Source organism: Photobacterium obscurum (assembly GCF_026191635.1).
Taxonomy (GTDB): Bacteria; Pseudomonadota; Gammaproteobacteria; order Enterobacterales; family Vibrionaceae; genus Photobacterium; species Photobacterium obscurum.
The window spans coordinates 1-115,343 of sequence record NZ_JAKRRW010000007.1 but is presented as its reverse complement, the minus strand read 5'-3'; the positions used below and the strand labels follow the sequence as shown (position 1 = coordinate 115,343).

At 44.9% G+C, this 115,343-nt stretch carries 93 protein-coding genes and 1 pseudogene (1 of these 94 running past the window's edge); 47 read left to right on the top strand and 47 right to left on the bottom strand.

All coding sequences use genetic code 11. The features are described 5' to 3' along the window. From phrB to rlmF, 4 genes are all read right to left on the bottom strand, one after another. A protein-coding gene (phrB, locus tag MD588_RS11125; RefSeq protein ID WP_265697306.1) for a deoxyribodipyrimidine photo-lyase crosses the window boundary here: on the bottom strand, positions 1-863 show its 5' portion. Its footprint begins 610 nt before the window's first position; the window shows 863 of its 1,473 coding nt (coding positions 1-863); its start codon is at positions 861-863; the stop codon falls past the left edge of the window. A 98-nt stretch (positions 864-961) separates the two neighbouring features. After that, positions 962-1,771, bottom strand: a complete 810-nt coding sequence (locus MD588_RS11120) for a MerR family transcriptional regulator (RefSeq protein WP_265697304.1) — start codon at positions 1,769-1,771, stop codon at positions 962-964. Continuing rightward, positions 1,761-2,708 carry a YbgA family protein gene (locus MD588_RS11115; RefSeq protein ID WP_265697302.1) on the bottom strand — a complete coding sequence of 316 codons (948 nt, stop codon included), beginning with the start codon at positions 2,706-2,708 and terminating at the stop codon, positions 1,761-1,763. The genes MD588_RS11120 and MD588_RS11115 overlap by 11 nt, the downstream gene beginning before the upstream one ends. 233 nt (positions 2,709-2,941) lie before the next feature. Next, on the bottom strand, positions 2,942-3,943 hold the full coding sequence (gene rlmF, locus MD588_RS11110; RefSeq protein WP_265697301.1) for a 23S rRNA (adenine(1618)-N(6))-methyltransferase RlmF: 1,002 nt from the start codon (positions 3,941-3,943) through the stop codon (positions 2,942-2,944). 365 nt (positions 3,944-4,308) lie between these two features. Between rlmF and MD588_RS11105 the strand changes: the two genes are divergently transcribed. The 7 genes from MD588_RS11105 to pelG all read left to right on the top strand — a co-directional run bounded on the left by MD588_RS11105 (position 4,309) and on the right by pelG (position 16,277). Then, positions 4,309-7,029 carry an endo alpha-1,4 polygalactosaminidase gene (locus MD588_RS11105; protein ID WP_265697299.1) on the top strand — a complete coding sequence of 907 codons (2,721 nt, stop codon included), beginning with the start codon at positions 4,309-4,311 and terminating at the stop codon, positions 7,027-7,029. A 159-nt stretch (positions 7,030-7,188) separates the two neighbouring features. After that, positions 7,189-10,578, top strand: coding sequence for a tetratricopeptide repeat protein (locus tag MD588_RS11100; protein ID WP_265697298.1), 3,390 nt, complete (start codon positions 7,189-7,191; stop codon positions 10,576-10,578). Positions 10,579-10,591: 13 nt separating this feature from the next. Then, a complete protein-coding gene (locus MD588_RS11095; protein WP_265697297.1) occupies positions 10,592-11,110 on the top strand; it encodes a hypothetical protein in 519 nt (172 codons plus the stop codon). Between the two features lie 27 nt (positions 11,111-11,137). Then, a complete protein-coding gene (locus MD588_RS11090) occupies positions 11,138-12,481 on the top strand; it encodes a PelD GGDEF domain-containing protein (RefSeq protein WP_265697296.1) in 1,344 nt (447 codons plus the stop codon). Further along, complete coding sequence (locus MD588_RS11085) at positions 12,444-13,412, top strand: HEAT repeat domain-containing protein (protein ID WP_265697294.1); 969 nt, start codon at positions 12,444-12,446, stop codon at positions 13,410-13,412. The genes MD588_RS11090 and MD588_RS11085 overlap by 38 nt, the downstream gene beginning before the upstream one ends. Further along, positions 13,409-14,923 carry a GT4 family glycosyltransferase PelF gene (gene pelF / locus MD588_RS11080; protein ID WP_265697293.1) on the top strand — a complete coding sequence of 505 codons (1,515 nt, stop codon included), beginning with the start codon at positions 13,409-13,411 and terminating at the stop codon, positions 14,921-14,923. The genes MD588_RS11085 and pelF overlap by 4 nt, the downstream gene beginning before the upstream one ends. Further along, on the top strand, positions 14,904-16,277 hold the full coding sequence (gene pelG / locus MD588_RS11075; RefSeq protein WP_265697291.1) for an exopolysaccharide Pel transporter PelG: 1,374 nt from the start codon (positions 14,904-14,906) through the stop codon (positions 16,275-16,277). The genes pelF and pelG overlap by 20 nt, the downstream gene beginning before the upstream one ends. Before the next feature lie 94 nt (positions 16,278-16,371). Here pelG and MD588_RS11070 read toward each other — a convergent pair whose 3' ends face one another. Continuing rightward, a complete protein-coding gene (locus tag MD588_RS11070; protein ID WP_265697290.1) occupies positions 16,372-17,154 on the bottom strand; it encodes a slipin family protein in 783 nt (260 codons plus the stop codon). A gap of 4 nt (positions 17,155-17,158) precedes the next feature. Then, the gene (locus tag MD588_RS11065; RefSeq protein ID WP_265697289.1) at positions 17,159-18,586 is read right to left on the bottom strand and encodes an NfeD family protein; all 1,428 of its coding nucleotides are present in this window, start codon (positions 18,584-18,586) and stop codon (positions 17,159-17,161) included. A gap of 199 nt (positions 18,587-18,785) precedes the next feature. Between MD588_RS11065 and MD588_RS11060 the strand changes: the two genes are divergently transcribed. Then, positions 18,786-19,895: a transporter substrate-binding domain-containing protein gene (locus tag MD588_RS11060; RefSeq protein ID WP_407676563.1), complete on the top strand. Its 1,110-nt coding sequence runs from the start codon at positions 18,786-18,788 to the stop codon at positions 19,893-19,895. Between the two features lie 108 nt (positions 19,896-20,003). Here the strand turns inward: MD588_RS11060 and viaA are convergent, their stop codons facing one another. The 3 genes from viaA to MD588_RS11045 form a co-directional block, all read right to left on the bottom strand. Beyond that, positions 20,004-21,452: an ATPase RavA stimulator ViaA gene (viaA, locus tag MD588_RS11055; protein WP_265697288.1), complete on the bottom strand. Its 1,449-nt coding sequence runs from the start codon at positions 21,450-21,452 to the stop codon at positions 20,004-20,006. 14 nt (positions 21,453-21,466) lie between these two features. Then, complete coding sequence (locus MD588_RS11050) at positions 21,467-23,122, bottom strand: ATPase RavA domain-containing protein (protein WP_265697449.1); 1,656 nt, start codon at positions 23,120-23,122, stop codon at positions 21,467-21,469. Positions 23,123-23,565: 443 nt separating this feature from the next. After that, positions 23,566-23,706, bottom strand: a complete 141-nt coding sequence (locus MD588_RS11045) for a hypothetical protein (RefSeq protein WP_265697286.1) — start codon at positions 23,704-23,706, stop codon at positions 23,566-23,568. Here MD588_RS11045 and MD588_RS11040 point away from each other — a divergent pair. Together MD588_RS11040 and MD588_RS11035 are read left to right on the top strand one after the other, a co-directional pair. Continuing rightward, positions 23,705-24,562 (top strand): GGDEF domain-containing protein, encoded by an 858-nt coding sequence (locus tag MD588_RS11040; protein ID WP_265697285.1) that lies wholly within the window; start codon positions 23,705-23,707, stop codon positions 24,560-24,562. The genes MD588_RS11045 and MD588_RS11040 overlap by 2 nt on opposite strands. A 112-nt stretch (positions 24,563-24,674) precedes the next feature. Next, a complete protein-coding gene (locus MD588_RS11035) occupies positions 24,675-25,499 on the top strand; it encodes a phosphate ABC transporter substrate-binding protein (RefSeq protein WP_265697284.1) in 825 nt (274 codons plus the stop codon). A 72-nt stretch (positions 25,500-25,571) separates the two neighbouring features. On the opposite strand, the gene MD588_RS11030 is transcribed toward MD588_RS11035, so the two are convergent. After that, complete coding sequence (locus MD588_RS11030) at positions 25,572-26,423, bottom strand: sulfurtransferase (protein ID WP_265697283.1); 852 nt, start codon at positions 26,421-26,423, stop codon at positions 25,572-25,574. A 240-nt stretch (positions 26,424-26,663) separates the two neighbouring features. Between MD588_RS11030 and MD588_RS11025 the strand changes: the two genes are divergently transcribed. After that, the gene (locus MD588_RS11025) at positions 26,664-27,656 is read left to right on the top strand and encodes a lipid A deacylase LpxR family protein (RefSeq protein WP_265697282.1); all 993 of its coding nucleotides are present in this window, start codon (positions 26,664-26,666) and stop codon (positions 27,654-27,656) included. A gap of 113 nt (positions 27,657-27,769) precedes the next feature. Here the strand turns inward: MD588_RS11025 and MD588_RS11020 are convergent, their stop codons facing one another. Together MD588_RS11020 and MD588_RS11015 are read right to left on the bottom strand one after the other, a co-directional pair. Next, positions 27,770-28,330 (bottom strand): nucleotidyltransferase family protein, encoded by a 561-nt coding sequence (locus MD588_RS11020; RefSeq protein ID WP_265697281.1) that lies wholly within the window; start codon positions 28,328-28,330, stop codon positions 27,770-27,772. A gap of 83 nt (positions 28,331-28,413) precedes the next feature. Continuing rightward, positions 28,414-29,238: a DUF5718 family protein gene (locus MD588_RS11015; protein ID WP_265697280.1), complete on the bottom strand. Its 825-nt coding sequence runs from the start codon at positions 29,236-29,238 to the stop codon at positions 28,414-28,416. 265 nt (positions 29,239-29,503) lie between these two features. Here MD588_RS11015 and MD588_RS11010 point away from each other — a divergent pair, with 265 nt between their 5' ends. Beyond that, entirely contained in the window at positions 29,504-30,607 is a 1,104-nt protein-coding gene (locus tag MD588_RS11010; RefSeq protein WP_265697278.1) for a S1 family peptidase, read from the top strand. A 60-nt stretch (positions 30,608-30,667) separates the two neighbouring features. Here the strand turns inward: MD588_RS11010 and MD588_RS11005 are convergent, their stop codons facing one another. Beyond that, entirely contained in the window at positions 30,668-33,829 is a 3,162-nt protein-coding gene (locus tag MD588_RS11005; RefSeq protein WP_265697276.1) for an efflux RND transporter permease subunit, read from the bottom strand. 9 nt (positions 33,830-33,838) lie between these two features. Further along, positions 33,839-34,954, bottom strand: a complete 1,116-nt coding sequence (locus tag MD588_RS11000) for an efflux RND transporter periplasmic adaptor subunit (protein ID WP_265697275.1) — start codon at positions 34,952-34,954, stop codon at positions 33,839-33,841. Positions 34,955-35,233: 279 nt separating this feature from the next. Between MD588_RS11000 and MD588_RS10995 the strand changes: the two genes are divergently transcribed. Further along, positions 35,234-36,202, top strand: coding sequence for an NAD(P)-dependent oxidoreductase (locus tag MD588_RS10995; RefSeq protein ID WP_265697274.1), 969 nt, complete (start codon positions 35,234-35,236; stop codon positions 36,200-36,202). Positions 36,203-36,295: 93 nt separating this feature from the next. On the opposite strand, the gene MD588_RS10990 is transcribed toward MD588_RS10995, so the two are convergent. Next, positions 36,296-36,781, bottom strand: coding sequence for a DUF1097 domain-containing protein (locus MD588_RS10990; RefSeq protein WP_265697273.1), 486 nt, complete (start codon positions 36,779-36,781; stop codon positions 36,296-36,298). A 388-nt stretch (positions 36,782-37,169) separates the two neighbouring features. Here MD588_RS10990 and nagZ point away from each other — a divergent pair, with 388 nt between their 5' ends. Next, the gene (gene nagZ, locus MD588_RS10985) at positions 37,170-38,174 is read left to right on the top strand and encodes a beta-N-acetylhexosaminidase (RefSeq protein ID WP_265697272.1); all 1,005 of its coding nucleotides are present in this window, start codon (positions 37,170-37,172) and stop codon (positions 38,172-38,174) included. A 60-nt stretch (positions 38,175-38,234) separates the two neighbouring features. On the opposite strand, the gene MD588_RS10980 is transcribed toward nagZ, so the two are convergent. The 4 genes from MD588_RS10980 to MD588_RS10965 form a co-directional block, all read right to left on the bottom strand. After that, on the bottom strand, positions 38,235-39,839 hold the full coding sequence (locus tag MD588_RS10980) for an EAL domain-containing protein (protein WP_265697270.1): 1,605 nt from the start codon (positions 39,837-39,839) through the stop codon (positions 38,235-38,237). Positions 39,840-40,747: 908 nt separating this feature from the next. Next, complete coding sequence (locus MD588_RS10975) at positions 40,748-41,662, bottom strand: cation diffusion facilitator family transporter (protein ID WP_265697269.1); 915 nt, start codon at positions 41,660-41,662, stop codon at positions 40,748-40,750. Between the two features lie 246 nt (positions 41,663-41,908). After that, entirely contained in the window at positions 41,909-42,343 is a 435-nt protein-coding gene (gene trxC / locus MD588_RS10970) for a thioredoxin TrxC (protein ID WP_265697268.1), read from the bottom strand. 141 nt (positions 42,344-42,484) lie between these two features. Then, positions 42,485-42,943: a hypothetical protein gene (locus MD588_RS10965; protein WP_265697267.1), complete on the bottom strand. Its 459-nt coding sequence runs from the start codon at positions 42,941-42,943 to the stop codon at positions 42,485-42,487. A gap of 532 nt (positions 42,944-43,475) precedes the next feature. Here MD588_RS10965 and pdhA point away from each other — a divergent pair. The 3 genes from pdhA to MD588_RS10950 are packed head-to-tail and all read left to right on the top strand — an operon-like array spanning position 43,476 to position 46,679. Further along, entirely contained in the window at positions 43,476-44,564 is a 1,089-nt protein-coding gene (gene pdhA / locus MD588_RS10960; protein ID WP_265697266.1) for a pyruvate dehydrogenase (acetyl-transferring) E1 component subunit alpha, read from the top strand. After that, positions 44,557-45,540: an alpha-ketoacid dehydrogenase subunit beta gene (locus tag MD588_RS10955; RefSeq protein WP_265697265.1), complete on the top strand. Its 984-nt coding sequence runs from the start codon at positions 44,557-44,559 to the stop codon at positions 45,538-45,540. The genes pdhA and MD588_RS10955 overlap by 8 nt, the downstream gene beginning before the upstream one ends. Next, entirely contained in the window at positions 45,537-46,679 is a 1,143-nt protein-coding gene (locus tag MD588_RS10950; protein ID WP_265697264.1) for a dihydrolipoamide acetyltransferase family protein, read from the top strand. Before MD588_RS10955 ends, MD588_RS10950 begins: the two co-directional genes overlap by 4 nt. 86 nt (positions 46,680-46,765) lie before the next feature. Here MD588_RS10950 and MD588_RS10945 read toward each other — a convergent pair whose 3' ends face one another. Beyond that, positions 46,766-48,103, bottom strand: a complete 1,338-nt coding sequence (locus MD588_RS10945) for a DEAD/DEAH box helicase (protein ID WP_265697263.1) — start codon at positions 48,101-48,103, stop codon at positions 46,766-46,768. Positions 48,104-48,500: 397 nt separating this feature from the next. On the opposite strand from MD588_RS10945, the gene MD588_RS10940 reads away from it, so the two are divergent. After that, positions 48,501-49,115 carry a DUF2238 domain-containing protein gene (locus MD588_RS10940; RefSeq protein ID WP_265697262.1) on the top strand — a complete coding sequence of 205 codons (615 nt, stop codon included), beginning with the start codon at positions 48,501-48,503 and terminating at the stop codon, positions 49,113-49,115. 64 nt (positions 49,116-49,179) lie between these two features. Here MD588_RS10940 and galE read toward each other — a convergent pair whose 3' ends face one another. Further along, positions 49,180-50,196, bottom strand: a complete 1,017-nt coding sequence (gene galE, locus MD588_RS10935; protein WP_265697261.1) for a UDP-glucose 4-epimerase GalE — start codon at positions 50,194-50,196, stop codon at positions 49,180-49,182. Positions 50,197-50,454: 258 nt separating this feature from the next. Here galE and MD588_RS10930 point away from each other — a divergent pair, with 258 nt between their 5' ends. The 3 genes from MD588_RS10930 to MD588_RS10920 all read left to right on the top strand — a co-directional run bounded on the left by MD588_RS10930 (position 50,455) and on the right by MD588_RS10920 (position 53,192). Continuing rightward, positions 50,455-51,387 (top strand): alpha/beta fold hydrolase, encoded by a 933-nt coding sequence (locus MD588_RS10930; RefSeq protein WP_265697260.1) that lies wholly within the window; start codon positions 50,455-50,457, stop codon positions 51,385-51,387. Between the two features lie 125 nt (positions 51,388-51,512). Then, the gene (locus MD588_RS10925) at positions 51,513-52,565 is read left to right on the top strand and encodes a GGDEF domain-containing protein (RefSeq protein WP_265697258.1); all 1,053 of its coding nucleotides are present in this window, start codon (positions 51,513-51,515) and stop codon (positions 52,563-52,565) included. Between the two features lie 111 nt (positions 52,566-52,676). After that, a complete protein-coding gene (locus tag MD588_RS10920) occupies positions 52,677-53,192 on the top strand; it encodes an NUDIX hydrolase (protein ID WP_265697256.1) in 516 nt (171 codons plus the stop codon). Positions 53,193-53,340: 148 nt separating this feature from the next. Here MD588_RS10920 and MD588_RS10915 read toward each other — a convergent pair whose 3' ends face one another. Further along, positions 53,341-56,373 carry a S8 family peptidase gene (locus MD588_RS10915; RefSeq protein WP_265697255.1) on the bottom strand — a complete coding sequence of 1,011 codons (3,033 nt, stop codon included), beginning with the start codon at positions 56,371-56,373 and terminating at the stop codon, positions 53,341-53,343. Between the two features lie 332 nt (positions 56,374-56,705). On the opposite strand from MD588_RS10915, the gene MD588_RS10910 reads away from it, so the two are divergent. Further along, a complete protein-coding gene (locus MD588_RS10910) occupies positions 56,706-56,813 on the top strand; it encodes a 3-ketoacyl-ACP reductase (RefSeq protein WP_265697254.1) in 108 nt (35 codons plus the stop codon). Between the two features lie 117 nt (positions 56,814-56,930). Here MD588_RS10910 and MD588_RS10905 read toward each other — a convergent pair whose 3' ends face one another. The 7 genes from MD588_RS10905 to MD588_RS10875 form a co-directional block, all read right to left on the bottom strand. Continuing rightward, positions 56,931-57,689, bottom strand: coding sequence for an SDR family oxidoreductase (locus MD588_RS10905; RefSeq protein ID WP_265697252.1), 759 nt, complete (start codon positions 57,687-57,689; stop codon positions 56,931-56,933). Between the two features lie 44 nt (positions 57,690-57,733). After that, a complete protein-coding gene (gene mmsB, locus MD588_RS10900; protein WP_265697251.1) occupies positions 57,734-58,651 on the bottom strand; it encodes a 3-hydroxyisobutyrate dehydrogenase in 918 nt (305 codons plus the stop codon). Positions 58,652-58,696: 45 nt separating this feature from the next. Then, positions 58,697-59,851 carry an enoyl-CoA hydratase/isomerase family protein gene (locus MD588_RS10895; RefSeq protein WP_265697249.1) on the bottom strand — a complete coding sequence of 385 codons (1,155 nt, stop codon included), beginning with the start codon at positions 59,849-59,851 and terminating at the stop codon, positions 58,697-58,699. Positions 59,852-59,874: 23 nt separating this feature from the next. Beyond that, entirely contained in the window at positions 59,875-60,657 is a 783-nt protein-coding gene (locus tag MD588_RS10890) for an enoyl-CoA hydratase (RefSeq protein ID WP_265697248.1), read from the bottom strand. A 76-nt stretch (positions 60,658-60,733) separates the two neighbouring features. Next, positions 60,734-61,903: an acyl-CoA dehydrogenase family protein gene (locus tag MD588_RS10885; RefSeq protein ID WP_265697247.1), complete on the bottom strand. Its 1,170-nt coding sequence runs from the start codon at positions 61,901-61,903 to the stop codon at positions 60,734-60,736. A 34-nt stretch (positions 61,904-61,937) separates the two neighbouring features. Next, a complete protein-coding gene (locus MD588_RS10880) occupies positions 61,938-63,431 on the bottom strand; it encodes a CoA-acylating methylmalonate-semialdehyde dehydrogenase (RefSeq protein ID WP_265697246.1) in 1,494 nt (497 codons plus the stop codon). 67 nt (positions 63,432-63,498) lie between these two features. Beyond that, the gene (locus MD588_RS10875) at positions 63,499-64,698 is read right to left on the bottom strand and encodes a thiolase family protein (RefSeq protein WP_265697245.1); all 1,200 of its coding nucleotides are present in this window, start codon (positions 64,696-64,698) and stop codon (positions 63,499-63,501) included. Between the two features lie 292 nt (positions 64,699-64,990). On the opposite strand from MD588_RS10875, the gene MD588_RS10870 reads away from it, so the two are divergent. The 6 genes from MD588_RS10870 to MD588_RS10845 all read left to right on the top strand — a co-directional run bounded on the left by MD588_RS10870 (position 64,991) and on the right by MD588_RS10845 (position 72,247). Further along, positions 64,991-65,368 (top strand): MerR family transcriptional regulator, encoded by a 378-nt coding sequence (locus tag MD588_RS10870; RefSeq protein ID WP_265697244.1) that lies wholly within the window; start codon positions 64,991-64,993, stop codon positions 65,366-65,368. Positions 65,369-65,414: 46 nt separating this feature from the next. Then, the gene (locus MD588_RS10865) at positions 65,415-66,584 is read left to right on the top strand and encodes an isovaleryl-CoA dehydrogenase (protein ID WP_265697243.1); all 1,170 of its coding nucleotides are present in this window, start codon (positions 65,415-65,417) and stop codon (positions 66,582-66,584) included. 8 nt (positions 66,585-66,592) lie between these two features. Further along, entirely contained in the window at positions 66,593-68,197 is a 1,605-nt protein-coding gene (locus MD588_RS10860; RefSeq protein WP_265697242.1) for a carboxyl transferase domain-containing protein, read from the top strand. A gap of 70 nt (positions 68,198-68,267) precedes the next feature. After that, a complete protein-coding gene (locus MD588_RS10855; RefSeq protein WP_265697241.1) occupies positions 68,268-69,137 on the top strand; it encodes an enoyl-CoA hydratase-related protein in 870 nt (289 codons plus the stop codon). Further along, the gene (locus tag MD588_RS10850) at positions 69,130-71,364 is read left to right on the top strand and encodes an acetyl/propionyl/methylcrotonyl-CoA carboxylase subunit alpha (protein WP_265697240.1); all 2,235 of its coding nucleotides are present in this window, start codon (positions 69,130-69,132) and stop codon (positions 71,362-71,364) included. The genes MD588_RS10855 and MD588_RS10850 overlap by 8 nt, the downstream gene beginning before the upstream one ends. Continuing rightward, positions 71,333-72,247: a hydroxymethylglutaryl-CoA lyase gene (locus tag MD588_RS10845; protein WP_265697239.1), complete on the top strand. Its 915-nt coding sequence runs from the start codon at positions 71,333-71,335 to the stop codon at positions 72,245-72,247. Before MD588_RS10850 ends, MD588_RS10845 begins: the two co-directional genes overlap by 32 nt. Before the next feature lie 134 nt (positions 72,248-72,381). Here MD588_RS10845 and MD588_RS10840 read toward each other — a convergent pair whose 3' ends face one another. Continuing rightward, positions 72,382-72,660, bottom strand: coding sequence for a hypothetical protein (locus MD588_RS10840; protein WP_265697237.1), 279 nt, complete (start codon positions 72,658-72,660; stop codon positions 72,382-72,384). Positions 72,661-72,988: 328 nt separating this feature from the next. Here MD588_RS10840 and MD588_RS10835 point away from each other — a divergent pair, with 328 nt between their 5' ends. Continuing rightward, positions 72,989-74,113, top strand: a complete 1,125-nt coding sequence (locus MD588_RS10835) for a hypothetical protein (RefSeq protein ID WP_265697236.1) — start codon at positions 72,989-72,991, stop codon at positions 74,111-74,113. 56 nt (positions 74,114-74,169) lie between these two features. Here the strand turns inward: MD588_RS10835 and MD588_RS10830 are convergent, their stop codons facing one another. Continuing rightward, positions 74,170-75,396, bottom strand: coding sequence for an autotransporter outer membrane beta-barrel domain-containing protein (locus MD588_RS10830; RefSeq protein ID WP_265697235.1), 1,227 nt, complete (start codon positions 75,394-75,396; stop codon positions 74,170-74,172). Between the two features lie 352 nt (positions 75,397-75,748). On the opposite strand from MD588_RS10830, the gene MD588_RS10825 reads away from it, so the two are divergent. After that, on the top strand, positions 75,749-77,062 hold the full coding sequence (locus tag MD588_RS10825; protein ID WP_265697233.1) for a winged helix-turn-helix domain-containing protein: 1,314 nt from the start codon (positions 75,749-75,751) through the stop codon (positions 77,060-77,062). A 222-nt stretch (positions 77,063-77,284) separates the two neighbouring features. Here the strand turns inward: MD588_RS10825 and ppiC are convergent, their stop codons facing one another. Continuing rightward, positions 77,285-77,566, bottom strand: coding sequence for a peptidylprolyl isomerase PpiC (gene ppiC / locus MD588_RS10820; protein WP_265697232.1), 282 nt, complete (start codon positions 77,564-77,566; stop codon positions 77,285-77,287). 164 nt (positions 77,567-77,730) lie between these two features. Further along, positions 77,731-78,417, bottom strand: coding sequence for a VC0807 family protein (locus MD588_RS10815; protein ID WP_265697231.1), 687 nt, complete (start codon positions 78,415-78,417; stop codon positions 77,731-77,733). Positions 78,418-78,729: 312 nt separating this feature from the next. Here MD588_RS10815 and MD588_RS10810 point away from each other — a divergent pair, with 312 nt between their 5' ends. After that, positions 78,730-80,274 (top strand): glutamate synthase-related protein, encoded by a 1,545-nt coding sequence (locus MD588_RS10810; protein WP_265697230.1) that lies wholly within the window; start codon positions 78,730-78,732, stop codon positions 80,272-80,274. A gap of 72 nt (positions 80,275-80,346) precedes the next feature. Further along, entirely contained in the window at positions 80,347-80,886 is a 540-nt protein-coding gene (locus tag MD588_RS10805) for a hydrolase (protein ID WP_265697229.1), read from the top strand. Positions 80,887-80,953: 67 nt separating this feature from the next. Here MD588_RS10805 and MD588_RS10800 read toward each other — a convergent pair whose 3' ends face one another. Beyond that, positions 80,954-81,715: a DmsC/YnfH family molybdoenzyme membrane anchor subunit gene (locus MD588_RS10800; RefSeq protein ID WP_265697228.1), complete on the bottom strand. Its 762-nt coding sequence runs from the start codon at positions 81,713-81,715 to the stop codon at positions 80,954-80,956. A 373-nt stretch (positions 81,716-82,088) separates the two neighbouring features. Between MD588_RS10800 and nagA the strand changes: the two genes are divergently transcribed. Next, positions 82,089-83,213 (top strand): N-acetylglucosamine-6-phosphate deacetylase, encoded by a 1,125-nt coding sequence (gene nagA, locus MD588_RS10795; RefSeq protein ID WP_265697227.1) that lies wholly within the window; start codon positions 82,089-82,091, stop codon positions 83,211-83,213. Between the two features lie 241 nt (positions 83,214-83,454). On the opposite strand, the gene MD588_RS10790 is transcribed toward nagA, so the two are convergent. Together MD588_RS10790 and fdhF are read right to left on the bottom strand one after the other, a co-directional pair. Continuing rightward, complete coding sequence (locus tag MD588_RS10790) at positions 83,455-83,838, bottom strand: NADH:ubiquinone oxidoreductase (protein WP_265697226.1); 384 nt, start codon at positions 83,836-83,838, stop codon at positions 83,455-83,457. Between the two features lie 497 nt (positions 83,839-84,335). Further along, a complete protein-coding gene (fdhF, locus tag MD588_RS10785; RefSeq protein WP_265697225.1) occupies positions 84,336-88,490 on the bottom strand; it encodes a formate dehydrogenase subunit alpha in 4,155 nt (1,384 codons plus the stop codon). 362 nt (positions 88,491-88,852) lie between these two features. Here fdhF and MD588_RS10780 point away from each other — a divergent pair, with 362 nt between their 5' ends. Together MD588_RS10780 and MD588_RS10775 are read left to right on the top strand one after the other, a co-directional pair. Beyond that, entirely contained in the window at positions 88,853-89,314 is a 462-nt protein-coding gene (locus MD588_RS10780) for a DUF302 domain-containing protein (RefSeq protein ID WP_265697224.1), read from the top strand. Between the two features lie 152 nt (positions 89,315-89,466). Continuing rightward, positions 89,467-90,405 carry a chemotaxis protein CheV gene (locus MD588_RS10775; RefSeq protein ID WP_265697223.1) on the top strand — a complete coding sequence of 313 codons (939 nt, stop codon included), beginning with the start codon at positions 89,467-89,469 and terminating at the stop codon, positions 90,403-90,405. A gap of 162 nt (positions 90,406-90,567) precedes the next feature. Here the strand turns inward: MD588_RS10775 and MD588_RS10770 are convergent, their stop codons facing one another. Then, entirely contained in the window at positions 90,568-90,753 is a 186-nt protein-coding gene (locus MD588_RS10770) for a hypothetical protein (protein ID WP_265697222.1), read from the bottom strand. A 17-nt stretch (positions 90,754-90,770) separates the two neighbouring features. Further along, positions 90,771-91,556 carry a sortase-associated OmpA-like protein PdsO gene (gene pdsO / locus MD588_RS10765; protein WP_265697220.1) on the bottom strand — a complete coding sequence of 262 codons (786 nt, stop codon included), beginning with the start codon at positions 91,554-91,556 and terminating at the stop codon, positions 90,771-90,773. A 261-nt stretch (positions 91,557-91,817) separates the two neighbouring features. On the opposite strand from pdsO, the gene pdsR reads away from it, so the two are divergent. Continuing rightward, on the top strand, positions 91,818-92,504 hold the full coding sequence (gene pdsR / locus MD588_RS10760; RefSeq protein ID WP_265697218.1) for a proteobacterial dedicated sortase system response regulator: 687 nt from the start codon (positions 91,818-91,820) through the stop codon (positions 92,502-92,504). An 18-nt stretch (positions 92,505-92,522) separates the two neighbouring features. Continuing rightward, positions 92,523-94,697 (top strand): proteobacterial dedicated sortase system histidine kinase, encoded by a 2,175-nt coding sequence (gene pdsS, locus MD588_RS10755; protein WP_265697216.1) that lies wholly within the window; start codon positions 92,523-92,525, stop codon positions 94,695-94,697. 355 nt (positions 94,698-95,052) lie between these two features. Here pdsS and MD588_RS10750 read toward each other — a convergent pair whose 3' ends face one another. Then, positions 95,053-95,238: a hypothetical protein gene (locus MD588_RS10750; protein WP_265697214.1), complete on the bottom strand. Its 186-nt coding sequence runs from the start codon at positions 95,236-95,238 to the stop codon at positions 95,053-95,055. Between the two features lie 252 nt (positions 95,239-95,490). On the opposite strand from MD588_RS10750, the gene MD588_RS10745 reads away from it, so the two are divergent. Further along, positions 95,491-96,126, top strand: a complete 636-nt coding sequence (locus tag MD588_RS10745) for a hypothetical protein (protein ID WP_265697213.1) — start codon at positions 95,491-95,493, stop codon at positions 96,124-96,126. A gap of 109 nt (positions 96,127-96,235) precedes the next feature. Here the strand turns inward: MD588_RS10745 and MD588_RS10740 are convergent, their stop codons facing one another. The 3 genes from MD588_RS10740 to MD588_RS10730 form a co-directional block, all read right to left on the bottom strand. After that, a complete protein-coding gene (locus tag MD588_RS10740; protein ID WP_265697212.1) occupies positions 96,236-96,502 on the bottom strand; it encodes a hypothetical protein in 267 nt (88 codons plus the stop codon). Positions 96,503-96,637: 135 nt separating this feature from the next. Continuing rightward, the gene (gene gcvT, locus MD588_RS10735; RefSeq protein ID WP_265697211.1) at positions 96,638-97,756 is read right to left on the bottom strand and encodes a glycine cleavage system aminomethyltransferase GcvT; all 1,119 of its coding nucleotides are present in this window, start codon (positions 97,754-97,756) and stop codon (positions 96,638-96,640) included. Positions 97,757-98,097: 341 nt separating this feature from the next. Continuing rightward, on the bottom strand, positions 98,098-98,733 hold the full coding sequence (locus tag MD588_RS10730) for a helix-turn-helix domain-containing protein (protein ID WP_265697210.1): 636 nt from the start codon (positions 98,731-98,733) through the stop codon (positions 98,098-98,100). A gap of 575 nt (positions 98,734-99,308) precedes the next feature. Here MD588_RS10730 and MD588_RS10725 point away from each other — a divergent pair. From MD588_RS10725 to gcvP, 3 genes are all read left to right on the top strand, one after another. Then, entirely contained in the window at positions 99,309-100,604 is a 1,296-nt protein-coding gene (locus MD588_RS10725; protein ID WP_265697209.1) for a serine hydroxymethyltransferase, read from the top strand. A gap of 112 nt (positions 100,605-100,716) precedes the next feature. Then, complete coding sequence (gcvH, locus tag MD588_RS10720) at positions 100,717-101,097, top strand: glycine cleavage system protein GcvH (protein WP_265697208.1); 381 nt, start codon at positions 100,717-100,719, stop codon at positions 101,095-101,097. A gap of 132 nt (positions 101,098-101,229) precedes the next feature. Further along, positions 101,230-104,127 carry an aminomethyl-transferring glycine dehydrogenase gene (gene gcvP, locus MD588_RS10715; RefSeq protein ID WP_265697206.1) on the top strand — a complete coding sequence of 966 codons (2,898 nt, stop codon included), beginning with the start codon at positions 101,230-101,232 and terminating at the stop codon, positions 104,125-104,127. 159 nt (positions 104,128-104,286) lie between these two features. Here gcvP and MD588_RS10710 read toward each other — a convergent pair whose 3' ends face one another. Both MD588_RS10710 and MD588_RS10705 read right to left on the bottom strand, forming a co-directional pair. Continuing rightward, positions 104,287-104,445, bottom strand: coding sequence for a hypothetical protein (locus MD588_RS10710; RefSeq protein WP_265697204.1), 159 nt, complete (start codon positions 104,443-104,445; stop codon positions 104,287-104,289). Between the two features lie 38 nt (positions 104,446-104,483). Next, a complete protein-coding gene (locus tag MD588_RS10705; protein WP_265697203.1) occupies positions 104,484-105,545 on the bottom strand; it encodes an alpha/beta hydrolase fold domain-containing protein in 1,062 nt (353 codons plus the stop codon). A gap of 307 nt (positions 105,546-105,852) precedes the next feature. Between MD588_RS10705 and MD588_RS10700 the strand changes: the two genes are divergently transcribed. The 3 genes from MD588_RS10700 to MD588_RS10690 all read left to right on the top strand — a co-directional run bounded on the left by MD588_RS10700 (position 105,853) and on the right by MD588_RS10690 (position 108,900). Then, entirely contained in the window at positions 105,853-106,794 is a 942-nt protein-coding gene (locus MD588_RS10700) for a LysR family transcriptional regulator (RefSeq protein WP_265697202.1), read from the top strand. Continuing rightward, complete coding sequence (locus MD588_RS10695) at positions 106,794-107,744, top strand: LysR family transcriptional regulator (RefSeq protein ID WP_265697201.1); 951 nt, start codon at positions 106,794-106,796, stop codon at positions 107,742-107,744. The genes MD588_RS10700 and MD588_RS10695 overlap by 1 nt, the downstream gene beginning before the upstream one ends. 199 nt (positions 107,745-107,943) lie before the next feature. Beyond that, on the top strand, positions 107,944-108,900 hold the full coding sequence (locus MD588_RS10690) for a DUF2860 family protein (protein ID WP_265697200.1): 957 nt from the start codon (positions 107,944-107,946) through the stop codon (positions 108,898-108,900). A 182-nt stretch (positions 108,901-109,082) separates the two neighbouring features. Here MD588_RS10690 and tnpC read toward each other — a convergent pair. The 3 genes and pseudogenes from tnpC to tnpA form a co-directional block, all read right to left on the bottom strand. After that, positions 109,083-110,650: pseudogene (tnpC, locus tag MD588_RS10685) on the bottom strand (IS66 family transposase). Positions 110,651-110,708: 58 nt separating this feature from the next. Continuing rightward, on the bottom strand, positions 110,709-111,062 hold the full coding sequence (gene tnpB / locus MD588_RS10680; protein WP_083651673.1) for an IS66 family insertion sequence element accessory protein TnpB: 354 nt from the start codon (positions 111,060-111,062) through the stop codon (positions 110,709-110,711). Next, on the bottom strand, positions 111,059-111,382 hold the full coding sequence (tnpA, locus tag MD588_RS10675; RefSeq protein WP_265697199.1) for an IS66 family insertion sequence element accessory protein TnpA: 324 nt from the start codon (positions 111,380-111,382) through the stop codon (positions 111,059-111,061). The genes tnpB and tnpA overlap by 4 nt, the downstream gene beginning before the upstream one ends. 434 nt (positions 111,383-111,816) lie before the next feature. Here tnpA and MD588_RS10670 point away from each other — a divergent pair, with 434 nt between their 5' ends. The 3 genes from MD588_RS10670 to MD588_RS10660 all read left to right on the top strand — a co-directional run bounded on the left by MD588_RS10670 (position 111,817) and on the right by MD588_RS10660 (position 115,223). Next, positions 111,817-113,196 (top strand): amidohydrolase family protein, encoded by a 1,380-nt coding sequence (locus MD588_RS10670; RefSeq protein WP_265697197.1) that lies wholly within the window; start codon positions 111,817-111,819, stop codon positions 113,194-113,196. Positions 113,197-113,251: 55 nt separating this feature from the next. Continuing rightward, the gene (locus tag MD588_RS10665; RefSeq protein WP_265697196.1) at positions 113,252-113,884 is read left to right on the top strand and encodes a DUF3299 domain-containing protein; all 633 of its coding nucleotides are present in this window, start codon (positions 113,252-113,254) and stop codon (positions 113,882-113,884) included. Positions 113,885-113,978: 94 nt separating this feature from the next. Beyond that, on the top strand, positions 113,979-115,223 hold the full coding sequence (locus MD588_RS10660) for a carbohydrate porin (protein ID WP_265697195.1): 1,245 nt from the start codon (positions 113,979-113,981) through the stop codon (positions 115,221-115,223). Positions 115,224-115,343 lie beyond the last annotated feature (120 nt).

Here is a 115,343-nt window from a genome sequence, read left to right as displayed (position 1 = left end):
CAGCAGAAACCTCCACTTTCAGGCTCATCCAAACAACCAGGAAATATTTCAAGTAATGCGCTCACACACTGACGTGGAGACAATACGCCTATGACTAAATAAGGTGATAAACAGCTCGTACCATCTACCGCCGGATAATCCCGTTGCTGGTGGTAGGCCGAGACTTTTTCCTCACAAAACATTCGCAATCGCTGCCTAACAGCTTCCTCATCAACCGGCCAGCAAGCACTCTCTTTCAATGGGTAGCTAAACTGCACTGCTGGCGATATACAATCGTTACCCCGTTGTAAACGATTCCTAAATGGCTCTGGTGCTGGCTGAACGTTTGGTGATGTGCTGCGATAAATATTGAGCCACTCCCGTCTAAAGGGTGTAAACACCTTAAAAGGATCTCCTTTTTGCGTTAGCACCTTTCCTGGAGCAACAACACAAGCATCATCAAAAACACTAAATTTAATCTGGTTGTTCATCAGTAATTGAGCAGTTTCGTTATCTCGCTGAGTTTCATTCCACTCGAATTGTTTATTGCAAAATACATGCCTTAGATTGTATTTACTCACAACATTCAGAATTACCTGCGGGATCTGGCTGTAATCAGGCACCTCCTCAATAATCAAGGGGATATTAAAATTCGCGAGTTGTTGTTGTAATACACCTAACCTACGTCGAATCAAGTCAATCTGCATCGGAGCGACATTATGCTCATGCCACTGTTCGGGGGAAGCTATGTAGATCGCCACCAGGTTGCTACAACGCCGACAGGCCTCGATCAAAGCTGTATTATCAACAGTACGAAGATCAACTCGAAACCACATTAAACCGGTATACTCATGCTCTTGGGCTTTTACGGTTGTCATTCCCATTTCGCTCACCATGTTGTACATAAAAGTTTTACTGAAGGACGAATGCAAGTAGCTAGTACGGTTTAACTACCCTGTACTTCAATAAAGTTGGATTTAAGTTACTTTGTTATCAAATCGGAATGAATGGAGGTAATACTGCCCGAAACCTCTAAATCATATTTCGCACCTTCAAGCACACTCTCTAATTCCGATAGGTTAAAAGGCAATATGCGATTTTCGCCAAACACAACCAACTTACTGATATTCAATGTTGCTAGCGCAGCTCCCAACCCTGTTAACTTTCCATCTAATAGCGGTAGCACGGTGACGTTGTAACCCTTATCAGTTAATAACCAGGCCTTAAGCCACATCTTGTAACTGTTTGGGCTATCGAAACTAATCAGATAACATAATTTTGCTAAACGCTTTCTTGCTTGAGCAATTAGTGCAATACACCTTTCAGTCATTACCGATTGCCACAGTGACATTTGTACATTCAGCAATGGATTTTCAGGATGCTTTATTTTGTTTTCTACCTGATCGACGACTTGAATAATAAATACATCAAGTGGGTATTCTTTCATGATTTGAATGAGCAGTTTATCTAGCTTGGCACCGTTCAACTCAGACAACGCTGACAACAGCAACTCAACCGTTTTTCTAATTTCTGGCTCGGTATCTAAGCTTTCAGATGACAAGCGCCCCTCAAGTAAAGGACGTACCTTACCTATTGCCACTCCCTTTTCCAGCCACGAGAGAATGTCATAGATCTTCTCAATATCAATATCTGAATACAGGCGATGGCCTTTCTCTGTTCTCTTCGGGTTAAGCAAACCGTAACGCCGCTGCCAAGCTCTTAAGGTCACAGAATTAATTCCGGTCTTTTCAGACACTTCTTTTATCGTGTAAAACGCAGTCTCAAAGCCCATAACGTAACTTCAACTCCTCAGGGTAAGGATTTAAAAAAGTTTGTAATTGCAGATATGGATCGGGATATTCTTTTAAGTAGTGGTTAATCAGAGCCAAAGGAGCGAGGATCGGTTGGTTACCGTTACGGTAACTCATAATCAACTCTGCAAGTTCTTGCTTTTGAGTTTTAGTCAATGAACGTTTGAAATAGCCCTGCAAGTGCATTAGTACATTCGTTTTATTGCTGCGACTCGCCCTATTTTTAATTGCGTCCATAAATTGCTGGCGGTATTCGATATAGAATAAATCTAGATCCCACTCTTTAATCGAGGCGACAAGCCTTCCCATCTCTTTATAAGCTGATGGACTATGTGCCATTAATACCAATTTGTAGCGAGAATGGAATTTGACAAAGCCATCATAGCTCCTCATTTCCCGAAGCGATTGATAAAAGTCATTAAGGGAAAATACCCGGAAAACGAAATTCTCTCTCAAGACAGGATCTTGTAATCGGCCATCTTCTTCAACAGGTAACCACGGCATTCTTGCCATCAGCTCGCGGGTATATATCCCCACACTACCTCCAGGCACCGTGTTGCCATTAGCGATGTGAAGCTTCACCCGCTCCATGCCGCAAGTCGGCGACTTGGCACAAACTACATAACCGCACAACGGGTCGAAATTTGTAAGCTGCTTGTCGGCAAACTGTTTCATCTTATCGGTATAGTCCGTTTCATGTACTTTACTGTCTACCAAACGCTCGTCACCATTAGGTAATTGCAGTAAGCGAATCGCGGGCCTTGGTATCGTCATACCGATCCCTACTTCTGGACAAACAGGCTTAAATTCAAAATGTTTGGAAAGCTCATCAACAACAAAACGGTTTTGTTTATGCCCACCGTCAAAGCGAACTTTTTGTCCGAGGACACATGCGCTAATACCTACAGGAATTGCCATATCTCACCACCTTGGAAGGTTTAAACTTGTACAAAACTCACTAGCTGTACAACTAAAGGTAGCTCAGTCTCTGTGGTTGTACAATTTTTATTCTTGTACAAGAACAAAAACTAAAAGGTGGTGTATAACGCTCAGAATAAATATCCATACTCAAACTAGCGCCTTGAAATCAATTAGATATAAAAAAAGCGGCCATAAGGCCGCTTAGGTTGTCGCAATCTTAGATTATGTTATTACTGCCAGCGCTGCTCACGCCATTCACGTTGTTGCTCCGAACTCAAGAATGTCCAAGCCACAACACGAGTTTGCTTTTGCCCTTGCGCCATATCAATCGTGCGAACATCTACCGCACCAACTTGTTTTAACATTTTATAGATATCTGGCAGGTTCTCTTTTTTCGATACCAGCGTTGTAAACCAATAGCATTGTAACTGTTTCTCAACACTCTGCGCGATCATACGCTTGATAAATGCAGCCTCTCCCCCCGGGCACCATAACTCGGCATTTTGACCACCAAAGTTTAAAGCAGGCTGTTTTCCCTTTGTTGTCGGCTCAAAAGCTTTCGTCCCTTTCTTTCTCGCATTCGCACTCAGATTCTTCACTTTACGCTCACTACCCGCCGTCGCTTCAGCCATAGAGGAATGAAAAGGAGGATTACACAAGGCGAAATCGAAGGTGTCATCAGGGTTTATCATGTCTGTGAAGATATTATCGGCATTTTTTTGCAAGCGACACTTAATGCCACCGGCCAATGCGCTATTGGATTCAATGATAAATTTCGCCGTCTTGATCGAGATAGGATCGATATCCGCCCCAACAAAACGCCATCCATAGACTCGATGCCCCACAATTGGATAGGCACAGTTGGCTCCGACACCAATATCTAGGCCTATTACTCGCTTGCCCTGAGGGATCACTCCATCATTAGAATCCGCTAACAAATCAGCGATGTAATGCAAATAATCTGCGCGGCCTGGAATAGGCGGACATAGATAACCCGGCGGAATATCCCAGTGCTGAACCTGATAAAAATGACTTAACAACGCTTTATTTAGCGTTTTTACTGCATCAGGATTTGTGAAGTCGACCGATAAGTCACCAAACTTATTTTCGCTGACAAAGGGTGCCAACTGTGGGCAGCTTTTTATTAAAGCCTCAAAATCATAGCGTTGACGATGAGGATTACGTGGGTGCAACCCCTTCTTCGGTGCCTGGGTTTTCTTCTTTTGTGTCATTTATCTATCACTTTGCTCATGAAGCAACCAGCCATTAAGACCAACTACTTTTCTCTTCGTGCTAGTTTACTTGAAAAGCGATGACACAATAAGCCACTCAAGGAACAAATCTAATCACTGTGCTTAATTTGGCAATCAAACAACTGCTATTACTCAGTATTGGCTTCAGTATCACTGCGACTTAAAAGATTTCTCGCAAAACATCACCATAAATTACCCACCTCTAGCCAGATCCCTAACAAAGCTCACAGAAGTGTGACAAACGCCTTTTTAATTCATTGAGTTATGAACAATTATAGAGAATAAGCATATGAATGCACGCTGCTAGAACAGCAGTAAGTAACCAAGGAATAAGGAATCACGCTATGCGACTCATTCTTTCAGCCCTTGTGCTCTTCACCTTTTCCGTGTCAGCACAGACACCCGCTTCTATTGCGTTTTACTACAATAGTGTCGACTCGGTTCGGGAACTAATGAATTATGATCGCGTTGTTGTTTCCCCGGCTCTAATTTCTCATAAACAGATAAAGACTTTACACAAAGCAGACACACAGGTTTTTTCCTACATCAGTGTGGGAGAATTTGAAGACCAAACCTTACCCGCGGAGCTCCGCGCAGCCTCTAAAGCCAAGAATACAAACTGGGGCAGCTATGTGATGGACTTATCCTCTCTTGCATGGCAACAATATCTTGAACAAAAAGCCACAACCCTGTTAGAGAAAGGCTTTGATGGCCTATTCCTAGATACGCTAGACAGCTACTACCTCTTTGCTAGCAATAGCCAAAATCAACTTAGGCAGCAACATGCCTTGGCATCCATTATTGATTCTTTTAACCAACTTGATAGAAAACCAAAAATCATTCTCAACCGCGGTTTTGAGGTCATCGAGTTATTGAATCAATCCGTCTACGGCGTGGTTGCCGAATCGCTCTACCATAGTTACTCCCCAGTAAATAAAAGCTATCATCAAGTCAAAAATTCAGACTCTGAGTGGCTATCCAATAAACTTGCAACGATAAGATCCCTCGGCATCGAAACCATCGTCATCGACTATATTCCAGCTGACAACCGTGAAGGGCAAAGAGCAGCCGCTCACCGGCTACTCAAAGAAGGATATACCCCTTATATCAGCGATGGCATGCTCTATGAGTTCGGTGTTAGTACTATCGAGCCAATACCCAAACGAGTTCTTGGCTTTTACGACGGACTACTAGCCAAGCAAACGGATTCTGAATGCCACAGAATGTTCGCGATGCCGCTCGAATACTTTGGTTATGTACCTGAGTGTCATGACATCCAAACCACCAACTATTCCAATATTGATCTCAGCCGATATGCGGCCATTTTTCTCTGGCTAGAAGATAACACCTATCAGCACGACATCACCTTGCAACAATGGCTAACAAGAGTTGTTGGCCACCGGCCCTTGCTGTTTATTAATTCGCTGCCAGCCGATGAAACTCTCCGCCGGAAGCTTGGCCTATCAGAATCAGGGACATTTGCAGGTAAGATTTCAGTATCAAAAGAAGAAAGCTGGCTGGGGAGTCAATATTCACCGTCGTTAAACCAGTTCGAGCCTCATCGAAGCTGGGCAATACACGACGCCAATATTCAAACGCTACTTGCTGCTGAAGATCAAAAAGGGAATACGTCACCTTTACTCATTAAGGCTCCTTGGGGAGGTGCGGCGTTATCCCCCTTGCCTGTTATTAACCTTGCCAACAACAAAGACGTTTGGGTAATCGATCCATTTAGACTAATTGAAGAAACCTTAAACCTTCCTGTCATCCCAGCCGCTGATACCACAACTGAGTCGGCGAGGCGAATATTGACAAGCCATGTTGATGGCGATGGTTTTCCTTCAAAAGCCTGGTTTCCCGGAAGACCTTATACCGCTGAAGTCCTGCTAGACCATGTATTTAAAAAATACCCTCTGCCCCAAACAGTCTCTGTAATAGAAGGCGAAATAGGCAAAAGAGGTCTCTATCCGAAACAAAGCCAAGAAATGGAAAAAATTGCTCGAAAGATTTTTGCACTTCCGAATATAGAAGTGGCATCGCATACATTTAGTCACCCTTTTTTTTGGGACCAAACCCCAAACATCATGAAAAAACAATATGGTGATCACCTTCCCATTCCCGGCTATTCGGTTGACTATCATAATGAAATTATCGGCAGTACAGATTACATAAACAAAAACTTGGCTCCTAAAGGCAAACGAGTAAAGCTGATCTTATGGTCAGGAAATGCAACACCTTCGGAAGACGTTCTCGCTATTGCCGAGAAGGCAAGCCTGCTAAATGTTAATGGTGGCAATACCTATGTCGTTAATGGTGATAATAGTTACGCTCAGGTGTCACCGACAATTGCCTGGTACCCTTCTGCAGTCCATGTTTATGCGCCAGTGCTTAACGAAAATCTATACACCAACCTTTGGACTGAACATCACGATGGTTATGGACGGGCAATAGAAACTTTCAACCTTCTTGGCAACCCTCGAAGATTAAAAACTATCAGTATTTATTACCACATGTATTCGGGTGCCTACCCAGCGTCACTGAAGGGACTTATTGATGTTTATGACTGGGCAATAAAACAAAAAACCACCCCACTCTATCTTAGCGAATACGCGCAACGTGCCAGTAGCTTATATGAAACGGGCCTCGCTAAAACACTCGATGGAGGTTGGCAAATCACAAGCTCTGGTATTTCGAGTATAAGACTACCCCATCAGCTTGGTTACCCAAATACAGTCCTAAGTAATATCGCTGGTTGGGATTACGGACTGGATGGGAAGTACCTTATTTTAAAATCACCGAGAAGCACTGTTGTACTAAACACCAAACCCGATAATAGGGTTCGCCTAAAAAGTGCCAATGGCAAGCTTATCCGGTGGAATAAGATTGACAATACTATCAAATGGGCATTCCAAAGCCATGTTCCATTAGAGTTTGAGGTCGCTAATGGCTCAGGATGTCAAATTGAAAGTGATCTCGGCTTTGCCGCCAAACAAATCAACCATGAAGGTATTCGTTTTAAGTCCAATATTGCGGGGGTTTTATCCGGAACACTTTACTGCAAATAAGCACTAGGTTAATCAATATACGACAAGCACTGTATGGCATTATTTAAAAAACGCACAGCAAAAGATAAAACTAGAATCCGGCTGTTGAATAAACCAACACTGGTAATTTTAACGCTCACCTCTTTATGGGCGTTATGGCTTATTGCGCCCAGTAAAAATATGCTCGTACAGCTAATTTCCCGCTCCAAGTCACCAGAGGTCTCATTAGCTTTTCTCAATGAACTGTACGTAAGAGAGTCAGATAACCGTGAAGTCACCCTTCAGCTTATCGATAACTACTATCGGGTTGGCAGCCTCGATAAAGCCTCCGAACTAACAACAACAATATTAACCCGGAAAGACGGGTCTAAAGACTGGGTCGCTTTCAAACTGTATCTACAATTGCTTATTGAACGGTTATACCAAGCTAACACAGATACCAATGTCAACTCGCGGCTTCGCCGATTGATTAAGGAGGTTGGTTACATTCCCGAAGCTGACTTGGCAAGAGAATATGCTGATGCCGCTATTTCACTCTCCATGCCCAAAAGCGCCTTCGATATTTTATCTCCCCACCTTCAAAGTGGAGAAACGACTCAGCAAGAATTAATCTCCCTAGCACTTCAGTACTCAGATTATGACAGCGCAATAAAATTACAACATAATACATTTATGGAGCATGAAACTTTAGAGGACGCAAAAGCCCTACTAAAATTATTTGCATCCTCGGATTCTGCCTGGTTAGCTCAGCGTTTTATCCTGAAGTATAAAGGCGTACTAAGCCAAGATCCGGAATTCATAAAGTTAACTATCGAGCACCTAAAGCTAACGGGTAACGTTGACATTGCTCTATATCAATCACAGAAACTATTAACACTTCAGCCCAGTAACGCTTTGTATGCCAGTACTGCAGAACTTGCTTTGGCAAATGCCAACCTCCCGTTAGCAACCTCTTTATTGGCGAAAGCCGTCAAAACCAACCCATCATCTGAGAGATTAGCCAAATTGCACGATCTGTACCGTTGGCAAGGCAATACTCAGAATGCTTTTAGGACAAGTTTACAACTGCTGAATTATGAACCGTCTGAAAATCAGCTACGAGCCGGTATTGAAGAGTCACGAGCCCTTGGTGATATTTCCAATGAAAGTGTTTTTTATCAGCACCTGGCTAGCAACAACCTAATCAAATCCTCAGAGTATTCCAACTGGCTAAGTGCCACAGAGAAAGCCGTCGGAACAGATGAAGCGCTAACCCATGTAAAACGACTGGCGCAGCTTCGCCCTCGAGATACCGCTCTGATAATGCACCAGGCACGACTCTATGGCTATAAAAACGACTACAAACGCGTTATCAAACAGTCACAAAAGTTAGCATCTATCCGTAAACCGACAACAATAGAAGCCATACGCTTTTCTAACGCCTATATTATGGCCAACCAGCCCAACTTGGCATTAGCGGTATTAACGTCACCTATCGACTGGCTTGACACCGATGACAACTATTTGAATTTGGTTGCTCGCCTTGCTTGGCAAACAAGTAACCTTAAACTGTCGAGGCTTTCGCAGGATCAGTTGGCAGCAAGATCCAGTCATAAATTTGACCTTTATCGGTATGTACGAATCTATTCGCCAATGAATCAAGACAATATCGACCATTTAATTGAGCTGTATCATCAATCTGGCGATAGCGCAGTGCTACTTGCCGCGATACAAGCGGCTCAAGAGATTAAAGATAAAGCATTGTTTGCAGAGTTAGTTTCATTGGCGGCTGGCGATCCTGCGCTCATCAACAACCCTCAGAGCCTTCTTTTTCAAGCACAGCTTGCAACCGAAAAACCGGATTATGACCACGCATTTATGCTCTATAAAAATGTGCTTGCTCAAGAACCGCTACACAAAGGCGCGATCAGCGGCTTATTGTGGCTGAACATCGAGAGCAATGATCATGACAAGATATTAGAGACTTACAATCGGTATAAAAAGCTCCTTCGGGATGACAGTGATCTCTGGCTCGGTTTTGCCACCGCGGCTCAGATTCTTGGCCATTTCAAAGAAGCCGAACTTTGGTATCGGCAACTTCTTATCCATACGGACAAGCCTGATGTGGCGATTGTCCTCAACTATGCCGCTCTGCTTGAGGCGCAAGGCCAATATGACACCGCATTTACTCTTCGCCGGTATATTGCTAGCCAACTTAGCGATGAGCTGCTGAGAATCGATGACGGAGATATCGCCTATCACTCTCTTGTAACCATGTTTATAGGTAGACAATTCGCCCAGACCATGAGTGAGCATGCCGCTTTATCAGAGCCTGACAGCCGTAACGTAGCAGATATGTTTCTTCACTACCTTGCAAGTAATCAGGCGGATAATTTGCTCTTCTGGCATCAAAGAACGGCGTTCAAACATTTTCGGCTTCCCGACTGGCAACAGCTTTCTCTCGCTATTCAGCAGCGTGACCGTCAGAAAATGGAAAGGCTACTTAATGAATCAGTAAACTTACCTATCTCCGATAAAAACGTGGCACTACAACTAACCGGCCAGCACCAAAAAGCCTGGCAGCAAGGACAAAATAAGATAGGTCAACATCACGACCCACAGGCTGAAAATCAGTTAAGACACATCCATGTCAACCAGCACCCAGGCAAAACCCACGGTGTACGATCCCAGTTCAGCCAAAATACCCAATGGGATATTACCAAATACAGTCTTGACTACTATGCCCCCCATCATAGCGGCTACTGGCGACTGGGTAGCGATTATCAAACTACCGGTACGCCAGAATTATTACAGGGCAACCACATTGATAATGAATTTCGCCTCAGAGGCAAATATAACTATCAACACTTAGAGTCGGCCTGGCAGTTCAATTTAGATTTTGCCGACGGGGTTGGTGAGCAGCGTCTGGGCTTTTCGGCAAGGTATCAAACCCCTATTGATTCGTACTGGAATACATCGATAGAACTGGGCGTTAACCGCCATATCGAAGCCAGTCAGTTACTCAATATTACCGGCCAAGAAAATATTCTGGGATTGGCATTCAACTATCAACCGACGACTCGCGAGTCTGTTGCCATCCGGTTCAACCTGCATGATTTATCAACTCGGTTTAATGATGACATCGGTCATGGTTGGGATTTGAATTTAAGGCTGTCTGAGCAGTTGTTCTTCACCGATCCCGCTTGGCAGCTCTACGCTGACGTCAGCTTGCAAGACGTTAACCTTAGCAGCAGTCACCTAGAAGGAATTAATGACTGGCATCAGGGGGAGCGCCCCCTAACCAGCGCTGATTTCATTGAAGAAAAGTATCAGCGACTGGCCATCGGTCAGCGTGTTTGGCATGGCGAACCAGGGACACCAGGCGCAACGGTACCGTCACCTCGATATTGGTTTGATAGCTCCCTCGGTTACAACGTCATATTAGATCGAATGGACATAGCACTGAGTGCAGGCCTAGGCTGGCGAATCGTTGGCAATGATGAACTGTATTTTTCGGCTGACTGGCAAAGCCAAGACAGAAACGGGGACGAGTCACTCAAACTGTCGTTTGGATATTACTACGGCTTCTAAAAGGATAATGATTATGAAACGTACTTTATTATTAGCTTCTTCATTGGCTCTGAGCGCCTGTAGCAGTTATCAGGTTCCCAATAGTCCGATGTTTGCTGCCAGCAGTACCTGGGCGGTAATGCCACTAGCCAACAATTCCAACACCCCCATGGCCGCAGAAAAAGCCGAGCAAATCTTAAACGCCCAGTTATACGCAAAAGGCATTCATGCTGTAATGTATCCAGTAAGTGAACATACTGATCTTTCGAGCATTTTAGACCGTTCCGCCAAACAAAAAAATGCCCAGGCCTGGTTAGCCTCACAGTCAGTTGACTATGTCATAACAGGCTCTGTTGAAGAATGGCATTATAAAAGTGGTCTTGATGGGGAGCCTGCTGTAGGAATCACACTGGAAGTCAAGTCAGCGAAAAACAAGACAATCTATTGGCGGGCTACAGGCACTCGTGGTGGCTGGGGGAGAGAAAGTGTTAGTGGTACAGGTCATATCGTCATCGAAACACTACTCGACGGCCTGCACATCGAACAGAAATAGTACCGTTCCGGAAGCGTAAGGTTGCCCATGCAGAAATTATGGAATCATGTCATTGTCGGAATTAAGCAGGCTGGCTTTGCTTGGCTAGAAACTGTCGTCGTCTCGATCATTTCAATCTATATCTGGACCCAGTCGAACTCTCTGGCACCGTCTTCAACAGAGCATCACTTTTTCTGGCCCCTGTTTGGCCCATTGCTCATTGCTCTGCGATATGGCTTCGCCAAAGGGTTTCTCTGCTCTTTGCTGACAACAGCTGGCTTGGCCAGCATCATGAATATCACCGGGTTACTTGACTACTTCCCCCTTTCCCTGGCAATAGGAATGATCCTAGTTGCGATGATTGCAGGAGAATTTCATGATTACTGGCACAATATCAACCAGAAGCATATTCTTGACCATCAGTACATGAGCCAGAAACTCGATAGTTTTACCCAAAACTATCACTTACTAAAAGTTTCCCATGACCAACTTGAGCAGCGTACTGCCGGTCAAACCGTCAGCCTTCGAGCAAGCATTAATGCTTTGCACAAGATAGCGGCTAAGCACAGCGCTCATCGTCTTGAGTACCTTGGCCACCCTTTTCTTAACTTACTGGCTGACATAGGCGGGCTTGAGGTTGCCGGGATCTATAAGGTCACCGACGGTAAAATTGATCTTCATCCACAAGCAACCCTCGGCGATCACCATCAATTAGTGCTTGGCGACCCAATGCTCCAAGATATGCTGGCAACCAATAAGCTGTTATCGCCGGCAAAAATTAGTGCAAATGAAGTCCATAAGTCACGTTACCAACTCTGCATTCCGCTACTTGATACACACAATACCTTACAAGCTATCGTGATCGCAGAAAGTGCAAAGTTTTTCATGCTCACTCCAGCCAATGTTGCCCTATTATCACTGGTGTCAAACCATGCTGCCGATCTGCTCAGCGAAGCTATTCTTACCCCTATTCTTCGCGCTCATCAAAGCGATATTTTTCTTAGCTACATTGACCGTGCAAAATATAACAAACGCCACTATGGTGCAGACAGTACACTGGTTGCGTTTATCGATACCCACGGTATCAATAAGCAATCTTTGGATTCCGTCGTCAACTACCGACGAGGTGCCGATGTTTACTGGTCTTGCCAATCAGGACAAGGCCACCCTGCGCTGGTGGTACTGCTTCCATTAACAACCGTATACGATGCCCAGCTATATATTAAACGCCTAAAGGAACTGTTATCGATTCAAATTAAAGATGTTGAAAAAAGTATCGAGACCATTGGGCCATTATCGCTAGATCAGGACCTCGAACAGATCAAGCAACTCATGGACGAACTAGGAGCTTATGATGAAAGCCTGGCTATTTATTCAAACGATAATATTTGAGAGCTTAAGTTTCTATCTCGTTTTTAATCATGAAATGACACCAGTGATGTGGCTTTCATTTTTTTCCACCCATGCTATAGCGTGTGGTAGTTTTAGTGGCTTAGTCTGGCTGCTGCTTCCTCGTAAATACAAATTTCCGATAATCAGTGCCATATCATTCCTATTTTTGTTCAATTTTTTTCTCCCCCTTGTTGGTATGATTGGAACCGCTTGTTCTTTGTTGATTGGCTTATATCTACCAAGGAAGCAAAACCAAGTGACATGGCAGGAATGCGAGAAGTCTCCACTCCCTCAAAGCCCAGGAGAAGTATTGAATACACAATTTGGTACAGGGGCACTTCGCGAGATCCTTATTCATGACAGTGACCCTGATCGGCGGCTACTTGCCGTTGGTGCGATTCGGCACTTGCCCCGCCAACATGCAGTCCCCTTACTTCAACTTGCTCTCAAAGACTTATCTGATGATGTTCGTTTACTTGCCTACGCCTCGCTCGAAAGCATTGAAACCCAAATCAATGAATTGATTTCCTTATTTAAGAAGCAACTCAAACACAATATGCAAGCCAGTAAGGCTTTTGAAATCGCGCAGCAATACTGGGAGCTCTGCTACCTTGGTATTGCCGAAGGGATATTGAAAAAACATTATCTTGAACAGGCAGAACACTACCTAAAACTATCAAACAAAATCGAAATCAGCGCATCTAATAACCTTCTGCTTGGCAGAGTTATGCTGGAGCAAAAAAGATCACAGGAAGCTATTTACTATCTCTCAAGCGCGCTGGATGGTGGATTATTGGTAAAACAGGTTGCACCTTATCTAGCTGAAGCCGCCTATTTATCAGGGGATTATAAGAAGACTAAAAATTATATTTCCTACTTCCCGGATCGAAAAGGTGAGCAGCTGAGCCAAATAAAGGAGTATTGGTCTTGAACAAAGATGTTGATATCTGTCTATTGCTTGAAGGCACTTACCCATATGTGCGCGGTGGTGTATCTAGTTGGGTTCATCAGATCATCAGTGGCCTGCCGGAATTAACATTCCACCTTATTTTTTTAGGCGGACACCCCGATTTCTATGGCGACCCCGTATATGAACTTCCCGATAACGTAGTAGGCTTTGATGTTCATTACCTTCTATCAGATCAAAGTCGCCTCAAAGCCTCTCCCCGCTCCGGAAGATCAAAGCTATTCGAAGCCTGGGGAAATTTCCTTTCGTTTTTTGAAAATAACCAAGAGCCAATACCTAGTGACCTGTTATCGGAGGTTTCCGATTTTTTGGGTAAAAAAGGCCACTTGAGCTTAGCGGATTTTTTATATAGTCGAGCATCCTGGGATGTACTTACCGAAAGGTATTTCGATGTTGCCGAAAATCAATCGTTTGTTGATTACTTTTGGACTTACCGCAATATCTATCAGCCCTTGTTCATTCTATCCCGTATTTCGCAGAACCTGCCAAGAGCTAAAGTGTTCCATAGCGTTTCGACAGGCTATGCCGGATTCTTAGGGGCACTTGCCCGGCAAAAAAATCACTGTCCTTTTCTTCTCACTGAGCATGGGATATATACCAAGGAGCGAAAAATCGACTTGGCTCAGGCAAGCTGGATCAAGGACCGTCATAGCCTCATTGATATCAGTATGCATAGAGATATGGATATCACGCGTAAAACATGGGTGCGCTTCTTTGAGCAACTCGGTTTAACTGCCTACCACCAGGCAGATAAAATCATTGCGCTATATGAAGGTAATAGACAACGGCAACACATAGATGGTGCTCCCAGGCAAAAAACCCAGGTGATCGTAAATGGCATTAATATCCAGCGTTTTCACGCTGCCTATGAAAAACGTCCGGATAAGCCACCATTGGTTGTTGGCCTGGTAGGCCGTGTCGTACCCATCAAGGATATCAAAACCTTTATTCGAACTATTCGTGGAGCCATTGAGCAACTTCCAATGCTAGAAGGCTGGATTATCGGCCCTAAAGAAGAAGACAAAGACTATGTCCATGAATGCGAACTACTGATTGAAAGTTTGGGCCTTACAAATAATGTCAAATTACTCGGTAGCCAGAATGTCGCGGAAATATTGCCGAAACTGGGCGTGATGATGCTGACCTCAATAAGCGAAGCCCAGCCTCTAGTGCTGCTTGAAGCGATGGCCGCGGGTATTCCATGTATCGCCACTGAAGTTGGTGCCTGCAGAGAAATCATCGACGGGGCTGCAGGTGAAGATGCAGCGTTAGGCTCTGCGGGTGAAATCATCCCCATCGCAAGCCCTGTAGAGGGTGCACAAGCGATCGTCAAAGTATTGAGCAACACAGACGACTGGCTAAAAGTCGGTGATATCGGTAAAGAGCGAGTAAGTCATTATTACGATGAAAAAATAATGTACGAGTCATATCGTAACCTGTACAAGGAGGCTATTAATGGCAGGGATCGGGTTTGAATTACGAAAAATTCTAAAAAAGAACTCGCTGCTATCAATGCTGGAAGCATATGGCTTAGCTGGGCTGATAAGCTCTGGGCCTTGGGTACTTTCTATTTTAGCCTTGCTTGCTATCGGCATAATCAGTATTGGCATCGTATTTCCGACATACATCATTGTTCAATTTCTGGTCATTGTGACTTACTTAATGGCAGGTTCTCTGATTATTAGTGGCCTGTTTCAATTATTGTTAACTCGATTTATTTCTGATCTGATTTTTGCTGAACAAGAGCACCGGATTGTACCTAATCTTCTGGGCTCGATGCTGGTCACCAGTGCTATCTCGGCAATTATCGGGACTGCTATTATGGCTGCATCGCCAAGTATAGAACCGCCGGTAAAAATCACTATCGTGACTTCCTTAGTTCTGCTGTGTAACCAGTGGCTCATAATCATCTTTCTTAGCGGGATGAAAGAGTATTACCGAATTTTTTTCACTATGATGATTAGTTACGGCCTAATGGTAATATTAAGCTTGGTACTCCCATCATTTGGCTTACTGGGACTAATGGTGATTTTTTGTGTTTGCCAAGCAGTACTCACCTTTGCCTTCCTTTACCATGTTATTCGGGACTTTCCCTCTAAGCGATTCATTTCCTTTGAGTTCCTCAACTATAAGAAAACCTTTTTCTCTTTAATCTGGTGTGGTTTTTTATACAACCTTGGTGTCTGGCTGGACAAATTTGTATTCTGGTTTAGAAGCGAAACCTCCCATCAGGTTATTGACTTGTTTCGAGCATCATATATTTATGACTTACCGATTTTCATCGCCTACCTCGCCATTGTTCCAGGTATGGCCGTATTCATGCTACGCATGGAAACAGACTTTGCAGATGCATGCCTGAAGTTCTATGACGCTGTGCGACGAGGAGCCACTCTTGATTCTATCTACCTGTTGAAAGACAAAATGGTTCTTGCCTGTCAGCAGAGTATTTATGAGATATTCAAAGTTCAGGGGATGACACTGGCGCTATTGCTGCTTTGGGCAGAAGATATACTCGTCGCATTGGATATCGACCTTGCCTACCTTCATCTTCTTTACGTTGACCTGGTCGGAGTCAGCCTTCAGGTGCTCGTACTGTCGATTCTCAATGTCATGTACTACTTGGACAAACGCTATTCCGCCTTAGCGTTAACGGCCCTAATGGCTATGGGTAACTTTACGTTAGCGCATTACAGCATCGATTTGGGGCCAGTTTATTACGGCTACGGTTTTGCTGTGACCATGCTGGTGACAACTATTATAGGCCTTGTCATGCTTGATAAACAGTTTGATGAACTTGAGTACCGAACTTTTATGATGCAGCGCTCTTAGCGCGGCTATCACTATACGTCTGCCCCCTATATTGGTACTTTGGCTCCTGTGACGAGGAGCCAAAATCGGATACTACAAAATGAATTGGCTTTGCTTAGGGATAATCGATCTTTCCTTCAGTCGACGCCCCCTTCATAAGATCCCCCATTTTATCAACCAAATCGATCGGCATAGGGAAAACAATTGTTGTCGTACGGTCATTTGAAATTTCAGTAAGGGTTTGCATATAACGCAATTGAACGGCATTTGGTGCCTCATTCAAGACTTGCGCAGCTTCTTTCAGCTTCTTTGATGCTTCAAGTTCCCCGATAGCGTGAATCACTTTTGCCCGGCGGGAACGTTCGGCTTCGGCTTGCCTTGCCAAGGCCCGAACCATACTCTCGTCAAGATCGACATGCTTGATTTCGACATTCGCAATTTTAATTCCCCAGTTATCTGTATGCTGGTCAAGGATCACTTGCAAATCCTTGTTCAATTCATCGCGGGCAGAAAGAAGTTCATCAAGCTCATGCTGACCTAAGACAGATCTGAGTGTCGTCTGTGATAGTTGGCTAGTGGCTTCAAGGTAGTTTTCCACATTATTAATTGCCATTTTGGGCTCCACAACCCGGAAATAGACAACGGCATTCACTCGGACAGAGACATTATCTCGAGTGATCAAGTCTTGCGTTGGTACATCCAACACAATAGTACGAAGGTCGACCCGTACCATTTGTTGAATAATCGGTACAATAATGATCAGACCAGGCCCCTTGACCTCGTAAAAACGCCCCAATAAGAAAACAACAGCACGTTCATACTCACGTAAAATTTTGAACATGCTGACGATCAATACAACCACCAGCACAATTATCGTAGCAAACGAATAAGTAACCATAAGATTATTCCTTATCAATACCTTCTGAATCACAGAAACTGTCGTCAACATCAAGACATAAGCCCGCCACTCTCCTCACTGTAACGCTCTGCCCCTTGGCCAACGGCCTATCACACCTAGCCTGCCAAATTTCACCATCTACTAAGACACGGCCATTGCCTGGAAAACCGCTTACTACCGTTGCACTCTGCCCTAGCAGCACTTCTACCCCTGTCGTCACAGGTTTACGCCGTGTTTTTAGTAACAATGCGAGAATCACAAAAGTAAATAATGCGGAGACGACAGTAAGGCCAATGATCAAAGGAATGGCAATCTGATATCCGGGAGTTTCCGTATCCATGAGCATAATGGAACCCAAAGCAAACGACACAATACCGCCGAGCCCGAGTATGCCGAAGCTAGGACTGAATGCCTCTGCAATCATCAGCGCAATACCAAGCAATAGCAGCCCGAGACCAGCATAGCTAACGGGTAACATTTGCAACGAGTACATCGCCAGCAATAGGCAAATCCCGCCAAGCACACCAGGCAAGCCCACACCGGGATTGTAGAACTCAAGAAGCAACCCATAGATACCAATGAGCATTAATATGTAGGCAACATTAGGGTTGGTAATAACCGATAAAATTTGGAACCGCCAATCTTGCTCGCGCTCAACATAGGCAACCTCAGAAAGCTCGATAGTCGTTTCGACGCCATTAATACTTGTTTTTCGCCCATTCGACTGAGCAATGAGGCTATCTAAATCCGCAGCTATAAAATCAATGACATTCTCTTTCAGAGCGCTCTCTGCATCTAAACTTGCCGCTTCTGTCACCGCCTTAGCTGCCCACTCAGCATTTCTCCCATGGAGCTTTGCCAATCCTTGGATATACGCGGTCGCATCGTTGATAACTTTCTTCTGCATGGCGGTTTTAGCTTTTACTCGTTCATCTTCTGGCTCTGCATTTTCTTTTTTGTCATCAGCTTCTGCTTGGTCCTTCTCTTTTTTCTCCTGTTTAGGGGCAAAAGGATTGCTGGTCTCATCAGGCTCATCCCCCCCCTGGCCTCCTCCTAATGACACTGGCGTTGCTGCTCCCAAATTTGTCGCGGGAGCCATAGAGGCAACATGACTCGCTAGCAAAATATAGGTCCCAGCACTCGCGGCTCTTGCTCCTGAAGGGCCAACCCATGTAGCCACTGGGATGGATGACGTGGTTACTGCGCGGATTATGTCCCGCATTGATGTATCTAACCCTCCTGGGGTATCCATTTTAAGTACGATAAATGACGCCTGGTCCACTCGTGCCTGGTCAATTTCACGTGCAACGTAGTCACTAGTAGCAGGCCCTATTCCACCTTTAATTTCTATCACCCACACATCGTCCGCATAGGCTGTAACAGCTGTCAGTAGCAAAGCTAATATCAGCGCACAATAAGAGAAAAGCTTCATCTAACTTCCTCCGTTCGGGAAAGTCGCGTCTTATATTAAAAGTCAGCTACTTGTCCCGACTTGTCTTCAACTGATATAAGCATAGCCCACCATAAAAATCATACAATTACTGTAGCTTACAACAGTCAAAAATAAGACAGCGCCGCCATATCAAAATGCCGCTTATACTTATCTCATCTCAACAGCAAAGATCACAACGATGTCAGATGCCCCCACAGCCCGGTCTAAACTCTCTCTTTTGTTAATTGTTTTTCCCATGTTGTTACTAGGCCAATGTGCTCTTGCGGCGACACCGGTGAAACCTGTTATCCAGGTTGGGAGCTACCATTGTCCACCGTTCGTCATTAAGCATGATGACGATACTTATTCAGGGCTAAGCATCTTGTTATGGGAACGCATCTCAGAAAACCTTGGGCTGCAGTACCAAATCACTGACTATAGCCTCAAAGATCTATTGGAGGCCGTGGCAAATAAAAAGCTAGCCGTCGGGATATCCTGTATCTCTATCACCCCTGAAAGAGAGCTAATTCTCGATTTCTCCCATTCATTCTATGAGACACACCTCGCCATTGCGGTAAAAAAACAAGGGCACTTAACAACAATAAAAAATATTATTACAAATAAAAACTTACTGATCGTTCTCGGTATATTCTTTGCTGCTGCCGCAACCGTTGGTGGTATCTACTACCTACTAGAGCACCGGGTAAACGAGAAGCTGTATTCAATGCCCTCCCGCAAAGCTCAACTGATAGAGGGATTTATTCTCGGTTTACTGTTTATCACCAAAGGACCTTTCAATTATTTTGAGTTTAAAACCCTGCCCGGTCGGGTGCTGACAGTCTTTCTGGCAATTTTTACTACCATTTTCATTGCAAGTATTACCGCTATACTCGCGAGCACATTTACTTTAGGTCTGTTAAGTTCAGATATTAGAGGGCCTGGGGATTTAGCCAACATTCCGGTAGGGGCAAAATTAGCCTCTACATCATCTGAATACCTGACGTCTCAAAGTATTGTTCACCGCACCTACATAGACACGGATCAGATGCTAGCTGCCTTAGAAAACAACGAAGTGGATGCCATTGTTGCTGATGCTGCAGTATTGAAATACCTGCTCAAGAAGTCAAAAGAAAAGGGAGAATATCAAAATTTAATGGTTTTACCTTATCAGTTTGAAAAACAAAACTATGGCTTTGTTATCGAAGATAAAAGCGAATATATCGAGCAATTAAACCGGGCCCTGCTCAAAGTTCGCCGAAGCCCTGAGTGGCGTCAAGCATTACACGAATATTTTGCCGAAAGACACTGAAGAGCACCAAACTATTAAGATTATTCTCTCCGGTGCCAGCCAATAACACACCGAAAAAAGGCGACCTTAAAGGTCGCCAAAGCCAAGACAACTAATCTGTTCTCTACATTATTTCCACTTAAATAAACGCCCAAGCTTGGAAGGGTGATATGACCAGCAATGGTCAAAAATGGTCATCAGCTCAGGGTTTCCGTACTTCGACAAATTGACTGCGTGGAAACGGTTTTTGTGTTCTTTAAGTTTGTTAATTCGCTTAATCATCGCATCAGGCTGCGACGGGGCAATAAAGTCAGACAACACAACTAAGTCGGCATTTTTGTACTTTTCACCGCTCATTAAATCAATGGACTGATCAAGCACCGGCCCTAAATCCGTCCCACCATGGAAAGAATAGGAAAGGAAATTCAGTACTTCGCTTAAACCGTCCTGTTTAGTCAGTTCATAAGTGATTTGTTGCGTCGAAAACATTATCACATAACAATCACGATCTTCAGCCAACGCAATTTGCATCAAACCATATGCAAGCGCCTTGGCGCACTGCTCCGGAAAACCATTCATCGAACCCGAAGCATCAATACAAACAATAAATGGCCCTTTGTCCTGCTCAACCTGTTTTGTCTGGCGCTTGTACGCTTTTACCTTACGAAGTTTACGCTGCGCTCCCTGGACTCGGTAATTCATCAACCGCTTGTCTACGAGGTGCTTATAGAAAATGACTTCAAGCTCAGGATAAGCCAGGAACATTGCCTCATTCGGCAATAGTTTCGATAGATCATCGCTTTCATGGACGCCGACAATATCATCAGTGACACTGTCACTGCGCTCCTCAACCATCTTGAGATCTTCAGATCGCACTCGCTCCTTGTTCGGGTCATCGACTTCATTAGCCATACGGCCAAGTTTTTCGGCAATCTCTTGCAATCCGCTATTTTTTTTGAGGAAGCTAGCGATTGATTTCAAACTATCAACATCAGTACGAGTAAGCTTTGCCTTCGCCATGTCCCACAAACGGCCAGCCTTCCTCTCATCCCCCGCCTCAGTCACTTCTTCCATCTGCTGCATCGTTTCGATGCGCTGGTATAAATCCGCCAGCAGCTTTTCCTTATGCTGTTCCAGCTCGGCTTGCTGCGCTTCAGTCAATGCTTTCGCAAGAGCTTGATACCACTGGTTACAAAAATAACTTTGGAACATCGGGTTATGCTTCTGGTGCTCCCTATCAACTAAGCTCTTCGCCTTAAAGTAAAATGAGGAGTGACCTTCAAGTTTCTTAACTATGTTATCAACATGCTCAGAGAAGTACTCCTGCTCCCAAGAGCAGGCATCTTGATAAAGAGCAATCTCTTGATGATACCGTTCTTCGAGACTGACGTTGGTAATACGCTGTTGTACCTGCCCCCGCCACTTAATGATCTGATTTTTCATCGCCGACTTTATGCCAGGATTAGATTCAGCAGCCATCAGCAACTGCGGCCGCATCATTAACTCATGTACAGCATTATCAACAATGCCAGATTCAGCGAGCATCAATGCTAAATTTACACCTTCAGTAACTGGCATAGAGGATCTCCGGTTTAAACAAAGTATTCTGATAGATGAGAAATACGGAACACGCTTTTATCTATCACCAGCTTCAATTCGTGAACCGAATCTGAAGCTGTAGAGATACTCTGTTCAATCAAGACAGGTAACTCGGCATTAATAAAGTTATGTGGAAACGCACCATGGAAGCTACTACGAGAAATTTTCAAATTGTGTTCAGCATCAACAATCTTGTTAGACGCTTTCTCTGCCTCTAACTGCCATAGCTGCTGCTGGGCATCTGACACTCCATTCCCACCAGCAATGCCAACCAATACTGAACGGTTGGCAATGTCTTTGATCACTAAACGGTTCTGCGCATCAACTTCAAACTGTAAGCGGCATAGGTGAGTATTCTTATTTACAAACCCATAGATATCACACTGGCCGGTTTTAATTTTCTTTTCAAACTCATCACCATCCACGTATACCCAGCGGCTATCCCCACTTTCCTGTTCGGAGACAGATGGATTATGCTGCAGCATAACCAATTTGATCATGCGCGGGTTATGATTCACGTTATAGCGTCTAGCCGTACTGAAATCAGACTTGAACCACTCTTTACGCATCATGGTTTCACGAGTAAAAGTTACACACAGCTCAGAGCATATTTCATCATGAACATCATCAATGATCCTCTGTGCTTCATTTGCACTCTCTTGGGCAACCTCTTGGTTGAATGCCTTTTGGACTGCGAATTCATTAATAATGCTGCTTACTACATGTCGTGATTCCGGACTGTGCCACAAGCAATCCTGTAGCAGTAAGATATCAAGTGGGTTGATCGCATCACGACCGTTATAAAAGGCACTGGCTTTCAGGAGCCGAACGGATTTCTTCCAGCGACGATCCGAGATATACAACTCACTATCTTCGGAAGCGAAATCCTCGCCAGCCTCCGCACGCTGCTCAATCATCGACTTAAGCTGGTAGATCTTCTCGAAGATGTCCTCACCCAGTCTTACATCATCGATATGCGCCTGCCAGGTTTCGTATTCTTCATCGGTAATTGCAAGGCCAGGCTCTATTTCTTGAATAGTAGGGCCTTCTCCCATCAGCATCGCTTTGAAGTTTTGCTTTTCCTGAATTCGATTCACAAACACACGAACTAGCATCCGGTCGAACAGCGCTTCTAGCCCACTGTCTTCTTCTGGTAGTTCGTTCGATGCCGTGATTAAAAGGCGCATCGGTACCGGAAGTACATCCTGGCCGTTCTTAAAAGTACGTTCGTTAACAACAGTTAGCAACGTGTTCAATATTGCAGGACCAGCCTTCCAGATCTCATCAAGAAACACCACTTGAGCTGTTGGCAAATAGCCCTCTGTCAGGCGGACATATTTTCCGTTGTCTTTTAACTCTTGAATTGAAAGCGGGCCAAACACCTCTTCCGGTGTTGAAAAGCGGGTCATCAGATAGTCAAAAAACTTGCTGTTATCAAAGGCTTGGATCAGGCGTTTAGCAATTAAGCTTTTTGCAATTCCCGGGGGACCTAACAAAAAAACACTCTCACCAGATAACGCGGCAAGCAAGCACAACTTTATCGTTTCTTCTCGTTCATAAACGCCATTCGACAAAACCTTGATAAGTTTCTGTATCCTCTCAGACACCAAGGCTTTATTAGGTTGCGCACTTCTTGCCATTGTCAGCATAATTCCGACCTCTCTGAGTGCTATGTCCATGTGTTGTAGCACAACAATTCCCAGTCTTATTTAGGATAGACATAAAACACATAATGTTACAATATTGTTAACTGAAATAATTTGTTACATTCCTTGTATATCAAAGAGTTCGCGTTACAACTATAAGTGAAACTATGATTGCATAAATGGCACCTTGCCAGCATTTGCCACTTGATGGACAAGCAAAACGAAAAAAGTTATTACCATCTTAAATTCATGTACTTAAAGAGATAAAAATTGATGATAATTTTGCATCCCCCTAAAAAAGCAAAATGATATAGTTAGCTGTTTTTAAGCCTGCAAAAATCAAACTGATTAATTACTACCCAGCCAGCGACATACTTTCTGAACCAATGTAAAAAATAATCTCAAATCAACACGGCGCTATGTATCAAAAGGCACTCAAAAAAACATCAATATTTCGCATCAAAAAAGATCGAGCCACTATTTCCGGCATTCATACCGTAATCGACTTGTTCCGTTTCATTGTCTTTGAGATTATGAGTACGAATGTAGGTATAAATATCTTTCCCTTCCGTTTTAAGTGATGCCATGAACAACATATCTCAGCTACCAATCCGTCTCACTATCGTAGTTTGCGTTGGCATATTGCTCTCAGCATTATTGCCTTCGAGTGGCAGTCTTGAGGTTATCGTCTCTATATTGACTCTTGTGCTTATTATCCTGTTGCTTCGCGAAGATTTTGGTACAGAAATGCGACAGTGGTTAATGCTGGCACTTGGTACATATGGAATAGGAGTGATAGTAGACTTACTTGATGAAATTCCAGAATTGGATGATCACTGGCTCATAGACAGTACCGATGACATTTTTATGCATATTGGTGTGTTCCTGATGTGCTTTTGCTTTATCAAAATGCTACATCAGCGCCGGAGTTTTATCGAAACACTTAACCTCCAAATTACTAAATCTCGTGCACTTGAAAGAAAGTTAAGCCGACTAGCTCTCCAAGATGAGCTAACGGGTGTTCAAAATCGTAGAGCGCTTTTCCGGCGCTTCGACAAGATGGCCATTAATCTACAGAAAGGGATTCTTGCATATATTGACTTAGATAACTTCAAACAGGTTAATGATAAATGGAGCCATCAAGATGGTGATGAGATTTTAATTGATATGGCGACCACACTGGTTAAAACAGCGCCAATAGGCAGTCATGTGTTTCGTATTGGTGGGGACGAGTTTGTCGTATTACTGCCGAGTGAAGACCCTATTGCGAGCCAGCAATGGATTGATACTCTCTACGAGGTAACAAAGAACACAAGAGATAAATTTAATATCGGTATCAGTATTGGCCTAGCCCCTTACTATCCTGGTAATTTAAGTGAGCCGGACTCCATTCTAGCGAAAGCAGATAAGGCTATGTATAAAGAAAAGCGGATAAAGAATTAAATTAGCGCTCTCCTCCACACTCAGAAGAACTAAGTCACAATTAGCTTCACAATATTGTCATATCTCCATAATAGGATAGCTGCGATATTCATCTAGTCTTTGGAGAAAAATAATGTTGAACAGGGCTTCTACCCTTTATGTGCTTTTCGCCAGCCTTGCATTCAGTGTACAAGCAAAAGAAACGGTAACAGTGACTGGTTCCACATCTGTCAGCCATGTCGTTGAAGTACTTGCAGAAACCTATTCAAGTACAAATAAAGACACCTTCATTGCAGTTCAGGGGGTGGGCTCTTCGGCGGGAATTACTGCAGTAAAACAAGAAGCGGCAGATATCGGAATGAGCTCTCGCTACCTAAAGGCGGCTGAGATCAACCCTGATGTTCAAACTGTAACAATTGCTCACGACGGTATTGCTCTCGTTGTTAACAAAAATAACCCTGTTTCCAACCTAACCAAAGAACAAGTTTCTAAAATATATCATGGTGATATTACTAACTGGAAAGCGGTTGGTGGACCTGATTTAAAGATTGCAGTAGTTAGCCGAGAAAATGCATCCGGTTCACGCTTTTCGTTTGAAGACTTCATGGACCTAACACAACAAGTGGCTGGCCAAACGGTGTCAGACATCAATCCACAGGTATTGGTAGTTAATACCAACGGAACAGTGAAAAGCCTTGTTTCTCGTAATGCCCATGCGATTGGCTACCTTTCATTGGGATCTGTTGATGACTCTGTCAAGGCTCTGTCTTTTGACGGCGTTCAGCCAACATTGGCAAACCTTGAATCCGGAGAATACAAAATTTCACGTCCATTTTTGATGCTGTTCAAAGAGAAGAAAATCACTGACAACGCCAAAGATTTTCTTAACTTTGTTATATCAGAAGGTGGCCAGAACATAATTGATCAACGCGGTTATATCGCAGTCCACCAGAAGTAAAAATGACAAAAGGCCAGCAATGCTGGCCTTCTCGTTGTTATACCAATCTGAAAAAGTAAGTGCTGATTGGTATTACTGCACGACCGGATACTTTAGTGTCCTGCCCCACTCTGACCATGAGCCATCATACACTGTCAATTTCCTTCTGCCGGCCAATTCTGCAGCAAGGGCAAGCGTACATGCCGTCACCCCCGAGCCACAGCTAAAGATCAGTGACTGTTCAGAATCACTCAATGCGTCAAAGCGCTGAATTAAATGCTCAACATCGACAAAATGCCCGTCTTTAATTAACTGACTATAAGGTAAGCTTTTGGCATTTGGCATGTGTCCACTGCGAACGCCTTGGCGAGGTTCCGGGGCTGTACCGTAAAAACGAGCGGCAGGACGAGCATCCAGAATGACAGTATCCGGAGCATCCAATCGCTGATTTAACGTCTCAGCGTCTATCACCCACTCAGGTTGGTACACGGCATGGTAGTTTGTCTCGGTCGGTAGCTTAGGTGATGAGCTTTCTAACAATAACCCCGCTTCCTCCCAGGCAGGCAAGCCACCATCAAGCACGGCTACGGATTCATGCCCCATGGCTCTAAACATCCACCACACTCTGGGCGATGAAAATAGCCCTTGGCTATCATAGATCACAACACTACTACGCTGTTCAATGCCTAGTTTCGAAACTTCCATCGAAAACAAATCAGCCGGAGGCAGCATATGAGGCAACTCAGTGTCCGGTGCAGTGATTTTATTGTCAAAATCAAAAAAGCGTGCTCCAGGAATACGCTTTTCACGCCATTCCTGAACTGGATCTCGCTCATTGCCAGGCAAGAACCAGCTGGCATCGAGCACCACGACATCCGGGTTTTCGATATGTTCAGCCAGCCATTCGACCGTGACTAATGAAGAAGGTAATAACTTTCCCGACATAATGCATTCCTTTTGCGGCTTCAACCTGACTTATATTGCTTTAACGTAGAGCGACTATGTCCTCAAATCAGCGCCTAGTCTACTAACCTAGTCACTCTCGCTAAAACGAACATCTTGAAGTAGTTTGGGTTTCAACACAGATATTTACGTTTAGAACAATAATATATCTGGCGATATCTCATTGGTATTAGGTATTATTATTCAAAATTTTATCCTGTATGTTGTATCAAAGGATTGTCAATGAAACAAATTTCCACAGGCCTCATTGCCCTGTCTGCTTTTTTATCACCTGTTGCACAGGCATACAACGCAGGGAGTATTTCTTTTAGCATTGATAATGATGGTATTGTGGGTACCGACCAGAACTATACCAATGGTGTATTTTTAGAATTTAATTCGGCTTCGACCCCGATGCTAGACGTCATTGCCCCCACACCTATCCGCCAAGTTGCAATGCTGCTCCCACTCGATGCAAGTACAGCTAAAGGCTGGAACTTTAGGCTTGGTCAACAGATGTGGACCCCAGAAGATATCGAGAGTCCAATTCCCGTGGAAGGCGAACGACCTTATGCCGGTTTGTTATTCTTCGAAACGGGTATCTACCAATACTCGCCAGCCCAAGTTGATAAGTATAGCGCGATGATTGGCACCGTTGGTCCCAATTCTTTTGCAGAACAGGGGCAACAATTTATTCATGAAATTATCGGCTCTGATGATCCTATGGGCTGGGACTATCAAATCGAAAATCAAGTAGTGTTTAACTTAGGCTACCAAGGTCACCGCTTAATAAACAGAAGCAATGCAATTGGTTTTGACCAATATGACCTCAGTAGTGTTGGCCGCATCAATGTCGGTAACTATCAGAGTGAACTAGCTTTAGGCTCTGTTGTACGCTGGGGTAACAACCTAGAAAGCAACTTTGGTACGACAGGATTTACGCCAGGAAAGTATGTTGACATTAGCGTACTGTCTTCTAGCCCAACCGGATATTACTTGTTTGCCGGTATCGAAGGACGTTATCGCTTTAATGATATTACGATTGATGGCGACCGACCTGATGAAGTACCAGACACCAATGTACGTAACTTGCAGGCAACAATCGTAGTCGGCGGTGTTTACTATCAGCCTAAATGGGGCGTTAGTTTAAGTTTTGCCAGCAATACCCGTGAATTCGAAGTAGACATTCACACCTATAGCACCCTTGGCTCTCTTGAGCTCTTCTGGCGTATATAGCGCCTAATCAAACCAATTCAGACAAGGCGGCCTTATGCCGCCTAAGCCGTGTCCCGTAATCATTAGCACCATCGATATTGGCCCCAATAATTAAGGCGTACACTCTGATGGCCTTATACCGAGTTGCCTTTGTCAAACACCAAATTAGGCCAAATCTGACGCCATTTTTTAGCCTCGATACGTTGCTTAAATATCTCGGGTCTCGAATTTATAGGGTTTACCTGAACGCTTAACGACCAGTTTTCCTCAAGGCCAAATGGTGCTGTAAACGTCAGCTCGTCATTAGCTTCTAGCCGAACTCCAACACATGTCGGTACTTCAACCCACTGTGCAATGCCTTCAGCCGTACTTGCATAAGGTTGGTGGCCATGGCGAACATGCATCCTCGCTTGATTACGTACTTCCCACACCACAGCTGGATATAACTGCGTCAACTGAGCTTCTATCTGACGTTCAGTTTGAGAGGAAAGATCATCAGGATCGTAGTACACCAAATCAAGATCATTAAGAGGCGTCATCTGCATTTTATTATGCAGGTGATCCCAAATTGCATTTCTCAGAAACCCCGCCCCTAAATACCAATCAGGCAGGTTAACCGTTCTGGCTATTCGCAGACATTCCATTCTAAATGCATCTGCTTGCAATAGCTCTGCCGTCTTATATTGATAATTCATGGATTAGCTAACTAAATACAAACTCCCCTGCTCTCGATAATCACAAAACTTACCGATCACAAGGGAGATAATAAAACTGAAGATTATGCAACTTGCTGGATCAGGGCCGAAATCCCGTCTTGGGAAAACTCACCCTTCTCAGCCATAACGAGAATGTCCTGCGGGGTATACTTCTCGCCATCATAGACCACGACCATACTGGTATCGCCAGATTGTAAGAACGTCGTCTCGCCATATTCGGTATAGCGCGTCGCGCCGATACTGATCAACGCCTGCTGCGGGTAACTCGCATTTGCCAAGTGTTCTGCAATATTTTCAGTCGGCCCGACATCTTGCTGGTTATTCATACGTTCCACGATCCAGTTCAGCAGTTTCTCATGAAAGTAGCTGTAACCAACAACCGGGCTATCCTCACCATAGCGCTCAACTTTGTTCTCACGCTGATGAAAACTGGCGATGCGGTAACGATCCAGCTCTCCGCCCTGTGAAAGACCAGCGAGATCGAACATCTGGCTCGATACGCCCTTAGTCTTCTCTCCCCAGTTTTTTTTCTCACTGATTTTATTCGCATTCGGTTTACGAATAGAGCAATCGTTATAAGCAGCAAACTTTAACGGCTTAAGCGAGACAACCTTGTTATCGTGATATTCAACATCACACAGCAAAGCAACTTCAGGCTCTATCTGTAAGTTGTCAGCATCATTAGGCGGGATAATAGCGTCAGTCGACAACGGATAAATCGACAAAAAGCCAGCTTTTTCAGAAGGTACATAGAAAGGGAAAATAGCCTTTGGCTGTACGGCTTCTTTCACTTCTACAGCAAGGAAATCATTAGCTTCACCCGCTTGCTCAAGGTGTCCTGCAAAATTTCCGGCCACACCAAAGCCTATTACTTGTTTAAATGTCATATCTGCCTTCTACTAAAATGGGGTAAAATCCCATCACGAACATTGTCTAACATTTTAACTGCGCAAGATTATAGGTTCGAGCGACAATGAGCATATATTTGTGCCAGCTCAACACAATAGCTTGCATTAGCCGTATGAGTTCACAATTCATACACAATAAAATGCACACGCATTCATAAGGACAATAATAAACATGGAACCGATTAAGCTTTCGATATATAGTTAGCGGTGAATTAAAAACAACGTACAATTTAAGAGTTTAGTCATGGAAAACAATAAACTAATCCTAAGTACATTATTTCTTTCTTTAAGCCTATCCCATAGCGCTATTGCTGACGAAGTATCCGAATCCGTTCAAAGCAAAGTCCTCAATGGTGAAAGTGCAGCATCACTTGCCAATAACCTTCTGCCCTGGCAGGCGGCAATGCTGAGTGAGCCGAATATTTTTGGCCAGGTAATCTCCGGATGTGGTGCTGTTGTTATCGCTGACCACTGGGCAGTAACTGCAGCGCACTGTGTCGATGCTGATATGTTGGGTGACACCCTCGTAGCCGGTACCACCTACATTCCGCAAGGGCAAGCAAATACTGTTGATGCTAAATACCAATTTAAAATCATCAATAAAATAAAGCACGAGAACTATAATCCGGGCCTTTCTCAAAACCTGACAGCTGGTGATGCTGACCACGATATTGCGCTTCTGGAAATTGAAGGCTCACTGACAAGTGTTGCCAAGCCGATAAAGGTCGCGACACCCGCAGAACAAGCAAAAGCTGATCTTGAGTTTGCTAACACTTGGAGTGCGACTGCCTATTCTGCCGGTAACCTAATCGGTTCGGGCTGGGGTAACTCAACGCCAGATTACGAGCAACCAAACGAATTGCAAGTAGTCAAGCTTGGCGGTATTCCAATATCTTCGTGTAACTCCACAGATATAATGACCGTCGATTCTAATTTCATCTGTGCAGATTCCAACAACCCGGATATCAAGAAAGACGTCTGTGCTGGTGATTCCGGCGGTCCGCTGATCTGGCAAAACCCAGAAATGGTGAATGAAGATGACTTTGGCCTTCGCGTAGTCGGCGTAACCAGCAATGGTCCTTCGTGCGAATATAAAGACAAGGGATACGAAGCGGCACAGTATAATGGCCTATATACTGAATTAGCGGCTTACTACGACTGGATTGAGGACAAAACTGGCCTTGATTTAGATGCGTCACCAACATCAAAATTTGACAGTGACCCGTTTAAGCTGGCCAAAGAAGACAAGACAGTTAAAAAGAGTAGCGGCTCGAGCGGTGGTGGTTCAGTACCTCTAGGTGCTATCGCGTTAATGTCACTAGCCGCTTTTATTCGCCGAAAAAAGTAATGTAATTTAACTCCTTGATAAAAAAGGGCTCCCTAGGAGCCCTTTTTATTTTATAGTTTATTATACTGATGATTCATCATGAAGCGGCACAAGTTTGGTTGACCCCCCATGAAACTTCTCCCGACGACGCTGAACCAAGGCAAAGAAGCCAGGGATCAGGAAGGTACCGGCTAACAACACACATAGCAGACCACCCGTCAAAGAGATACCCAAGGAATTCTGGCTAATGTGCCCGGCTCCCGAGGCAAAAATCAACGGCATAATACCGAGGATAAATGACCACGAGGTCATATTAACCGCACGGAAACGTAGCTTACCGCCTCGTACAGAAGCCTGTTCGATATCCAGCTCTTTCTCTTCTCGCTCAATCTTGGCAAATTCAACAATCAAAATTGCATTCTTCGCTGCCAACGCTATCAAGAGCACCAAGCCAATCTGCGCATACAGGTTAAGCGGCGTGCCGGTAGCAGCCAAGGCAAGAAAAGAACCCAGTGTCGCAACCGGAACCACCAGAATGATTGCCAGCGGAATACTCCAGCTTTCGTACTGAGCTACCATGAACAAGTAAATGAATATCAATGCCAGTGCAAAAGCATAAATCGCCTGATTGCCCGCTTTTACCTCTTGGTAAGCCATCCCTGTCCATTCATACTGATATCCCTGAGGCAGTACTTCAGCAGCCACTCTTTCCATAGCTGCAATCGCATCACCACTTGAGTAACCCGCTGCTGGATTGCCCTGAATAACGGCCGAACGGTACATATTGTATCGCCAGGCAACATCCGGCTCGAAGACCTGCTCAATAGTCGCCAGGGTGCTCAACGGGATCATTTCGCCACTCGCTGAGCGAACGTGGAAACGCTCCAGAGAATCAAGATCGCTACGGTATTCGCTATCAGCCTGAACGGTTACGCGGAAGTTCTTGCCGTACAATGTGAAATCATTGATGTACATTGAACCTAGGTTACCCTGCAAGGTCTGGAAAACTTCCGTCAGCGGAATACCTAGTTGCTTCGCCTTAACACGGTCAACATCAACATAAAAATGCGGTACGTTGGCACGGAATGTACTGAAGGTAAATTGGATCTCAGGCTGCGCATTGGCTTTCTGGATCAACTCGCCCATAACATTGGCCAGATCTGTACGGCTTCGCCCTAATGTATCCTCTAGAACAAACTCAAATCCAGATGCAGACCCCATTCCCGGTACAGCTGGTGGCCCCATAGCAAACACAATAGCTTCAGGTAGCTCCATGGCTGCACGTGCATTAATCCGGTTAGTGATCGCGAAAGAAGAATGATCACCTTCCATAGCATTACGCTCGTCCCACTCCTTTAGCTTGATAAACAGCGATGCCCCGTTTGAAGCGGCAGCTCCGGTTAAGAATGCATAGCCATTCGCTACGGTAACACCTTCAATGCCAGGCTCCTGTTCCACGATCTCCTGAAGCTTAATGGTTGTCTCTTCGGTACGGGATAAAGACGCGGCATCAGGCAATTGGACGTTAACCAGCAAAATACCTTTATCTTCCTGAGGGACAAACGCTGTCGATGTCGTTTTTGATAGGAACGATACGGCTATCACTGCGATAACAAAGAAGCTTACCAATAAACCTACTTTGCGCACTAAGAAGCCCGCAATTGCACCGTATTTCAAGGTAACGTTATCCAAGCCTTTATTAAAGGTCTGGAACCAGCGCGAAGTATTATCACCGCCCTGCTTAAGCACCAATGAACACAGTGCTGGTGACAGGGTCAGAGCGTTAATTGACGAGATAACAACCGAAATACAAATTGTCAGTGCGAACTGGCGGTACATGATACCGGTAATACCCGGCAACATTGCCACAGGCAGGAATACCGCCAGCAGTACCATTGTCGATGTGATGATCGGGCCCGTTACCTCTTTCATTGCAATCAACGTTGCTTGACGAGGTGTCAGACTTGGATCCCGCTTCATGTTGGTATCGACATTCTCGATAACCAGTATGGCATCATCGACCACAATACCAATCGCCAAGATCAGACCGAACAAGGTGACCGTATTAATGGTAAACCCTGCCGTTAGCATGATGGCAAACGTACCGATCAGCGAAACCGGGATCGCGACAACAGGGATCAACGTCGAACGCATGCTTCCCAAGAACATATAGGTAACCGCGATAACCAGTATTATGGCTTCAATCAGGGTTTTAACCACACCTTTGATAGACTCGGCAACAAACAAGGTCGTGTCATAACTGGTCTCATATTCCATGCTCTCTGGCATGTTAACTTTGAGCTTTTCAAGCAGCTCCATTACCGCCTTGCCACTCTCCAGCGCATTCGCATCGGACTGCAGTGACAACGTCACAATGGAGGCGGGCTGACCACGGAACATGCCGTTGCCGTCATAGAACTTCTTACCCAGCTCAACACGCGCAATGTCCTTTAGATAAACCACTGAACCATCTGGATTTGCACGTAACACAACATTCTCAAACTCGCTCACCGATTCCAGTCGCCCCTTGGTAACAAGGTTAAACTGTACTTCCTGCACGTTATTGAATGGCGGTGCCCCGACTTTACCAGCCGCAACCTGAACATTTTGCTCTGCCAATGCAGTGTTTACGTCAGACGTTGTCAAGCCAAGGTTGGCCATCTTCTCCGGGTTGAGCCAAACACGCATTGCGTATTCACCACCACCAATAACGTTTACCTCACTGATACCCTGCACACGTGCAAGCTGATCTTTAACGTTAAGGTTAATGTAGTTAATCAGGAATTGATCATCATACTTACCATCAGGAGAGTAAAAGTTCAGTACCATCAACAGGTCTGGCGAACGTTTTTTTACCGTTACGCCAACCATCCTCACTTCAGCAGGTAGCTTAGATTCAACCTGAGAAACACGGTTCTGAACGTTGACCTGCGCCATATCAGGATCGGTGCCGACATCAAACGTCACATTTAGGTTATAGGAACCGTCGTTGGCACTCTTAGAGGACATGTAAATCATGTCCTCAACACCATTCACCGACGCCTCTATAGGATCAGCAATAGCTTCTTCGACCACTTCCGCACTTGCACCAGAATAATAAGCGGTGACACTAACAGAAGGCGGACTGATTTTCGGATATTCAGCCACTGGCAAGTTCATGAGTGCAATCGCACCTGCCAAGGTCAAGATAATTGAAATCACCAGCGCAAACTTAGGACGCTGGATAAAAAAGCGACTTAGCATTTTTGTTCCTTAAGCATCTGTTTGTTCAAGACGCACGGCCATACCATTACGTACGCGCTGCAAGCCTTTTGTTAACACAACATCGCTAGCATCGAGGCCTTCACGAATAATCACGCCCAGCTCCGTTTGCGTACCTAATTTGACATTGCGACGCTCAGCCACATTGCCATCTTTAAGTACCATGACGAAATCGCCCTCAAGATCACTTTGTACGGCTCTGCGAGGGATCACCGTCATCTTCACTGGGGTCTTTTCTCTTAAGAACACTTGAACATGCTGACCTGGCAATAATTGTTGCTCTGGGTTGTCAAACTTTGCGCGCAATGCAATTGTGCCCGTATTCAGATCAATACGGTTTCCAATAAAATCAACCTGCCCGAGGTGCGGAAATTCCTTGCCGTTATTTAATGTCAGCAGCACTTCAACGTCACCTCTTCCTTCACCACTACCATCAAGGCTATCGATACCAAGATTTAGGCGTTCGCGCTCACTGATATTAAATGATGTATGCATAGGATCGAGGCTGACCAAGGTAGTGAGTACACCAGAGCTTGGCGAGACAAGATCACCTATACTGGCTTTGCTGTCACTGATCCGCCCGGAAAACGGCGCAGCAATGCGGGTAAATGACAAGTCAATTTCGGCAGAATTGAGTTGGGCTTTGGCTGCCTTCAGCTGCGCTTCGCCATTCAGCTTGTCTGCCGTCAGTCTGTCAAACTCTGATTGGCTGATACTGCCTTTTGGCAATAGGCTCTTACCCCGCTCCCAATCCAAATTAGCGCGTTTTAAGTTCGCATCAGCCTGGGAAATAGATGCTTGAGCACTGGCAACTTTAGCCTCGTAGGCCGCAGGTTCAATTTGATACAGTAACTGGCCCTTTTCGACCATCTCGCCTTCTTTAAAGAAACGCTCTTTCAGATAGCCGGAGACCTGCGCTGTGATCGCCACATCTTCTATTGCCTCAGTACGACCAACAAACTGCTTACCTTGCTGATAATCAATGACAGTAACAGGTTGGGCTGCAACCAATGGGCTAACAGGCGCAGATTTTCCGGATAACTTATCGCCACATCCAACAAGCAAACTGCTGCTTATCAGTGTTGCAATCATAAGTTTTTTATTCATTTTGCCGACCATATGTAATATGTATATATAACAGTAAATTGCTGACGCAATAACCAAAAAATGTGGTAAATAATTCAGATATGTTTGTAGTCTGATAAACTTAGCATTATGCCTTTAATGAAAGCTGAACAATCAAGAGTAGTAGCATGTTTTTACTAATTAAATGTTTCAAAATATTTCAAGCCTAAATTTGTTAATATTATCAATAAAAGCAAAAGCATTTAGCTTTCAAATACATGACCTTATAAAGAATTAATAATTCCAAGGAAGTATAAAATAATGGACTTTTTCCCTGTATTTTTAAGACTTGAGAATAAGAAAATCCTAGTTGTCGGAGGTGGTGAGGTTGCATCCCGAAAAGTCGATCTCTTACTGCGAGCAGGGGCAGATATCACGCTTATATCTCCCCAGTTACATCAATACCTTGCCTCTCTTGTCGACAAAGATCAGTTAACCTGGGTAAAAAAAGACTATCAATCTGATGATGTTCACGGCTACCACCAAGTTTGGGCGACCACGGATAACCGAACACTGAACCATCAAATTTTTTGTGATGCAGACGCAAAAGGGATCTGGACCAATGTTGTGGATGATCCGCAGCATTGTCATTTCATTACACCATCAATGATTGATCGCAACCCCATTCAAGTTGCTATTTCGAGTGGCGGAGCATCCCCTGTTTTGGTTCGTTATATTCGGGAAAAGCTTGAAACCCAATTACCCCAAAACCTAAATTTACTTGCCGCCTTTTCCGGCCTACAACGGCCTCGAATCAAGCAATATTTCAGTACCGTGGACGAACGAAGGAAGTTCTGGGAACGTTTTTTTCGGCTCCCGGAAGTTGAGAATGCCACCTCTGAAGAACAACTCGAACATGCTTTCAATGCATTATTACAGCAACCGGATAAAACAACGGGTAGTTTATATGTGATTGAAACAGGCTCGGATCCCGAGCTGCTTAGCTTGAAGGCATTGCGCCTGATGCAGCAAGCCGAATATGTACTTTATCCAAAGGGGCGTAACGATATTTTCGTTGATCTCTGTCGTCGAGATGCCGAACGTGATGAGTATATCGATTCTGATATCAAGTCGAAGGCTTTAACATTGCTAGCCCAGGAAATGAGAGTCTGTATTCTGCTCCCCAAAGAAGCTCCAACAGACCTGTCGACACTATATGCAGAACTAAATAATGAACAAGATAATGACCAGGGTTACGAGCAAGACGTCTTCATTCCGTGTGTTGGCTAGCAACTCAATGATTTGCAGAAACCTTAAGAGCTATTAATTAAAAAAAAGCCGCACATCAATATGTGCGGCTTTTCTATAAAACCTAGTCAGTCATTAATCAAGTTCTGCGGCCGCATAATCGCCCTTTGGCTGATTAAGCTTTTGCTGCAACCACAGTCCCGATGCTTTCATCGTGTAACCGAATATTGCACCAAGAATCAGAGAGGGAACTACCAGCTGCCAGTCACCATTGGCTGCGAACGTTGCACATGAACCAATAAATGTTCCCGGAATAAAATTCAGCCAGGACTTCTTTGCCTGAACACACATCAAAAACGCCACGACTGCCGTCACGACATAGCCAATGATCTCAATCCCGATCACCGTTGACAAATGAATAATGACTAATGCCCAAAACACACCACTTAGGTTAGTCACTATACTCAAACCAAGACCTTTTACTCCATCTTTAGGTGAGGCAAAGTAGGTAGTACAACCAAGAAACCCAGCCCAACTAAGTAAGCCCAAAGAAACGGCTACCCACCCCCAAATACCGGAAAGAATACCTGTTGTAATAGCAATAGCGACCAAGACTGACATGTGAAGTTCTCGTTTAAGCATCAATTCAGAAACAGTTTAATTGACAACGCCCAAACTTCGCGTGACAAAGATCACACAATCAATGTAATGCGATATGACCAAACTTCAAAAACCAGATCTAAGTCACTTTGAAAACGATTTTATCAACAAGATGGTTACTTAATATGTACTTGTTAACATTGAAAGAAAACACACAAATAAACTCAGCGTTTACTGTGATAAACAATTAGTAAGGACGTAAGTAACTTGTTATCCAAACAACCAATTCACGCTATTATCAATTTCTGTCTTTAATCGACTGTGTTAACGTTATATACCCAAATTACCCTGAACAGTTTCATCATTGCTCCTTGCTTTCAGACTGTTCAAACTTTACTTCGGAGTTTTCATGGGACCTTTAATGCTTGATGTGTCTGGCTATGAGTTAGATGCCGAAGAGCGAGAAATCATCCAACATCCAACCGTTGGCGGGATTATTTTTTTCGCCCGCAACTACCACGACCGCGCTCAGCTAAGGGCACTGACCAAAGATATTCGCGAAACAGCAAACCGCCCTCTTCTGATCGCTGTTGATCAAGAAGGTGGCCGAGTACAACGTTTCCGCGATGGCTTTACTCTGTTACCACCAGCAAAAGCGTTTGCCAGCCAAAAAAATGGGCTTGAATTAGCCAAGCAAGGTGGTTGGTTAATGGCTGCTGAACTTTTAGCAATGGACATAGACTTGAGCTTGGCTCCGGTTCTTGACTTGGGCTTTGACTGCAAGGCTATCGGTGATCGCGCTTTCTCTGACGATCCTCAGCAAGTCATCAAATATGCGAGCCAATTCATCGAGGGGATGAAGCAGGCTGGTATGGCATCAACAGGTAAACATTTCCCTGGGCATGGCGGCGTTATTGCTGACTCCCACCTTGAAACCCCTGTCGACTCTCGAGACACCGTCATACAGCATGATATGACGGTGTTTAAACATCTAATTGAGCATCATTTGCTTGATGCTATGATGCCAGCCCATGTGGTATTTGACAGCTACGACAGCCAGCCAGCAAGCGGTTCTGAGTATTGGCTGAAAAAAGTCCTGCGCCAGGATCTCAATTTCAAAGGTGTTGTATTCTCCGACGATTTGAATATGAAAGGTGCTGACATACTCGGCAGTTATAGCGAACGAGCAATCGCAGCCCAGCAAGCCGGTTGCGACATGGTTATGTTATGCAACAACCGTGAAGGTGCTATTCAGGCTCTCGACGGCTTACCACAAACACAAGTTCCGAGTCTAAACACACTCATCAAAAAACCAAATGGCGAATATCGAGATTTAGTGAAAACGAGAATGTGGCAGGATAACGAGAAAACGATCAGCCGTCTCACGCAGTCTTGGCAAGAGCAACATTCTTAAAATAAAGGCCGGTGGAAATACCGCCGGCCCTTTCAAGCTCTTTACATCGCTCTCCTAAGCCTAGGCGGCGTATTCGATTTTTTTCTCTTCATGATTATGAGAGGCCATGCTTTTGCAGAAGTAGGCGAAGTCACGAAATATCATTGGACGGCCAAAGAAATATCCCTGCTGCAGGTATACTCCCTGCTCAGCTAAGTATTGAGACTGCTCTTCGGTTTCAACGCCTTCAGCAATCATTTCCATTCCCGCCTCTTTACCAAACGCAATTATAGAATCGAGCAGGGACAATTTAATATCAGACGTTCCAATATTCTCAACAAACATCTTGTCTATTTTCAGACTTCGTATATTTAGCTGCTGAATGTAACTAAAACCACCATAACCGGTGCCGGCATCATCCAATTTTACGTTGATCCCTCTTATTCGAAGCTGTTCTATTACATCGGAGGCCATCGTTAGGTCGGTAAATTGCTTTCGTTCAGTAACCTCAAAGGCAATTTGGTCTGGTTTAATCTCTGAGTATTGTAGCAAACTCAACGATTTTTCCATGACATCGAGACTTTCGAGTTGATCAGGGACGACGTTAATACTGATAACCTGTTTCGTCGCCTGCCAATTAAGCTTACTAATTTCAAGAATTGCTTTTTTAATCAACTGATCGGTTATTGGGAGGATTTGACCACTTTTTTCAACATAGGGGATAAATTCCATCGGTGAGATCACCTCCTGACCCGGCCGCTTCCAACGCGCGAGCATTTCGCAGCCATACAACGAATTACTCGACACATCCACGATCGGTTGGTAATAGGGAACAAACTCCTCTTTTGCTATACCTTGCTCAACCAAGGAGTGAAGCGATAGCTTTCGTTGCATTATAGTGTGCTGGAGATAAATGCATATAATTCCAAGTGCTCCACCGAGAAGAAACAATGGTAGCCATAAATTATCTTGATATCTGGCTAGCAGCTCTTTCTTAACAAAGGTGTTCACCCTAAGCCCCCCACCAAGCTCCGAACTAAATAAAGGGGCAGAAGAAAACAGCGAAGCGTCTCCACGCCAAAAAGAAACGGTCGGGTTATTAATCGATGAAATAGAACTTAGGACACAGTCATTACAATATTTATTCCTGATTGATTCAGAAATCAGTGGTTCCAAATGAAGCAGCAATGAACCTCGTTGATCTTTCCACTCTGCAACCAGCAGATTCTGTTCATTTCTGGATTCAGAGGCGACCCATAGCGAAACATTCGGTGAAAGCTTATCGATTAATGGCGCGAGTCTCGCTTCTACATCAGCACCAGTAAAACTTGTGCACTGTTCACCATTACTGGTGGTTAGCGTAATCCGCCGAATTACATAATCATTATATGCTATATGTTGGAGCTGATGTTGATCTAGCAAACCACAGTCAAACTGAAAATTCTTACTTAACTCAGATAAGACCTCAGGAAAATCGTTGATCTTCATCGAGTAAGTATTGAGCAACTCTCGTGAATCGGAACTAATTACATATGACAATTGCAGCTTGGAAAAAAAACCACTTGTGGATGATAAAAGCAACGCCAATCCAAGAACAAATGCCAGAGATAAAAATTGAGGCCTTGTATATGTAAAGCATTTACCAAATTTTGTTGCTGTTTCCGAAAATCGATTACCGAATAACATAACCCGTAAAGGAGCCTTTCCTTAATAGCTGTCCTAACAAGCGACAGCATCGTCCATACCAATGCAACCCGTCTCAGTCGCAAGAATATACAACAATATTCATTAACAAGCTCATTAACAAGCATTTCATTTACTCTGCAGACGCTTTAGATCACGCCTTGAAGAAAACATAATGACAATGTGCTAATCAGTGATTTTTTGGGTTGAAAAGGAAGTTTAATCCAACAATAAGGTATAAAACCCTACACTACTGTAAGAAAAGGCAGGCAATAACAGCAAAATGCATTAAAAAAACATCACCGCATCGTTACATTGATACTGAAGCAAAACAAAAGCGCCCTCAGGCGCTTTGTTTTAAAATGAGTCTCGTGAGTAGTCTATGTCTTTTGTGCATTTTTTCTCTTTCGAGATGATATACGCGGCACCAATAATAAAGGCAATGACTAGCAGAGTTTCCATAATTAACCTTATAAGTCTTTGATTTAAAGTTCTGACATTAGCCTTTACAAACGCACTGTCAGCATTAAGGGTTAAGCTATGGTCTAAAGATTGCCTCTGAATAAAGGCAATTTTTAGACAAAAAATAAGATACCCTATTTGGGTGTTTTTTGCACTAACCAGTCATCAAAATGTGACAAAAAAAGCTATGATCAGTTACTGCAAATGTTCAGTCAATTAATCTGATTAACTCTATTCAAAGGGTAAAACTCTTACGTTTCGCCCCCTAGTGTAGCAAAAAGAAATAATCTTAAAACAATAAAATTATATGATTATTTTCTGAACGTATATATTTTGCTTGTATTCGCTCATAACTACCAGTCTATTTTTGTTGATAATTGTTTGCACCTTGGATTAGAAAATCTAATCCAGCGACTCTCTAAAGCCCAAGATCAGTAACTTAGATAAAATCAAAGCCACCGCTCCTGCCCTGTAAACGTAACGGATAGCCATGTATCACCAAGATCATCCGCAAGTTCTTCCCAGAGCAACTGTCGAATATAGTCTTGTCGCTTTGTTGTCCAGTAGGCATCATTCCTGACGAGAATATTTACTTCAAGATCATACTGTCGACCCGTTTTGGCAAAATGGTGCGTATAATCATCGAAATGATATTGCTGTGATAACCTTGCAATAACGCGGTCAACACGGCGCTGAACCTTATCCTGCGGCGCTACAAGCAAAACCTCACGCAAGTTACGTCGTAACACCTTTATCGGTAAAACCGATGCGGCAATCGCCAACGTCGATACTAGAATTGGATCCACATAGGCATTCCAGTGTGAATAGCCCAAGTGATCAAGAAATATCACTATGATGAAACCGATTAGAATTGCAGCACTTAAAATACCATCAACCAGCCATTCCTGTGAATCAACACGAACCAGTTCTGACTGCTCACTGCTAGCAATATATGTCTCGGTAAAATAGATTGTAAAACAACAAATTGTCGAGATAACCGCATAGCTAATAGCGTGCTCTAACACAATATCATGCCCGCCATTCATGATGGTTTGCACACCACTAAGAAAAGCAAATAAACACGTTACGAGGATAAGCAATCCATTGACAACATTAATTAAAGGCTCGATATGTGCGTAGCCAAACTGGAACTGTCGGTCATCAGGCTTTGAAACGAGATAGGCGGTATAAAGGCTTAGGCCTGTCATACCCATACTGAGAAATGAAAACATGCCGTCCAGAAGAATGGCATTGGATCCGACATACAACCCATAACCAATCCCAAGGCTAGTCAGCAACACTGTACCAGCCAGGGACAATTTCAATGCTAAGCGTTCCTTACTAATTTTACGACGGTTAGTCATAAAATCCTCCTAGTAGTCAAAAATCAAAAAAGTTTCGTTATCGCAAAACGATCATTATTGAGTCGTTCAATAACCACAATAGCACTAACTATAAGTGAATGAAATGTTATACCTTTTGGCTTACAGGCAAATGCACCATACTAAGTATCCCAACTCCCCTCAGGATAGTTGGGATATTTTAGGAAGTATAAACATCACAACAGATTGCCCTCACGACGACTTGTGAGTTAATCCGGCAGTTTGCCTTTAGGATTGCAGAACATCATCCAACCACATGCCGAACTCTTTCTTACGCAAGGCTGTATTCAATATGGCTTGTTGTTTACCTTTTTTAAACACCATAATCGTCGGAACACCACGAATACGGTATCGGCTTGCTAGAGACTTATTTTTCTGCACATTAAGCCGTAAGAACCGAAGTTGTTTTTTTCTCTCAGAAGCCATCTTTTCAAAAATTGGTTTGAAAGTACGGCATGGTGAACAATTATCGCCCCAAAAAGTCACAACGACAGGCTTTGGGCTTTGAATTAGCTTATCAAAGTTACTTGAGTCTGCTTCAACGGGTTTACCGTCAAGTACCGCTTTATTGCAATGTTCACAGTTGACAGTATTCGATAAAGATAGCTGGGAGATTGACGCAATTTTCTGACAATGGGGGCAGGTTACAGAGATTGACTTCATTGAGTTTCCAGATATTACAACATATAGCATTAACCGCAGAAAAGGATATCAGACAACCGTGTACGAATCTGCTCGAATCTTCAGAGATACCAGCAACAACACCGCCCCTCTACCCAAGTGTTGTAAGTTACATAGTATTCATTAAGGGGCTGAAGTCTGAAGCTGTAACCTTTCTATATCATTAAAGAAGTTAATCATTTTTGCTCGACTGACACTATATTCAAAGTCAGCTCCATCACAATAGTCCTGCTCATAAAGCTGTATATCATGATTTTTTATCCGTACGAACTCACACGTTGCATGTTCCTCACAGGCTAGGTCTCGCTCATGCCGTAACTGAGACCAGTATGTTGAAAAATGTCGCAGCGCATAGTTAAGTTGCTCATAGTTTTCAGCACTTAACTCAGGCTGTAAGGTTTTAAGCTCCTGTTGCCTCTCATCAATAAACTCATCAAACGATTCAGTAAGGCTATATCTGGAAGAGTCGTAACACTCCCCTTGGATGTAGGTTGTTTTTTGACTTGCAACATCACTTACAGTTTCCTGTGAAGTACACGCCGCAACGAAAAATATAAAGAGTAAACTACTGTAAAACTTCATAGCGCACCATAAAGAGTTAATCACAGTCGAAACGGTCAAAACTAATTATGAGCGAATTCTTCCAACACCGCGGCCTTATGTTCGACAATCTCAAGAATAAGACACCTAGGGATAACGCGTAACATCGATAATCTACCCTTACGTTTTTGGCAAATTAGCATCAGCGTCAGCCGGTACATTCATCCCGGAGATGACAACTTGTACACAGCTCCATAAAAAACATTAGGTTTGTTAATCTCACCATGAAACTCTATCTATTGACACCTCGTTGGAATTATCAATCATTCAACCATTAGACCTCCCCCGCGTTACAACAGATTACTCTGTATCGATTTCTTTACTAACTGCTTTATTATTAACGAGTGCAGATTTTAACAATTTGGTTACACTTAAGATTATCTGGTTATACCGAGACTTAGCTTGAGAATGGTGGCGCGTGTAGTTACTCGATAATTGTTTTATTCATCGGTATATCCTTTAAATGTGATTTGCTGTCCGCCTCTTTTTGAGCCAGCAATAGAAGGAGCTTGAGATGAATGTTCAGGCCTTACCGATGCAAAGGTATATTGACCATCATGGTAGTCTTGTCGATCAACTCCCCACTTGGGCCGATCAAGCCACACTGAAAGGGTTCTACTGCGACATGGTTTTAACCCGTGTCTATGATAACAAAGCCGTCGCACTGCAACGTACTGGCAAACTGGGGACTTATCCTTCCCATCTAGGATCTGAAGCCATTGGTATTGCTATAGGACGCGCACTTAAACCCGATGATGTTTTTATTCCATACTACCGTGATATGCCTGCCATGTGGGCTCGAGGTATTGGTATGGAAAAAAACCTTCAATATTGGGGAGGTGATGAGCGTGGTAGCGATTTTTCTTTTGAGGACAGACACTGTAGAGATTTACCTTTCTGTGTCCCGATAGCGACTCAATGTACCCATGCCGTCGGCGTAGCTGCTGCCCTGAAAATTCAGGGAAATCACCAAGCGGCATTGGTAACCTGTGGTGATGGTGCGACTTCCAAGGGCGATTTCCTCGAATCTCTCAATTGCGCCGGTGTCTGGAACATCCCATTAGTCTTTGTCATCAATAATAATCAGTGGGCGATATCTGTTCCCAGAGCAATCCAATGTGGCGCTGAACTCCTATCAGATAAAGCCAAGGGAGCGGGTATAAAAGGTATAACGGTTGATGGCAATGATATTGTTGCTATGTATGACATCGTATCGACCAGTCTAGACAAAGCCCGTAAAGGTAAAGGGGCAACATTAATAGAGGCCATTAGTTATCGCTTAAGTGATCATACAACCGCCGATGATGCCAGCCGTTACCGCAGCGAAGATGAATTACAGCAAGCCTGGGAGTTTGAACCGCTTAATCGCTTGAAAGTATTCTTAATTAATCAAGGCTGGTGGACCGAAGACGAAGATGAGCAATGGCTTCAGCATTGCCGTGAAATTGTCGAGAAAGCCGTCGCTGAATACCAGTCATTGACTCCACAAGCTCCCGAATCCGCTTTTGATTATCTTTATGAAACACTTGACCGCGATCTTCACAAACAGCGGGATATTATAATTAACAAAGCAATGCGCATGCAGAGAGGTCATCGTGGCTGAACTAACACTACTAGAAGCCGTCAATCTTGCCCTGCATTATGAGATGGCACATGATAAAAACGTGGTTGTACTTGGTGAAGATGTGGGTGATAACGGCGGTGTATTCCGTGCAACTGTCGGACTGAAGGAAAAATACGGCTGCAGGCGGGTCATCGATTCACCGTTAGCGGAAGCACTGATCGCTGGAGTCTCAGTCGGGATGGCAACACAAGGGCTTAGGCCTGTAGCAGAGTTCCAATTCCAGGGCTTTGTCTTTCCCGCAATGGAACACCTAGCCTGTCATGCGGCTCGGATGCGTAACAGAACCCGTGGCCGACTCACCTGCCCTGCCGTCTTTCGTGCACCTTTTGGTGGCGGTATCCATGCTCCAGAGCATCACTCAGAAAGTGTCGAGGCTCTTTTTGCCCATACCCCGGGGATCAGTGTAGTCATCCCATCTTCGCCTCAACGAGCCTATGGACTCTTACTGGCATCGATTCGCAGTAATGATCCCATCATGTTTTTTGAACCTAAACGGATCTACCGCACAGTAAAATCAGAAGTCATTGATAATGGCGAGTCACTCCCGTTAAAAACCTGCTTTACGCTAAGAAAAGGACGAGATCTAACGCTCGTTACCTGGGGAGCCTGCGTCGTGGAGTCACTTCAAGCTGCAGCCAAGCTTTCACGCATCGGAATTGAAGCTGAAGTCATTGATCTCGCGACAATCAAACCCATTGATATGGAAACAATTTATGCATCACTAGAAAAAACGGGCCGCTTACTGGTCGTTCACGAAGCCAGTCAGACTTGCGGCGTGGGTGCCGAAATCCTAGCCCGTACCGCTGAGCATGCAATGTGTTTGCTAAAAGCTCCCCCAAAACGCGTTACCGGTATGGATACCATAATGCCCTATTACCGTAATGAAGATTATTTCATGGTTCAGGAAGAAGACATCATTGAAACGGCGAAAGAGCTCGTGGAGGGTTGGAAATGAAGGCATTTACCTTACCAGATCTCGGAGAAGGCTTAGCAGAATCTGAAATTATTGAATGGCATGTGAATGTTGGCGATAGCGTAGAGTTAGATCAAGTTGTATTAACTGTTGAAACGGCAAAAGCAACGGTTGAGGTTCCAGCACCATACAGTGGTACTATCGTCAACCGCTACGGTAAAGAAGGAGATGTAATTAATATCGGTAGCCTATTACTTGAGATCGATGAAAAAGCCGCAGCCGAAAAACCGCAACAAAAAAAAATTAAGCAAGACGCCGCAACCGTGGTTGGCAATGTTTCGAACCAGGCTCAGCACGTTGACATTGACGAATTCTGGATCGGTGCTAAACATGGCCACAAACCTGAGGAAACATTAGCGGCAATGCCTTCAGCTCGACTACTGGCTCAGAAGCTCGGTGTTGATCTTACCGGTATAAAAGGCAGCGGCCCTGACGGTGTTATTCTTGATGCAGACGTCTATAACGCCTGCGATGAACAACTTCCCGGTACGGAAGTACTAAAAGGAGCAAGAAGAACCATGGTTAACACCATGGCACAATCTCACCGGGATGTCGCCGCGGTAACAATTACTGAAGAAGCGCTACTCGAGCAATGGTCCGAAGACGAAGATATTACCAGCCGGTTAGTACAAGCTATTGTTGATGCTTGCCACCAAGAACCCGCCTTAAATGCTTGGTTTGATGCTGACACTATGACCCGTTGTGTACATAGTACCGTCAATATAGGAATTGCCGTCGATAGTCGCCACGGGCTTTACGTCCCTGTGCTTCGCCACGCTGACGAATACAGTGCTAAAGGTATTCGGCAATGGGTAGATAAAACCGTTAAGGGGATCAGGGAGCGACGAATTGAACGAGAGCAGCTGCAACATGCAACGATAACCTTAACAAATTTTGGTGCCATTGCGGGAATTTTCGCGACTCCTGTTGTTACCCCTCCTCAGGTAGCCATCATCGGGGCTGGTCGAATGATTGAAAAACTGGTATTCAGAAATGATAAGCCAGTTTCGATCAATACGATGCCTCTGTCGATGACTTTCGACCACCGCGCCTGTACCGGAGGAGAAGCAGCCCGCTTTATGAAAGCCATGGTTAACCATCTTCAACAAGCCACCTGCTAAACCAACAAACCACAACCGATAAATAGCAAAATGCCAGTCATCTGACTGGCATTTTTTTAGCTAACATTGGATGCTTGCATTAGCTATTAATCTTCAGAAGCGGGATTAACCGGCTTTTTCTTCTTCGGCACAAAGACATTATCACCCACAGCCACGCTGTCGTAGAAACGCTTATCCATTTTCTTCTTCGGCTTAGCCGCAGTTGTCTTCTTGGCCACTGGCTTCTTGCTGGTTGGCTTTTTCTTCACAAACTTTTTCTTAGGCGCAGGTTTCAAGCCCTTGAACTTACCTTCCAGCCCTTCAATCGTACTGAAGCTGATATCTTGCTTCAGGAAAGCCTCAACATTTTTGAAGCTCTTCCAGTCTTTAGGGCCGACAAAAGAAATCGCATCACCTTTGTTACCGGCACGGCCTGTTCGGCCAATACGGTGAACGTACTCTTCAGCATGTTTTGGCATATCAAAGTTAATTACATGAGATACTTTGATGATATCCAGACCACGTGAGGCAACATCAGTCGTCACCAGAATTTTGTGACAGTCACGCTCAAACTGACTCATGATACTGTTACGCTGCGTCTGATTTAAGTTACCGCTCAACGCAACCGCTTTAAGCTTGCGCTCATTCAGCTCTTTCGTCAGACGATCGGTATCGGCACGAGTAGCCGTAAAGATAATAACCTGATCGTGGTCTTCTGTTTCCAGCACTTTGTCCAGCAGCGCTTGCTTATGATCAAGATGATCACAAAGAATGAAGCGCTGAGTAATATCCGTATGCTCTTCAGCAGAGTGGCCAACAGAAATACGTTTCGGTGCGTTCAACATTTCAGAAGCAATATCGACCACATCAGCATGATCAAGTGTCGCTGAGAACATCAATGTTTGACGACGACGGTGGTTCGCAGCTTCGTGAATGCGACGTAGCTGTGCCTCAAAGCCTAAATCAAGCATACGGTCCGCTTCATCTAGGATCAGCATTTCAAGACCGTCAAGGTGTGTACTGCGATGCTCAAGGTGATCAGCCAGACGACCCGGTGTTGCAATAACAAACATCGGGTCATTGCGCAAGGCTTTCACCTGATCATTAAAGTTTTCGCCACCAACAATAAGCGCACCATCGTATGGTGTACCGGCATTCAAAGTACGAAGCTGGGCAAAAACCTGTTTGGCCAGTTCACGAGTTGGCGTTAGTACCAATACGCGAGGATCACGGCGAGTAAAAGGCTTGCTGCGATACATACGCTGCATAGCCGGAAGTAAGAATGCTAGTGTTTTACCGGAGCCAGTCTTTGACGAGGCCAGTACATCCTTGCCCAGAATGCCAACAGGAATAGCAGTTTGTTGAATTTCAGTTGGTTTATCGAACGCCAGATGGTTCAGTTTTTTCAGAAGGCGCTGGTCTAATCCAAGATCTTTAAATAGCAAAATGGTGCTCCGGTAAAAATGCTCTAGTTATGAGCAGAAATAGTTACAGCCCCACCCCATGTGATTTATCTCACATAAAGGTGAAAATTGTTAGCAGAGGATTATATCACAATTATTACGGTAGACACCTACTTAGAGAGATGAATTATTCGTTATCTCAGAATAGGATACTGATTATATCTTTAGATAAGACGACTTCAGCAGCTGCCATCATTGGTATCGACCTTACTCCCTCTTGAAGCACCTTGCGTCGCATCTTCAAAAACTTGCTTATGATCGCGAAAACTCACAAATGTCGAATGATGCGATCTTTTCTCCCTACCAAACAATAAAACACTGTATTATAATTGATACTTAAACCATCACAATGCATTAGCTCGTACAAGGATTCACTAAAATGCCAGTGAATAGCACCTCAAGACTACCTTTAGTTTTAGCCATATTCGTTAGTTCAACGATTATCTGGTCTGGCATCAATCCTGCCTTTCAAGAGGTCTGGATTGCTGAAATAATTCCCATTTTACTGATTTTCATTCCGCTGCTGACAACCTACAAGTGGTTCCGATTTTCTAATGCTGCCTATATGTTCATGGCTTGCTGGCTCATACTGCACAGCATCGGTGCTCACTACACCTTCGCCAACGTCCCTTTCGACTGGTTCGGTGATTTAATTGGCTCCGAGCGTAATCATTTCGATCGCTTTGCTCACTTTTCTATTGGCTTCTATGCCTATCCCGTTGCGGAGTACCTTTCACGAAAAGGACATTGCAACCCGTTTCTCGCTGGAATGTTTGGCTTATTAACCATTATGGGAGTTGCAGCTGCATACGAGATCATTGAATGGTGGTATGCCGTACTTGCAGGGGGTGAAGCCGGTATTGAGTTCCTCGGCAGCCAGGGAGATATATGGGACGCACAAAAAGACATGCTGGCTGATACGCTTGGCGCCTTGTTCAGTCTGGGGGTTTTCTTTTACACTAAACCCTACCGTACCGAAGCTAGCCAAGCCTAAACACACAATAGGCCGCTTAGTAGAGCGGCCTATTAATTATCTAATCCTTCCTTCGTTAAAAGTATTACACGTCAGGATAACCATTTGGATTATTTAGCTGCCAGCGCCAAGTATCGGCAGTCATATCTTCAATAGTTCGTCTAGCTTCCCAATAAAGCTCTGTTTTTGCCTTAGTGGGATCGGCCCAACACTCAGCAATATCCCCCGGCCGCCGCGGCACGACTTGATAAGCGACTTCGACCCCAGCAGCTTCTGAAAAGGCATCAACCATTTGCAATACGCTAAAACCATGGCCTGTACCTAGGTTATAGATATGAAGGCCGGCTTCTTTACCTTTATAGTTCAACGCAGCTAAGTGCCCATCAGCCAAATCAACGACATGAATGTAATCACGTACACCTGTACCATCAACAGTTGGGTAATCATCACCGAAAACAGGCAAATATCCACGACGACCAACAGCAACTTGAGAGATAAATGGCATCAGGTTATTGGGCATTCCCTGGGGATCTTCCCCCATTTCACCCGATTTATGGGAACCAACCGGATTAAAATAACGTAGCAACGTGATGCTCATTTCTGGGTGAGCTTTATGAATATCGGTAAGACAATTCTCAACCATCAGCTTACTGCGACCATAGGGATTAGTCGCACTTGTTGGGAAGTCTTCCATAATTGGAACAGAAGCTGGATCACCATACACCGTAGCTGACGAGCTAAAAATAAGGCTATTTACCTCTGCTGCGCGCATCGCTTCGACAAGCACCAAAGTACCGTGCACATTGTTATCGTAGTACTCCAAGGGCTTTTCAACTGACTCACCCACCGCTTTCAAGCCTGCGAAGTGGATAACAGACTCGACGTTGTTCTCAGCCAACACCTTATCTAAAAAAGCACGATCACGGATATCACCTTCATAAAAAGTCGGCATTACTCCTGTCAGCATTTCTATTCGTGCCAGCACTGATTTCTTACTGTTGTATAGGTTATCAACAATAATTGGCATCATACCGGCTTCAATCAACTGCACGCAGGTATGGCTACCAATGTATCCCATTCCACCCGTTACCAAAATACGCATAATGCCTCTCGTTATCATTCCCAATTTGAAGTACGATATACATACCGTCATTTATATAGCTTTGTTAAACAAATCTATAATTTCAACAATAACAATGAATTAACTTTATCTTCATTAGCAAAATGAGATCTCAAATATAAATTTGCAAACTCCTCCCCCTCGTTAAATTACACAGCAAAATTCGAACCATATCCCATGACACGAAAAATAAAACAGTGTAAAATTATTTCACCTTTTTCTCGTAGATATATTCGAATAATGACTAAACTGCCAATATTCAAGTTGTATCGCCAGCTGATACTCATTCTAGTGTTCATTACGCTGACAGGTTGCGAACTTGTTGGCTGGAAAGCCGAGCAAGATAAAAATAGCCTTGAAGAAGCCGGTTACACCGAGCATTTCCTTACCCTTGCCGATGGTGGACAAATGAAATTTTGGGTTGGTGGCAACGGAAAACCATTGCTATTGCTGCATGGCTTTGGTGGCACCGCGATATCAACCTGGAAAAAAGAGATGCTTGAGCTTAACCAGGACTATATGGTGATAGCGCCTGATCTTGCATGGTTTGGTGACTCATACAGCAACGGTAGTCCTAACCTAAACACTCAGACAGATGCTGTCTGGCAGATTTTGGATTCTCTGCAGGTTGAAAAAGTCAATGTGGCAGGCATTTCCTATGGGGGCTTTGTAACATACAACATGATGACCACGCCCGAACGAATTGAAAAGTCTGTTATCATCGCGAGTCCAGGTCCTCTGTTCAGTGATGGCGATCTAGCCGATCTATGCGTACGAGCAGGTGTCGACAAACCAGAAGACCTTTTTGTTCCACAGAATAGTAAAGAGGTACGTCGTCTATTCGATCATGTTTTCTATGACAAGAAACGCATGCCTGATTTTGTCGCAGATCAAATATACCAAGGTTATTTTGCGCCGTGGAAAAGTGAAAAAGCAGCTTTAATTCAAAGCCTTATTTATGACCGCCAACGTATTAACCAATATCCGGTGGCTGATTTACCACCAAGTATGCTTATTTGGGGCGACAGTGATCAAATATTTCCACTGAAAAATGGCATTGAGCTAAGTGAACACATTAACTCTGCCATTGTGGTTATTCCTAAAACAGGGCATGGCGTCACCAATGAGCAGCCTGAATTAGTAACTAAGCTGCTAAAGTCATTCTTATCATAAATCAACAAATTACATATTTTTCATTAAAAAATTAGACAGATGTATCCAGCCTGAATTATGCTAGCCCCTCAATGCGCCATGTTGCACATTGAGGGATCAGCTTCAACAAGGATGTAAATCAGGCTATGACCACCGTTATCAAAAGCGCACAACTCGAATCAACCAACTTCGCGTATATTGAACTCAGTAAACAAACGCTGAAAAACCAACTTAACTTACTATTCCCAGTATCAGGGGGTGTTTGTTTAATTATTGCATTCACCTACTTTGTCTCAGACATTTCGCCTGGTTTTACTCTGTCTGCACTCTTCGGTGCAGTACTGTCATACCTTCTATCTGTCATTAATCGCTATAATGTTAATCCCCATCTTCTAATTTGGGTCTTTATTGGATTTATCACTCTCAACTGCGGATATGGTTTTTATGCCGACAGCACTCACCTGGTTAGCAATACCATTGCCCTGACCATTCCCCTGCTTTGTTTCTTTTCTCTCAGACATGAGCACGCCTGGTGGTATAGCTTAATTTTCGGTCTGATTTATATCACGATGAACGCAGGAAAACTGTCTGATAAGCATTTACAAATTACTGAAGCACTGCAAAATATCAGCGCCTATTCGATGGTATTGATCATGGCTTATTTACTGGCTCAGCACAGGAATGAAGCGATAGAACGGGTAAAGAAAACAGCAACCACTGATTTTCTGACCAACTTGTATAATCGCCACGGTTTAGAAGCCGTATATAGAAATGAAGCCTCTCGCTGTCAGCGATATATGCGTGATATTTCCATGCTATTAATAGACATAGACAACCTCAAGACAATTAATGATCGCTACGGACTAGAAGCTGGCGATCAAATTCTGATGATGCTCGCAAAATGCCTTCAACAAAAAGTCCGTAAAAATGACTATATTGCCCGCTTAGATAGCCAAGAGTTTTGTTTGCTGTTACCTGATACTGATATCAAACAGGCTGAAGAGCTTGCAACTTGCCTAAAAGACGAAGTGGCAAGTTGGGCTCTCGAGCTTAACAGTGGTCACAGGGTAACAATTACCGTCAGTATCGGTTTAACCCCTGTCGAATATCAGCAATTTAGCCACGACTATGTAAAAGCAGACAGCGCTTTACAGAGAGCCAAGAACTGGGGGCGTAACCAAGTTGCCGTAAGCCACTAGCCCCATTTATTGCAGTGATTTCACACCTAATCCGACGTACCAGTAGCTTAGGATGGACCAAGCTATGTTAAGATGGCTCAAGACTAAGTTACTGGTAACCATTTGTTCTTTATGAAAACGAAGACTCTCTGTCAGTGGAAATGCTTTTCTGTCGAACAAGCATCTCAGACTCTGCCTGACGGCCGCGATATTGAATTCACGACTGTGAAACACCCTGGCGCGGTTGTTATTGTCCCAATAGCGGATAACGGTGACCTTATTATGGTTCATCAATACCGTCCGGCCATTCAAAAATGGATTCTTGAGTTTCCCGCAGGCACCCTTGAAAGCCAGGAAGATATTCAGTCCTGTGCTCAAAGGGAGCTGGCAGAGGAAACCCAACTCCAAGCCTCACACTGGTTAGCTCTTGGAGAATTACTTCCGGTCCCTGGTTTTTGCGATGAAGTCCAGCATCTTTATTTAGCAAAAGGGCTGTCAAGTTGCGATGGGGAGCTGGACGATGATGAAATTATTGAGGTCTTGCCAATATCGGTCGCCGAATTTGAAAAAAAAGTGGCTAACAATGAAATACAGGACGCCAAAACACTATCTGCATTTCTGAAAGCTCGAATAATGAAGCTTATTTAGACTAGCCGCAGCCAATTTCACAATAATACCAATCAGGTTAAGTAAATATTCTGGTTAAATACTTATGCTGATCGGTATAAAATAACCGCTATCTCTAACTTTCAATGCAGTTTTCGATAGCGGTTGTGTTTATTATGACATTGGCTAGTTAAGCGACCAACTTCTGCTTTCTACGTGAACAAGCCATTGCAAATAGCACCGTCACTACAAATATTCCGTTTGAACCACCACTACTTTTACTCTCAGCTTTTTCTGTTATTCGATCAGAACCACCAATTTCCGAGTTCAACGGCTCTTGGTCGTGGAAGTCATCAACGCCATCACCATCAGAATCAGCATTCGCCGGATCAGTGCCATAGTCTTTAACCTCTACAATATTCGTCAGGCCATCACCATCCATGTCAGCATTGACACCACCGCTAAAAATAGCGAGGTTATCAATAATAACTCTGTCCAGAGCTGAACTTTTCACGTCATTCTTTACATAGCGGAAAGTAAAAGTATTCAGGCCTTGAGGAAACGGAACAATAATATTGTGCTCCATCATTTGCCCCGAAAGTTTCTCAGCAACTACTCCGTTAACCAAAATCTCAAGATAATCAGCACCTAATTCTGTATCCAACCAGAGGTCAAAACTCAACTCGCCGGCACTAAAAGCACCAGTGTGCTTAAATATGGTTTCGCCCCCATTTCCGATTGAATTACTTTTCAGGCGGTTGTCACCAAGAAAAGTCACAACGTTCCAACTACCGAACAGCTCAGGTTTTTCTTGTTCAAAATTCTCAAAATAATAGCTTAAGAACTTGGGCTTTTCTTTATTGCTAAAGGGATCCGTCCCTACTTCTATTTCAACAATATTTATAAACCCATCGTTATCGGAATCAAGTTCAGAGTCATAATTCTTCGGGTCTAGACCATACTTGATCTCAACACCATCAGATATTCCATCCCGGTCAGTATCAATCGTTAATGGATTAATCGCATATTGCAGCTCAAAATTATCATTTAAGTCATCACCATCAGTGTCCTTAAGCAACGGGTGTGTATAAGCCTCAAACTCTTTGATATTTATCAGCGAATCTCCGTCTGAGTCCGCCGCTGAATCATCAGAATTTATGTTCAATCCGTAGTAGACTTCCCAGCGATCATCCATTCCATCATTATCAGTATCGATTAACCCTAATCCAGGCATAACTATATTATCGACAGCTACCCTATCTCGGCCATCTGATATCGATATATCTTTACGATACTCAAACCTGAAATGATTTCGCCCGGCATTTAAGTCAACATCTACCCTGCCGTAGAAGTTGCCAGATTGGGTATAAACCTCTACCTCATTAATATATAACTTAAATTCATCGAATGATGCTTCCGTCGAGACATATAAGTCAAAACTAATCTGGCCTTGACTTGTGGTCGCCTCAAACTCAAAGGCTGCCGTTTCACCATCTTGGATCAGTTCAGATTCAAACCAGTGACCATCATGATCAGACGCAACAATGTTGAAGCCTTTATTCGCATTAGTTCCGTTCGTGATACCAGGAACCACTCCCGTTTCAAACTGATAGGCATCCGGGGAGTACACTTGCTTGGGTATTAAAGACTTCTCTTTAGGATCTAGCCCCCATTGATACTCATCAATGTTAGATATCCCATCACCGTCTGGGTCTGAGCTGGCATCGGTTTTATCTCGGGGATCAAGTTGATAACGAATCTCCCACCCATCTGGCAGACCATCATAATCAAAGTCGGGTTGTAATGGTTCAAGGCTAACATTGAGCTCATAGCCATCCTCTAGTCCATCATGATCACTGTCTGCGACTTTAGGTTGCGTATTAACAGTGTATTCTTTCAGGTTCGTTAAACCATCGCTATCAAAATCCATTTCGGCGTCAGCTGAATTAAACCGCTCAAAGCCATGCTTTATTTCCCAGGAATCAGGCATACCGTCCGAATCACTATCTGCCATACCCGTCTGAGAAAAATTACTCTGCAACAGATAATTATTTGCACTTAATGCATCTGAAATAATATCCGGAATTGCCGACTTTCTAAGTGTCTCTGCAGCTTTATCTGGCGTTAGGCTATTATCATGCTCAAGCATTAGTGCCACTACACCCGCTACATGCGGGCTAGCCATTGACGTTCCGCTGATTGTTTGGGTATTCGACGGACCATCAAACCAAGCTGATGTTATATCTGAGCCCGGTGCAAAGATATCAATACAACTACCAAAATTGGAAAAATACGAGCGATGATCACCAGAAGTAATAGAACCAACAGTAATCGCATTTCCAGAACTTGCCGGAGAATACTTACAGGCATCATCGCTATCATTTCCAGCAGAAGCAACGGCGACAACACCCTGGTTATATAAACTCTCAATCGCATCATTTACTGATTGGCTAAAATCCCCACCGAGACTTAAGTTTGCCACTGCGGGTAACTGGGCATTATTGGCAACCCATTCAATGGCTTCAATAACATCCTCAGATGTACCAAAACCATCGCACCCCAATGCCTTTACACTATGCAAAATAACATCTTTAGCAACCCCATACTGACTTCCACCCACAGTACCGGCGACATGAGAACCATGGCCATTGCAGTCTGCAGGGTTGGTGTCAGTATTGACGGTGGAAATCAAAGCACCAATCCGGCCTGTAAAATCGACATGATTAGGATTAATGCCTGAGTCGATGATATAGGCATTTACACCAAGTCCTGTAAAATCATACTGGTAGATACCATCAAGCGGCAACATTGACTGATCAAGGCGGTCTAGTCCCCATGGCGCATTGGGCTGTATCGCATTAGCAGAAAAAAGAGTTACGGGTTCTATATAGGCAACGTCACTAGCAGCTAATAGTTCTGCCAGCCCCTGCTTATCAAGTTCTATTGCAAACCCATTTAGTACTTTAGTAAATTCAGAGGTTATGACACCATTCGCTTTAAGAGACAATTGGCCTGCTGAACTTGCAACATATTGCTCGGCCGTCCTCACCCCAAAATGAAGATCATCTTTGAGAACAACAATATATTTGTTTTCTATCACACCTGTATTGTCGGCTCCAACCAACTCAGCACTGATAGAATTACCAACAATACCAAGCATCATAAAAGGAGCTGTCATTAAGCCTAATGCAGGCTTATATTTCAAAACACCGGATCGCCTCATCAACACAAACTCCATTTAGTTCAAGACGAATTTATAAGTCTTTATGCGCAGGTCACTTCAAGGTGCCAGTTAAACAACATGAAAACATTTGCATATTTTGACATCAAATTAGCAACATTCTGCTTCCAGTTGAATTAGAACCCTTTATTTCATCGCTGTTTCATAGCAATACTTCATGCAGTTCCAAGAAATTTCGTACAAAGCTACGACTGGTTGCTTTCCATTATTGGCTCATACTCTCTAACAATTTATCTGCCCTCGCTCCAAAGAAGAACTCGAAGTTTTCCTTCTGTTATGGCATCTTTTGCGTCTAGTTATACGGAGTGGCTCTGATGGAAAAAATTTTTTCTATTTTTAATAAAGCAGCAGCAATTATGGCTATGCTGATGTTCGTGCTTGGTGGCGGCATGGCTCTTTTCGTAATGATTTACGGCAACTAATACCTATCTGGATAAGTCGATAAGATATTTATTTAGATTGATATAGCCTCTAAATCAAAAAGAAACGCCTGACCGTTAATCAGGCGTTTCCTTTTGAGCAGTGCGAACGAAAAAAAGCTACATGCGCATACCACCGTCAACCTCAAGCACCCTGCCAGTATAATAATCATTTTCTAGTATAAATTTAGCGGCATGAGCAATTTCACTGGCTTCACCCATTCGAGCGACAGGAACCATTTGCTTGAGCCTTTCTATCGCCTCGGGCTTTAGTTGATCAGCCATGGCAGTTTGCACAATGCCAGGTGCAATGGCAGCTGCTCGTATTCCATAGCGCCCCAACTCTTTTGCCCAGCACACCGCCATCGTTGCGACGGCTGCCTTGGATGCTGAATAGTTACTCTGCCCCATATTTCCGGCCCGCGCTACGCTAGAAATATTAATAATTACACCTTTACTTCCCGTCAATATCATTTGCGAAGCAGCCTCACGCCCACAAAGAAACGTGCCGGTAACATTCACATTCATAACAGTATTAAACTGTTCCAGCGACATCTTACTGAGTTCACCATCCTTATATTTAATCAGTAAGCCATCACGTAATACGCCAGCATTATTTACCAAGCCATTCAAATGACCAAAATCATCGATAATCTGCCGAAACGCTTGCACTACCTCTGTTTCACTGGTGACATCGACTTTATATGTCAGTGCTTTAGCGCTTAGCATCTGGCACTGCGCCTGGGTATCAACCAATCCATCATCATTAACATCAATAAGCGCCAACTCAGCCCCAGCTTGGGCTAATGTAATAGCCATCATTTGCCCAAGCCCTTGGCCAGCTCCGGTTATAGCGATCACACTCTGCTTCAGATCCATGAGCATTACCCCCATTAATCAATCGCATCAATCTCGAGCGATAGTTATTTGCCTTTCTTGATCTTTTTATCGCGATAGAATTCAAACAAACTCGAAAAATCCAGCAATTCATTGCCTTTGGCATTATGAAAAGCATATAAATTGCGTGCCAAAGTCCCCATAGGTATTGCTGATTGACTATGGAGAGCAGCATCCATCCCCAACCCCAGATCTTTCGCCATCAATTTACCCATAAAACCTGGATGGTAATCATTGCTGGCAGGTACTTTATCCATAACGCCCGGACAAGGATTATAAAGCTCAAGTGCCCAGTTTCGGCCAGAGCTCTGAAGCATAATGTCCGAAAGCACTTTAGGGTCGAGGCCATTATCAATCCCCAAACTCAGTGCTTCGCATGTACCCGACATCAAAACCCCCAACATTAAATTGTTACAGATTTTAGCCATCTGCCCATCGCCAGCTTGACCGGCATGAAAAATATTCTTTCCGACATATTTGAGAATATCCTGGGCTTGAGCGAAACCTTGATCAGTACCTCCGACTATGAATGTTAATGTTGCCGCCTGAGCGCCAGCAACACCGCCGGAGACAGGTGCATCAACAAACTCCAAGTGCTTCTTAGTTGCTTCTGAGGCAACCAAGCGAGCAGAGCCTGGATCAATAGTCGAGGAATCAATAAGAAAAGTATTCTCGCTGACAAGGTTAAGCAAGCCAACTCCACCATGGTGATCGCCAAGGTACACCGCCCTCACATGCTCGCCGGCTGGCAACATGGTAATAACCGTATCGGCGCCGGCCACAACATCCTCAAGCGATGCCGCTACATATGCGCCTTCTGCCCCCAGCAAATTCGCGGCATGTGTATCCAAGTCAAACACTCTGACAGTTAATCCCGCTTTCAATAAATTCTTCGCCATTGGGTTGCCCATGTTACCCAACCCGATAAACGCAATGGTGCTCATGACAAGTCTCCTCTGTGGCAATAAAACGATTAAAGATGGAAATGACTAAGACTGCTCAGCCCCCAATTTAGCCAGGGGATGATCGGCTTCAGACCATAATGGGGTAAATAACTCACTGATTACCCCCTGATCCACAGATTCAATGGTTTTAAAAATCCAATCAGGCTGGCCGCACTTGTCTATCAACCTTGCTCTAACCCCTTCTTGAAATTCACCCAGCATTCCACTTCTAACAGAAAGGGTTAATTCCAAACGAAAGCACTCTTCCAATGACAATAATCGATACTGGGTCAGCAGCCTAAAGCAAATAGTGGCGGTAATTGGGCTACCTTCTTTTAATGTTGTTTTCGCTTGTTCTATCCATCGCCCCGTACCATCAATCTCATCAATCTGTCGTGATATATCCGCCAGGTCTTCACCCACGCATGATTGCTGGATTTGATCAAAATAGGGAATAAGCTGGCTTGTGGGATGGTGGGGAATTGCTACTTCATCAAGGCTCGAAAGCAGCTTAGTTACCATGGCATAGCTGTCCTCTCCCACACCCCACTGGTGACCCTGTAACTCATCAAGAGCCTGTTGTTTCTGATCCGGAAGTAAAACATGATCTGTAAGCTTAAGGTCAAGTGCATCACTGGCATTGATTGGAGATCCTGTTAAGCCAAGGAAAAGTCCAATACCTGAGGGGAGTCGGTTAAGAAACCAGGTAGCACCGACATCAGGGTACAAACCAATACTAATTTCGGGCATCGCCATACGAGAGGAAGGTGTCGTAATTCGATGGCTTGCACCTACGTACAACCCGATCCCTCCCCCCATGATAATACCGTTACCCCAGACAATAAGAGGCTTGCTATAGCGGTGAATTAAATAATCACAGCTGTACTCAACGGTAAAATACTCGGTTAAAAAATCCTTGGCAGTGTTGTCCTGTGTTTTTTGCTGTTGATGGGATGACGCCAGCATCATTTGATACATGGTCCTTACATCTCCACCCGCACAAAAAGCCTTCTCACCAGCGCCGTGTAAAAAGACACAGACAATGTCATTGTCCTTTTCCCACTCTTCCAGCATCATTTTAAGCTGTTTAAGCATATCCAGTGTCAGGGCATTAAGAGATGTTGGATTATCAAGTTCAGCAACGCCAATATTATGCCCAGAAATACATGCCAGCTTGCTAAAATTCACTTTACCTGCCATAGCATCCCCGTTTTCCAATCTGATCAACCATTTTTCCACTGAGGCTGACGTTTTTCTAAAAAGGCATTCACGCCTTCAGCCTGATCTTCGGTATCAAATAACTGAACAAAGAGTTCACGCTCCTTCATCAAGCCATGTTGAAGGGGAGATGTTCGACAATTCTGGATCAACTGTTTACAGGCTTTTACAGATGATGGCGACTGGTTTGCAACAGATTCTGCCATGTTCACTGCCATATTAAGCCCCTGCCCTGTTTCAGCAACTTCTTCAACCAACCCGATTTCCAGCCCCTGAGAAGCACTCACTCTTTCTCCGCACAAAATGATCCTCTTAGCCCAGCCCTCACCAACTAACCAAGTCAGGTTCTGAGTACCTCCCGCACAGGGAAGCAGGCCTACTTTTGCTTCAGGCAAAGCCATTTCTGCATGAGCTTCTGCTATCCGAATATCACAAGCCAGTGCGACCTCGAGACCTCCCCCCATCGCGTAACCATTGATGGCAGCAATAGATACGCCGCGAAACGCTGATAACGCTTCGAAGGCTTCACCAAAACGTTGCGCCATATCAAAGGCGATGGCTTTATCTCCAGAGGCAAACAAATTGAGATCAGCGCCTGCCGAAAAGAACCTCTCCCCCTGCCCGGTAATGACCAAGGCATAAACATCTTTATTTTGGTTAAGGCTTTCGACCAGGGCCTTTAATTGTCCAAGGCTTTCAACTGTCCAGGTATTAGCTGGGGGGGTATTCATGGTAACTACGGCAACATGGTTATTGATCGCAACCAAAATGGCATTGTCATCTGACATATCGATTCCTTAGTTACAATTTACTAGATGTTATCTCTAGATAGTAAGAGTGACTAAAAATACAGAGCAGTAAGAATCAGAGTAATTCTGCTTCATCACTTAACACCCGACGTGAAATAATTAACCGCATAATCTCGTTGGTACCTTCCAGGATCTGATGAACCCGCACATCGCGGAAATGACGTTCCAGAGGATATTCCTTAATATAACCATAGCCGCCATATAGTTGCATAGCGGCATCACACACCCTGAACCCAACGTCTGTTGCGAACCGTTTAGCCATCGCACAATATGCAGTCGCCTCGGGATCTTGGCGATCAAGCTTACTGGCGGCATAGCGAACTAACTGCCTTGCAGCAACCAGCTCTGTTGTCATATCTGCGAGTTTAAACTGAACTGATTGGAACTGAGACAACGTCTTACCAAACTGCCTCCGCTCAGTGACATATTGCTTGGTCTGATTCAGTGCCTGCTGCGCCGTACCTATCGAACAAGAAGCAATGTTAATCCGGCCGCCATCTAAGCCTTTCATCGCAAACTTAAAGCCTTCGCCTTCAGCTCCTAATAAGTAAGATGCCGGGATCTCAACGTTTTCTAACGTTACTGCGCGGGTGGGCTGGCTATTCCAGCCCATTTTGGGCTCTTTGCGGCCATAACTCACACCGGGAGCATCGGCTGGTACAATAAAGGCTGAAATCCCACTGGCACCCGTTGACTGCCCCCCCTCACAACCCGTACGAGCCATGACAACCAACACTTCAGTTTCTCCGGCTCCCGAGATAAATGCTTTTGCTCCATTAAGAATATAACTATCGCCATCTTTGACCGCGCTGGTGGTCAATGACGCCGCATCAGAGCCCGCATTAGCTTCCGTAAGGCAATAAGAGGCGAGAGCCTCGCCGGTTAACAACTTAGGGCAAAATTCAGTTTTAGCCTGCTCTGAGGCAAAAGACGCAACCATCCAGCCAACCATGTTATGAATCGTCATAAAAGCCGTTGTCGAGGTACAGCCCATTGCCAGTTGCTCGAAAATAATTGATGAATCTAGCCGGCTAAGGCCAAGGCCTCCTTGTTCTTCGGGAGTATAAAGACTTAAAAAACCCAACTCACCGGCCTGCCTTAGCACAGCTTTAGGGAATATCTGCTTTTCATCCCACTCGGCAGCAAGCGGTGCTAACTGCTCAGTCGCGAATTGTTTAGCCGTATCGGCAAACGCACATTGGTCTTGGTTCAATTCAAAGTCCATTAGTCTCTCCCGAGGGCATCTCCTAGGGTGTATCCTAGCGCAAATGAATCGTAAGATTTGGCCCCGTTGGAATATCATCATCGAACCAGCGAGCAGTAACCGTTTTGGTTTCTGTATAAAAACGAACAGCCTGCTTGCCGTAAGCATGAAGATCACCGTAAAAACTGCCTTTCCAGCCTGTAAAGGAGAAAAAAGGGAGTGGAACCGGGATCGGAACATTGATACCAACCTGACCAACTTGAATTTCATGTTGATACTTTCTGGCTGCAGCCCCGCTGGCGGTAAAAATTGACGTCCCATTGCCATAAGGGTTCTCATTCACCAAAGCAATCGCCTCTTCAAGGGTATCGACTTCCAAACAAACCAGCACTGGGCCAAATATTTCCTGTTTATAAATCGACATATCCGTTGTCACACCACTAAATAAAGTGGGTCCAACCCAATTGCCGTCGGGGTGCCCCTCTACAACACACTGGCTTCCATCCAATTCACAGACGGCCCCCTGATCTTTTCCTTCTTGAATCAGGCGTAATACACGGTCTTTCGCTTTTTGGCTGATTAACGGACCATACCCCGCCGCAGAATCATCCCATGCTCCGGGACTGACTTTCGTCATTTCCTCTTTCAAATCAGGGATCCACTCTTTGGCACCATCAACCAACACCGCAACCGATATTGCCATGCAGCGCTGGCCAGCAGCACCAACAGATGAACCAACCAAATTGTTAATCACCTGCTCCTTATTGGCATCCGGCATCACGACCATGTGGTTTTTGGCTCCGGCAAAGGCCTGCACTCTCTTTAGATGATTAGTCCCGGTTTGGAAGATATAGCGAGCAACCGGTACAGAGCCGACAAAAGAAACCGTACGGATGTCGGGGTGTGACAACAGAAAATCCACCTGATCTTTCTGGCCGTGCACCACCTGCAATATTCCATTCGGTGCACCAGCCTGTTTAAACAGCTCGGCCAAACGAATCGAGGTCAAAGGAACTTGATCTGACGGCTTAAGCACAAAGGTGTTACCCGCCGCAATTGCCAAAGGAAACATCCACAACGGGATCATTGCCGGGAAGTTAAATGGCGTTATCCCACAGCAAACCCCTAAAGGTTGCGTCAATGAGTATGTATCAATTTCGGCAGCGACATTTTCGACCGTTTCGCCCATCATTAAGCTAGCAATATTGGCCGCCTGCTCAACCACTTCAATCCCCCGCCAAACGTCGCCTTTCGCATCAGCAAATATTTTTCCTGTTTCGCTGGAAAGCAATTTGGCTATTTCATCGTGATGAGTTTTGAGTAGATGTTGGTAATTCAGCATCAGCCTTGCACGTTCTGGCACTGGGACTTCCTTCCAGTCCAGAAAAGCCCGGCTTGCACTTGCAACCGCTTCATCCATCTCGTCCCTGGTGGCACAAGGTAACCTCGCGATCACTGTATTCGACATCGGATTGGTTACATCCAACCACTCCAGTGATACAGACTTACGAAACTGACCATCAATAAATAAAGGAACATGTTGGTTCATCGTTGCTCCTCAGGGTGCTACAACCCTTTTTGATCTACAGGAAAAATCGTGACTCACTCGGTGTTCTTTATGGTATTTCAACGGCTATAGCTGTTGCTTCGCCACCGCCAATACACAAAGCCGCGATCCCTTTCAGGGGGCGATGCTCGGCAAGAAGCTGTTGTTGACGCTTTAAGGCATGGATTAATGTAACCAGAATCCTTGCCCCACTCGCCCCAATCGGGTGGCCCAACGCACAAGCTCCCCCATGAATATTGACCCTTGCCGAGTCCAGTTCGAGTTCTTTAACTGCGATCTGGCTTACGACCGCAAATGCCTCATTTATTTCCCACAACGCAACATCATCGACAGACCAATTCAGCGTTGTCATTAACTGGCGGATCGCATGAACAGGAGCAATCGTAAATTCAGCAGGAAGGCGGGCATGTGTTGAATGCCCTTTAATTGTGGCTAGTGGCTTATAGCCTCGCCGTTGAGCCAATTCGGCATCCATCAGTAACAAGGCTGCGGCTCCATCCGAAATTGAGCTCGAGTTTGCGGCAGTAACGGTTCCTTCTTTGGCAAAAGCCGGTTTTAATGACGCCATTTTTTCAATATTGATTTCACTCGGGTGTTCATCCCAGTCAATACTAATGTCACCGTGCTTACTTTCTTGCTTTACCGGAAAAATCTCATCATCAAAAATATGCAGTTGTTGAGCTTCAACAGCACGTTTCACCGACATTACCGCCCAACCATCCATCTGTTCACGGGAATATCCGTATTTATCTGCGATTTGCTGGGCATAAACACCCATAAGGTGACCATCATAGGCATCCTGCAGCCCATCAAGAAACATATGGTCATAGGTTGTACAATGACCTAGCCGCATTCCGCCTCTGGCTTCTTTTTGTAAGTATGGCGCATTTGTCATGCTTTCCATCCCGCCGGCAACGACGGTTTGAGCACTGCCGGCACATATTAAATCATTAGCCAGCATCACGGACTTCATCCCGGAACCACAGACTTTGTTGACCGTAGTACAAGGAACAGATTGAGGGAGCCCGGCGCCAAGTGCAGCCTGTCTTGCTGGTGCCTGACCACAACCAGCCGATAAAACACACCCCATAAACACTTCATCAACCAACTCGGGGGCAACCCCTGATCGCTCCAATACGCCTTGGATGGCAAACTGCCCGAGCTTAGGTGCCGATAGCGAGGTGAGCTCCCCCTGAAAACTGCCCATCGCAGTTCGATTAGCAGCAATAACCCAAACGTTTTTTTCCATTACTACGCCCTCTCTGACGACAGCAATAACCAAAAAAATTGACACCTTCGTGCACTTAACATCTTCAGCTCAATTTCTTGACGTTTACGTAAGCATAGCACTAACATTTACGTAAACGTTAAGAAACAAAACGAATGCCTGTGTGATTCATTAAGGGGATAATTTCTGCTTTCTTCTAGCGTGTTTTTAGCACTTCAACACCATAGAACGGGGAGACAAAGTCCTTATCAGCCGTAACTTGTCATCGGAGGGGAGCAACACTGTGAGCCCCTAATCTGGAGGACATCGCAAGGTGGAGACTTTCAAGATCAGCGAACTGGCAAAAGAGTTCGATATCACAACCCGAAGCATTCGGTTTTACGAAGATGTAGGCCTAATTCATCCATCTAGGAATGGCAACACTCGAGTCTACAATCACCGTGACAAAATCAGGCTCAAGCTCATTTTACGAGGTAAACGACTGGGGTTCTCACTGGCTGAAATTCGAGAGCTATTCGAGCTCTATGATACGAATCAGAGTCACACACAACTCAAGCAAATGTTGAGAATCATTGACGATAAACAAGCAATTCTACAACGCCAGTTAAATGACATTAATGTTGTTATGGATGAATTACAGGTTGCCAAAAAGCGGTGCCAACAAGCACTGGATGATTCTGGTTCGTACTAATTCTGGTACACGCAATACATCACAACAGGTTCAACCCGGAGATGTTATGAGAGATCTGTTCACTCCCCTCAATTTCGGCTTAGGCGAAACCCTAGACATGCTGCGCGAGCAGGTTAATCACTTTGCCATTGAAAGTATCGCACCACTTGCCGCCCAAGCCGATCATGACAACCAGTTTCCTAACCAACTTTGGCCGCTAATGGGGGAAATGGGTCTACTTGGCGTTACCGTCAGCGAGGAATACGGCGGTGCCGGTATGGGGTATCTTGCCCACGTAATCGCAATGGAAGAGATAAGCCGGGCTTCAGCCTCTGTTGGCCTTAGCTATGGCGCCCACTCCAATCTCTGTGTTAACCAAATCTACCGCAATGGAACTGCCAGACAAAAGGAAAAATACTTGCCTGACCTCATATCCGGGCGCCATGTCGGGGCGCTGGCCATGAGCGAGGCCAATGCAGGCTCCGATGTTGTCAGCATGCAACTCAAAGCAACAATTCAGGGTGACAAATACATTCTCAACGGCAGCAAAATGTGGATCACCAATGGACCGGATGCCCACACCTTTGTCATTTATGCCAAAACAGAACCAGATGCAGGCTCCCATGGTATTTCCGCTTTCATCGTAGAACGTGATTTTCCCGGCTTCAGACATGCGCAGAAACTCGACAAGCTAGGAATGCGCGGTTCAAACACCTGTGAATTAGTTTTTGAACACTGTGAGGTTCCCGCAGAAAACCTGTTAGGCGAAGTAAACAAAGGTGTTAACGTGCTGATGAGTGGATTGGACTATGAGCGCGTCATTTTAGCCGCAGGCCCGCTGGGCATTATGCGGGCATGTATGGATCTTGCTCTCCCCTATATTCACGACCGTAAACAGTTTGGGCGCTCTATTGGAGAGTTCCAGCTCGTTCAAGCCAAAGTTGCCGACATGTATACCCGCACTAATGCCGCACGGGCTTATGTCTATGCTGTCGCGGCAGCCTGTGATCGTGATGAGGCAACCAGAAAAGACGCAGCAGGCGTCATACTCTATAGCGCGGAGCTCGCAACCCAACTCGCCCTCGATACAATCCAACTGCTTGGTGGCAACGGTTATATCAATGAATTCCCAGCCGGACGCTTACTTCGCGATGCCAAACTCTATGAGATCGGAGCCGGTACATCAGAAATCCGCCGGATGCTGATCGGGCGTGAATTATATACAGAATCCAAATAGGGACAACAATGGCGATTATTCATACCCAGGTTCAGCCCAATGAAGCACAGTTCAAAATTAACCAGCAAAGCATGGCTGAACTAGTCGACGAACTGCACACTCGGGTTGACCACATTCTGCAAGGTGGCGGTGATGGTGCGATAAGTCGACAAAAAGAAAAGGGGAAACTGCCAGTCAGAACAAGAATTGATACCGTGCTAGACAGTGATAGTCCGTTTCTTGAAGTGGGCCAGTTTGCCGCTTGGCAAGTTTATGATGATGACATCCCCTGTGCTGGTGTGGTTGCCGGAATCGGCCGAGTTGAAGGTATTGACTGCATGATTATTGCCAACGATCCTTCCATCAAAGGTGGCACATATTTTCCACTTACGGTAAAAAAACACCTCAGAGCCCAAGAAATAGCAGAGCGCTGCCACCTACCTTGTATCTACCTCGTAGATTCTGGTGGAGCCAACCTTCCCCACCAAGCCGAAGTCTTTCCCGATCGCGACCATTTTGGCCGGATTTTCTTCAATCAAGCGAGGATGTCCGCCAAGGGGATTCCGCAAATCGCTGTCGTACTCGGGTTATGTACCGCTGGCGGTGCCTATGTCCCAGCTATGGCCGATATTTCAATCATCGTAAAAAACCAGGGCACGATATTTCTGGCCGGTCCGCCGTTGGTCAAGGCTGCGACTGGAGAAGTTGTCTCGGCCGAAGACCTTGGTGGCGCGGAAGTACACTGTAAAACATCCGGTGTCGCCGACTATTTCGCCCAAAATGAGCAACATGCCCTTGTATTGACCCGACAGGCTATAGCCAGTTGCAATCTTCAGGCTATTCAAGAGCCAGAAGCTCCCGTATCTCCCCCACGCTACCCAACCGATGAGCTATATGGAATTGTCGGCACCGACTTGAGGAAGCCCATCGATATCAAAGAAGTTATCGCGCGAGTGGTTGATGATTCTGAATTTGATGAGTTCAAAGCCTTATATGGCGACACATTAATCTGTGGCTTCGCTAAGCTGTTCGGGCACCCCATCGGTATCGTCGCCAACAATGGCATACTATTTTCGGAGTCCGCCCAGAAAGGAGCGCACTTCATCGAGCTTTGCAGCAAAAGAAAAATCCCCCTGCTATTTCTGCAAAATATTACGGGTTTTATGGTTGGTAAGAAGTACGAGTCAGAAGGAATCGCCAAACACGGAGCCAAAATGGTGATGGCTGTCGCTTGTGCCGATGTCCCGAAATTTACGGTGATTGTCGGTGGCTCATACGGAGCGGGTAACTACGGTATGTGTGGCCGCGCCTATAGCCCAACCATGATGTGGATGTGGCCCAATGCCAGGATATCTGTAATGGGAGGCGAACAGGCTGCTGGCGTAATGGCTCAGGTCACCCGAGATATTAAAGAGCGCAAGGGCGTCACCTGGAGCGATGAAGAAGAACAAGCTTTCAAGCAACCCATCCGAGATTTATATGAAACGCAGGGCTCCCCTTACTTTGCCAGTGCAAGGCTATGGGATGACGGGATTATAGATCCGCAGCAGACCCGAGAAGTCGTAGGTATAGCATTGAAAGCCTCGTTAAGATCACCGATACCAGACAGTCAGTTTGGCATTTTCCGTATGTGACATGCAAAACCCGTAGAGGTTTCCGAAAATTTTCAAACAGTCACAATACTGGCTATCCAAGGAGAGAACCATGCGTCCAACCGAATCACAGTGTAGCGGGCTACGCAATCAGAATACGGACACCGAAAATCTACATACCAGTCCCGAGGATGATGTTCTGTGTACGGTAACCAAGTCAGGTATTGCCACATTGGCGCTAAACCGGATCAATAAACACAATGCCTTTGACGCCAATGTCATCCAGACACTGAACAGATACCTCCTCCAGCTAAAACAACGTGCTGATATTCGTGTTTTAATCCTCACAGCTAATGGCAAACACTTTTCAGCGGGGGCAGATCTTAACTGGATGAAATCAATGGCTGAGAAGTCTGTTGATGAAAACCACGAAGATGCCACACGGCTCGCCAACCTACTGTCTGAACTCGACAACTTTCCAACTCCGACAATTGCCCATATTCACGGAAGCGCTTTCGGCGGTGCCCTTGGGTTAATTTGCTGCTGTGACATTGCTATTGCCACTGCTGAAGCGCAATTCTGCCTGAGCGAAGTCCGACTCGGCTTGATACCTGCGACAATCGGCCCTTATGTCTGCCGAACGATTGGACAACGTCAAGCCCGGCGATACATGCTAACAGCCGAACGTTTTGACTCTAGCACTGCGCAGCAACTGGGCATCATTCATGAAGTTCGGATCCGATATGAAGAAACCCAGCAACTTCTCACTCATTTTATTTCGCAGCTTCTAAGTAATAGCCCCCAAGCATTAACTCAGGCCAAGGCTCTATGCCAACTATGCGATAACCATAAGATTGACACAGAATTAAAAGACACAACCAGTTCGCTGATCGCAGAGATACGCGTTTCACCTCATGGGCAGGAAGGACTGAAAGCCTTTTTTGACAAGCGCCCGCCAGCATGGAGTGCCAAGCATGAGTAAACCAACCGACAAGGCTGTCGTACCTATTAGTAATGACACCCTAGCGGAGGCAAATCCTGCTCCCCATCTTCCCCAAAAAATATCCCGCCTGCTGATAGCAAATCGGGGAGAAATAGCCTGCCGAGTAATAGATACCGCTAAGAAAATGGGAATCCAAACCATAGCCGTCTATTCAGAGGCCGACAGAGAGGCAAAGCATGTCGCAATGGCTGACCACGCCACCTTAATTGGCCCCGCCCCGGCACGAGATTCTTACCTCAATATCCCACGGATTATTGACGCGGCACTGAAGCTTGAAGCCGATGCCATTCACCCCGGCTATGGTTTTTTATCGGAAAACGCCCTGTTTTCCGAGGCCTGCCTTGAAAATAACATTATTTTCCTGGGGCCTTCGGCAGACTCCATGCGCGCAATGAGTTCCAAATCCGAAGCTAAAACGATCATGGAACGAGCGGAAGTTCCCTTAGTTCCAGGGTATCACGGGGGGGATAACTCTCTCGAAAAATTGCTCTCTGAAGCCAGCCAAATAGGCTACCCGGTATTACTCAAAGCTGCTCTCGGTGGCGGTGGTAAAGGCATGCGGATTGTCAGTTCCGCGCAGGAAATGCCGCAAGCCATTGCCAGTGCAAAACGTGAAGCCAGCGCCGCATTTGGTAATGACTTACTGCTAATCGAAAAATATATTACTAGCCCGAGACATATCGAAGTTCAGATATTTGCGGATCGCCTAGGCCATACCATCTACCTATCCGATCGAGACTGTTCAATTCAACGTCGACACCAGAAAATCATCGAAGAAGCCCCAGCGCCGAACCTGTCAGACGATTTGCGACAAGCGATGGGGCAAGCCGCAGTCAATGCAGCTAAGGCCATTGGGTATATCGGCGCAGGTACTGTCGAGTTCCTACTCGATCACAGCGGACAGTTTTACTTTATGGAGATGAATACGCGCCTGCAAGTAGAACATCCAGTTACAGAGTTAATCACCGGTCAAGACTTAGTCGAATGGCAAATTAATATCGCCGAAGGCTACCCACTGCCCTTTCGTCAACAAGAGATCAACCATCAAGGGCATGCCATTGAAGTCAGGATCTATGCTGAAGACCCCAAGCACGATTTTCTACCTGCTTCAGGGCCCATTCACTTTCTTAACGAACCCAATTGCGACATTGACAATACACAAGTTAAGGTACGGACTGATTCAGGCATTCAACAAGGTGACATTGTCACGCCATTCTATGATCCGATGCTCTCTAAACTCATTGTTTGGGGGAAAAGCCGGAACCAGGCTGTCGCTCAACTCACTCAGTCGCTTGCAGATTACCTGTTAATTGGTCCAGAAACTAACATCGGCTACCTACAGCAAATCATCAGTCATCCCGATTTTAAATCTGCTGCTCTGGATACCCATTTCATTGAAAGAAACCAAGAACAGCTAGAAAAAGACTCCTCGCCCGTCATGCACCTTCAATTGAAGGCCAGCGAGAAAGATACAATTGCTATTCCTAGGCTCGCTCTGTTTGCAGCCCTTTCGGCTTTACACTCCCCAGCACCTTTGAGAAGTTGGCGTTTGAATCAACCGGCCTATCAAAATATTCAAGTCATGCTGTTGGAAAATGGACAATTACAGGGAGGTCGTTATCACTTTAGGTTTCAGTCATCAAAATCAGTGAGTTCAGAGTCAGAAACTCAATTATCCGGCTTCAGACAATTTTCACTCAACCAAGTGGAAATCGATAACCTCGTTTTCAACATCAAGCCCCTCGACTTTCGACTCGTTACAGAGCCTCTAGGCGACAATCCTAAAGAATCTGCCTACCACTGTCAGGTTGAAAGCGAGGCGATACGAGAGAGTTTCACAATGATCGATTGCCATGGAGAAGCCCATATTTTTTTCCAACGGTGGCACCATTCTTTTTACATAGGCAATCAACATCATCTTCAGCACATCAACCATGACAGTGAAAACCGCGCAATTGCACCACTCAATGGCATTGTCACCGCTTTATTTTGCCAGCCCGGGGAACATGTATCTAAAGGTCAGTCGTTGCTAATGATTGAGGCAATGAAAATGGAATACACCGTCAAGGCTCCTGTGGATGGAACAATCTCAGAGGTGCTTTTTTCACTTGGTGACCAGGTAGAGCATGGAGAGCAGCTTATCCGTTTTGATGGGAACCTTGGAGGCCAAGATAATGAGTATCCCCAAGCAAGTCACGATTGTTGAAGTGGGTGCCAGAGATGGCCTACAAAATGAGCCAAAGGTCAGTACAACAAGTAAAGTTCGCTTTATCGATGAATTATCACTAACTGGACTAAAGTGTATCGAAGCTGGTGCATTTGTATCACCTCAGTGGGTACCTCAAATGGCTGATTCAAAATCAGTTATGCAGCAGATTCATCGATTACCAGGTGTTACCTACTCAGCATTAACCCCCAATGTAAAAGGCTTTGAGCTTGCTCTTGAAGCAGGAGCCGATCAAATTGCCATTTTTGGGTCGTGCTCGGAAGGTTTTAGTCAACACAATATCAACTGCTCTATTGCCGAGAGCCTCAATCGCTTTGAGCCCTTAATGGTGCTTGCACAAAAACACCATATTCCTGTGCGGGGCTATCTGTCGTGTGTTGTCGATTGTCCCTATGATGGCCCTACCGCCCCACAATCAGTTGCAATGGTTGCTAAAAAACTGATAGAGCTTGGCTGCTATGAAGTCTCACTCGGCGATACGATAGGTACCGGTACCCCGCAACGAATTGCATCTATGGTTGACGAAGTAAGAAAACAGATACCGCTCCATCAAATAGCAGTACACTTCCACGATACTTGGGGGCAAGCGTTAGCCAATATCTACCAAGCCCTAACCATGGGAGTAAATGTTATTGACAGTAGCACAGCAGGTTTAGGGGGATGCCCCTATGCCTATGGTGCCAGCGGTAATGTAGCCACAGAAGATGTTCTCTACCTCTGTCATGGGTTGGGAATTGAAACCGGAGTTAATTTAGAAAAAGTCGCTGAAGCCGGCTGGAATATGTGTCAACAATTAGGTAAAAGCCCTATGTCAAAAACGTCCTTGGCACTGAAAGCTCAACGGCTGCGACCTAAATCCTAAACATCAAGCAACTATCCCCAAGCGGAAAAAAAGGCGACAGTTACTTCGATCATAATAACCATCGCCAAAGAGCCACAAAATGTCATGCATAAACTGACACACACTGAAGAAATATTTCAGTATGTCCTACCGCCCTACTGTTCAGACCTCAGGAAGCGTTGCTCAGCTTCCAGCTCATTGGCTGCACGCCAAATTTTCAGCTCCCTTGACTGATGTCTGTCAAAATTATTAGATATGCCTTCAACACTGAGCCGATCCATCGGGCCAATATATTGTTCAGCATGTCCGGCGAATAAAGTTCTGAACTCCTCAATTGTCGGTAAGCGATTATTGTCTTCCTCAAAGTCCTCAAAAATATTATTGATAGTCAATGAGATATCTCGCTTAATTCCATCAAAGTCTGAACTATCCATCGTACCTTTACTCCATAAGTAACTCTGTACGTTCATGTACAGATTTGCCAACCAAATTAAGTGTAGTCGAAGATTGAATAAACAATAAAATCCTAATTATAATTATGTAAACAAACTACAATACTCTGTAAGACTATGTTTCAAAACAAAGTATTTAACCCCCACCTAATTGAAAGCAAAAAAATCCGCTAAAAAAGTTGTTATTTTAGAAAAGAATCTCACTTTTAATCGATATGTTGCATATTGCACTCATAGTGAGAAAGGTCGGCTATAATAAAACTATTATGTTATCAGCGTTTTATTAGAAGAAATGAGGAGTTAGGCAGTGATGGATAATTTACATTGCCGCTATCATAATGTGAAATGTCACTTTGTCGACAATAGTAAAACTCTGTTTAACCGTTCGATCTTTATACTTGCCTTATTTACTCCTTATCAACTCTTTGCCAGCGATACAGAGATCCCCCCCATATCCCCCCAAGCGACTGTATTGGATGATTTCACTAGTACTGAAGAAACCGAAGACAGCGAAGAAAATAGAGTACAAACATGGATTGATGATACTCAGCTTTCAATTGCAGATAGTATTCATGAATATGGCACATCATTCGACCATTTTATTGGTAAAAATGACGACGAAGCCCCTATAAAAAACCGTAGCTACCTGCGGATCCGATTCAAGAACCGTTATTCACATCGAGAGTACTTTGAGTCTGATGCCAGCGTCTACCTTAAACTGGACCTACCGCATACCAGAAAAAATTGGAAACTGATTATTGAAAGTGATCCCGATGATTTTGATCGCCTAGAAGACAAAGAGCGCGGTATTAGCGATAACAGTAACAGCAGCCTTTCCGGTGCCGTAGGTGGCGTGCGCCTTCAGGACAGAAAACTGGGAGAATGGAAAACCGGGTTTGATATAGGGTTAAAATTAAAGCTACCGCTTGACCCTTTTACTCGCGCCGATCTCCACCGAGTGGATCAACTTAGCTATAACTGGACAAGTCGAGTTAAACAAGAAGTTTTTTATTATCATTCAAAAGGACCAGGTAGTTTAACTTCACTTGACCTATATTATGCACTGCGAGAAAACCCAGCCACAATCCTTAAGATAAGCACAAGCGCTCAATATTTAGATACTGATAACGACTGGGAGTTTGTCTATCAAACAGAAATATTTGACCGTGTTGATGAAAACAACCTCTTTCAGTACTCTCTAGGGGTTAGTGCCGATTCAGCACCTCACTACTCCATTACCAATTCATGGGCCTCAGTATCCTGGAAACATCGACTATATAAGCAATGGTTATATTTAACCGTGACGCCTGAGCTTGATTTTCAAGATGAGTTTGATTATAAAATCAACCCAGGCGTCATGGTAGAATTTGAGTTATTTTTCAGCTCGGAAGGAGGTATAGATAGATTAAAAAGGAAAATACCTACACCTTCTTAAATGTCGAACTTTGGATACCCCTTAGTCACGCATATTCTCAGCCCGAAGCATACTTATTAATCAAGTGAAACACTCAGCCCAACTGTAAATGTATAAGCGGACAAATCATCAAGCCCAAATAAAGTACTTGCTTCGGCATAACCATTCCAGTCTTGATTAAACGCACCTGATATCCCCAAGTGCATACGTCCATAAATTGAGTCGTCAGTGTCAACAATAATCGGAAGTACACTACCGGAATTATCAGCTTTGAGTTGGCTAATTATTCGCTCTGAGCCACTGTCAATATCATAATGCACATATCCCCTAACATAAGGTTGAAATATGCCGATGCTTGAACGCAATGGGTGTGAAAGACTAACACCAGCAATTACCATTGTTGACTCAAGGTTATTGATATTATCAACTTTGGAAATGAGGTAATTGGAATTACCTTTTGATGGCTTTTCTGCATATCTCTCGGTATCTGAAAGTGTATATTGAACACTGCTTTCAAATGCAATATTCAGGTAGTTATAATTGACAACATAACCACCACCTAATGAAAATACCCAGATATCAGAATCGGCCTCACTGGAATTATTTATAACACTATCACTATAATGGGTAATTCGGCGCTCTATGTCTGTATCCATCAATGCATAACTGGCTGTAAAATCGACATACCAATCATCCTGGAAATAACTGAAATAGCCCGATGCGACAAGCCCGTCAATTTCACTCTTGGTATTGTCATCATCGGTCTCACCGAATGGCAGTCCAAGTGCCAACCCGAATAAATAATGATCATTCAATAAGTAATCACCTCCCAAGGTGACTGAATACCCTTCATTATTATCGATACTTCGTTCATTTATAAATGAAACATTTTCATTAATGACGTTGATAGGCTCAAATCGAACATATGCACCAAGACGAGAATAATTCTGCTCTCCTAAACCACCATTCTGAAAAAGTGTCAGTTCAGAAAATTGATTTCCGTATGAGGAAGGTAACGCATTTTGCTTTGCGGCATAACGTAAGTCATTTGCCCGTGCAGCCATATCATTACTATTGTGACCACGATAAACCGATACTCCTAATTCATCTTTGCTGAGTTTATCACCTCGGATATCACTAGCAATCCACAAATCAGAAATTGCAGCATACACCTCTTCAGATACTCTGCTAACCATTGAACCAGAACCATCAGGACTCGCAGCATATGCTGATTGATAACATAAAGTTAAACTAATCATCATGATAGGTGCCCCCCTGATGATCAGCCTTGTTGAAATATCCATACATTCCCCCAAAAGCATACAGCCCATCACGATGAATAATTAGAATAATGAATGGCAATGAGCGACTTAGTTCAGTATAGAAAGTGATGCAATATCTCAGTGTCGCAAAAATAATCATATTGACTAATTTTTAAGGCGAAAATTATTGTGCACACCAGTGCGCAACAAGCACGATTACCTTTAGCTGAACTTAAGTAAAATTCTAAACAGATTTTTAAAGTCAGAAGCTAGATTCAAAATATACTCTGTGGCATTATTTGCTTGTAATATCTTAGGTTATTAAAATCAATGAGATATTTTATTTTCCTCAGAAAACCTTATAGCTGACGATACCTTCTTTGAGCCATGAAGCATGCCAAATAGTCAAGTTCCCCCCCAGAAAGTAAAACTAGGCAAAGCAATTTACTTTGACTGCTCAACCAAGCAGCTATTTTCCAAACAACATACAATTGCGCTAAATCGAGCAGAACGTGAAGTTCTGTATAGCCTAGTCTCAAATGCTCCACGTATGGTATCTAAGGCTGATTTGCTGCAAGCCGGCTGGGCACGAAAAGAGGTGGCTGCAACTTCGTTGTTTCAAACGATAAGAAACCTACGAATTAAGCTCAAAGAAGAAGAAAAGGGTCAGATAATCGAATTAATCCCCAAGTTGGGCTACAAGATTATCACTACCCCTTATGAGGAGCCTATACCTCAAAGTAACGTTGAAGAACATACAAAGCGTGAGAGGTTTAAAAGGCCCAAACTAGCGTACTCAATAGTTACCACTTTAGTATTGTGTGGGCTCATTATTCTTTCTGGGGTTTACTATCATTCTCATAACGAAAAATTCTATCATCAAGTAGTCACCGACGATGACAACAATACGATTGTATTGCTTTCAAACCAAGAGGAAGATCTGGCTTTCTTACTCAATCACAACAACCAATACATCGTCCCAAAGAAAATTAACAATAAACTGTTTTTTCTTGCAAAATCTAACGAATACTACTCCATTGCTTTTTGCGAAAAAACTGTCCAAAACTATTGTGACCCCGCAACAGCCCGCGCCGTTACCTTCAAACATTTTGATCTAAATTCATTCTGGCCGCTATTGACCGAAGAGTCACTTTCGATCGGTGCCATGTCGGTATATAAAGACGATATAAAAATAAAAGCCTCTGCAAAATCATACAATTTATATCTCGAGGATGGGAAGATCTCTCCCAACCTCTCTCAGTATTTCATCCACAAAATTAAGCCTTACACCTGGTCTTTTACGGGTGTGAGCTACCGAATGAATAACAACACTAAAGAATTTGTTGCGACCTCTTTCAAGGGAGGAAAATTTACCCTGAGAAAAACCACTATTGAACCCTTCATCGCAGCAACAAGAACAAACCCGGAGTACTTTTACTGGATAAACAGTAAGGAAGAGTTGCAACAAATGGGGATTGCTCTGCCAAGCAAGATTGAAAGTTATGTAAACAGTCTTTTCAAGCAGACTGTTGGATATGACACTTACATGCTTTTCCGCCAACCAGAACTGTATCTCTGGTACTCTGATAGAACTGGTTTTTACTGGTTAAATAAGCAAGGTCTTGAAGCGTCGAATTTTTCAGAGTTTAACCAATTTGCCAAATGTAGAAACTTCCTTCGCCTAAACCAAACTCCTGAATGCGACTAGCCCATAATTTACGACTCCGGTGAACCTTCGCCGGAGTAATCCGCTGTCCGATATCAAACGTAAGAAACATTCGTCATAGAGAATATGATTGTAACTAACTAAATCAGAAGAGCTGCCATCACGTTTGATAGATATAGATAGCAAAAGAGAGCCCATCGGAGCTCTCTTTTCTAGTGTACTAAGTTCGATAATAAGCCTTATTACCGGTTAATTACACATAACTTAGGTACGGTAAAGCACCTTGATAATGTGGTAGCCGAATTTTGTCTTAACAGGGCCAATTGGCTCAAGTACTTTACTGGTAAATACTGCCTTATCGAATGCAGGTACCATTGCCCCCTTGCGAAACTCCCCCAAATCACCACCTCGTTTACCCGAAGGGCAAGTTGAATATTTCTTTGCAAGAGTCTGGAATTTAGCGCCTTTTTTCAATTGCTTTAGAATGTCATCTGCTTGTTCTTTATGCTTCACCAGAATGTGAAGCGCTGCTGCTGTTGAAGCCATGATAGCAAACCTAATGTAACTATTAATAAAACGCTGAAAGTGTGCGATAAATCACTTTAACTAGCAAGTATTAATATCAAGCTGACGCAATAAGTACAGAGGACATAAAAATGCCAGCCGATGAATAGGCTGGCATTGATAAGATTTGTATCCAAGTAAGCGTATTACTGAGTCTTGAAGATCTGAGCTGTTTCAAGCTGAGTCATCTTACGAATCTGACGCCAAACGAAGTAAAAAATCCCCATCATCATAACCATAGAAGGAATGGCAATCATGGGATAGCTCATCAACGTCAGTTTACCCAGCTCTTCATTAAAGGCTTGAGAGCCCGACGGGCTGGTAACAATCACAGTCGCAAGTACATAGTTCATCACCGAGGAGAAAATAAATGTACTGGCAAAAAGGTAATTAGACTGAACCAAGCAGCGTTCAAAATCCTCTTGCTTGCCATTTTCCCCCAGTTTTTCCTTAATCAACGACAGGTTTAGAACCGCATCGTTAAACAGCATCTTGCTGACCACCGGGTACTTAGTAAATGTTGAAATAAACACGCCAAGGCCAATCAACCCTGGGATAAGTGCTTCTTTCACCGCCAGCCACTTAGTGTCCAGCTCTAACAGACCGATCCCTCCCGTTAGCAATACGCTAACGAAGCCAAGCAAAGAGATAAAATTAAATTTCCTATACTTGATAAGCTCGTATCCGCCATAAACAACAGGGAATGCTAAAGCGACAACTAACGCGCCTACTGACCCTAAATGCTCCTCACCACTCAATTTCATGAGAACAACAGATGGGACAATGACGTTGATAATCAAATCAGTAAATGGGTTCGCTTTTTTTTCTGCCATAATCTCTTTCAAACGTTACCTAAAAGTTAATGCCTTACCATTGTTCCGTGAATTGCCGTCGCTGTAAAGGCCGACATAGTTACAAACAGTAAAATGCCTCAACTAGGTCAATATTCCACATTGCACAATGACTACAATATTTTATCAATTCATCAATAGCCTACTAGCATATTAAGCCAACTAAATACCTGTATACAATAGAAACAACATGTGTTCGGCTGCAAATTCCTACAACCTCTCCCATACTCTATCAACAAGCCTATGAATAACCTCGTTAGTGTCATGCTAAAAAATTAAGCAAGGAGTCACGCAATGACCAAACCGCTTATCGCCAATAATAGACCAATAAAAGTTAATCTAGAGGAAAATAAGGAATATCACTTCTGTGTATGCGGACGCTCATCAAGTCAACCTTTCTGCGATGGTTCACACGTAAGCACTGGCCTTTCCCCTCTGGCTTTTAAAGTGGAAAAAGATAGCGAAGAGTATTTATGCGCTTGTAAACACACTGGAAATGCCCCCTTCTGCGACGGTACCCATAAAAAGTTTGCCAGTACAGACGTGGGGAAAGAAGGTCCCGGTGTTATAACATCAAGCGATTCAATGCCTGTTGCATCTCCAACCGAAGAAGAGCCTACCGTCGCTTTTATTCACCAGCTCGCACGTGAAGGCCTATCTCAGGTTGGTCACCATGGTCCAATGACAGCAATGGGCGTTCCGCGTTATCAATTACCCGACTGGGACGATATCCAGATAATGGTTGCTCAAATGGCAACCAAACCCCTGCTGGAAAATACCACAATAGGTAAAGAACTGCTGATCGGCCCCAAAGCCAAGCGCCCTCTGGTGCTAGATATTCCACTATTTGTTTCTGACATGAGCTACGGAGCACTCTCTGAAGAGGCTAAAACGGCGTTAGCCATGGGCGCAGAACTGGCTGGGACAGGCATTTGTTCAGGTGAAGGCGGTATGCTGGCTGAAGAACAGCAAGCCAATAGCCGCTACTTTTATGAGCTGGCCAGCGCCAAGTTCGGTTACCACGAAGCTTTGCTTAATAAAATACAAGCATTTCACTTTAAGGGAGGACAAGGTGCCAAAACCGGAACCGGCGGTCATTTACCGGCGATCAAGAATACCGGAAAAATCGCCAAGACTCGCTGCCTGAAAGAAGGAACCGATGCGATATCGCCACCAACCTTTACAGATTTAAAGACCGTGCGCGACTTTGCGGAATTCGCCGATAATGTTAGAGAGATCACCGGAGGTATTCCAATCGGCTTTAAACTCAGCGCTAACCATATCGAACGAGATATGGGGTTTGCTCTTGAGGCCGGTGCTGACTACATCATTTTAGATGGCCGAGGTGGTGGTACAGGAGCCGCACCTCAGATCTTTCGTGATCATATCAGCGTTCCAACAATCCCAGCCCTCGCTCGAGCACGATATTTTCTCGATAAGCAAGGTATGTCTGATAACGTAACATTAATCATTACCGGCGGTCTTCGTACTCCGGTTGATTTCGTTAAGGCTATGGCACTTGGTGCCGACGGTATCGCTATTGCCAATAGCGCGATGCAATCTATTGGCTGTGTAGCCGCTCGTATTTGCAACACTAATAACTGCCCTGCTGGCATTGCAACCCAAAACAAAGACCTTCGCCAAAAGCTCAACCCGGAAAAAGCGGCCAGACAGCTTGCAAATTTCTTAATGGCGTCAACAGAGCTAATGCAGGTCATGGCAAGGGCATGCGGCCACTCTCACCTCAACCAGTTCAATAAAGACGACCTTGCCACCTGGCACCACGAGATGGCGCGGTTAGCCGGCATCGAATATTCCGGGTTCAAACAACGAGACTAACATCTTATGGATTAAGGAAAATTCCTGATACTCTGTTCACCTGTTCTGGTCACATAATAATAGGAATTTAAGATGCTTGATGCCGCAAATACCGCGCTAGTTATTGTTGATGTTCAAGGTAAGCTTGCTCAAATCATGGACGAAAAAGATGCACTATTCAGTAATCTCGAAACCATAGTCAAAGGTGCCAAGATCTTGGATTTACCGATTGTGTGGGTTGAACAAATTCCTGAGAAGCTCGGCGCAACCATTCCGCAAATCTCAGATCATCTTCATGAGCACCAACCAATCGCCAAGAATAGCTTCAGCTGCTATAAGTCACCAGAGTTTGTTGCAGCGCTCGAGGCGACCGGATGCAAGAATGTTATCGTCGTGGGTATCGAAGCTCACATCTGTGTTTATCAAACAGTGCGTGAAATGTTAGATGGTGGCTATCATGTCGAGGTGATTAGTGATGCCGTTTCATCACGTAACCCGTTGAACAAACAAGTCGCGCTAAATAAACTGCAGCAAGCAGGGGCAGAGCTATCGTGCACAGAGATGGTTCTTTTTGAACTACAGGAAATCGCCGAAGGCGAACGTTTCAAGCAAATCCTGAACATCGTCAAATAACGTTATAGCAAATACAACAAAGCCGATGCAATGCATCGGCTTTGTTGTATTTGGCGAGTACTACTAATTAGTAGCCCACTCCAGCACAATATGAAGATATAAACATTATCCCCAACGCGAATGTCATCACATTCAAAGCTGGCTTACTTTTTGTGAGAATCGGCATCAACCATATCCCGACAGCCGCCAGCAGCAATCCCAGGCTGAGCACATGAGCCACAAAAGGCCCAATAATGTTATGAGCTTCAGCGCGAGCTGCAAGCTCACCAAGCTGGGGGACACCAGTAACAAAGCAGACAACCGCAATAGCTGCACCAAGTAAAGGCAGGTAACGGTTAACTTCTTCTACCTTATGCTCAGCCCTCACTAACGCAGCATGTGCAAACAGTGCACCACCACACAAGGTCGTCGCGACAAAATGAGTTGCTACCAGCCATTGATCGCTACGCTGCATTAAGCCGTGACCAAGATATAGCAAACCACTCAGCAAAACAGTGGACAACATTGCTTTACGCAAGTTATCGCTACCAACCAATGCTTTTTCCGCAAACCAATACAGTAATGCCAGTACAAAAAACACCGTTACCATCATAGCTTCGGTGCTGAAGCTATACACTGAATGAACCTGAGACATCATCAGATTAACTTCGCGTAAGGTCAGTGCGGCAAACAATAACAGCCAAAAGACAGGCATGACTTTATGCAGGCGATCACTTTGACCAAAACATAACTTACCACTGAATATCACCAAGCCCAGAATTAAAAATGCCCCTATTGCTAGCTGGGCAAACACACTGGATAAAATAAATGGCCAATCGAACCAAGCCATGATCTACCTCGTCGTTCTGACTTTTGGCTCATACCATGTTAGTCAGATATTATTCATAAAATCGAAAGGCGCGTATTGTGCCCTAACCAGAACCAATGCGCCAGAAATGTGCGCTCGAAAGGCCCCCATGCGTAACGCCGCTGTCATCAGCCCCTGAAGTGACCATACTCTCGAATCTCTTAGAGAAGGTATGCTGTAAGTAGAGCAATAATTGTGTAAAAAATGACGCTGAGTTGTTGACTCCAATCCCCACAATCCGTTATCTTAATTTTATTCGAAAAATAAGTAATTATAAGCGGCTTATTTTGGTTGGGAGTATGTGGCGATGACACAGGCTTCTAATATTATACAGAGCAATTGATCAGAGATGCCTATGTTTGCGATTACCAATATAGATGTGTTCGATGGCCAGCACATACTTAACAACCAAGCAATTTTCGTCGAAGGCGATACTATTCATTCAGTTGTACCAATGGCTGAAGCTTCCCTGCCAGAAAAAACCTTTAACGGCAATGGATTAACGGCCACTGCAGGCTTCATAGATATTCAATTAAATGGCTGTGGCGGGGTCTTGCTTAATACAGACATCCAGAAGAAAACCCTGGATATAATGAACCAAACAAACCTGCAGAACGGTACAACGCAATACCTACCTACCTTTATCACCAGCGGCAATGACTCGATGCGTAAGGTAATAGACATGGTCGGTGATATAGAGAACAAAGAGGCGGAAGGTATTCTCGGCCTGCACCTTGAAGGCCCTTTTATTAGTAAAGAAAAAAAAGGGGCTCATGATCCTATACACATTCGACACCTAGACGAAGTCACCGCCTACTACTTGGCAGATCATGCCGATAAAATCAGGGTAATCACCCTAGCCCCTGAAAATACCGCTCAGTCAGTCATCGATATTCTAACCCAAGCCGGAATTACCGTTTCTCTCGGCCACACCAATGCCAGTTATGATGAACTTAACGCAAAGCAAGGCATCACAATGGCTACTCACCTATACAACGCCATGACACCGCTGGGATCACGTGAACCAGGCACTGTTGGTTACGTCTTTGATAAAAAACCTCATGCCGGCATTATCGTCGATGGGATACACTCGTCTTATGCTTCAGTAAGGATTGCCCAACAACTATTGGGGGAGAAGCTATTTATGGTGACAGATGCCGTAACACCAGCAGGTACTGATTTAACCGAATATGATATGGCAGGCATTAAAGGCTATGTTACGGACGGAAAATGCCATTATGAAGACGGCACTATTGCTGGTGCGGCTATCACGATGATTGAAGGTGTTAGAAACCTGATTTACCACGTTGGTATCAGCCGTGAAGAAGCATTTAGAATGGCGAGCCTTTATCCGGCCAAAGCGCTTAATATTGATCATTGCTATGGAAAAATCGGAGCCGGCTATAAAGCTAACATTACTCTACTCACAAGCAATAACGAAGTTCATACTGTGTACCAAATGGGCGTAAAGCAAATATAAATATCTTTTAATTCAATTGGTTATAGTGCGGCAAATTAAAATGTCGCGTTATATTTCAAACAAAGTTGACTCTTTAATTTTGACTAAAACACCTACAGAAGCTTTATTTACAATACGTTAGGTGTTTGGCTTTTTTATAATGCCTTATCACTTACCCGGCTTATACCAATTTCATACATTGCCAAAAATATCAGAGACTAAAAAAGCGAGCCTTTAGCTCGCTTTTTTTTCAATGTTTCGATTAGGCTGTTTCTAACTCTAACTTCCTTGCTTTGTCTGCAACAGAAGCTCTAGCCATCTGAAATTCACGTAATTTTGAATAAAGGTAAGTAACAACAATAGAGAAGAACAAATATGATAAGGCAAAAGTTATTGGCGAATTGATCACATTTGCTTCAATACCCCACATAACACCGGTAATAGTGACAGCCATTTTAGCCATCATTCCCATCAACAGTAACAATAATGCCATCTGCGGGTAACGAGTCGAACACCGGAAAGCCAGCCAGTAACCTGTGCCAACAGCAACTGATGCAATACCAAACCCGGCCATAAATGAATGAAAATGTTCGCCAGAAAGCGCACCGCCTATAGTTGACAATAGAAAGATCAGACCGAACTTCATATACACTCCTTTAGCGCGAAAAAGAGAAAAACAAACTTTCAAAACGAATCATTGTTGACAGGTTCATTTTCCCATGTTTGGTATGATATTCATACTAACGCACTATGCACAAAACGCAGACAGACTCAGCAACCCTCATAATCTTACATTTCGAAACATGGCAAACCATTGAAAACACTAACAAAATAGCGAAAACACCACATAACCGAAACAAAGTGTATAAATTGTAAGAAATGTTTACAAAGTGAGTTTTATAAGAAAACCAGCTAAGAAAATAAGATAACCATGAAAAAAGGCAGGATTTATTGTCATGGACAGGCAGGTTTGATTTGTTAAATATGGAAATTAAGATTTGCTTATTGCTGATAACAGTCTAAAAACTCTTACTTGGTTTATACCTGTTTTTTAATACCAAACCATGATCATGCTCTCCCCCTTAGATACAAAAACACCCGGACTAAGCCGGGTGTCTTTATGTGAATGAAATGAATGCGCCGTTATGCTATAACTGCTTCTTCAACCTTCTCCACTTTCACGGCTGCCACCTTAAACTCCGGGATCTTGGCATGGGGATCCGTTGCTGTAATCGTCAAACGGTTTGCCGGTGACTCAGCAAAGTGGAAAGGAACAAACACGACCCCTGGTTGCATGCGCTTTGTCACAAACGCAGGCGTCTCGATGCTGCCCCTTCGGGTTGAAACTCTCAGCATCTCACCATTACCAATACCCAAGCGCTCAGCATCCATAACAGAAATCATCGCGCGCGGTCCGGCAAGGTTATCTAGTCCCTTCGTTTTACGTGTCATCGTACCGGTATGGAACTGCTCAAGCAGTCGACCCGTTGTCAGGATCAGCGGGTACTCTTCATCAGGCAATTCAGCCGCATAACGGAACGGTATTGCAACCATTTCACCTTTGCCTCGGATAAACTCCTGTTGGTGCATAATACGGGTACCAGCATGGTGTTCATCTTTACAAGGCCACTGGATACCGTCGCGACCGACACGATCCCAGTGAATACCAGCATACTGCGGCGTCAACTCACAGATCTCTTCTGTAATGTCCTGCACAGACTGATATGCCCAATCACTTCCCATCGCATTGGCAATGCTCTGGATGATCCACCAATCTTCTTTCGCTTCACCCGGAGGGTTTATCGCTGGAGAAATACGCTGAACGCGGCGCTCGGTATTCGTGAAGTGACCTGACTTCTCGGCAAAAGAGCACGATGGCAATACAACATCTGCATATTGCGCAGTTTCGGTTAGGAAAATATCCTGAACAACAAGGAAGTCGAGCTTTTCTAGCGCCTCGATAACATGGGCCTGATTAGGATCACTCAGAACCGGGTTCTCACCCATGACATACAATCCGCGTACCTCCTGATGGCAGGCAGCATCGATAATTTCCGTCAGGGTCAGTCCTGATTCAGCCGATAAATCCGGTTTATTCCATGCTTTGGCAAACTTGCTGTGTACCGCAGGGTTGTATACCTTCTGGTACCCTGGCAGATTATTAGGCAAGGCTCCCATATCACAGGCACCCTGTACATTCGACTGACCACGCAGCGGGTTAATACCGCCCCCTTCAATACCAATATTGCCACACAGCAATTGCAGGTTGGCAATCGAGCGTACGTTATCATGCCCTGTTGTATGCTGAGTAATACCCATCGAGTAGTACACTGCTGTACGCTCGGCGGTACCGATCATCTCAGCCATCTTAACAACGTCGCTAGCGCGAACACCGGTGATCAATTCAATTTTATCCGGCGCATACTCATCGCGCATCACCTCGGCTTTCAGCTCTTCGAAGCCTTCCACACGTTCAGCGATATAACGCTCATCATGCCAGCCATGCTTGATGATCTGCTGCATGATGCCGTTCATTAGCATCACATCCGTGCCCGGACGATGGGCAACATAAAGCTGAGCGTGATCAGCTATATCAATCCGCTTAGGATCAGCAACAATCAGTCGGGCCGTACCATTGCGAATCGCCTGCTTGATATGTGATGCAATAATTGGGTGGGCAGACGTGGTATCTGAACCAATAATAAACACCACATCAGAGTGTTTGATACTCGGGATATCATTGGTCATCGCACCGCTACCAAGAGAAGCTTCAAGGCCTGTCACTGTCGAGGCATGACACAGTCGTGCACAGTGATCGACATTATTGGTACCCAGTTCACGACGAATAAATTTCTGGAAGGCGTAGTTATCTTCGTTGGTGGTTTTCGCGGAGGAGAAACCAGCCAGTGCATTACCGCCAAACTGCGCCTTGATCCCGCCGAGTTTATCCGCAACCAGAGAAAGGGCTTCGTTCCAGCTTGCTGGCTGTAACTGGCCATTTTTGCGAATCAGCGGCGTATCCAAACGCTCGGCACTCTGAATGAAATCAAAGCCAAACCGCCCTTTCACACACAGCATACCTTGGTTCACCGGCGAGTCTTTGGCACCTTGAACATAACGGATTTTGTTGGTGAGCTCATCAACAAACATGGTGACCTTACAACCCACACCACAGTAGGTACAGATAGTATCAACCGGTTTCAGCATCTCGATGCGGCCTTGGGATTTATCCCGGCTATCAACCAGTGCCCCTGTCGGACATACCTGTACACAAGCGCCACACTGCACACAGTTTGAATCACCCATGCTAAAGCCTTTATCAAATCCCGGACGACACTCAGGTCGCTTGGCACTGCTGCCATCTGGGTTTTTCATAAAGCTTAGTGCGCCATGCACCGCTTGTTCATTACAGGCATCGACACACTGGCCACAGCTGATACAACGGTTGGCATCAAACACAATAAACTCAGAGCTATCATCGACACTGAATTTCTGACAGTGTTCAATATCGAGCTCTTTATTATCCACCTTATGCTCAGTAGCATAATCACGAAGCTTACAATCAGTATTAGCCTGACAGCCACACTCAAGACAACGCTCGGCTTCTCTAATCGCCTCTTCGTTCATGAAGCCGGTTTCGACCTCGGCAAAACTCAGCTCACGCTCTTCGGTACTCAGTTCAGGCATGATCGAACGCATGGCTTTCTTGATGCCGTCAAACTGCTTAGGATCAACCTGCTTAACCTTTGGTGCTTTCTGGGAGTTGAATTGTTTAACCGGAATGTTTTCCATGTCGCCGTTGAAGAAGCGGTCAATTGACTCAGCGGCAATTCGGCCATCTGCAACAGCTTCAATCGCCGTTGCCGGACCACGGCGGAAATCACCAATACTAAAGATATTCTCCAGCCCTGAGTGCATGGTGTCTGGATCAGATTCTTGCGTCAGCCAGCGTGTAACCGGCAATTCAATCTCATCGTTTTCAAGGAAGGCCAGATCAGGCTTCTGGGATACGGCAGCAATCACAGTATCAAAGGCTTCCGTGAAATACTCTCCCGTTGGCTCAGGACGTCGACGGCCGGAAGCATCAGGTTCACCGAGTGCCATTTTTTCCAGCTTAACCTCAGATACACGTCCATTTTCGTCGGCGATGTTTTCAACTGGGTTGGTCAAAAAGTGGAATTTCACGCCTTCGTGCTCGGCTTCGACGATTTCATAGTCTTCTGCTGGCATCTCATCGCGGGTACGGCGATAGATCAATGTGGTATCAGCGCCATCACGTACCGCTGTACGGGCACAGTCAATGGCCGTATTACCGCCACCAATCACGGCAACTTTATTGCCCGTGGTATATTGCTGCTCGGTCACATAATCTTTCAGGTAATCGACACCCAGGTAGCAACCATCAAGATCGCTCCCCTGGTAATTCATTTCTACCGCTTTAGATGCACCGACCGCTAAGCAAACCGCATCAAAGTCTTTGGTTAGTTCAGACAATAAAAAGTCTTTACCCAATACTTTGCCAGTTTCAATCTGCATGCCATTACGGCACATCAGTTCAATTTCTTTGTCTAAGATCGCTTTTGGCAGTCGGTACTCAGGAATACCGTAACGTAACCATCCACCAGCTTGTGGCATCGACTCATACACTGTGACGTTGTAACCTTCATTGGTAAGGTAGTAACCGCACGTCAATCCACCAGGCCCGCTGCCGATAATAGCCACAGACTTGCCTTTCGCTGGCTTCTGCTCAGGCACATACTGCTCTTGCGCAGCCAAATCGACATCGGCTGCATGACGTTTTAGCTGTCTGATAGCAAGTGGTTCGTCGACAATGCCACGACGGCATTCAGTCTCGCAGAACGCAGGACATACCCGGCCAATGGAAAGCGGCATTGGCAGCGTACGCTTAATCACCTCAACCGCTTTCTGATGATCATTCTGAGCGATGTGATACAGGTAGGACTGTATATCAACACCCGCAGGGCAAGCTGTCTGGCATGGTGCCTCACAGTCTGCATAGTGATCAGAAAGGATACGGTTGAGCTCGCTGCGGCGGGTTGCCGACAAAGCTTCGCTCTTGGTTGTGACATTCATACCTTCCTGAGGCTGAATCTCACATGCGCGTTGTGTACCCTGGCCGTCAATTTCGACCACGCACAACCCACAAGGTATCTTTTCGCCATCTTTGTTCAGCCCACATAATGATGGGATTTCAATTTGGCACTGCGTCGCGGCTTCTAGTAATGTCTGCTGCTCATCAACAGCCACCACTTGTCCGTCTATTGTGACATTTATCATAGATTGCCTCATTCTGTTGCTCGGCGCTGCATCTTGGCAATAAGTTATACGAGTCATCTGATTTATATTCAGAATGCAGGTATCAACTAACTTCTTGTTCTTAGGGGAAAACCATGTGCAACACTCAAGGATGATTGGGAGAGAATCATCATTTGTTATCGGTTTAACGTAACAGAATCAGTATAAAATTCCTTGATTTAGAGCACTCTAGAGAATTATTTTTCATACAAAATAAAGTTGTGATAACTCATACAAGAACGATTAATTCGACTTATATTTAAATATATTTATACAACTCCAGATGTATCCAGCTACCTCTTTGGTGGTGTTATTGAATTTGACGAATAATAAGGATATTAATAATGAAGAAGATAATTCTAGCGACCATATTATTATTCATCGCTACCCCCTCAATCTCAGCTCAAAAATTAGCCAACGGAATCATCCATGTCCCGAGTGATTTCAGCGTCGACCTCACAACACAACGAATGGTTAGCCTGCTAAAAGGTAAAGGCATGATGATCTTCAATCAGATAAAGCACTCCAAAGCTGCCGAGGAAGCAGGGATCAATATCAGGGATACTGAACTTATTATATTTGGTAACCCCATCGTTGGTAGCACATTGATGAAATGCCAGCAAAGTGTAGCGCTTGATTTACCCCAAAAAGTAATGATCTGGGAAGACGCAATGGCAAAGGTATGGATATCCTATAACGACCCCAGATATTTAGAGAAAAGACATCATATTTCCGGCTGTGAGGAAATTATCACCAAAGTAGAAAACGTACTCGCCGCGACAGCTCTCTCAGCTTCAGTAAAATAGTAAGCAGCACAACAAGCGGTAATAATCACATTATTACCGCAATTTCTCTGTTCCCACCCTGCTCGTAGCATATATATGACGTGACAATGACTAGCCGAAAAGCATATACTTTAATGATAACTTTAATAATTCAGTGACCTGCCGAGCGAACTATGGCCAATATTTTAGATTCTGTTGATCAGCGTACCCAACTCGTTGGTGAAAACCGACTTGAGCTACTTATCTTCCAGCTGAACACATCACAGCTATTTGCTATCAACGTATTTAAAGTTAAAGAGGTTGTTAAGCTGCCCAAACTTAACACCCTGCCCGGCTCGCATCCTAACATAAGTGGTGTGGCGAATATTCGTGGTCAATCCATTCCCGTTATAGATCTCCGTCAGGCAATTGGTATGCGCCATGTTGAACGCGATGGCGAATGCAACATGATCATTACCGAGTACAACCGCTCGGTACAGGCTTTCTTAGTGGGTCAAGTCATGAACATTGAAAACCTGACATGGCGAGATATTCAGCCACCACCAAGCCAAGTTGGCCGCAATAACTATCTGACAGCCATCACCAAGCTACAACGTGATGGTGTAGATCGGCTTGTTAGTATTATCGATGTCGAAAAAGTATTGGCCGAGATTATCGATTACGATATCCAGATCTCTGAGGAAGTCCTCGATACCAATATTGTTAACCATTTCCATGGCCGCAAAATATTGATTGTTGATGATTCATCAACAGCCCGCGCCCAGATCCGCGATACCCTTTCACAGCTAGGACTTCAGGTGATTGAAGCCAGTGACGGCCTAATGGCTCTGACCCTGTTGAAAAAATGGTGCGATGAAGGCAAGAATATCAATGATGAAATTCTGATGATGTTCACTGATGCCGAAATGCCCGAGATGGACGGATACAAGCTAACCCATGAAATCCGTAACGACTCGCGCATGAATGACCTACATATTGCTCTGAATACTTCCCTCAGCGGCAGCTTCAACGAAGCGATGGTGAAAAAAGTCGGCTGTGATCGATTCATCTCCAAATTCCAGCCAGATTTATTGGTAGAAGTCGTTCAGGACAGGCTCCGCGCAATTATTTAGTTCCTTCGACCATAACAGAACTCGCCTCTCGGCGAGTTCTCTCTTCCTGCGTGACAATTTCAAACGGAATCACTGTGATTCCCTCCTAACAATAAACAAGGCTAAAGTGGAGCACAGAAAGTCGCAACAACACGGTTAACCACCGCTGATCATCCATAAACATTATTGACACTCCTTACTCGCTACTCCGTCTAGTTCGTTCCAGGCCCGAAGTGTTTCACCATGCAAGATATCTATTTTTTGATCTTTAATGTCTTCTGCTTTTACCGATAATTGCATCGTAAGCAACACCATAATCAGAAGAGGAAGCACCCAGCCAGGTGCTCCATTATTGGTCTGTTTATTCATACCGACACCCGCCTTCTTTACTGGGCATTCGCCGTACGTACATGACCCTGGCTACTACGCAAAGTGACGCGTCGGTCGAAGAAATCCCCCTCAAAGTTCTGCTCTGCCTTTAATGGTTCCTGATCACCATAGGCTGAAGCAACAATCTGCGCTTCATCGACACCATGTTGTTGTAAATATTCGCGAACAGCCTCAACACGTGCATGAGACAGGTTCAAGTTTTTCAGGCTATCACCGCGACGGTCAGCGTAACCCGCCAGCTCCCATTTTACTTCTGGAGCCTGTTTCATGAGTTCGGCAAGTTCATCAAGCTGTGCTTGAAAATGAGGCTCAATGGATGCTGACCCAGTACGGAAGTGCACGTTCATTTCTAGCGCCAAATCAATCTGACGTTGTTCCAGATTTTGCTTGTCGATATCTTGCTGAATTGCTTGTTGCTGTAAACGGGCAATTTCAATCTGCGCCTGATTATATTGCTGGCTGATACGCTCAAGTTCCGTATTTCTTGCTGTCAGCTCCACCACTTCTTCATCTTGTGCTTTAATGTATTCTTCCTGCCCGACGGCTGTACCAACAATACCGCCGACAATCGCCCCAATCACCGCACCGGCAGGCCCGCCGACCACCGCGCCAAACGCCGCACCGGAGCCTAAGCCAATCAATTGCTCGTCTTGGCCCGCCTTATAAGAGTCTTGGATATCGTTATTCAGTCCTGGCTGCATTGAAGTTGCTTGTGCTGCCGGAGCAATTACAGAAGCCATGATTGTTGTTGCGATCAGTGTTGAGATTAGCTGCTTTTTCATTGTGTTATTCCTCATCGGTAAAATTCGCGTTAACTCGTTTCACGTGTTGTCCGAATCTAGATTTCGTTTCGTTTTCGTTTCGATGAGGTCATTAAACCAATTGGATCTGGCAATCTTGGGGATAAAAAAAGGCAATGTGCTGATCAATTGTGGCAAAAAAATGGCAATCACCTATATCAGCTTTTTTCGGCACTTTTTTATTGTATAGTCACCAGATATCAATAGTCCTACGGCTATAAAGAACAATCGCTAAGGTAAAAAATGAAAAATATTGTCATTGTTGAAGACGAAGCTGCGATTCGTGAAAACTATATCGATGTATTAAAAAAGCATGGCTATAACGTGCAGGGATATGACAACCGACCGGATGCACAAGCTGCATTTGAGCAGGCACTTCCTGATCTCGCCATCATTGATATCGGCCTTCAAGATGAGATTGACGGTGGCTTTTCGCTATGCCAATCATTACGCGCTTTATCACCCACGGTGCCAATTATTTTCCTGACAGCAAGAGACAGTGACTTCGATACCGTTTGTGGTCTGCGTATGGGTGCTGATGACTACCTGACCAAAGACACCAGCCTGCCCCATTTGATGGCACGTATTGCCGCACTTTTCCGCCGCAGTGATTTACTGGCTACCCCGACCGAGCAGGAAACGCTGATCGAACGAGGGGCACTAACAATAGACAAGAACAAAATGCAGATCTTCTGGAACAAGCAACTGATCGAGCTAACAGTGACCGAATTCTGGATGGTCTACGCCTTGGCTAAGCGTCCGGGACATGTAAAAAGCCGTCATGATTTGATGGACGAAGCCCAGGTCGTCGTCGACGACAGCACAATCACGTCCCACGTAAAGCGGATCCGCAAGAAATTCTTGCTGTGTGATGCCAATTTCGACTGTATCAGTACTGTGTATGGAATGGGATACCGTTGGGGCGCGTAGCAGAGGTTGATGAATAACATGCCTAAATTTCCTTTCGGTCTAAGAACCAAAATCATACTGATCTCCAGCTTTTTACTCACCCTGCCCTGGGTTGGCTACAAGTATATTCTTGAAATGGAAAAGCTTCTGCGCCAGGGACAAGAGCAAACACTGGTAGGCACGACACGCGCTGTGGCTACCGCCCTTAACGAGCGCCCTAAGCTGTTTAGTGGTCAGGCAAGCTTCCTGGAATCAGTGAAGAAAGGTCGGGATTTATATGCCTATGAGCTGCAACACCCTATCAAGCTAGACGGCCAGCTCAATGACTGGATTGATTATGACGATAAAATGGTGCACTACGGGCGTGAATATGTGCAGTTCAGCCGTCGTCCTTATAGCAGCAATAGCATCAGCTTTCGCCATATTGTCGGTAAATATGATGGCTACCTGTATGCAGCTTTTGAAGTGTCCGATAAGACACCGATCATGCGGCGAAAAGACTCTATTCGTGTCGACCGTAACGATCATTTGATTATTGCCATGACCTCACCAGATGGCGAGTTTTCACGCTACGTTGTTTCCGCCTATGAAGATGGTTGGGTCAATGCATGGCAAATTAACGGCAACATTGCCGATCCCGGCAGCCTCTCGCAACAAAACCAAATTCAAGGTTATTGGCGTAATACCGACCAAGGCTACAACATTGAACTTCGGATCCCGCTTTCCTTTCTAGGTAACAAACTGGGTTTTGCATTCTACGATATCAACAATGCCCGGAATCGCGAAATCGATACTATCATCGGCACCTCTAATACCTCTCATCTCAACCGGCTGGGAACAGTATTAGTACCATCGCCGGAAATCGAAAAAATCCTCAAAGGCATGGGCCATACCAGTACGCGGATCTGGGTTATCGACCGCCACCAGCGAGTACTCGCGCAAACAGGAAACATCCAGGAATCAAACGGGGTGTGGTCATCATCGATCCGATATAGCGATAACAGTGAATCATGGTGGAGCCAGATCGAGAAAAAATTTCTCCACCCTCTTTACTACCGCTACCTGATTTCTAAGCCGACAGATTTTGTTGATTCACTGAAAGATGCCGCACTAGTCAAAGGCGTCCACGTGTCACAGGCGCTAAGCGGGCGTGGTTATTCCCATTGGCGTCAGTCAGAAGATGGGAAAGCAATGATCCTTGCCGCAGCGTATCCAATTTGGCTCGGTGATAACGTGATGGGTGCCGTCGTAGCAGAAGAGTCAACCACGGGAATTCAAACCCTTCGCAACCGTGCACTGGAAGAATTGCTCAATGCAATCCTAGCCATTATTGCAATTGGTACCGTCACGCTCTTTTTATTTGCTTCCAAAATATCCTCACGGATCCGCCGTCTTCGTGATGAAGCCGAGCTTGCCATTGATAGCCAGGGGCGAATCCAGCAACCGATTTCCCCAACAGAGGATACCGATGAAATTGGTGACCTCTCACGCAGTTTGTCCGCGATGGTCGGACGCTTAGGGCAATATAACCATTATCTGGAAAATCTTTCCTCGCGCTTATCGCACGAGCTAAGAACACCCGTTGCTGTTGTTCGCTCTTCGATTGAAAACCTCTCGATGCAAAATCAGGATGAAGATTCGCAACGCTATATTGCTCGGGCTCAGGACGGTGTACACCGATTAAGTACCATATTGTCGAGCATGACAGAGGCAACACGTATCGAGCAAAGCCTTCAAGGTGCGGAAAAAGAGCGTTTTCCACTCAATGAACTAGTATCGGGCTGCATGCAAGGCTATCAGATGGCTTACCCCAACCAAGCATTTGATGTAAAAGTCGAAAAGTCAGAGATATTGATAAACGGTGCGCCAGATTATCTTGCCCAGCTACTGGATAAGCTCGTCGCCAATGCCGAGGATTTCAGCCGGGACCAGGATGCTATCGAAGTTTCCCTGATGCAAAAAGGGCGCTCTGCGGTTTTGACAGTCAGCAACTACGGGCCTTTATTACCACAGGACATGTCAGATCAATTGCTTAACTCTATGGTATCGGTACGGGCCCAGAGCAAGCAAACCAAGCCTCATCTTGGGTTGGGTTTGTTTATCGCCAGGCTGATCACCCAATACCACAACGGCACAATTCATTTGCGTAACCGCCGTGATAACAAAGGGGTCGAAGTCACTATCAGCCTACCTTTAGAAAAAGTAGACAATTAATATACCTCCAAGTAAAAAAGCACCCTCGGGTGCTTTTCTTTTAGGCCATCACTGCGGCTGAATACAGCCCGATAGCAATTATTATCGCTGCTATTGCTAACAGCACTTCAAACAGCATATTTTGCATAGACTATCCAACTCAAAATACCAAATTGAGCCTTTAAAATTCAGTTTGGTATTTATCACCAAGCCAACTTCTCGGGGCCTTTATTATCCAGCCAAGGTTCACCAATTCACTCGTTCGTTATCATGAAGAACATATAACAAGTTGCTTAGGTAAACTAAACCAATTACCCAGAGTTAGCGAACCACAGCTGGTATTTACGAATGCTCAAGCAGAAAAGCACCATAATGATTAACTATTTATTAGCCTCGCCTGTTTGGATGCATGGCAATACATACTACCCGGCTCAACAAGCACACCTTCAACTCCCACCGAAGATGAATACTCAGAACCTGATTTTACTGTGAATGCACGAATCACACAGACTGCCGCATACACACTGACTAATACAAATAACAAGCTAACAATGGTACTCAATATGCCTTCCTCTGTTTAGGTTACGCATTTGATATTACCTTTATAGGCTAAATCCAACCTGAACAACTTGGCTTAAGCGCAGGTGGCATACTGGTAAAGATACCGGTATCTACAAACGAAAGTTCAAAGAGTGCAATACTATTCCAAAACTCTGTTATCACTCGCATTCTGTTTTATAGCGACTTGCCTCAAGAGAAACTTAAGGCCATTAATACTCAATTCATCCGTTATTTATTCACAGAAACCAGAATAATGAAACCACTGCTGCAAGTACTGGCATTGCTCGCGATTACCACGCAAACACCCACCTATGCGGCAGACAAAGAAAATATTTCGTTGCCTTTCAATGAATATAATGCACTGAAATTACTTGCTAAATGGAAGGTCAGTACGGTCGAGCTTCCCCAATATATCGATACCGACACCAATGGTGTTTACGGTGCCGATCATAATCACAACCACATCAGGGATGATTACGAGCAAATGCTACTTTCGACCTATCACAGGCCAGAATATGTGGTTATGGGATTACTTGCCGCAAAGAAATGGGACCGCCTATTGGATATCTACACAAGATCGCTTCTTGTCGAAGATGTTGATCTGGCAAAAGGCGTTTTTGCTGAAAGTATCGCCATCAATCGTTGCTACTATCATCTACAAGCGGTTGATAACTCGCTAACATCACCAGTATTGGCTTATTTCAACACTGACGAAAGGCTTCAAGCCAAAAAGTCAGCTGAAGATAACTTACTCTCAGTGATAGGCGATCAGCATAACACCTTGTCTTTTAGCAACCAGCCTTGCACGGTTTTTTCCACTTTTCTAAAAACCGCTCTGTCGTCTGAGCAGCCTCAAGATCTTAATATCGTTCCTGATATCAATTATTAAAATAGTCTTGATACCAGTTTTGAAGCCGGGCAAAAAAGCCCGACTCCACAGCAATAAACCAAACTAACTGCCGACCAAAACAAAAATAATGCAGACACGTTTTACAACGCTATCGATCTACCGGATTATTTCCAGGTAACTCGGTTGTCCATGTTTTTTCAGGCTCAGCCGAAGCCTGTGCCATTAGTTCTTGCTCTTTCTTTTCCATCGCCCGGTACTGTGCTTCGCAAACACTTTTTGTCAGTTTGTCAGCGCCATAGGTATTCATGCATCGATCCATATATTCAGCGTATGACATTAACAATGTATCAGCCTTGGCATTGGCCAGCACCAACATGCCCGCAACAGCAATTAGTAATACACCCACCACCTTCATAGCTCGTATCCAGCTTATTCGACCTCTTTAAGTGAAGGTGATCCCCGGCCACTCCGCCAATAAAAATCAAAGAAAAAGGAGCCTCGCGGCTCCTTTCTGCTTCATACACTAACTAGCGAGGTATGCACACACTGCTTAGCCACGGTAGTAGTTTTGTGGAACAAACGGCATTTTCTCGACCGTCATTGGCAATTTTTTACCGCGAACTTCGGCAAAAACTTCAGTACCGATCTTAGAGAGATCAGTTTGAACATACGCCATTGCTACCGGTGCGCCTTTCGTTGGGCCAAAGGTACCACTTGTGACAATACCAATTTCGTTATCATCAGTATCAAACAGCTTGCTGCCTTCACGTACCGGCGCTTTTGAATGACCAATCAGTCCAACACGTTTGCGCGACACATCCTTAGTCTTAATCTGCTCAAGGATCAGCTCGGCTCCAGGGAAACCACCGGCACGCTCGCCGTCAGCACGACGTGGCTTGCTGATCCCCCACAACAGGCTAGCTTCAACCGGCGTCGTCGTCGTATCGATGTCATGGCCATACAGGCACAGGCCACATTCAAGGCGCAAAGAATCACGAGCCCCAAGGCCAATCCACTCAACTTCCGCATTAGCGAGTAGTTCGCGAGCAAGCGCATCTGCCTTGTCAGCCGGTACAGATATCTCGTAACCGTCTTCACCGGTATAGCCTGAGCGGCTCACCAAACATTCAACGCCAAGCAACTCAATTGCTGCTGCATCCATAAATACCATCTCACTCACAGCAGGGTTCAGGCGAGCCAGAACTTCAGCAGCTTTCGGCCCTTGTAGAGCAAGAAGAGCGCGGTCGTCAATCAGCTCCATCTCGACATCTTCAGGTAGATGCGCCTGAATGTGGGCAATATCTTGTTCTTTACATGCTGCGTTAACCACCACAAACAAGTGATCACCGAAGTTTGTCACCATCAGGTCGTCTAAAATTCCGCCCTGCTCGTTTGTAAAGAAGGCATAACGCTGTTTGCCCGCAGGCAAATCAATAATATCCACCGGCACTAATGCTTCCAGTGCTTTCGCGGCATTAGCGCCATGAAGACGAAGTTGCCCCATGTGCGATACATCAAACAGGCCTGCCGCTTCACGGCAGTGAATGTGCTCCTTACGAACACCCAATGCATATTGAACAGGCATGTCATAGCCAGCAAAAGGAACCATTTTCGCGCCCATCTCAACATGAAGAGCGTGCAGAGGTGTTACCAGTAATTCTTGCGACATACGTTTATACTCCGTGAACCGCGAGCAATGCGGCTATTATCCATATCACTTGTTGCGACTATGTTAAACACAGTTTCCTATAGTAAACAAAGTTTATTGTTGTTCAAACTGTGCTACATCACATAATTTCACAATGGTGGTAATTTTTTTTCTCGTGTCTGACTTTATAGTCATACCATCGAAAAATAATAGAGAGGAAACACATCGATACGACGAATTGTTAACAAATGATTTATCGATTTTCGAACACACTTGCCCGCAGGCATAATGACACCAACGCCTACAGCAGCCACTCTAAAGTCAACAGAATTTCTACAAGACCAGTGCCATTTATCGCATTATCACGATGCTGTTACCCAAAGGATATGTGCATCTTCATCACTTACTGATACCAGCATATGCCCCATCGTGGCATCGTAATACACCGAGTCACCGTCACTCAGGTTTACTGGTTCATAAAACTCAGAGTAGAAAGTAATCTCGCCCGACAGCACTAGCAAAAACTCTTCACCATCATGGCGAATCCAGTCTGAGTAATCTTCAAACTGGCGAGCCCGTACCCGTGATTTGAACGGCATCATCTTTTTCTTAGTCAACTGTGTTGCCAGCAGCTCATGTTCATATGTGGTTGTCGGATGCGGTTTGCCATCATCCTTACGGGTAATGTCTCTACGACCGCTGGCCTTTATCTGCTTTGGTGGTGCAAACAGTTGAGGAATATCAATTTCTAACCCGCCAGCCAGCTTTTGCATTGCCTGGAAGGTAGGGGAAATCTGTTCGTTCTCAATCTTTGACAGCGTCGAACGAGCCAGCCCTGTGCGTTTACTGGCTTCCTCCAGAGTTAGCCCATGGGCCATCCGGATTTCCTTTAATCGCTTGCCGAGCTTCAACGGCTCGATCTTTTCATCTTTATCGCTGCCCTGTTCTTTCGCCACCGTCATCGATGGATAGATATCAACCTGTTGTTCGTCACTCATTACATCCCTCCTTGGTACTACTGTTACTTCATTTTGGCATAGCCATTCGGAAACTTAAAAGTCATACCAATAAAAAAGTTTGACCGATGCATCATATTTGAAACAAAGTTTCCAAAAGGAAACCTGCACTTTTCAGCTGCCTTTTTCACCGCTTACAAGAGCAATAATTGTACTGCGGCACATTCCTTTCTCTCACACTACATTATTTATAAAATGCTGGCAAAACCCTTATGGATACTGGGATTGCTATCATTATTAACCAGTCCGCAACAACCGTGCCCAACACAAAATTGACTAAGAAATTGGCCTTTTAAGAGAAATTCACATGACAATACGCAAACGTTTGCTTAAAATACTCGTCACTAAAGTAGACAATGTTCCACTATTGGAAATTTCCGTTTGATCGGCTATCTATAGAAGGGTATGTTACGCAGTTGTTAGGGTCAGTTGGAAATTCTAAATCATTTTTTCGTCTGATTAAGGCAATAAGCTACAGATATTATCCATAACAACAAAACAGCCAACGGCTCTGGAAAATGGAACACCCACTAGGGCGCACTTGAGGATAACGTGAAATGAAAGCTTCATACCAAAACCATGACTTAGAAATGTTCTTCTCCACCGATCTTGCTCAGGTGGATGGAGCAGTAAACGCAGGCATCGCGGCGGAGCTCAACCGCCAGAACCAGCAAATCGAGCTGATTGCCTCAGAGAACATCGTTTCTAAAGCGGTTATGCAAGCGCAAGGAAGTTGTTTAACCAATAAATACGCCGAAGGCTACGCCGGTCGCCGCTACTACGGTGGTTGCGAACACGTCGACGAAGTCGAAAAAATCGCCATTGCACGTGCCAAACAACTTTTCCAGTGCGAGTACGTTAACGTTCAGCCACACTCTGGTGCCCAAGCAAACGGTGCCGTCATGCTGGCGCTACTACAGCCCGGTGACACCATCCTCGGGATGTCTCTGGATGCCGGTGGCCACCTGACACACGGTGCTCGCCCTGCCCTTTCCGGCAAATGGTTCAATGCGGTTCAATACGGCGTCAGCGAAGAAAACTGTGAAATTGACTACGAGCGCGTTCGTGAGCTGGCAATCGACAGCCAACCGAAGATGATCATCGCTGGTGGCTCGGCAATTCCACGCCAAATCGACTTTGCTAAGTTCCGCGCTATTGCCGATGAAGTGGGTGCGTATCTAATGGTAGATATGGCACACATCGCGGGCCTGATCGCTGCAGGCGAACACCCTAGCCCAATTCCTCATGCGCATGTTGTTACAACAACAACGCACAAAACCCTACGTGGTCCTCGTGGCGGCATGATCCTGACCAACCATGAAGACATCAACAAGAAAATCAACTCAGCGGTATTCCCTGGCCTTCAGGGCGGTCCGCTGATGCATGTGATTGCCGGTAAAGCAGTTGCCTTGGGTGAAGCCCTTGAACCTGAATTCAAACTGTATATCAAAAACGTGATCAACAACGCGAAAGTGTTGGCCGAAGTCCTGCAAGCTCGCGGATGCGATATTGTAACCGATGGCACCGATACCCACCTGATGCTGGTTGACCTGCGCCCTAAAGGCCTGAAAGGCAACCAGACTGAAGAAGCGCTAGAGCGTGCCGGCATTACCTGTAACAAAAACGGTATTCCGTTCGATCCTGAAAAACCAATGGTGACCTCAGGCATTCGTTTAGGTACACCAGCGGGTACCAGCCGTGGATTCGGCGCGGCAGAATTTAAACAAATTGGCGAGTGGATTGGTGACGTTCTTGACGGACTGGTTGCCAACCCAGAAGACAACAGTGAAGTTGAGCAGCGTGTGAAACAGCAAGTACAGAAATTGTGTGCCCGTTTCCCGCTTTATCATTAATCCTTCTCTGACACTTATTGATAGCAAAACGACAATCTGTGGCCCGGTGCCTTTTTATACGGGCCAGTAAAAATAAACAAAATCTGCGGAAGCATTGCGCAAGGAGTTAAAAATGGAAAATACATTGAAGTTCGCTGAAAGCCATGAGTGGGTTCGTGATAACGGTGACGGCACTATCACTATGGGTATCTCTGAACACGCTCAGGGCCTTCTAGGCGATGTTGTATTCGTTGATCTTCCAGAAGTAGGCGATTCAACAGAAGCTGGTGAGTCTTTCTCTCTGGTTGAATCTGTTAAAGCAGCCTCTGACATCTATGCGCCGGTAACAGGTGAAATCGTTGAAATCAATGAAGAACTGGAAGACAGCCCAGAACTGATCAACGAAGAACCGTACGAAGGTGGCTGGATTGCTAAAATCAAAGTTGCAGATGTTGAAGAGCTAGACAAGCTTATCGACGGTGAAAAATACCTAGCGACCATCGAAGAAGACTAATTGAATACCGGCTTTTAAGCTCAGTAAATCAATTACACACTGCTTAAAAGCCGTTTTCAAACCCTTCTCGATGACTCCCCACTATTGCGCCATGCTCAGGTGTAATAGGTAGTAACTGTTCAGGAAAGAACCATGACCGACATGACTCTTCTAAATGCATTAAGTGACGATAAGGAATTTGCAGGTCGTCATAATGGCCCAGATTCAGCACAACAAAAAATCATGCTGGAAACTATCGGCGTTGCTAGCGTTGATCAGCTGATTGAAGAAACCGTTCCGGCAGCAATTCGCCTACCAGAACCAATGAAGCTAGACCAACCTCAAAGCGAAGCAGATATGCTTGCTGCGCTTAAAGCCGTTGCGAGTAAAAACATCATAAATCGCAGTTTTATCGGTCAGGGTTACTACAACACCTTAACACCAAACGTTATTCTGCGTAACGTACTGGAAAATCCAGGCTGGTACACAGCCTACACTCCATACCAACCAGAAATTTCCCAAGGCCGCCTTGAATCGCTGCTTAACTACCAGCAGATGATTATGGATCTGACTGGCATGGAACTGGCAAACGCCTCGCTGCTTGACGAAGCAACCGCGGCAGCCGAAGCCATGACACTATGTCAGCGTGCTGGCAAGAACAAGAGCAAAGCTTTCTTTGTCTCAAACGAACTGCACCCACAAACTATTGACGTAGTCCGCACTCGTGCGGGCTACATTGGTATCGAAATCATCACTGGCTCTGTTGAAGAGCTTGATAACCACGATGTATTCGGTGCCCTCGTTCAGTACCCAGGCACCAGTGGTAACGTGGTCGATCTGACTGAAATAATTGAAAAAGCACACGCCAAGAAAACACTGGTTGCGGTTGCCTCTGATCTGCTAGCACTAACGCTTCTAAAATCACCTGGCGAAATGGGTGCTGACGTCGTTATCGGTAGTGCCCAGCGCTTCGGTGTACCGATGGGCTTCGGTGGTCCGCACGCGGGCTTCATGGCAACCAAAGACAAGCATAAGCGTACAATGCCAGGCCGCGTTATCGGCGTATCGAAAGATTCCAAAGATAACCAAGCGCTACGTATGGCAATGCAGACGCGTGAGCAGCACATCCGCCGTGAGAAAGCGACATCAAACATCTGTACTGCCCAGGCACTGCTGGCAAACATGGCTGCATTCTATGCCCTATACCACGGTCCGGAAGGCCTGCGTAAAATCGGCCGCCGTGTCCACCACCTAACAGCGATTCTTGCTGCTGGCCTGCGCAACTCTGGTATCGAACTGGCGCATGACACTTTCTTCGACACCATCACGCTAAACACTGGCAAGAAAACCAACGAGTTCTACAAAAAAGCACTCGATGCAGGGATGAACCTGCGTAAATACCCGGCTACTGATGATAAGAGCGGTCAGCTTGGTATCAGCATTGACGAAACCACCAAAGTTGAAGATATCGAAGAGTTGCTTGCTCTATTCAGCGGTGACAAGCTTCAGGCATCTATGTTTACTGCTGATATCGCGGCTGATGAGTTTGCGGCTATCCCAGAAAGCTGCCGTCGTACCAGCAAGTACCTGACGCACCCAGTATTTAGCGAGCACCACAGTGAAACGCAGATGATGCGTTACATGAAGAAGCTGGAAAACAAAGACTACTCACTGACTCACGGCATGATCCCGCTAGGCAGCTGTACCATGAAGCTAAATGCCGCAGCTGAAATGATTCCTGTGACCTGGCCTGAGTTCGGTGCCCTGCACCCATTTGCTCCGGCTGATCAGGCGAAGGGTTATGCTGAGCTGGCTGAGAAGTTCTCCGAAATGCTGTGCTCGGTAACTGGCTACGATGCATTCTCGTTACAGCCTAACTCAGGTGCCCAGGGTGAGTACGCCGGCCTAATCGCAATCCAGCGTTACCACGAGTCTAACGGTGATTCACACCGTAACGTCTGTTTGATCCCAAGCTCTGCACACGGTACTAACCCTGCCTCAGCAGCGATGGTTTCAATGAAAGTTGTTGTCGTCGGCTGTGATGACCTGGGTAACATCGACGTTGAAGATCTGAAAGCCAAGATCGAAAAACACCGCGACAACTTGTCGTGCATCATGATCACCTACCCTTCTACCCACGGTGTATACGAAGAAGCCGTTCAGGAAGTGTGTGAGCTAGTCCATGAAGCTGGCGGTCAGGTTTACCTTGACGGTGCCAACATGAACGCGCAGGTTGGTTTAACCAGCCCAGGCTTTATTGGTTCGGACGTCTCGCACCTGAACCTGCACAAAACCTTCTGTATCCCACACGGTGGTGGCGGTCCGGGCATGGGGCCTATCGGTGTGAAATCACATCTGGCTCCGTTCCTGCCGGGTCACACAGAAAGCTCTGAAAGCGACAAGCCTCAGTACGCGGTATCAGCAGCCGAGCTAGGTTCTGCCTCTATCCTGCCTATCTCATACGCATACATTGCGATGATGGGCGAAGAAGGCCTGACTGAAGCTACTAAGCTGGCTATCCTGGGGGCAAACTACGTGATGGAGCGTCTACGTCCACACTACCCGGTTCTGTACCGCGGTACACACGGCCGTATCGCTCACGAATGTATCATCGACATCCGTCCAATCAAGGAAGCCTCTGGCATCTCAGAGGAAGACGTCGCGAAGCGCCTGATGGACTACGGTTTCCATGCTCCAACCATGTCATTCCCTGTTGCCGGTACACTGATGATCGAACCAACAGAATCTGAAGACCTCGCCGAGCTGGATCGCTTCTGTGATGCGATGATTGCTATCCGCCACGAGATTGCTCGTGTACAAGATGGCGAGTGGGATCTGAAAGACAACCCACTAGTCAACGCACCACATACTCAAGCTGACCTGATGGAACCCGAGTGGAACCGCAGCTACAGCCGCGAGCTAGGTTGCTTCCCATCAAACCAAACCAAGGACGCCAAATACTGGCCGACGGTTAACCGGGTTGATAACGTATTTGGTGACCGTAACCTAATATGTTCTTGCCCGGGTATCGAGAACTACATCGAAGACTAAGGTCGTGTTGAGGGTGATTAATTAAGTTGGTTAACGATTTAATGAAGATGGTTAATACAATAAAGTTGGTTAACCCTAACCATAAATAGCCAAGTTGGAAACAGACTAGATTAAAGGCGAACCGGGAGGTTCGCCTTTTTATTAACTCATATTCTGTGATTAGACAGAATGTAAGCGCCCCATGATCACCACACTCAAATAACCTTCCAGCACGCTTATCATCGAACCGGAGGTATGGTGAATGTCGAAACGTCGCTCAATCCGGCCCAGCTTCAAGAGGTGACTTGTATTGAGCTGTTTTGATAAGGAAGAAGTCATAGAGCTGAGAGATACCCCAGCTCTACATATCGTTGGCTTTATTTCACTAGATGACTGTACATAAACTCACTCAGTGCCTGATAATGTTCTGTTGACTCAGGAGTACCTAGTGCAAAAATATAATCTCCATGAGATTGCCCCTCATACACATTAAGTTGTGTATAGGCCTCCGCTCTTTTTAGCTCTCTATCCAGTCGAATGGTATCGCTAAGTAGTAAGTCGCGTGTACCGGTAATGAGATAGCTTGGTGGAAAGTTATCAAAGCTTCCATTGATAGGCGACACTGTAGGGTTTGCAGGGTCTATGTCACCAATATAAGCGTTAACCATCGCTCCAGTTAACCCTCTCCAAGTACCTAGCACGTGATCTAGCCCTTCATTGTAGTAACGGCTATCACCCGTCATTGTCATATCAACGGAAGGGGTACCAATATAAAGTGCAGCAGCCGTTGGTAATCCTTGATTAAGAAGCTCTTGGTGGGCTAATACAGTTAAAGTGGCCCCAGCCGAGGAGCCTCCCATTACCATTGACTCTGCGCTGCGTGTTTTCAGTAGCGCTTTCCATACATCAACAATCTCGTTACGTGCAGCAGGCGCAGGGTGCTCTGGCGCTTTCGCGTAGTCGATCGCTAAGACTGGCATTTGCAGAAAATGAGCGATGACATGGGCTTCAGTCGTTGAAGCCAGCCCACTATTTAACATAAACGCCCCACCTTGATTGATGACAAAGAGCTTGTCTTTCAACTCTGGATTAATGGTTTTTGGAGTAACCCAATACACGTTTACGCCCGCTATATTGTCTTCAACAATGGAAGTGCCAAACTGTTCAGATAACCTTTTCGCAGCTTGAATGGCAGCCGTATCTCTCTTGTTAATAAATGCTTTCCAATCCGACTTAGTTTGCGGGATGTTCTTATGCATAGCTTCAACGTTAGCAGCAGGAACGCGAGCTGAGAACTGATAGAACTCATCACTCACCGCAGTTGAAAGTGGTACAGGTTGCGTGGACAAGGACAAAACCTTTTCATTTTCTTTTGCTACCACGCCAGTACTTAGAATACTTGTTGCCAGAAGAGAGAGAATGATTTTTCGTGTCTTCATTTTTTCACCTTAACAGTTAGTTTGGACAAGCATTCCTTGCTGCGATGGGTTTAATATAAATTCACAGAATCATAAATTCGATGAATTAGAGAAATTCATTTCTGACACAAAACATGATGAATGTGGCTAGTCACTTTTTTGTTTTGCTCTAAGGTTGCATAAGCAGGTATTGCAATTAAATGTTCAATTCACAGCTTATGCTTGTAACTTATTGTTTTTACTTTGTATTCAATGGCGTGATAAAAGAAAAGTTTACTAATAGCCTTTTGCTATTATTAAATTATCAGCTTCAACTTACAGGGACAGTATGGACACGAAGTTAAAAGAGCTTGATCTCAATCTTTTAAAAATACTGCAAGCGGTAGTTGAAACACAAAACTCACATGCAGCCGCAGAAAAACTCAAGATTTCACAGGCCAGTGTTAGTCGAGGAATGGCTCGGCTACGAGAAAGTTTTGGTGATCAACTGTTTATTCGAAAGGCTCATGGCGTTGAACCTTCGGAATTAGCTAAAAAAATGGCAGAAGCAGCATGTGAGATGCTTAACCCATTATTGAAAGTGCTGGATACTTATCAAGATTTTAATCCTGAAGACTTTGATGGAAACATCACGATTTTAGTGAATACCTTTTTGCTGGAATTTTTCGGGCCATCGCTGATCATGCAACTGAAGCGATCTTTACCTCATGCTTCTTTTAACATAGCTCAATGGCAGAAAGACTCCCTGTACGAGGTACTACAGGGCAATATTGACTATGTTCTCCAGTTTGCCTCTTACAGCATGCCCCAAGAAGTGTATTGCCGTAATCTGGCTCAAATTGAAAACGTTGTACTTGCCCGAAAAGCACATCCGGTGTTAACGCTCAGTAGCGAGTGGGAGCGAATACACGGCTTGCCAATTGTGAGGCTATTTTTGGATGGCATTAACCCTAAGCGGGGTATTCTGGATAAAATATATGAACAGCAAGGCTATAAAGCGAATTTTGTGCTTACAACGCACAGTGTGCGAACTGCTGTTGAGCTTGTCAAAAATACAGATGCAATTATGTATTCCAGTGAGTACGTTAAGGATATAGCCCCGGAAATAGAAGCCTACTCGTTGCCACCTTTGACTAAACGTTATAATCAATTGGATATTAATGGCGCGTATTTACAGACTCGCCGTGGTAATCCAGTTAATCAGTATCTTCATCAGGTGCTCCAATCGTTTTTTGATAAAGCTGTCTATCCGATTACAAAGGAGCAATGATGAAAAATAATCTAAAAGATTTAGACCTGAATTTACTCAAGCTCCTACAAGCCGTTGTTGAAACACGTAACACACATGCTGCTGCTGATAAATTAGGCATTTCACAAACCAGTGTCAGTCGCGGTTTGGCCAAGCTTCGCGAAACATTTGGCGATCAGCTTTTTATTCGCAAAGCTCATGGTGTTGAACCGTCTGAATTAGCGACAAAGCTTGCAGAAGCCACAGATGAAATGTTCACCCCTTTAATCAAGGTGGTTGAGTCCTACCAGAACTTCGAGCCAGCTGAATTTGAAGGTGAAATTACCATCGCTATTAATATTTTTTTCTTAGAACTTTATGGCGACGGTATTTTTAACGCCCTGAGAACGACATTGCCGAATGCGAACTTTAAACTAATGTATTGGCAAGAGAACTCATTAGCTGAAATGTTGAATGGTAATATTGATTATATGATTCATTTTGCAGCTTACCCGCTACCTCAGGAGATCTATCAACACACGTTACAAGAGATAAAGCTTTGTCTGGTTGCGAAAGAAAATCATCCGGTATTGAGTCAGACCAGTGAATGGGATGATATCCATCACCTGCCATTAACTCGCATAATTATCGATGGTATCAACTCTAAACGCTCACCGGTTGAAGAGCTCTATATTTCAAGGGGTTATCATCCAAAGATGTCGCTGACGACCCATAGTATTCGAGTCTTGCTCAATAAGTTAAGTAACTCTGATGCGATCCTATTTGGCAGCAGCTTTATGACACAGTTGCACACAGGGCTTAGTACCTATCCACTGCCACCAATGCCGAAGGAGTTGAGGCAAGTGCATGTCAATGGTGGTTATTTACAATCGAAACGGGGGTTCCCTCTTAACCAATTGATTCATCAAACGATGCAAAGTTTCTTCGATGGCGTTATCCAACCCCAGCATAAAAGTGTATCTGGTGGGTGATGATTTAGCATGAGGCCAAGATCTCTCTGCCGCAAAGCTTTCTAGGCTGGCCGCCAAGTCTGAGTTTGAACTGGAATGCCAAAAATGAATTTCTCTAAACCATAGGCCGGATAAGTGTGATGGTTTAATCTTCTCAACAAAGAAATGGAGTTGAGCCGAAGGAATGATGCGCCATAATTTCTATTGATGAGTATTGATTATGAAAAAAACGCAATTTTGTCTGGTTACACTTTTATCTGGTATAGCTTTCATTGCTCAGGCCTCTGATACTTCACGTTTTAGTGGGGAGCTTTCTATTAATGCCGGTTTTGCAACATCTGACTCCAACCTTAATCCGAATGGTGACAAGACACTGACTAGCCTGAATGATCAGGTTTCTCACACCAACAATGTATTTGTCGCTCCACTTGGTATCATTAGCTATGCATTAAACAACCAAAACTCACATCGAATTTATATGGGGACATCCCGTGACGATCTGGCAGTGGGTACGCTCGCTTTTGAACTTGGTTACCAATACGACTTTCTAAACGGTACTCGACTCGATATTGGTGTATTACCGACAGTACTCTCCGGCGAAGTGTGGGCTGATCCTTACCTGGTTGGAGAGAGTAGATCGACAACTGATATAGAAGGGAATGCCTATCGCCTGAAGCTATCCAACATTGGCAATAGTGGTGTTTCCCTTGATATGGCATACGCAACCGCTGAGATTGACAATGATCAGATAACCGAGCAGGCTCTGCTAAGGGATAGCTCAGCCTATTACCTCAAAGGCCAGTATCGTTCAATGTTGGATTCTAACTCTGGATTAATTTCGGCATTCAGCTATACAGGTCGTGATGCAGAGGGAAAAGCGGCGTCTTACAATAAGTACAAAGCAGAACTGACTTATTTATATTTTTCACCCGGTCACTCGGTCGCGTTAACTGGCAGCTATGCTTATCGCGATTTCAACGCAGTGAACCCTCTTTTTGGCAAAGAGCGTTCAGATGATATTTATCGCCTGTTCTTGGCCTATGAGTATGCCAATATTCCTGGTTGGAAAAACTGGAGCGCAATATCGTTTGTTGGCAGCACGTTTACAACATCGAATATCGACTTCTATGAAAGCAACGACTTGATCATGTCTGTAGGCTTGAATTATAAGTTTTAAATACTCAATCCAAGTTCGAAAGGCTCTTTTGCATGGAGGCTTTTGTTCTTTGCCTACTCTATTTTTTGCTTTACTAAGCTGTTCCCCTTACTGATATTTTGTAAGCAATGGTATGGATACAGCTCACTCCGGTAACTTGTTGCTCAACTAAAATGTATGCTCCCTATAACCACGGGCGTTTATTAATGTGATATGTTCCAGGGGAGCAATGCATTGATATCTGGCTCTGGCTTGGCCAACGCCTTCATGCAATGCACCAGGTAGTCATACACAACTAGGTCATTGGCCTTTGCCGTTTCAATGATGCTGTAGAGGACAGCACTGGCGTCAGCGCCACTTGGCGTATCGGCGAACAGCCAGTTTTTCCTGCCAATGACCAGCGATTTTATTGCACGTTCGGCGCGATTGTTATCGATAGACAGGTGGCCATCTTCTACATAGCGTATCAACTTTGGCCATTGCCTTAACGTGTACTTAATCGCTTTCCCGAACGGCCCAGAGCCAATGACTTTTTGTTTGTTCAGCCACTGATAGAGGTCATCCAGCATCGGTTTGGCTCGCAGTTGCCTCTCGACCTGACGTGCTTCAACCGTGCATTCTTTCAGACGCGCTTCCAGCGCATAGAGCTTCTGGATTTTTGCCAGTACCACATCCGCTTTACCGGTTTTACCTTTCCCCTGGACTTTCTTGGCATCCATGAACTTACGACGGGCATGTGCCATGCACCCTAGATGCTCAATCGCCTTTAAGGTGTCATAAGCCTGATAGCCATCGGTTTGCAGGTAGCCGGTAAAGTCCCCCAGGTAGTTAGCCGGACACGCGCCGGCACGACTATTTTGATAGTCGAACAACACGATATTTCGGAGCCCTGGCGGTGAGGCTCCCGGAGAGTCTGCCCCTGAGCAATAGACCCACATATAGCACTGCTTATCTTCCTTGAGGACATTCAGGGGCGTCTCATCAGCCTGGATAACGACTTGCTGTAACAGCGTTTGCCTGATTGCCTGGTATAACGGCGTAAAGGCCTCACTGACCTGCATAGCCCAGCGTGCCATGGTCGTGCGAGTCAACGCGATACCGGCTTGCTCGAAGAGGGTTTCCTGTCGGTATAGCGGCAAGGCGTATTGGTATTTACCCAAAATGATGTTGGCCAGCAGGCTTTCCGTGGCAAAGCTTTTGGGAATGAGGCTAGCCGGTGCAGGTTTCTGTATGATACTGACCTGCTCCGCCGTTTTCTCGCACTGGCGGCAGCCGTATTTCGGCCGCACATACTCCAGTACTTTCAGTTGAGCAGGGACGAATTCGAGCTTTTCGCTGACATCTTCACCGATTCTGTGTAGCTCGCCCTGGCAACATGGGCAGATTTTCTCATCCGCTTCAAGGTCAAGGACAATACGCTCGCGAGGCAAGTCTTTCGGTAGCGGTTTGCGTTTGCCCCGACGCTTCACCGTCGGCTCTGTAACAGAAAAGATTGATGCTTCGTGACTTTCTACTGCTGGAGTATCGGCCTCACGCTCCACTTCGTTAAAGAGTTCGCCCTGGGCATCGTTATAGGGTTTCAGGGACTCTGCCCGTTTGGCAAACTGGCGGTCGATAGCGAGCTTAAATTGCTCAAGCAGGGATTGTATTGCGCACTCAGAGATTGTTTTTCCTTTTCCCACTCCTCACGCTCAGCCAACAGCGTCTTCACCATGGCCTGAAGCTGGCTGATATCCTGGGTTGATGGGTCAAAATCGGTGGCTTTATTCATGGGGGTATTTTACCAAAAATGGCGAGAAAACACCCATCACAAGCACCATTTATATCACTTAATTGATTGTAAAATCGTGTATTTCTACAGGTTTGTGGCCGATTATTGTGAAGCCTGAAAGCAACCTGTCTAGCTCGGTTTGTGTCAGTGTCATGACCTGATTATTCTCGCGCACCGGCCATTTGAATTTGTCTTTTTCGAGCCTTTTATACCACAGGGCAAAGCCCGTGGTGTCCCAGTACAGTATTTTGATTTTGTCGCGTTGTTTGTTGGTGAAGAGGAACAGCGCACCGGAGTCCAATGCCAATGTCGTTTCGCTTTCAACCAGCGCAGCCAGCCCGTTGATGGATTTGCGGAAATCGACAAAGTGGCGGTAGAGATAAATGGCTGGCGGGTTTATCAGGCCTTTCATGATTGCAGTGCCCTCATTAGGTTTGCCAGGTACTCTGGCGGTGTGCCCTGAGGGATACTCAGCTCAACTTCGTTGAAAGACAGTGTCATGTTAGCTGGCACTGGTTTGGCAAAGTGATACTCGGTGGTGCTCTCAACGACCTGCGCCCGAACAAAGCCGCTCTCGGCGTTACCATCTGCTCGCTTAATCAAGCTGCGCTTAGCTGAAAACGTTGAGCAAGCTAACCGATGTTGTTTGCAAAACTCTTTCAGGGTCAGTGTGCTGTTTTCATACTCGAGGATCAGCGTTTGCCATTCCTGGTCAGTTCGACGTTTCGACATTCACCATATCTCCAGTTCATTAAGGGAAATATGATGATAAGCGTGCTGAAGGGCTATTTGAATGTGGTGATCATGGGGCGCTTACGCTGAATCTAATCAGACATGTTGCTCTAAATCACTTCTGCCCCCAACTTTCTTAGTCTGCTCTTTACTCCTTTTCTGATACTTTTTATTTAACTAACTTTTTCTAATGCGACTGTCGTGGCATCTAAAAACGGTATTTGTATAATTTTCCGGATATTAAAGCTGAGATAAATGCTCTTTTTGGGAGACACTCCACTGAAGATACGTATTGAAATCTATTGTTTTACACAATATTGACAAAATTATAAGCGTGATCTTAACTTCTTTTTGAATATGCTGCGCTATATTGCATAAATACATGATCATTATCTTCAGGATGACTAAAACACTATTATTACAAGGGGTATTAAATGAAGATTGTTATTCTCGCATCTACGCTGACCATGATGATATCAATGGCTTTTGCTAAGGATGATACCCCAGTCGGACAAATAGTTTTCAAGAATGTAGACATATTTAACGGTATTGAAAATAAGCTGTATGAAAATCATCATGTACTAGTTGAAGGGAATATCATTAAAACCATTTCAGCCGAGGAGGTTAATGTTCGAAGCGACGCAACTGTTATCGATGGTACGGGAAAAACCCTCACACCTGGCTTTATTGAAAACCACGCGCACTTAATGCTAATGGGGCCGAACCTGCCTGCTATGGAGGCCAATAAGACCTGGGAAGATTTTGCCATCCACGGCGCCCGAATGGCTGAGATGTATCTGATGCAAGGTTTCACCACAGTGCGTGATGCTGGTGGTGCAAACGGTGGTTTGAGAAGAGCCATCGATGCGGGAGAGATTGTAGGGCCTCGTTATTATCCATCTGGTGCATTTTTAAGTACACGAGGTGGTCATGCTGATTTTGCAAACTACTCTGCGCCTGTTGGTACAAAAACAAACTTCGGTCGTCTAAACCTTTCGCAAGAAGTAGACAGTGTTGCTGAAGTTAAAAAATATGCCCGAAACAACTTTCGCATGGGGGCAACTCAGCTTAAATACATGCAGTCTGGAGGTGTGGTATCCGCATTTGACCCTTGGCAGTTACTGGCGGGCTCTCCTGAAGAGATTGAGGCAGCTGTTGCTGTCGCAGAAAGTTATGGCAGTTATGTGATGGCTCACTCTTATCGTAAAGAAGCGATTCTTAGCGCTCTCAATGCGGGTGTAATATCTATCGAGCATGGTTTCGCTTTTGACTGCGAAATTGCCGAAGTAATGAAAGAGAAAGGTGCATTTATAACCACTAACCTGACAGCATTTGACCCTGGTCTTTTAGATATTCCTGCCGTAAAAAATGTACCATCTAGTTTAGCGAAAGCTAAATCAGCAAGCGAAACATTTAAAAACTACATCCCAAACATGAAGAAGTGCCCGGTTAAACGTGGATTCCAAACTGACTGCGTAGGATCTGTAGATGCATGTAACATTCAGATTGCTTACGAAAAAAATTTAAACAACGAGTTCTTTGGGCCTTATGAGTCTTTGAAGACGATGACGTCAGTCGGAGGGGAAATTGCTAAGCTGACAGGTGACTTCACCAACCCTTACCCCAAAGCTAAATTAGGGGTGATTGAAACTGGTGCTTATGCAGACATTCTGCTACTTGATGGCAACCCGTTAAAAGACTTTTCTGTAGTCGGTACTGGTGACAAATGGTTTGGCGCCGAGAAGCGTCCAGAGAGTCCAGAGACTATTCGGCTAATTATGAAAGATGGTGTTATCTATAAAAACACTCTTTAGGCTTACCTGTTTTTAAGTATTACCGTATTAGAATTAGATGTAAGGATGCATAGTTTTGAAAAAGCTTATTCCATATCTATTCGCGTTGGCATCTCTAGGTAGCTTTGCCAGTGAACCGATTACTCTTGATTGGCAAAAACTAAGGCCTGAACCCCCTAAAAATCAGGTTACCCTTCCAGAGCTCAGTTATGAAAATAGGCTTCAGCTTCAAAGAATATTGACTTTAATGCACTCTGGCGATCAGCTAGATATGGCGCGTATAAATTCAATAAAAATGCAATTAAAGTCCGAAGGCGTCGATGCTGATGAACTACTTAAATTGCGAGATGTATATATACAAGCGCAAAAAATGGCGGCTGAAACGATCACTACGGAGTTCGATGGTAAAAAAGTTAGAATTCCAGGCTTTCTTGTCCCAATTGAGTTCTCTGAAGCTATGGTGACGACTGATTTTCTTCTCGTTCCAACTGCCGGCGCATGTATACATATGCCACCACCTCCTGCAAACCAGATAGTCCGCATATCTTTCCCTGAAGGATATAAGATGAAAAATGTTCGACACCCGGTTTGGGTGGAAGGAATCATCACCTCATCGGTTAAATCTGAAGAGGTCTATATTGTAGACGGTACTAGTAACATCACGTTGGGCTATAGTCTGGATGCTTCAAAAGTAGTTGATTATCAATAGTAGAAAGTAGAACTCACAGCCGGACATACGATAGCGAGTGATGTCTCTGTATTGAGTATTGTTTGAATGGAAGAATAATGTGATAGGGGCGGTTATGCTACACACTAAGATCATTGTCGGAGGACTATTGGTTGCGTCTTTGCTTTCAACAGTTGTCTCGGCCGCTAATTTTGAAGGCCCAGATTCTGTAGACAATACTATTTCAGGACAGGCTGCAGAGAAACGTTCTTGGCGTGAAAAGCTTATGCATAAGGGCGTTACTTTCGGTATTGATTATAATGCGGTCGGCTTTATTTCAGCCAATGGCAGCGAAGGTAATAGCGTGAGTTCCAGTGGTGGCGTGGCTCGTTTTTATGGGCAATGGGGTGTCGTGGGTCGTGATACACAAAATACGGGTAGCCTGGTATGGAAGATTGAGCACCGTCATGCCTACTCTGATTATCCACCAAAAGATTATGCCTTCCTTTCTGGCTTCGGTGGTAAAGAAGGCTTGGGCTACATTGGCCTCATCCAGCCAGCATTTAATGACCAAGGTGGTCGCCTCACTAACCTTTATTGGAAGCAGCGCCTAAACGGCGGTAAAACTTCACTCATTGTTGGTTTTCAGGATGTAACCGACTACGTTGATACCTACGCCTTGGCTAGTCCATGGACTGCATTCTCAAACCTCGCCTTCCAGACGGGGGCTGGCGCGATGGGACTACCGGATGATGGGCTACTATCCCTTTCTGCTGGCCATATGATCACTAACAATTTTTATGTAGTAGTGGGTGTGGCTGATGCCAATGGCCGATCGGACATTGAAGACGTGTTTGAAGGCTTTGATACTCTGTTTAACGACCATGACCTATTTACATCCCTGGAGCTTGGCTGGACAGCCTCACAAGAGCAGATCTACACCGATAATATTCACCTTACCTACTGGCATATCGACCCGACATTTAATGATGACGGCAGCGCCAGACATAGTGCGTTTGCAAGCCAAGGCTTGAACTACTCGCTGAGTTACTTTGTTACGCCACATATCATGCCGTTCTTGCGGGGCGGGTTCTTATTTGAAGGCGATGCGGCGTTGTATGAGACTTCGGTCTCGACCGGATTTGGCTATTTTGCGCTAGGCGCGCCAAATAATAATCTTGGCTTTGCGTTCAACTGGAGTCAGGCAAACGAAGAAGCTTGGGGAACGAATGATAGCCAATCGGTCGTTGAGGCCTTCTACAACATGCATCTTGGGGATTACTTTCAGTTGACACCGAATCTGCAATGGATCAATAACCCACTGCTTTCTGATGAGAGCAACGCCTTTGTGCTTGGGCTCAGAGGGCGAGTCTTTATCTAATCTGACGGACATAAAGCAAGGCAATTTTTGCGATACCTAATTAATACATAGACTGATTAATTAAGTAATAGTTCTAACCCATTTTTGTCCAACAGCTTGTTGAACGAAGCCGCTGCGCGG

What these genes read in the sequence shown, in the direction of transcription:
- MD588_RS11120 (WP_265697304.1), bottom strand. Translation starts at nt 1,771, where the DNA reads ATGGGCTTTGAGACTGCGTTTTACACGATAAAAGAAGTGTCTGAAAAG.
- MD588_RS11115 (WP_265697302.1), bottom strand. Translation starts at nt 2,708, where the DNA reads ATGGCAATTCCTGTAGGTATTAGCGCATGTGTCCTCGGACAAAAAGTT.
- rlmF (WP_265697301.1), bottom strand. Translation starts at nt 3,943, where the DNA reads ATGACACAAAAGAAGAAAACCCAGGCACCGAAGAAGGGGTTGCACCCA.
- MD588_RS11105 (WP_265697299.1), top strand. Translation starts at nt 4,309, where the DNA reads ATGCGACTCATTCTTTCAGCCCTTGTGCTCTTCACCTTTTCCGTGTCA.
- MD588_RS11100 (WP_265697298.1), top strand. Translation starts at nt 7,189, where the DNA reads ATGCTCGTACAGCTAATTTCCCGCTCCAAGTCACCAGAGGTCTCATTA.
- MD588_RS11095 (WP_265697297.1), top strand. Translation starts at nt 10,592, where the DNA reads ATGAAACGTACTTTATTATTAGCTTCTTCATTGGCTCTGAGCGCCTGT.
- MD588_RS11090 (WP_265697296.1), top strand. Translation starts at nt 11,138, where the DNA reads ATGCAGAAATTATGGAATCATGTCATTGTCGGAATTAAGCAGGCTGGC.
- MD588_RS11085 (WP_265697294.1), top strand. Translation starts at nt 12,444, where the DNA reads ATGAAAGCCTGGCTATTTATTCAAACGATAATATTTGAGAGCTTAAGT.
- pelG (WP_265697291.1), top strand. Translation starts at nt 14,904, where the DNA reads ATGGCAGGGATCGGGTTTGAATTACGAAAAATTCTAAAAAAGAACTCG.
- MD588_RS11070 (WP_265697290.1), bottom strand. Translation starts at nt 17,154, where the DNA reads ATGGTTACTTATTCGTTTGCTACGATAATTGTGCTGGTGGTTGTATTG.
- MD588_RS11065 (WP_265697289.1), bottom strand. Translation starts at nt 18,586, where the DNA reads ATGAAGCTTTTCTCTTATTGTGCGCTGATATTAGCTTTGCTACTGACA.
- MD588_RS11060 (WP_407676563.1), top strand. Translation starts at nt 18,786, where the DNA reads ATGTCAGATGCCCCCACAGCCCGGTCTAAACTCTCTCTTTTGTTAATT.
- viaA (WP_265697288.1), bottom strand. Translation starts at nt 21,452, where the DNA reads ATGCCAGTTACTGAAGGTGTAAATTTAGCATTGATGCTCGCTGAATCT.
- MD588_RS11050 (WP_265697449.1), bottom strand. Translation starts at nt 23,122, where the DNA reads ATGCTGACAATGGCAAGAAGTGCGCAACCTAATAAAGCCTTGGTGTCT.
- MD588_RS11040 (WP_265697285.1), top strand. Translation starts at nt 23,705, where the DNA reads ATGAACAACATATCTCAGCTACCAATCCGTCTCACTATCGTAGTTTGC.
- MD588_RS11045 (WP_265697286.1), bottom strand. Translation starts at nt 23,706, where the DNA reads ATGGCATCACTTAAAACGGAAGGGAAAGATATTTATACCTACATTCGT.
- MD588_RS11035 (WP_265697284.1), top strand. Translation starts at nt 24,675, where the DNA reads ATGTTGAACAGGGCTTCTACCCTTTATGTGCTTTTCGCCAGCCTTGCA.
- MD588_RS11030 (WP_265697283.1), bottom strand. Translation starts at nt 26,423, where the DNA reads ATGTCGGGAAAGTTATTACCTTCTTCATTAGTCACGGTCGAATGGCTG.
- MD588_RS11025 (WP_265697282.1), top strand. Translation starts at nt 26,664, where the DNA reads ATGAAACAAATTTCCACAGGCCTCATTGCCCTGTCTGCTTTTTTATCA.
- MD588_RS11020 (WP_265697281.1), bottom strand. Translation starts at nt 28,330, where the DNA reads ATGAATTATCAATATAAGACGGCAGAGCTATTGCAAGCAGATGCATTT.
- MD588_RS11015 (WP_265697280.1), bottom strand. Translation starts at nt 29,238, where the DNA reads ATGACATTTAAACAAGTAATAGGCTTTGGTGTGGCCGGAAATTTTGCA.
- MD588_RS11010 (WP_265697278.1), top strand. Translation starts at nt 29,504, where the DNA reads ATGGAAAACAATAAACTAATCCTAAGTACATTATTTCTTTCTTTAAGC.
- MD588_RS11005 (WP_265697276.1), bottom strand. Translation starts at nt 33,829, where the DNA reads ATGCTAAGTCGCTTTTTTATCCAGCGTCCTAAGTTTGCGCTGGTGATT.
- MD588_RS11000 (WP_265697275.1), bottom strand. Translation starts at nt 34,954, where the DNA reads ATGAATAAAAAACTTATGATTGCAACACTGATAAGCAGCAGTTTGCTT.
- MD588_RS10995 (WP_265697274.1), top strand. Translation starts at nt 35,234, where the DNA reads ATGGACTTTTTCCCTGTATTTTTAAGACTTGAGAATAAGAAAATCCTA.
- MD588_RS10990 (WP_265697273.1), bottom strand. Translation starts at nt 36,781, where the DNA reads ATGTCAGTCTTGGTCGCTATTGCTATTACAACAGGTATTCTTTCCGGT.
- nagZ (WP_265697272.1), top strand. Translation starts at nt 37,170, where the DNA reads ATGGGACCTTTAATGCTTGATGTGTCTGGCTATGAGTTAGATGCCGAA.
- MD588_RS10980 (WP_265697270.1), bottom strand. Translation starts at nt 39,839, where the DNA reads ATGTTATTCGGTAATCGATTTTCGGAAACAGCAACAAAATTTGGTAAA.
- MD588_RS10975 (WP_265697269.1), bottom strand. Translation starts at nt 41,662, where the DNA reads ATGACTAACCGTCGTAAAATTAGTAAGGAACGCTTAGCATTGAAATTG.
- trxC (WP_265697268.1), bottom strand. Translation starts at nt 42,343, where the DNA reads ATGAAGTCAATCTCTGTAACCTGCCCCCATTGTCAGAAAATTGCGTCA.
- MD588_RS10965 (WP_265697267.1), bottom strand. Translation starts at nt 42,943, where the DNA reads ATGAAGTTTTACAGTAGTTTACTCTTTATATTTTTCGTTGCGGCGTGT.
- pdhA (WP_265697266.1), top strand. Translation starts at nt 43,476, where the DNA reads ATGAATGTTCAGGCCTTACCGATGCAAAGGTATATTGACCATCATGGT.
- MD588_RS10950 (WP_265697264.1), top strand. Translation starts at nt 45,537, where the DNA reads ATGAAGGCATTTACCTTACCAGATCTCGGAGAAGGCTTAGCAGAATCT.
- MD588_RS10940 (WP_265697262.1), top strand. Translation starts at nt 48,501, where the DNA reads ATGCCAGTGAATAGCACCTCAAGACTACCTTTAGTTTTAGCCATATTC.
- galE (WP_265697261.1), bottom strand. Translation starts at nt 50,196, where the DNA reads ATGCGTATTTTGGTAACGGGTGGAATGGGATACATTGGTAGCCATACC.
- MD588_RS10930 (WP_265697260.1), top strand. Translation starts at nt 50,455, where the DNA reads ATGACTAAACTGCCAATATTCAAGTTGTATCGCCAGCTGATACTCATT.
- MD588_RS10925 (WP_265697258.1), top strand. Translation starts at nt 51,513, where the DNA reads ATGACCACCGTTATCAAAAGCGCACAACTCGAATCAACCAACTTCGCG.
- MD588_RS10920 (WP_265697256.1), top strand. Translation starts at nt 52,677, where the DNA reads ATGAAAACGAAGACTCTCTGTCAGTGGAAATGCTTTTCTGTCGAACAA.
- MD588_RS10915 (WP_265697255.1), bottom strand. Translation starts at nt 56,373, where the DNA reads ATGAGGCGATCCGGTGTTTTGAAATATAAGCCTGCATTAGGCTTAATG.
- MD588_RS10910 (WP_265697254.1), top strand. Translation starts at nt 56,706, where the DNA reads ATGGAAAAAATTTTTTCTATTTTTAATAAAGCAGCAGCAATTATGGCT.
- MD588_RS10905 (WP_265697252.1), bottom strand. Translation starts at nt 57,689, where the DNA reads ATGGATCTGAAGCAGAGTGTGATCGCTATAACCGGAGCTGGCCAAGGG.
- mmsB (WP_265697251.1), bottom strand. Translation starts at nt 58,651, where the DNA reads ATGAGCACCATTGCGTTTATCGGGTTGGGTAACATGGGCAACCCAATG.
- MD588_RS10895 (WP_265697249.1), bottom strand. Translation starts at nt 59,851, where the DNA reads ATGGCAGGTAAAGTGAATTTTAGCAAGCTGGCATGTATTTCTGGGCAT.
- MD588_RS10890 (WP_265697248.1), bottom strand. Translation starts at nt 60,657, where the DNA reads ATGTCAGATGACAATGCCATTTTGGTTGCGATCAATAACCATGTTGCC.
- MD588_RS10885 (WP_265697247.1), bottom strand. Translation starts at nt 61,903, where the DNA reads ATGGACTTTGAATTGAACCAAGACCAATGTGCGTTTGCCGATACGGCT.
- MD588_RS10880 (WP_265697246.1), bottom strand. Translation starts at nt 63,431, where the DNA reads ATGAACCAACATGTTCCTTTATTTATTGATGGTCAGTTTCGTAAGTCT.
- MD588_RS10875 (WP_265697245.1), bottom strand. Translation starts at nt 64,698, where the DNA reads ATGGAAAAAAACGTTTGGGTTATTGCTGCTAATCGAACTGCGATGGGC.
- MD588_RS10865 (WP_265697243.1), top strand. Translation starts at nt 65,415, where the DNA reads ATGAGAGATCTGTTCACTCCCCTCAATTTCGGCTTAGGCGAAACCCTA.
- MD588_RS10860 (WP_265697242.1), top strand. Translation starts at nt 66,593, where the DNA reads ATGGCGATTATTCATACCCAGGTTCAGCCCAATGAAGCACAGTTCAAA.
- MD588_RS10855 (WP_265697241.1), top strand. Translation starts at nt 68,268, where the DNA reads ATGCGTCCAACCGAATCACAGTGTAGCGGGCTACGCAATCAGAATACG.
- MD588_RS10850 (WP_265697240.1), top strand. Translation starts at nt 69,130, where the DNA reads ATGAGTAAACCAACCGACAAGGCTGTCGTACCTATTAGTAATGACACC.
- MD588_RS10845 (WP_265697239.1), top strand. Translation starts at nt 71,333, where the DNA reads ATGAGTATCCCCAAGCAAGTCACGATTGTTGAAGTGGGTGCCAGAGAT.
- MD588_RS10840 (WP_265697237.1), bottom strand. Translation starts at nt 72,660, where the DNA reads ATGGATAGTTCAGACTTTGATGGAATTAAGCGAGATATCTCATTGACT.
- MD588_RS10835 (WP_265697236.1), top strand. Translation starts at nt 72,989, where the DNA reads ATGGATAATTTACATTGCCGCTATCATAATGTGAAATGTCACTTTGTC.
- MD588_RS10830 (WP_265697235.1), bottom strand. Translation starts at nt 75,396, where the DNA reads ATGGATATTTCAACAAGGCTGATCATCAGGGGGGCACCTATCATGATG.
- MD588_RS10825 (WP_265697233.1), top strand. Translation starts at nt 75,749, where the DNA reads ATGCCAAATAGTCAAGTTCCCCCCCAGAAAGTAAAACTAGGCAAAGCA.
- ppiC (WP_265697232.1), bottom strand. Translation starts at nt 77,566, where the DNA reads ATGGCTTCAACAGCAGCAGCGCTTCACATTCTGGTGAAGCATAAAGAA.
- MD588_RS10815 (WP_265697231.1), bottom strand. Translation starts at nt 78,417, where the DNA reads ATGGCAGAAAAAAAAGCGAACCCATTTACTGATTTGATTATCAACGTC.
- MD588_RS10810 (WP_265697230.1), top strand. Translation starts at nt 78,730, where the DNA reads ATGACCAAACCGCTTATCGCCAATAATAGACCAATAAAAGTTAATCTA.
- MD588_RS10805 (WP_265697229.1), top strand. Translation starts at nt 80,347, where the DNA reads ATGCTTGATGCCGCAAATACCGCGCTAGTTATTGTTGATGTTCAAGGT.
- MD588_RS10800 (WP_265697228.1), bottom strand. Translation starts at nt 81,715, where the DNA reads ATGGCTTGGTTCGATTGGCCATTTATTTTATCCAGTGTGTTTGCCCAG.
- nagA (WP_265697227.1), top strand. Translation starts at nt 82,089, where the DNA reads ATGTTTGCGATTACCAATATAGATGTGTTCGATGGCCAGCACATACTT.
- MD588_RS10790 (WP_265697226.1), bottom strand. Translation starts at nt 83,838, where the DNA reads ATGAAGTTCGGTCTGATCTTTCTATTGTCAACTATAGGCGGTGCGCTT.
- fdhF (WP_265697225.1), bottom strand. Translation starts at nt 88,490, where the DNA reads ATGATAAATGTCACAATAGACGGACAAGTGGTGGCTGTTGATGAGCAG.
- MD588_RS10780 (WP_265697224.1), top strand. Translation starts at nt 88,853, where the DNA reads ATGAAGAAGATAATTCTAGCGACCATATTATTATTCATCGCTACCCCC.
- MD588_RS10775 (WP_265697223.1), top strand. Translation starts at nt 89,467, where the DNA reads ATGGCCAATATTTTAGATTCTGTTGATCAGCGTACCCAACTCGTTGGT.
- MD588_RS10770 (WP_265697222.1), bottom strand. Translation starts at nt 90,753, where the DNA reads ATGAATAAACAGACCAATAATGGAGCACCTGGCTGGGTGCTTCCTCTT.
- pdsO (WP_265697220.1), bottom strand. Translation starts at nt 91,556, where the DNA reads ATGAAAAAGCAGCTAATCTCAACACTGATCGCAACAACAATCATGGCT.
- pdsR (WP_265697218.1), top strand. Translation starts at nt 91,818, where the DNA reads ATGAAAAATATTGTCATTGTTGAAGACGAAGCTGCGATTCGTGAAAAC.
- pdsS (WP_265697216.1), top strand. Translation starts at nt 92,523, where the DNA reads ATGCCTAAATTTCCTTTCGGTCTAAGAACCAAAATCATACTGATCTCC.
- MD588_RS10745 (WP_265697213.1), top strand. Translation starts at nt 95,491, where the DNA reads ATGAAACCACTGCTGCAAGTACTGGCATTGCTCGCGATTACCACGCAA.
- MD588_RS10740 (WP_265697212.1), bottom strand. Translation starts at nt 96,502, where the DNA reads ATGAAGGTGGTGGGTGTATTACTAATTGCTGTTGCGGGCATGTTGGTG.
- gcvT (WP_265697211.1), bottom strand. Translation starts at nt 97,756, where the DNA reads ATGTCGCAAGAATTACTGGTAACACCTCTGCACGCTCTTCATGTTGAG.
- MD588_RS10730 (WP_265697210.1), bottom strand. Translation starts at nt 98,733, where the DNA reads ATGAGTGACGAACAACAGGTTGATATCTATCCATCGATGACGGTGGCG.
- MD588_RS10725 (WP_265697209.1), top strand. Translation starts at nt 99,309, where the DNA reads ATGAAAGCTTCATACCAAAACCATGACTTAGAAATGTTCTTCTCCACC.
- gcvH (WP_265697208.1), top strand. Translation starts at nt 100,717, where the DNA reads ATGGAAAATACATTGAAGTTCGCTGAAAGCCATGAGTGGGTTCGTGAT.
- gcvP (WP_265697206.1), top strand. Translation starts at nt 101,230, where the DNA reads ATGACCGACATGACTCTTCTAAATGCATTAAGTGACGATAAGGAATTT.
- MD588_RS10710 (WP_265697204.1), bottom strand. Translation starts at nt 104,445, where the DNA reads ATGACTTCTTCCTTATCAAAACAGCTCAATACAAGTCACCTCTTGAAG.
- MD588_RS10705 (WP_265697203.1), bottom strand. Translation starts at nt 105,545, where the DNA reads ATGAAGACACGAAAAATCATTCTCTCTCTTCTGGCAACAAGTATTCTA.
- MD588_RS10700 (WP_265697202.1), top strand. Translation starts at nt 105,853, where the DNA reads ATGGACACGAAGTTAAAAGAGCTTGATCTCAATCTTTTAAAAATACTG.
- MD588_RS10695 (WP_265697201.1), top strand. Translation starts at nt 106,794, where the DNA reads ATGAAAAATAATCTAAAAGATTTAGACCTGAATTTACTCAAGCTCCTA.
- MD588_RS10690 (WP_265697200.1), top strand. Translation starts at nt 107,944, where the DNA reads ATGAAAAAAACGCAATTTTGTCTGGTTACACTTTTATCTGGTATAGCT.
- tnpB (WP_083651673.1), bottom strand. Translation starts at nt 111,062, where the DNA reads ATGAAAGGCCTGATAAACCCGCCAGCCATTTATCTCTACCGCCACTTT.
- tnpA (WP_265697199.1), bottom strand. Translation starts at nt 111,382, where the DNA reads ATGTCGAAACGTCGAACTGACCAGGAATGGCAAACGCTGATCCTCGAG.
- MD588_RS10670 (WP_265697197.1), top strand. Translation starts at nt 111,817, where the DNA reads ATGAAGATTGTTATTCTCGCATCTACGCTGACCATGATGATATCAATG.
- MD588_RS10660 (WP_265697195.1), top strand. Translation starts at nt 113,979, where the DNA reads ATGCTACACACTAAGATCATTGTCGGAGGACTATTGGTTGCGTCTTTG.